At 45.6% G+C, this 115343-nt stretch carries 108 protein-coding genes and 4 tRNA genes (1 of these 112 cut by a window edge); 54 read left to right on the forward strand and 58 right to left on the reverse strand.

Translation table 11 applies throughout. The annotated features are described in order from the left end of the window. Positions 1 to 130: 130 nt before the first annotated feature. The 7 genes from NAF29_RS05100 to bfr (NAF29_RS05130) all read left to right on the forward strand — a co-directional run bounded on the left by NAF29_RS05100 (position 131) and on the right by bfr (NAF29_RS05130) (position 8499). Complete coding sequence (locus tag NAF29_RS05100; protein ID WP_251260423.1) at positions 131 to 409, forward strand: putative quinol monooxygenase; 279 nt, start codon at positions 131 to 133, stop codon at positions 407 to 409. 380 nt (positions 410 to 789) lie between these two features. Further along, entirely contained in the window at positions 790 to 2532 is a 1743-nt protein-coding gene (locus tag NAF29_RS05105; RefSeq protein ID WP_251260424.1) for an SLC5 family protein, read from the forward strand. A 29-nt stretch (positions 2533 to 2561) separates the two neighbouring features. Further along, complete coding sequence (locus NAF29_RS05110) at positions 2562 to 3887, forward strand: glycoside hydrolase family 27 protein (RefSeq protein WP_251260425.1); 1326 nt, start codon at positions 2562 to 2564, stop codon at positions 3885 to 3887. A gap of 49 nt (positions 3888 to 3936) precedes the next feature. Continuing rightward, entirely contained in the window at positions 3937 to 5766 is a 1830-nt protein-coding gene (locus NAF29_RS05115; protein WP_251260426.1) for a hypothetical protein, read from the forward strand. Positions 5767 to 5820: 54 nt separating this feature from the next. After that, the gene (locus tag NAF29_RS05120) at positions 5821 to 7344 is read left to right on the forward strand and encodes an arylsulfatase (RefSeq protein WP_251260427.1); all 1524 of its coding nucleotides are present in this window, start codon (positions 5821 to 5823) and stop codon (positions 7342 to 7344) included. Positions 7345 to 7542: 198 nt separating this feature from the next. After that, positions 7543 to 8007, forward strand: a complete 465-nt coding sequence (bfr, locus tag NAF29_RS05125; RefSeq protein WP_251260428.1) for a bacterioferritin — start codon at positions 7543 to 7545, stop codon at positions 8005 to 8007. Positions 8008 to 8031: 24 nt separating this feature from the next. Continuing rightward, positions 8032 to 8499: a bacterioferritin gene (gene bfr / locus NAF29_RS05130; RefSeq protein ID WP_251260429.1), complete on the forward strand. Its 468-nt coding sequence runs from the start codon at positions 8032 to 8034 to the stop codon at positions 8497 to 8499. Positions 8500 to 8559: 60 nt separating this feature from the next. Here the strand turns inward: bfr (NAF29_RS05130) and NAF29_RS05135 are convergent, their stop codons facing one another. Both NAF29_RS05135 and NAF29_RS05140 read right to left on the reverse strand, forming a co-directional pair. Next, positions 8560 to 11298: a putative bifunctional diguanylate cyclase/phosphodiesterase gene (locus NAF29_RS05135; RefSeq protein ID WP_251260430.1), complete on the reverse strand. Its 2739-nt coding sequence runs from the start codon at positions 11296 to 11298 to the stop codon at positions 8560 to 8562. Positions 11299 to 11707: 409 nt separating this feature from the next. Further along, entirely contained in the window at positions 11708 to 13198 is a 1491-nt protein-coding gene (locus tag NAF29_RS05140; protein ID WP_251260431.1) for a sulfatase, read from the reverse strand. Between the two features lie 256 nt (positions 13199 to 13454). On the opposite strand from NAF29_RS05140, the gene NAF29_RS05145 reads away from it, so the two are divergent. Further along, positions 13455 to 13646 carry a hypothetical protein gene (locus NAF29_RS05145; protein WP_251260432.1) on the forward strand — a complete coding sequence of 64 codons (192 nt, stop codon included), beginning with the start codon at positions 13455 to 13457 and terminating at the stop codon, positions 13644 to 13646. Between the two features lie 20 nt (positions 13647 to 13666). Here the strand turns inward: NAF29_RS05145 and NAF29_RS05150 are convergent, their stop codons facing one another. From NAF29_RS05150 to NAF29_RS05160, 3 genes are read right to left on the reverse strand one after another with little or no spacing between them, the layout of a single operon-like run. Further along, positions 13667 to 14650 carry a Gfo/Idh/MocA family protein gene (locus NAF29_RS05150; RefSeq protein WP_251260433.1) on the reverse strand — a complete coding sequence of 328 codons (984 nt, stop codon included), beginning with the start codon at positions 14648 to 14650 and terminating at the stop codon, positions 13667 to 13669. 34 nt (positions 14651 to 14684) lie between these two features. Then, positions 14685 to 15506 (reverse strand): nitrate- and nitrite sensing domain-containing protein, encoded by an 822-nt coding sequence (locus NAF29_RS05155; RefSeq protein WP_251260434.1) that lies wholly within the window; start codon positions 15504 to 15506, stop codon positions 14685 to 14687. A 12-nt stretch (positions 15507 to 15518) separates the two neighbouring features. Beyond that, the gene (locus NAF29_RS05160) at positions 15519 to 16631 is read right to left on the reverse strand and encodes a methyl-accepting chemotaxis protein (RefSeq protein ID WP_251260435.1); all 1113 of its coding nucleotides are present in this window, start codon (positions 16629 to 16631) and stop codon (positions 15519 to 15521) included. Between the two features lie 389 nt (positions 16632 to 17020). Here NAF29_RS05160 and NAF29_RS05165 point away from each other — a divergent pair, with 389 nt between their 5' ends. From NAF29_RS05165 to NAF29_RS05200, 8 genes are all read left to right on the forward strand, one after another. Beyond that, entirely contained in the window at positions 17021 to 18442 is a 1422-nt protein-coding gene (locus NAF29_RS05165) for an SLC13 family permease (protein ID WP_251260436.1), read from the forward strand. A 7-nt stretch (positions 18443 to 18449) separates the two neighbouring features. Next, positions 18450 to 18932 carry a response regulator gene (locus NAF29_RS05170; protein ID WP_285817603.1) on the forward strand — a complete coding sequence of 161 codons (483 nt, stop codon included), beginning with the start codon at positions 18450 to 18452 and terminating at the stop codon, positions 18930 to 18932. A gap of 282 nt (positions 18933 to 19214) precedes the next feature. Then, complete coding sequence (gene cysD / locus NAF29_RS05175) at positions 19215 to 20123, forward strand: sulfate adenylyltransferase subunit CysD (RefSeq protein WP_251260437.1); 909 nt, start codon at positions 19215 to 19217, stop codon at positions 20121 to 20123. A 132-nt stretch (positions 20124 to 20255) separates the two neighbouring features. Continuing rightward, positions 20256 to 21680 (forward strand): sulfate adenylyltransferase subunit CysN, encoded by a 1425-nt coding sequence (cysN, locus tag NAF29_RS05180; protein ID WP_251260438.1) that lies wholly within the window; start codon positions 20256 to 20258, stop codon positions 21678 to 21680. Further along, entirely contained in the window at positions 21677 to 23404 is a 1728-nt protein-coding gene (locus tag NAF29_RS05185) for an SLC13 family permease (protein WP_251260439.1), read from the forward strand. The genes cysN and NAF29_RS05185 overlap by 4 nt, the downstream gene beginning before the upstream one ends. Before the next feature lie 12 nt (positions 23405 to 23416). Further along, entirely contained in the window at positions 23417 to 24022 is a 606-nt protein-coding gene (gene cysC, locus NAF29_RS05190) for an adenylyl-sulfate kinase (protein ID WP_251260440.1), read from the forward strand. 23 nt (positions 24023 to 24045) lie between these two features. Then, positions 24046 to 24822 (forward strand): 3'(2'),5'-bisphosphate nucleotidase CysQ, encoded by a 777-nt coding sequence (gene cysQ / locus NAF29_RS05195; protein ID WP_251260441.1) that lies wholly within the window; start codon positions 24046 to 24048, stop codon positions 24820 to 24822. Between the two features lie 148 nt (positions 24823 to 24970). Further along, entirely contained in the window at positions 24971 to 25909 is a 939-nt protein-coding gene (locus NAF29_RS05200) for an ROK family protein (protein ID WP_251260442.1), read from the forward strand. 73 nt (positions 25910 to 25982) lie between these two features. Here the strand turns inward: NAF29_RS05200 and lipA are convergent, their stop codons facing one another. The 14 genes from lipA to leuS form a co-directional block, all read right to left on the reverse strand. Continuing rightward, positions 25983 to 26948, reverse strand: coding sequence for a lipoyl synthase (lipA, locus tag NAF29_RS05205; RefSeq protein WP_251260443.1), 966 nt, complete (start codon positions 26946 to 26948; stop codon positions 25983 to 25985). After that, positions 26941 to 27597 (reverse strand): lipoyl(octanoyl) transferase LipB, encoded by a 657-nt coding sequence (gene lipB / locus NAF29_RS05210; RefSeq protein ID WP_251260444.1) that lies wholly within the window; start codon positions 27595 to 27597, stop codon positions 26941 to 26943. The genes lipA and lipB overlap by 8 nt, the downstream gene beginning before the upstream one ends. 21 nt (positions 27598 to 27618) lie before the next feature. Beyond that, the gene (ybeD, locus tag NAF29_RS05215; protein ID WP_251260445.1) at positions 27619 to 27882 is read right to left on the reverse strand and encodes a DUF493 family protein YbeD; all 264 of its coding nucleotides are present in this window, start codon (positions 27880 to 27882) and stop codon (positions 27619 to 27621) included. 186 nt (positions 27883 to 28068) lie between these two features. Next, on the reverse strand, positions 28069 to 29250 hold the full coding sequence (locus NAF29_RS05220; protein ID WP_251260446.1) for a serine hydrolase: 1182 nt from the start codon (positions 29248 to 29250) through the stop codon (positions 28069 to 28071). 160 nt (positions 29251 to 29410) lie between these two features. After that, the gene (locus NAF29_RS05225) at positions 29411 to 30313 is read right to left on the reverse strand and encodes a septal ring lytic transglycosylase RlpA family protein (RefSeq protein ID WP_285817604.1); all 903 of its coding nucleotides are present in this window, start codon (positions 30311 to 30313) and stop codon (positions 29411 to 29413) included. After that, complete coding sequence (gene mltB, locus NAF29_RS05230) at positions 30313 to 31299, reverse strand: lytic murein transglycosylase B (RefSeq protein WP_251260447.1); 987 nt, start codon at positions 31297 to 31299, stop codon at positions 30313 to 30315. Before mltB ends, NAF29_RS05225 begins: the two co-directional genes overlap by 1 nt. Beyond that, on the reverse strand, positions 31296 to 32423 hold the full coding sequence (gene rodA / locus NAF29_RS05235) for a rod shape-determining protein RodA (RefSeq protein WP_251260448.1): 1128 nt from the start codon (positions 32421 to 32423) through the stop codon (positions 31296 to 31298). Before rodA ends, mltB begins: the two co-directional genes overlap by 4 nt. Then, positions 32420 to 34315: a penicillin-binding protein 2 gene (mrdA, locus tag NAF29_RS05240; protein ID WP_251260449.1), complete on the reverse strand. Its 1896-nt coding sequence runs from the start codon at positions 34313 to 34315 to the stop codon at positions 32420 to 32422. The genes rodA and mrdA overlap by 4 nt, the downstream gene beginning before the upstream one ends. A gap of 2 nt (positions 34316 to 34317) precedes the next feature. Beyond that, a complete protein-coding gene (gene rlmH / locus NAF29_RS05245) occupies positions 34318 to 34788 on the reverse strand; it encodes a 23S rRNA (pseudouridine(1915)-N(3))-methyltransferase RlmH (protein WP_251260450.1) in 471 nt (156 codons plus the stop codon). A 6-nt stretch (positions 34789 to 34794) separates the two neighbouring features. Then, positions 34795 to 35115: a ribosome silencing factor gene (rsfS, locus tag NAF29_RS05250; RefSeq protein WP_285817605.1), complete on the reverse strand. Its 321-nt coding sequence runs from the start codon at positions 35113 to 35115 to the stop codon at positions 34795 to 34797. Positions 35116 to 35183: 68 nt separating this feature from the next. Then, positions 35184 to 35819 carry a nicotinate-nucleotide adenylyltransferase gene (gene nadD, locus NAF29_RS05255; protein ID WP_251260451.1) on the reverse strand — a complete coding sequence of 212 codons (636 nt, stop codon included), beginning with the start codon at positions 35817 to 35819 and terminating at the stop codon, positions 35184 to 35186. Continuing rightward, a complete protein-coding gene (gene holA / locus NAF29_RS05260; RefSeq protein WP_251260452.1) occupies positions 35816 to 36868 on the reverse strand; it encodes a DNA polymerase III subunit delta in 1053 nt (350 codons plus the stop codon). The genes nadD and holA overlap by 4 nt, the downstream gene beginning before the upstream one ends. Further along, positions 36868 to 37347, reverse strand: coding sequence for an LPS-assembly lipoprotein LptE (locus NAF29_RS05265; RefSeq protein ID WP_251260453.1), 480 nt, complete (start codon positions 37345 to 37347; stop codon positions 36868 to 36870). The genes holA and NAF29_RS05265 overlap by 1 nt, the downstream gene beginning before the upstream one ends. Before the next feature lie 49 nt (positions 37348 to 37396). Beyond that, positions 37397 to 39976 carry a leucine--tRNA ligase gene (leuS, locus tag NAF29_RS05270; RefSeq protein ID WP_251260454.1) on the reverse strand — a complete coding sequence of 860 codons (2580 nt, stop codon included), beginning with the start codon at positions 39974 to 39976 and terminating at the stop codon, positions 37397 to 37399. Between the two features lie 224 nt (positions 39977 to 40200). Between leuS and NAF29_RS05275 the strand changes: the two genes are divergently transcribed. Next, on the forward strand, positions 40201 to 40698 hold the full coding sequence (locus NAF29_RS05275) for a zinc ribbon-containing protein (protein ID WP_251260455.1): 498 nt from the start codon (positions 40201 to 40203) through the stop codon (positions 40696 to 40698). A gap of 11 nt (positions 40699 to 40709) precedes the next feature. On the opposite strand, the gene lnt is transcribed toward NAF29_RS05275, so the two are convergent. From lnt to miaB, 5 genes are read right to left on the reverse strand one after another with little or no spacing between them, the layout of a single operon-like run. Then, positions 40710 to 42260 (reverse strand): apolipoprotein N-acyltransferase, encoded by a 1551-nt coding sequence (lnt, locus tag NAF29_RS05280; RefSeq protein ID WP_251260456.1) that lies wholly within the window; start codon positions 42258 to 42260, stop codon positions 40710 to 40712. Positions 42261 to 42262: 2 nt separating this feature from the next. Continuing rightward, positions 42263 to 43144 (reverse strand): CNNM family magnesium/cobalt transport protein CorC, encoded by an 882-nt coding sequence (gene corC / locus NAF29_RS05285; protein WP_251260457.1) that lies wholly within the window; start codon positions 43142 to 43144, stop codon positions 42263 to 42265. A 23-nt stretch (positions 43145 to 43167) separates the two neighbouring features. Next, the gene (ybeY, locus tag NAF29_RS05290) at positions 43168 to 43623 is read right to left on the reverse strand and encodes an rRNA maturation RNase YbeY (RefSeq protein WP_251260458.1); all 456 of its coding nucleotides are present in this window, start codon (positions 43621 to 43623) and stop codon (positions 43168 to 43170) included. Next, positions 43620 to 44663 carry a PhoH family protein gene (locus tag NAF29_RS05295; protein ID WP_251260459.1) on the reverse strand — a complete coding sequence of 348 codons (1044 nt, stop codon included), beginning with the start codon at positions 44661 to 44663 and terminating at the stop codon, positions 43620 to 43622. The genes ybeY and NAF29_RS05295 overlap by 4 nt, the downstream gene beginning before the upstream one ends. A 26-nt stretch (positions 44664 to 44689) precedes the next feature. Then, a complete protein-coding gene (miaB, locus tag NAF29_RS05300) occupies positions 44690 to 46117 on the reverse strand; it encodes a tRNA (N6-isopentenyl adenosine(37)-C2)-methylthiotransferase MiaB (protein ID WP_251260460.1) in 1428 nt (475 codons plus the stop codon). Positions 46118 to 46329: 212 nt separating this feature from the next. Between miaB and NAF29_RS05305 the strand changes: the two genes are divergently transcribed. Then, positions 46330 to 47493, forward strand: a complete 1164-nt coding sequence (locus tag NAF29_RS05305; RefSeq protein WP_251260461.1) for an FAD-dependent oxidoreductase — start codon at positions 46330 to 46332, stop codon at positions 47491 to 47493. A gap of 53 nt (positions 47494 to 47546) precedes the next feature. On the opposite strand, the gene NAF29_RS05310 is transcribed toward NAF29_RS05305, so the two are convergent. From NAF29_RS05310 to NAF29_RS05340, 7 genes are all read right to left on the reverse strand, one after another. Next, positions 47547 to 47621, reverse strand: a tRNA-Gln gene (locus NAF29_RS05310). A gap of 74 nt (positions 47622 to 47695) precedes the next feature. Then, positions 47696 to 47770 (reverse strand) — tRNA-Gln (locus NAF29_RS05315). Positions 47771 to 47781: 11 nt separating this feature from the next. Next, a tRNA-Leu gene (locus NAF29_RS05320) sits at positions 47782 to 47866 on the reverse strand. 3 nt (positions 47867 to 47869) lie between these two features. After that, a tRNA-Met gene (locus tag NAF29_RS05325) sits at positions 47870 to 47946 on the reverse strand. A gap of 490 nt (positions 47947 to 48436) precedes the next feature. Then, on the reverse strand, positions 48437 to 49528 hold the full coding sequence (gene ychF, locus NAF29_RS05330; RefSeq protein ID WP_251260462.1) for a redox-regulated ATPase YchF: 1092 nt from the start codon (positions 49526 to 49528) through the stop codon (positions 48437 to 48439). Between the two features lie 15 nt (positions 49529 to 49543). Next, on the reverse strand, positions 49544 to 50137 hold the full coding sequence (pth, locus tag NAF29_RS05335; RefSeq protein WP_251260891.1) for an aminoacyl-tRNA hydrolase: 594 nt from the start codon (positions 50135 to 50137) through the stop codon (positions 49544 to 49546). Positions 50138 to 50156: 19 nt separating this feature from the next. Then, on the reverse strand, positions 50157 to 50792 hold the full coding sequence (locus NAF29_RS05340) for a 50S ribosomal protein L25/general stress protein Ctc (protein ID WP_285817606.1): 636 nt from the start codon (positions 50790 to 50792) through the stop codon (positions 50157 to 50159). 230 nt (positions 50793 to 51022) lie between these two features. Between NAF29_RS05340 and NAF29_RS05345 the strand changes: the two genes are divergently transcribed. Genes NAF29_RS05345 through rlmM form a run of 4 tightly spaced genes read left to right on the forward strand, consistent with a single transcriptional unit; the run spans position 51023 to position 54030 of the window. Beyond that, complete coding sequence (locus tag NAF29_RS05345) at positions 51023 to 51952, forward strand: transcriptional regulator GcvA (protein WP_251260463.1); 930 nt, start codon at positions 51023 to 51025, stop codon at positions 51950 to 51952. Next, a complete protein-coding gene (locus tag NAF29_RS05350; RefSeq protein WP_285817607.1) occupies positions 51939 to 52562 on the forward strand; it encodes an alpha/beta family hydrolase in 624 nt (207 codons plus the stop codon). Before NAF29_RS05345 ends, NAF29_RS05350 begins: the two co-directional genes overlap by 14 nt. After that, positions 52559 to 52918: a DUF423 domain-containing protein gene (locus NAF29_RS05355; protein ID WP_251260465.1), complete on the forward strand. Its 360-nt coding sequence runs from the start codon at positions 52559 to 52561 to the stop codon at positions 52916 to 52918. Before NAF29_RS05350 ends, NAF29_RS05355 begins: the two co-directional genes overlap by 4 nt. A gap of 14 nt (positions 52919 to 52932) precedes the next feature. Next, on the forward strand, positions 52933 to 54030 hold the full coding sequence (rlmM, locus tag NAF29_RS05360; protein WP_285817608.1) for a 23S rRNA (cytidine(2498)-2'-O)-methyltransferase RlmM: 1098 nt from the start codon (positions 52933 to 52935) through the stop codon (positions 54028 to 54030). Positions 54031 to 54046: 16 nt separating this feature from the next. Here rlmM and NAF29_RS05365 read toward each other — a convergent pair whose 3' ends face one another. From NAF29_RS05365 to NAF29_RS05390, 6 genes are all read right to left on the reverse strand, one after another. After that, positions 54047 to 55789 carry an HDOD domain-containing protein gene (locus NAF29_RS05365; RefSeq protein WP_251260467.1) on the reverse strand — a complete coding sequence of 581 codons (1743 nt, stop codon included), beginning with the start codon at positions 55787 to 55789 and terminating at the stop codon, positions 54047 to 54049. An 8-nt stretch (positions 55790 to 55797) separates the two neighbouring features. Continuing rightward, entirely contained in the window at positions 55798 to 56493 is a 696-nt protein-coding gene (locus tag NAF29_RS05370; RefSeq protein ID WP_251260468.1) for an SDR family oxidoreductase, read from the reverse strand. Then, the gene (locus NAF29_RS05375) at positions 56490 to 57236 is read right to left on the reverse strand and encodes a flap endonuclease Xni (RefSeq protein ID WP_251260469.1); all 747 of its coding nucleotides are present in this window, start codon (positions 57234 to 57236) and stop codon (positions 56490 to 56492) included. Before NAF29_RS05375 ends, NAF29_RS05370 begins: the two co-directional genes overlap by 4 nt. Then, positions 57236 to 58591 (reverse strand): nucleotide 5'-monophosphate nucleosidase PpnN, encoded by a 1356-nt coding sequence (ppnN, locus tag NAF29_RS05380; protein ID WP_251260470.1) that lies wholly within the window; start codon positions 58589 to 58591, stop codon positions 57236 to 57238. The genes NAF29_RS05375 and ppnN overlap by 1 nt, the downstream gene beginning before the upstream one ends. A gap of 30 nt (positions 58592 to 58621) precedes the next feature. Next, positions 58622 to 60139, reverse strand: a complete 1518-nt coding sequence (locus NAF29_RS18390) for a GGDEF domain-containing protein (protein ID WP_251260471.1) — start codon at positions 60137 to 60139, stop codon at positions 58622 to 58624. 98 nt (positions 60140 to 60237) lie between these two features. Next, positions 60238 to 62493, reverse strand: a complete 2256-nt coding sequence (locus NAF29_RS05390) for a tetratricopeptide repeat protein (protein ID WP_251260472.1) — start codon at positions 62491 to 62493, stop codon at positions 60238 to 60240. Positions 62494 to 62570: 77 nt separating this feature from the next. Here NAF29_RS05390 and NAF29_RS05395 point away from each other — a divergent pair, with 77 nt between their 5' ends. Beyond that, positions 62571 to 64331 carry a M61 family metallopeptidase gene (locus tag NAF29_RS05395; protein WP_251260473.1) on the forward strand — a complete coding sequence of 587 codons (1761 nt, stop codon included), beginning with the start codon at positions 62571 to 62573 and terminating at the stop codon, positions 64329 to 64331. A 4-nt stretch (positions 64332 to 64335) separates the two neighbouring features. On the opposite strand, the gene queF is transcribed toward NAF29_RS05395, so the two are convergent. After that, positions 64336 to 65187 (reverse strand): NADPH-dependent 7-cyano-7-deazaguanine reductase QueF, encoded by an 852-nt coding sequence (gene queF, locus NAF29_RS05400; RefSeq protein ID WP_251260474.1) that lies wholly within the window; start codon positions 65185 to 65187, stop codon positions 64336 to 64338. 65 nt (positions 65188 to 65252) lie between these two features. Between queF and syd the strand changes: the two genes are divergently transcribed. Next, complete coding sequence (gene syd / locus NAF29_RS05405) at positions 65253 to 65810, forward strand: SecY-interacting protein (protein ID WP_251260475.1); 558 nt, start codon at positions 65253 to 65255, stop codon at positions 65808 to 65810. 35 nt (positions 65811 to 65845) lie between these two features. Here syd and NAF29_RS05410 read toward each other — a convergent pair whose 3' ends face one another. Continuing rightward, entirely contained in the window at positions 65846 to 66175 is a 330-nt protein-coding gene (locus NAF29_RS05410; RefSeq protein ID WP_251260476.1) for a hypothetical protein, read from the reverse strand. 170 nt (positions 66176 to 66345) lie between these two features. On the opposite strand from NAF29_RS05410, the gene NAF29_RS05415 reads away from it, so the two are divergent. Beyond that, complete coding sequence (locus tag NAF29_RS05415; RefSeq protein ID WP_251260477.1) at positions 66346 to 66987, forward strand: GNAT family N-acetyltransferase; 642 nt, start codon at positions 66346 to 66348, stop codon at positions 66985 to 66987. 523 nt (positions 66988 to 67510) lie between these two features. On the opposite strand, the gene NAF29_RS05420 is transcribed toward NAF29_RS05415, so the two are convergent. Continuing rightward, positions 67511 to 69151 (reverse strand): methyl-accepting chemotaxis protein, encoded by a 1641-nt coding sequence (locus NAF29_RS05420; RefSeq protein WP_251260478.1) that lies wholly within the window; start codon positions 69149 to 69151, stop codon positions 67511 to 67513. A 146-nt stretch (positions 69152 to 69297) separates the two neighbouring features. Continuing rightward, positions 69298 to 70299, reverse strand: coding sequence for a DUF3549 family protein (locus NAF29_RS05425; protein ID WP_251260479.1), 1002 nt, complete (start codon positions 70297 to 70299; stop codon positions 69298 to 69300). A 120-nt stretch (positions 70300 to 70419) separates the two neighbouring features. Here NAF29_RS05425 and NAF29_RS05430 point away from each other — a divergent pair, with 120 nt between their 5' ends. The 5 genes from NAF29_RS05430 to NAF29_RS05450 all read left to right on the forward strand — a co-directional run bounded on the left by NAF29_RS05430 (position 70420) and on the right by NAF29_RS05450 (position 75052). Next, positions 70420 to 70731, forward strand: a complete 312-nt coding sequence (locus NAF29_RS05430) for a YqcC family protein (protein ID WP_251260480.1) — start codon at positions 70420 to 70422, stop codon at positions 70729 to 70731. Then, positions 70718 to 71479 carry a tRNA pseudouridine(65) synthase TruC gene (gene truC / locus NAF29_RS05435; RefSeq protein WP_285817609.1) on the forward strand — a complete coding sequence of 254 codons (762 nt, stop codon included), beginning with the start codon at positions 70718 to 70720 and terminating at the stop codon, positions 71477 to 71479. The genes NAF29_RS05430 and truC overlap by 14 nt, the downstream gene beginning before the upstream one ends. 31 nt (positions 71480 to 71510) lie before the next feature. Continuing rightward, positions 71511 to 71954 carry a flavodoxin domain-containing protein gene (locus tag NAF29_RS05440; RefSeq protein ID WP_251260481.1) on the forward strand — a complete coding sequence of 148 codons (444 nt, stop codon included), beginning with the start codon at positions 71511 to 71513 and terminating at the stop codon, positions 71952 to 71954. Between the two features lie 574 nt (positions 71955 to 72528). Further along, entirely contained in the window at positions 72529 to 73845 is a 1317-nt protein-coding gene (lamB, locus tag NAF29_RS05445; RefSeq protein ID WP_251260482.1) for a maltoporin LamB, read from the forward strand. Positions 73846 to 73990: 145 nt separating this feature from the next. Next, positions 73991 to 75052: a MalM family protein gene (locus tag NAF29_RS05450; protein ID WP_251260483.1), complete on the forward strand. Its 1062-nt coding sequence runs from the start codon at positions 73991 to 73993 to the stop codon at positions 75050 to 75052. 198 nt (positions 75053 to 75250) lie between these two features. Here the strand turns inward: NAF29_RS05450 and glnD are convergent, their stop codons facing one another. After that, a complete protein-coding gene (gene glnD, locus NAF29_RS05455; RefSeq protein ID WP_251260484.1) occupies positions 75251 to 77884 on the reverse strand; it encodes a [protein-PII] uridylyltransferase in 2634 nt (877 codons plus the stop codon). A gap of 67 nt (positions 77885 to 77951) precedes the next feature. Further along, a complete protein-coding gene (gene map, locus NAF29_RS05460) occupies positions 77952 to 78758 on the reverse strand; it encodes a type I methionyl aminopeptidase (protein ID WP_251260485.1) in 807 nt (268 codons plus the stop codon). Positions 78759 to 79049: 291 nt separating this feature from the next. Between map and rpsB the strand changes: the two genes are divergently transcribed. The 18 genes from rpsB (at position 79050) to tilS (ending at position 99358) form a co-directional block, all read left to right on the forward strand. After that, positions 79050 to 79784: a 30S ribosomal protein S2 gene (rpsB, locus tag NAF29_RS05465; protein ID WP_251260486.1), complete on the forward strand. Its 735-nt coding sequence runs from the start codon at positions 79050 to 79052 to the stop codon at positions 79782 to 79784. 119 nt (positions 79785 to 79903) lie between these two features. Further along, on the forward strand, positions 79904 to 80779 hold the full coding sequence (tsf, locus tag NAF29_RS05470) for a translation elongation factor Ts (RefSeq protein ID WP_251260487.1): 876 nt from the start codon (positions 79904 to 79906) through the stop codon (positions 80777 to 80779). Between the two features lie 99 nt (positions 80780 to 80878). Next, positions 80879 to 81613 (forward strand): UMP kinase, encoded by a 735-nt coding sequence (pyrH, locus tag NAF29_RS05475; RefSeq protein WP_251260488.1) that lies wholly within the window; start codon positions 80879 to 80881, stop codon positions 81611 to 81613. 32 nt (positions 81614 to 81645) lie between these two features. Then, on the forward strand, positions 81646 to 82203 hold the full coding sequence (gene frr / locus NAF29_RS05480) for a ribosome recycling factor (protein ID WP_251260489.1): 558 nt from the start codon (positions 81646 to 81648) through the stop codon (positions 82201 to 82203). 77 nt (positions 82204 to 82280) lie between these two features. Beyond that, complete coding sequence (gene uppS / locus NAF29_RS05485; RefSeq protein ID WP_251260490.1) at positions 82281 to 83057, forward strand: polyprenyl diphosphate synthase; 777 nt, start codon at positions 82281 to 82283, stop codon at positions 83055 to 83057. After that, positions 83058 to 83915 carry a phosphatidate cytidylyltransferase gene (locus NAF29_RS05490; protein ID WP_251260491.1) on the forward strand — a complete coding sequence of 286 codons (858 nt, stop codon included), beginning with the start codon at positions 83058 to 83060 and terminating at the stop codon, positions 83913 to 83915. A gap of 2 nt (positions 83916 to 83917) precedes the next feature. Next, positions 83918 to 85120, forward strand: a complete 1203-nt coding sequence (gene ispC / locus NAF29_RS05495) for a 1-deoxy-D-xylulose-5-phosphate reductoisomerase (protein WP_251260492.1) — start codon at positions 83918 to 83920, stop codon at positions 85118 to 85120. 8 nt (positions 85121 to 85128) lie between these two features. Further along, a complete protein-coding gene (gene rseP, locus NAF29_RS05500; RefSeq protein WP_251260493.1) occupies positions 85129 to 86481 on the forward strand; it encodes a sigma E protease regulator RseP in 1353 nt (450 codons plus the stop codon). 35 nt (positions 86482 to 86516) lie between these two features. Then, positions 86517 to 88994, forward strand: coding sequence for an outer membrane protein assembly factor BamA (gene bamA / locus NAF29_RS05505; protein ID WP_251260494.1), 2478 nt, complete (start codon positions 86517 to 86519; stop codon positions 88992 to 88994). Between the two features lie 35 nt (positions 88995 to 89029). Further along, on the forward strand, positions 89030 to 89527 hold the full coding sequence (locus NAF29_RS05510; protein WP_251260495.1) for an OmpH/Skp family outer membrane protein: 498 nt from the start codon (positions 89030 to 89032) through the stop codon (positions 89525 to 89527). 9 nt (positions 89528 to 89536) lie between these two features. Further along, the gene (lpxD, locus tag NAF29_RS05515) at positions 89537 to 90565 is read left to right on the forward strand and encodes a UDP-3-O-(3-hydroxymyristoyl)glucosamine N-acyltransferase (RefSeq protein WP_251260496.1); all 1029 of its coding nucleotides are present in this window, start codon (positions 89537 to 89539) and stop codon (positions 90563 to 90565) included. Positions 90566 to 90589: 24 nt separating this feature from the next. After that, positions 90590 to 91045 (forward strand): 3-hydroxyacyl-ACP dehydratase FabZ, encoded by a 456-nt coding sequence (gene fabZ, locus NAF29_RS05520; protein WP_251260497.1) that lies wholly within the window; start codon positions 90590 to 90592, stop codon positions 91043 to 91045. Positions 91046 to 91047: 2 nt separating this feature from the next. Beyond that, positions 91048 to 91812, forward strand: coding sequence for an acyl-ACP--UDP-N-acetylglucosamine O-acyltransferase (gene lpxA, locus NAF29_RS05525; RefSeq protein ID WP_251260498.1), 765 nt, complete (start codon positions 91048 to 91050; stop codon positions 91810 to 91812). Positions 91813 to 91814: 2 nt separating this feature from the next. Then, complete coding sequence (gene lpxB / locus NAF29_RS05530) at positions 91815 to 92978, forward strand: lipid-A-disaccharide synthase (protein ID WP_251260499.1); 1164 nt, start codon at positions 91815 to 91817, stop codon at positions 92976 to 92978. After that, complete coding sequence (gene rnhB, locus NAF29_RS05535; protein WP_251260500.1) at positions 92975 to 93544, forward strand: ribonuclease HII; 570 nt, start codon at positions 92975 to 92977, stop codon at positions 93542 to 93544. Before lpxB ends, rnhB begins: the two co-directional genes overlap by 4 nt. A gap of 5 nt (positions 93545 to 93549) precedes the next feature. Continuing rightward, positions 93550 to 97029 (forward strand): DNA polymerase III subunit alpha, encoded by a 3480-nt coding sequence (dnaE, locus tag NAF29_RS05540; protein ID WP_251260501.1) that lies wholly within the window; start codon positions 93550 to 93552, stop codon positions 97027 to 97029. 31 nt (positions 97030 to 97060) lie between these two features. After that, complete coding sequence (gene accA / locus NAF29_RS05545; RefSeq protein WP_251260897.1) at positions 97061 to 98017, forward strand: acetyl-CoA carboxylase carboxyl transferase subunit alpha; 957 nt, start codon at positions 97061 to 97063, stop codon at positions 98015 to 98017. A gap of 9 nt (positions 98018 to 98026) precedes the next feature. Next, positions 98027 to 99358: a tRNA lysidine(34) synthetase TilS gene (gene tilS / locus NAF29_RS05550; RefSeq protein ID WP_251260502.1), complete on the forward strand. Its 1332-nt coding sequence runs from the start codon at positions 98027 to 98029 to the stop codon at positions 99356 to 99358. Between the two features lie 16 nt (positions 99359 to 99374). Here the strand turns inward: tilS and NAF29_RS05555 are convergent, their stop codons facing one another. Further along, on the reverse strand, positions 99375 to 100256 hold the full coding sequence (locus tag NAF29_RS05555) for a GGDEF domain-containing protein (RefSeq protein WP_251260503.1): 882 nt from the start codon (positions 100254 to 100256) through the stop codon (positions 99375 to 99377). Between the two features lie 86 nt (positions 100257 to 100342). Then, the gene (locus tag NAF29_RS05560) at positions 100343 to 101503 is read right to left on the reverse strand and encodes a patatin-like phospholipase family protein (RefSeq protein WP_285817643.1); all 1161 of its coding nucleotides are present in this window, start codon (positions 101501 to 101503) and stop codon (positions 100343 to 100345) included. Between the two features lie 275 nt (positions 101504 to 101778). Here NAF29_RS05560 and NAF29_RS18205 point away from each other — a divergent pair, with 275 nt between their 5' ends. Genes NAF29_RS18205 through NAF29_RS05575 form a run of 3 tightly spaced genes read left to right on the forward strand, consistent with a single transcriptional unit; the run spans position 101779 to position 103600 of the window. Further along, positions 101779 to 102021, forward strand: coding sequence for a DUF3624 domain-containing protein (locus NAF29_RS18205; protein ID WP_285817610.1), 243 nt, complete (start codon positions 101779 to 101781; stop codon positions 102019 to 102021). Positions 102022 to 102039: 18 nt separating this feature from the next. After that, on the forward strand, positions 102040 to 102546 hold the full coding sequence (locus tag NAF29_RS05570; protein ID WP_285817611.1) for a M48 metallopeptidase family protein: 507 nt from the start codon (positions 102040 to 102042) through the stop codon (positions 102544 to 102546). A gap of 58 nt (positions 102547 to 102604) precedes the next feature. Next, complete coding sequence (locus tag NAF29_RS05575) at positions 102605 to 103600, forward strand: GGDEF domain-containing protein (RefSeq protein ID WP_251260507.1); 996 nt, start codon at positions 102605 to 102607, stop codon at positions 103598 to 103600. Between the two features lie 117 nt (positions 103601 to 103717). Here NAF29_RS05575 and NAF29_RS05580 read toward each other — a convergent pair whose 3' ends face one another. From NAF29_RS05580 to NAF29_RS05615, 8 genes are all read right to left on the reverse strand, one after another. Further along, a complete protein-coding gene (locus NAF29_RS05580; RefSeq protein ID WP_251260508.1) occupies positions 103718 to 105436 on the reverse strand; it encodes a proline--tRNA ligase in 1719 nt (572 codons plus the stop codon). 240 nt (positions 105437 to 105676) lie between these two features. Then, positions 105677 to 106309: a hypothetical protein gene (locus NAF29_RS05585; RefSeq protein ID WP_251260509.1), complete on the reverse strand. Its 633-nt coding sequence runs from the start codon at positions 106307 to 106309 to the stop codon at positions 105677 to 105679. Then, the gene (locus NAF29_RS05590; RefSeq protein WP_251260510.1) at positions 106306 to 106809 is read right to left on the reverse strand and encodes an RNA polymerase sigma factor; all 504 of its coding nucleotides are present in this window, start codon (positions 106807 to 106809) and stop codon (positions 106306 to 106308) included. Before NAF29_RS05590 ends, NAF29_RS05585 begins: the two co-directional genes overlap by 4 nt. Positions 106810 to 106813: 4 nt before the next feature. Continuing rightward, positions 106814 to 107347, reverse strand: a complete 534-nt coding sequence (locus NAF29_RS05595; protein ID WP_251260511.1) for an HvfC/BufC family peptide modification chaperone — start codon at positions 107345 to 107347, stop codon at positions 106814 to 106816. Then, on the reverse strand, positions 107338 to 108183 hold the full coding sequence (bufB, locus tag NAF29_RS05600; protein ID WP_251260512.1) for an MNIO family bufferin maturase: 846 nt from the start codon (positions 108181 to 108183) through the stop codon (positions 107338 to 107340). Before bufB ends, NAF29_RS05595 begins: the two co-directional genes overlap by 10 nt. Positions 108184 to 108196: 13 nt before the next feature. Continuing rightward, on the reverse strand, positions 108197 to 108451 hold the full coding sequence (locus tag NAF29_RS05605) for a BufA1 family periplasmic bufferin-type metallophore (protein ID WP_285817644.1): 255 nt from the start codon (positions 108449 to 108451) through the stop codon (positions 108197 to 108199). 131 nt (positions 108452 to 108582) lie between these two features. Beyond that, positions 108583 to 108972, reverse strand: a complete 390-nt coding sequence (locus tag NAF29_RS05610) for a hypothetical protein (protein ID WP_251260514.1) — start codon at positions 108970 to 108972, stop codon at positions 108583 to 108585. 51 nt (positions 108973 to 109023) lie between these two features. Beyond that, positions 109024 to 109560: a DUF924 family protein gene (locus tag NAF29_RS05615; RefSeq protein ID WP_251260515.1), complete on the reverse strand. Its 537-nt coding sequence runs from the start codon at positions 109558 to 109560 to the stop codon at positions 109024 to 109026. Positions 109561 to 109717: 157 nt separating this feature from the next. Here NAF29_RS05615 and NAF29_RS05620 point away from each other — a divergent pair, with 157 nt between their 5' ends. Next, complete coding sequence (locus tag NAF29_RS05620; protein ID WP_251260516.1) at positions 109718 to 110149, forward strand: FKBP-type peptidyl-prolyl cis-trans isomerase; 432 nt, start codon at positions 109718 to 109720, stop codon at positions 110147 to 110149. Between the two features lie 41 nt (positions 110150 to 110190). Here the strand turns inward: NAF29_RS05620 and NAF29_RS18210 are convergent, their stop codons facing one another. Beyond that, positions 110191 to 110775 (reverse strand): type II secretion system protein, encoded by a 585-nt coding sequence (locus NAF29_RS18210; RefSeq protein WP_285817612.1) that lies wholly within the window; start codon positions 110773 to 110775, stop codon positions 110191 to 110193. Between the two features lie 183 nt (positions 110776 to 110958). Here NAF29_RS18210 and NAF29_RS05630 point away from each other — a divergent pair, with 183 nt between their 5' ends. Then, positions 110959 to 111201 carry a hypothetical protein gene (locus NAF29_RS05630; protein WP_251260517.1) on the forward strand — a complete coding sequence of 81 codons (243 nt, stop codon included), beginning with the start codon at positions 110959 to 110961 and terminating at the stop codon, positions 111199 to 111201. Between the two features lie 405 nt (positions 111202 to 111606). Beyond that, positions 111607 to 113133 carry a family 43 glycosylhydrolase gene (locus tag NAF29_RS05635; protein ID WP_251260899.1) on the forward strand — a complete coding sequence of 509 codons (1527 nt, stop codon included), beginning with the start codon at positions 111607 to 111609 and terminating at the stop codon, positions 113131 to 113133. A 117-nt stretch (positions 113134 to 113250) separates the two neighbouring features. Here NAF29_RS05635 and NAF29_RS05640 read toward each other — a convergent pair whose 3' ends face one another. The 4 genes in view from NAF29_RS05640 to ureE are tightly spaced (at most 15 nt apart) and all read right to left on the reverse strand, a layout consistent with a single transcriptional unit that may run on beyond the window. After that, a complete protein-coding gene (locus NAF29_RS05640; RefSeq protein WP_251260518.1) occupies positions 113251 to 113799 on the reverse strand; it encodes a HupE/UreJ family protein in 549 nt (182 codons plus the stop codon). 15 nt (positions 113800 to 113814) lie between these two features. Beyond that, the gene (gene ureG / locus NAF29_RS05645) at positions 113815 to 114462 is read right to left on the reverse strand and encodes an urease accessory protein UreG (protein WP_251260519.1); all 648 of its coding nucleotides are present in this window, start codon (positions 114460 to 114462) and stop codon (positions 113815 to 113817) included. A gap of 2 nt (positions 114463 to 114464) precedes the next feature. Further along, on the reverse strand, positions 114465 to 115127 hold the full coding sequence (locus NAF29_RS05650) for an urease accessory protein UreF (protein WP_251260520.1): 663 nt from the start codon (positions 115125 to 115127) through the stop codon (positions 114465 to 114467). Next, a protein-coding gene (gene ureE, locus NAF29_RS05655) for an urease accessory protein UreE (RefSeq protein WP_251260521.1) crosses the window boundary here: on the reverse strand, positions 115127 to 115343 show its 3' end. The gene runs 272 nt beyond the window's last position; the window shows 217 of its 489 coding nt (coding positions 273-489); its start codon lies beyond the right edge, outside the window — the gene reads right to left on this strand; its stop codon occupies positions 115127 to 115129. The genes NAF29_RS05650 and ureE overlap by 1 nt, the downstream gene beginning before the upstream one ends.

A 115343-nucleotide genomic window follows, 5' to 3' on the forward strand; every position in this document is an offset into this window, starting at 1 on the left:
TAAATGTTTTTATAAGTCGATATGATGGTTTTTTGAGCTGTTTGTGGGGTGTTTAATCGAGAGTGAATGTACAACGGTGCGCCATTCAAATGAGTTATCTTTTTTATAAACTAAATGGACAGGAGTCAATATGACTGTGACCCGAATCAACGAGTTTCAAGCTGCAGAAGGAAAGGCAGAAGAACTATTTAATTTTCTTACGTCATTGATGTCATCTATTTCGTCGTCTAAAGGGTGTTTATCGTGCGAATTGCTGCGACACACTGAATCAAGTCGTCAGTTTTTAGTGATCGAAAAGTGGCAAAGTGTTGAAGAGCATCAGGCCTCTGTGCAGAGTTTTCCAAAACAGGAAATGCAGTTAGCAATGCAGTTTTTGGGAGCAGCACCTAAAGGAAATTACTACTTCTGAGTCTAAACTTCGGGTCTCAGGTTTGCGTTAAATCCGTCCTGCTGCATCTAGCTTTACAGCAGGTTTTGGCGGGCGGTTACCCTTCTCAATTTCTTTCTAGTCCTTGTGTATTAGACGAACTGTTGTGGTGTTTTGTGTTCGTTTTGGCAATATTTTGCTTTAAAAAAATATTCCAATGCCTCTCTATAGGCTGATGTGGCGCGTTTTCAGCGGTATAAGGTAGCTGAACACATGGATTAATTGGCTTCATATTTTCTGTGTGATTTAGCTCAAGCTTTTACATTTTCAAACACGCGAGAATCGCTCCCGCAGTGAAGGTGGATTTTCATATTCGCTGACAAAAAATATAACCGCGCTTAACTATAGGGACCTCCAAACGGATGGAAAATATCAGTGTAGATTTTGGCGTACTCGATTGGGTCGCATTCTTTGGCTATTTCATACTGCTGTCGTCTATTGGCTACTTTGCAGGCAAAAGTCATTCTCGTGATAACTCTGGCGACTACTTTTTGGCAGGCCGAACCTTGCCTTGGTATGTTGTTGGTAGTTCATACATTGCAGCAAACATTTCAACCGATGCATTTATCGGAATGGTGGGTTCAGCAATGTTGTTTGGCATTGTCGTTGCTACGCCCGAGTGGAGCTCCGTCATTGCATTTACGTTCTTGATTTGGATTTTTATTCCATTCCTATTGAGCGCAAAGGTATTCACGACTCCAGAATTCTTGGAAAAACGCTTTAACCCTCAAATGCGTTTTTTCTTTGCATTAGTCACCATCATAACCAACGTGGTTGCCTTTTTGGCCGCTACCATTTATGGCTCGGCACTGCTCATTAACGGCCTCTTCGGAATAGATATTATTACCGCTATTTTGTTGATTTCTGCCATGACTGGTTTGTGGTCGATTTGGGGCGGACTTAAATCGGTTGCTTGGATGGATTTACTGACGGTTATCATCATGATTGCAGGCGGTATTAGCGTTACTGTCTTTGGTTTAATGTACTTGTCTGAAACAGGTTCGATAGTCGACGGTTTTGGCGTCATGGTTGAGCGTAACTTAGCGACCTATGGCGATTGGAAGACCGCTGTAGACTCGAACATTGGCAATTTACTTTACGGTGGAACTGACACCGACACATACAACCGCTTGTCAGTAATTCAGCCGCTAAACCATGTGACAAACCCTTGGACGCACTGGATCTTCTCGTTCTTCTTTATTGGTTTGTGGTACACGGTAATCAACCAATTCATGATTCAACGTGTATTGGGTGCCAAAAATATTTGGCACGCTCGTATGGGGATTAACCTCGCGTCAATCATCAAACTGATTTTGCCATTCTTCCTTGTACTACCAGGTCTCATTTGGTTTGCCGCTCGGCCAGACGTGATGTTGGGAACGTGGGATGAAGTAAAACCTGCGGCTGACATGACTTATATCCACATGATTAAGGAACTGATTCCGACTTTTGTGAAGGGTATTTTGTTGGCTGCTTTGTTTGGTGCTGCACAATCCACTGTGAGTGCTGTTCTGGCATCGACCTACACCATCTTTACTATCGATTTCTACAAAAACTTGATTGATAAAGAAGCTTCTGAAAAGCGTCAAGTTCATGTAGGCATGATTTCAGGCATCGTATTTTTGTTGATAGCAGTGGCGCTGGCCATCTTCATTACAGACTTGAAAATTAGTTTGTTCATCTATACGCAAGAGCTTTATACCTTCTTCGCTCCTCCGTTTTCAGCTGTGTTTTTGCTCGGAATTTTGTGGAAGCGAGTCAATGGTAAAGGCGCATTCACTGCGTGTGTTCTGGGCTTTGCTTTAGGCATTACGGTGAAGATCCTTGCTTCAAACGGCATGGTACCTGACTGGTTAGAGTCATATGCAAACCAAGGTTTATTGAACTGGGCGTTCTGTATGGTGACTTGTACGGTTGTAAGCTTGATGACTGCGGCACCTCGCCCTGATCAAGTGACAGATAACCTTACATTCAACTGGCGCAACATGAACATTTTTGAAGGTACTGGCGGTGTTTGGTACAAGAATGTGACCTTCTGGTGGGGCTTGAGCGTGTTCGGTATGTGCGCCATTGCTTTTATTTTCTCTGTAGTACTTCGTCCTTAAATTAGTGTTTATCTAGGATTAATATTTTTATGACATTTTTTAATACAAAATTAGCTAAAACACCTCCGATGGGTTGGAACAGCTGGGACTGTTTCAGCGTGACTGTGACTGAGGAAGAAGTAAAAGCGAATGCTGACTTTGTGGCTAAACACCTAAAGCAATATGGTTGGGAATACATCGTGGTCGACCTGGCGTGGTTTGCACCAGGTGCAGAGCATGATAACTACAAGAACTTCAATATTCCGCAGGTCATTGACGATTATGGTCGTTTGATTCCTGATGTGGAAAAATTCCCATCATCAGCGGGTGGCAAAGGCTTCAAGCCTTTAGCGGAATATGTACATAGCTTGGGGCTTAAGTTTGGTATTCACATTATGCGTGGTTTGCCGATGCAAGCCGCTGAAGCTAAAACGCCAGTGAAGGGCACAGACCTTACTGCGGATCAAATTTCTTACGATCGTGAACGTTGCCCTTGGTACAACAGCTTATTAACGTTGAACTTCTCACAGCCTGGCGCGCAAGAGTATTACAACTCGTGTTTAGAAATGTATGCCGAGTGGGGCGTTGATTACATCAAAGCTGATGACCTCAATGCTTGGCATGCGGTTGATAACAGCGATGGCTCGCCAACGGGTGAAGGTTCTCCGTACCGTATTGATGATATTGAAGGTTTAAGCCGCGCTATTCGTAACAGCGGCCGCGATATTGTCTTCAGTTTGTCGCCGGGTGGCCCAGAGACGACTATCGTCAACCATTTGCGCAAGAACGCAAACTTGTGGCGTATCTCAGCTGATTTCTGGGATGAGTGGGGCTCACTCAAAACTCAAATGAATCGCTGCGCGACTTGGGCCCCATTTGCGACTGAGGGTCACTGGCCTGATGCCGATATGCTGCCGATTGGTGATTTGCCACGTGGCGAATCAGGTGGTCAAAATCGTGTGAGTAACTTTAATTCGGAAGAACTTCATACCTTAATTTCTATGTGGTGCTTGTGTCGTTCACCACTCATGATGGGATGTAATCTGCCAAATACCGACGAAGAGACCATTAAAGTTCTTTCTAACGGTGATGTGATGGCGATTAACCAAGCCTCTAAAGACAATCGCCAAATCATCAAAACAGATGACATCACTGTGTGGCGCGCAACCGCGCAAGACGGCTCTGCTGAATATGTTGGCATTTTCAACATTTCTGAATCTGAACAAAGCGGCGAATTTGACGTTGCTGATTTAGAGCTTACAAATGCGGCCAATGCAGTAGAACTTTGGGGGCGTTACGAAGCAAATACATCAGACAGCAAAGTCGCTTACAGCGTGAAGCCTCATGATGTTGTTTTACTGAAAATTGAAGCGTAATTGAACACTATTAAATTCGCTTAAAAGTAGTACAGCAAGCTAGGAGTTGATGATGTACGTGAAAAAAATCTCCACCTTCGTGGGGCTCGTCGGGATGACTGGCTTGCTGCTTTTAGGGTGTAGTCATGAGCCTTCTATGAAGGCATCCAATACCGTGAATACTTACTCTAACCCGTCTGCGTCAGTTGTGGCGCAGTCGGCCATTTATAATGTTTCTGCGGACGATACCGCGTTGATCGTATACGAATCGACGCCACCGAAGGAACGACTTTGTCGCCGTCATGGTTGTGACGGTGCAGATACCGCTCGCGAACAAAAGAGGACCATGGCGTGGAGTCATTTCTCTTTTGCTGGGCATGCCACAGTCAATGTCAGCAAAAGCCAAGTTCAAGGTGAGCTCAAAGACATCATTATTCGCCCGTCTCGCGGTGAAGGTGTTGATTACGACATCATTAGTAAAAATTTAGAGCAGGCTTCAATTGTTATCGAAGTGCTCAAAACCAATGCAAAACTCTCGGTGGAATTTATTGATGACCGTTATTTAGAGTTTCGCCAAATTCCACTTGATCCATTATTGATTTTTGCTGACCAACTTGAATCCGAAGATCATGCTTCAATTCCTGACCCCGCTGCTAAAAGTACGTACCTGGTGAAGAATGGATCGGCATTCTCTCGCGAAATCGCTGCTACAAAAAAGGCCGTTTACTTTGAGCCGGGTGTCCATGAACTTGGTTATTGGGAAGTGCCTGAATCGGTCATGCAGGTTTATTTGGCAGGTGGTTCATATGTTAAGGGAGCTATTAATTCTGCGCTGGAGCACAAACGTTTCCAAAAAGGCTTTACGGTCAATGGTCGAGGCATTTTATCTGGCGAAGCATTCCCATGGCGTCCCAATAAGAAAAAGCAGGGTAAAGAAAGCTGCTTGGATGAACATGGTGATGCATTTGACTGTTGGTTTGATGGCGTGAAAATGCTGCAACTGGGTACTGACAAATTCGTATTTGAAGGCGTTACTATTGTGAATGCGCCACACTATGTAATTTCTGGATTCCGAGACGACAACATTGCTTGGAATGCACATACGCCGCAAGGTGATGATGACCCCAAAAATGACGCTCTTGGAGAAGGCTTATTCTCAGAAGAAGACAGCTACTCCGGTGTAATGAGTAACTTCAAAGTCTTGGGGAATTGGCGCTGGAATGGCGACGGAGCGGCAATTTTAACGAATACCACTATCGAAGATTGCTTTATCTCGCCATTTGATGATGCCTTCAAAACATATTCTGACGGCGGCGTGGTGAAAGATTGTGTGATTTGGCAAACCGACAATGGTGCTGTTTTTCAATTTGGTTGGTATCCCAAAAACATCGACGGTTTACTGGTCGATAATATGGACTTAATCCATGCGGAGTGGACCGGTCGGAATCAGAATTGGGGCATTTTTAACTTCGCTGATCGAGGGGGTGATCGAGGCCCCACAGATCGAGTGTTCTGGTTAGAAAACTCAGTATTTAAGAATATCTATACCGAAGGCCCAATTACGCGAGTCATTGCTTTAGAGAATGCAGTGGTGAAGCAACAAGGCTTCCGCAATTTGGTATTTGAGAATATTCAGATTGAGCATTTAGTCACAGATAAAGAAGCAAAGTCGTTGCAGAAAGAAGGTAACGGCACCCTCGATACTGTGAAAAAAGATTGGTTTGGATATCCTGTTGGAAGACCAACCAATATCCTCCATGACGCTAGCAACAAAGGCCATATCAGCGATATTACAATTCGTGGTTTAGTTGTGGATGGTCAAACAATTAATCAAACGAACGCCCAGACATTAGGTCAGTTTACACTGATTGGTGATGACAACATGGTGGTGTTCGAATAATTCAGTTTGCGGGGCATGTTCTTGATGCTTCGCTTATTTTCTTGGAGCATTTTTATGCGAGTCAACTTAACTCAAGGTATTGCACTGAGTGCAGCCTTAGTCTCTGGTTTATCATTAACAGCCTGTCAGCCATCATCGGAAACTACCGCTAGCGCTGCGCCTAAAGTAAGCGTTGAAACGGAATCAAAAGTCACCTCAACAACCGATAAGCGCCCAAACATTGTGTTCATTTTGGCGGATGATATGGGCTACGGCGATTTATCCGTGAATGGTCAGGCCAATTTTACGACGCCTAACCTTGATGAAATGGCCGCTCAAGGTATCAATTTCACAAACTTCTATGCCGGTTCTGCGGTGTGTGGTCCATCTCGCAGTGTACTTATGACAGGGCAACACGTCGGAAATACACCGATTCGAGCCAATCAAATGGCGGTGAAAAGTAAGTTCGGCTCACATAGTCGTACGTTGTTGAAAGATGAATTGACGGTGGCAAATGTATTGCAAGATGCAGGCTATCAAACGGCACTCATTGGTAAGTGGGGCTTGGGTGAAATTGATGATGAGGGACATCCGAACGATCAAGGCTTTGATTACTTTTACGGATATACCAATCACATTCACGCACACAACCATTACCCAGATTATTTATGGCGTAATAAAGAAAAAGTAGAACTTAAGAACGAAGTGATCGAAGCCGATTGCGATTATTGTGCCGGTTTTGGGCATCGAGGCGAGATCACACCGCTCGACAAACGTTTTGAATATTCAGATGACCTCATCAGAGATGAGTCGATTGCATATTTAAAGCAAGCTGCACAGAAAGACGAGCCATTTTTCTTGTTCGTATCTTTAGTTTCTCCACATGCTAACAATGAAGCGGAAACAGTTGACTGGGCGCATGGATTAGAAGTGCCGAGTACTGCTTCATTTGATCATGAAGATTGGCCAGATACCGCAAAATCCTACGCAGCGATGGTCGAGCATATTGATAACTCAGTAGGTGCGATTAAAGCCCAGATCAAAGCATTAGGTCTTGATGACAATACAATCGTCATGTTTACCGCCGACAACGGCCCACATGAAGAAGGCGGAAACGACCCATCTTTCCACAACTCAAATGGAGACAATAGAGGCTTAAAACGCTACCTATACGAAGGTGGAATTCGCATGCCAACTCTTGCTTGGGGTCCTGGTTTGGTGCCCGAAGGCATTGTATCAGAGCATATTGGCTACTTTGGTGACTTTATGGCAACCGCAGCAGAAGTAGCTGGCGTTGATGTTCCAGCCAATACTGATTCAGTGAGCTTTTTACCCGTGTTAAAAGGTGATGCTGAGAAGCAAAAAGAGCATGAATATCTATATTGGGAATTCTATGAGCACATTACTCAGCAAGCTGTAAGAATGGGGAAATGGAAAGCCATTCGCATTCCTATGGTGACCGGTCCCATTGCTTTGTACGATATGGAAGCGGACCGAGCAGAAAGCACAGATGTTGCAGTGCAGCACCCTGAAGTTGTTGCACGTATTGCTGAAATCATGAATGAGAATCATGTACCATCGCCACTTTGGATTTACTAACGAGCGGCTTTTAAACTTTCGTAAACAATAACAGCGACTTAGTATTTTTAAGCTCGCTGTTATTGTGTTTGATAGTGATAATGAGAAGGTTTATCGTTATTAAGTGTATGAAATAAAACGTTTTTTCTTGTTCTTGGTCAATTCCTCGACTAAACTTTGGCAAGCTTATTGTCCATTGATAGGCCTCGAGGAGGCACCATGCAAGGCAACAAAGAAGTATTACAGGCACTCAACAAGGTGCTGACGACTGAACTTACGTCTATTAACCAGTTTTTCCTACACGCTCGTATGTATAAAAACTGGGGATTTTCAGCACTGAATAGCGCTGCTTATAAAAAATCCATCAAGGATATGAAGCAAGCGGATGAGCTGATTGAACGCATTCTATTTTTGGAAGGCCTTCCGAATTTACAAAAACTTGGGCACCTCCGGATCGGAGAAGATACCGAAGAAATGCTTAGCTGCGACATGACGTTTGAACTGGAACAATTACCAGTGCTGCGTGAAGCGATTGCTTTGTGTGAAGAGCAAGCTGATTTTGTATCGCGTCAATTGCTAGAAGAAATACTCGAACATGAAGAAGAGTATGTGGATTGGATTGAAACGCAGCAGCATCAAATCCAAGCACTCGGACTTGAAAAATATCTACAAGCTCAACTGTGAGCAAGAACCTGACGGAGATTAATCATGAAAGGTAACGCCAACGTTATTGATGCTTTAAATCGTCTGCTTGCGGCTGAGTTAGCTGCGATGGACCAATACTTTATTCACTCTGAAATGTATGCAGATTGGGGTCTTACAAAGCTTTACGATCGCATCTCTCATGAGTTTGATGATGAAAAAGGGCATGCAAAGCTTCTTATCGAACGTATTTTATTCCTTGAAGGTACGCCTTGCATGACGAAGCGAGATCCCCTGCGGATTGGTAGTGCAGTGCCTGAAATGCTCGAAGCTGATTTGCAGCTTGAGTATGATGTGGCGGCAGCGCTGCGTGACACTATTGAAATGTGTGAGAAAGAACGCGACTATCAAACTCGGAACATTCTCGGAACCTTGCTTGAAGACACCGAACAAGACCATGCCTATTGGCTAGAGCAACAGCTGGGTTTGATCAAGCGCATTGGATTAGAAAACTACCAACAGTCCATGCTTTAGTCACGCGCTTAAACGCAGAAAACGCGCCGTTTGGCGCGTTTTTTTTAGATTGCTGAAAACTCAAGATTCAATTTGAACCGTGGGTTTAATTAGTTTGTAAAGTTCTCCCGCTGGCATTGGTTTGTAAAACAAGTAGCCCTGAGCCAAATCACAACCTAATGAGCGGCTGTATTCGGCTTGTTCAATTGTTTCGATTCCTTCAACTACGATCTTCATATCGAGTCGATGCCCGACGTTTACAATGGCCTCCATGATCGCTTGGTCTTTCGGATTGTGCGGAGCTTCCACCACAAAGCTGCGGTCTATTTTCAAATTTTGCACAGGGAATAATTTAAGGTAACTGAGTGAGGAGTAACCTGTTCCAAAATCATCAATTGAAATTTCCATGCCGGCATTTCGAAACAGCATGATTTTTCCGAGCATATCACTATCGGCACTGATCAAAACATTTTCCGTCAGCTCTATACCAATGTCTCTTGGGGTAAGTCCATGATCAGAAAGTGTTTGAGTGAGACCTTCGAAGAAATGACTGTGATGTACTTGTTTGCCCGACACATTGATATCAATACGAAGATCTTTAATTCCTAAACTGCGCCATTTAGCAACTTGTCGGCAAGCAGCCTTAATAACCCACTGGCCTATGCGAATGATTAAATCTGAGCGCTCAGCTACCGGTATAAACTCGCCCGGTGATGTCCACGAGTCAGGTGATGTAGGAGTCCAGCGCAGGAGCGCTTCGCAAGATACAATTTCTTCAGTATTCAGGTTAATCTGAGGTTGGTAGACCAGTGCGAATTCGTCATGTTCAAGCGACTGACGTAAACACGTAGCAATTTCGCGCTGACGCTTTAGCTGTTCATTCATGGACTGTGCAAAAAATCGATAGCGATTTCGGCCCGAATCTTTGGCTTGATACATGGCCGCATCTGCATTTTTTAACAGTTCATTCCCAGTGTCTCCGTCATCAGGGTATACCGAAATTCCGATACTGGCGGTCACATAGACTTCTTGTTCGAATAGCCTAAATGTGCGTTCGAATTCCGACATTAGCTTATCAGAAACCGATTCGATGCTTTCTCTGTCATGAAGGTTGGGTAACACGACAATGAACTCATCACCACCGAAGCGAGACAATGTATCGTATTGTCGCAAATGAATACGCAGCCGCTCTGCGACTTGTTCCAGTAATGAGTCGCCCGCATTGTGACCCATAGTGTCATTGATTTCTTTAAATAAATCGAGATCAATAAAGAGCACGGCCAGTTGATGATCAAAACGTTTGGCCTCGCTGATCCTGCGTTTGAGTTCTTCTTCTAGAAAGCGTCTATTAGGCAAGTTTGTCAACAGATCTAATGTTGCCATACGCTTCAATTCAGTAGCGGCTCTGTGTTGTGCTGTTAGATCGACATCAACACAAAACATTTCGGGGCTGTCAGTGTCTTCTCGAAGCATGACATGGCTGGAAAATACCGGCACAAGATGCCCGTTCTTGTGACGCAACTGTATCTCCGAAGCGGGGATTTCATCGCCCAGATGAATCCATTTTTTATGGGCTTCAATCACTCTCAAGCGCATTTCATCGGGAATAATTAAATCTTCGAGCCGTTGTCCTAACGCTTCATTTTTACCGTAGCCATAAATTTTGGTGCTTGCATCGTTCCAATAAATTACCTCTCGATTACGGTTATAGCCTTGTACCGCTACCGATGGTAATGATTCAATTAATTGTCTAAAGCGACGTTCATTTTCACGGTATTCTTGTTCAGCAAGCTTTCGTCTGGAGACGTCTCTTAGGGTGCCGCAAATTCTCAACACGCTGTGATTGAGCGGATTATGTTCAACGACTTTTCCTGTACCTTCACACCAAATCCAATTGCCGTCTTGGTGACGCATTCGGTATTCCAGCGAGTATGCGTCACGGCTCTCAATGCACCGATTAATGAGCTGCTGCACTAAACCATAATCATCGGGATGAATGCGTCCCATGACATCTTCAATGGTTAAATTTAATTGGCTGGCAGGTAGCCCCAAAAATGCTGCCCACCGCTGATTTATTTGATAGTTGCCATTGGTGTAATCCCAATCGTAGTAACCCAACTCTCCGCCATCAATGACGTGTTGAAGTTGTTTCGCACTGAGTCGCGATGTCGCTTCGGTTTCTTCTAAATGAGAACGGTGAATCATTTGTTGCAGCGTATAGCGTCGTATCACAACTACACAAATGGCGGTAGTGAGCAGTACAATTGCAATAAGGCCTAATTGTCTGTCGTAATACGCATTAATTTGCTCTTTGATCTGTGTACTTAAAGAAACTTCTAATTGTTCAAGTTGCTGCGACAGCTTGTTAGATAGCATTGAAAATTGAGGGTAGTCCCAATTTGCGGATTGATTACTACTGTCGTAATACTGAACGATACTTAACATCGACTCTAAGGTGATGTAACTGGTTCGAATGTCGGTTCTAATTGATTCTTTCTCAATTTGAGGTAAGTGAACCCCCCAAGCCGAACCGCCATTTAGCATGGCCTCTAAATAGTTTTTGGCCTGAAGCAAAGAACTCACCGCCTCCCCACTCGATTGGTTAGTGCGATTTGCAGCCTCCATGAGTAAATTCGCTTTAGTGACTTCTTTGTGAACTTTGGCTGTGGCTTCAACTAAATTGGAAGCGCGAACCATTGTGTCCATGCTTAAGTTTGTACTGAAATAAATTCCGGCACATAAAAGACAGCCGAAAACAATGACTATCCATTCTTTATATGATAACCAGCTGACGTTGGTCATTTCATGATTTACCGGCATTAGATTGATTCCAGACTACATAAGTTTTGCCAAAGCAAAAAATACTCGTTTTAGAGTAACGTCGTACTTTAGCTTTCATTAGGCGTACAGTTTATGTAAAGGATTTAAGCAAAGTAAACTAAATTACTAATGTTATTAGAGTATTCTATAATCTAGTCGATATTTCGTATGAAGCACGCAAAATAATGACTTTATATTGCCACGTGGTGATTTTTTGACGCTGATAAATCTTGTTTTTTACGTGAAATTATAGGGTTACTGATTTAGTGAGTATGTTTTTTACTGGAGCTGAATTAAATTTCTTTAGGGGCTTAAGTTCGTCAAACTCAGCGTAAATACTCTCATTCAGAATGCCAGGCTCAACATGAAGACCTGGCATATTCTCAACGATACAAAATTAGAGTAATACTTACCCGCCCGGAATGTACTCATCTTGAGGTATTTGAACGTCAGGGATCCATTGTTGCATCTTCTGGACGATCGCTTTTGATGAAGGCTGATTTACGATATTGCGTTGTTCATTTGGATCGGAGCGGTGATCGTACAGTTCCTCGGTGCCATCTTGGTATCGGATGTAATTCCAATGATCTCGAAGTATGCCGTGGTTGCCTTGTTGATATGTGATGACGGCTGCGTGAGGCCAAGCATCGCTATTTGTTGAAAGCAGGGGAGTCAAATCATGGCCGCTGAGTTGCTGGCCAACGGGCAGGTCAAGCAGAGATACAATCGTTGGATAAATGTCCACAAGAGATACAGGTTCCTGAACCATTTTTGCGGCTTGGCCGGGCACTTTGATAATCATCGGCGCATTAGCTCCTTGACGCCACATGGTGAATTTTTCCCAACGGTCTTTGTGTCCCAGTTGGAAGCCATGGTCACTCCATAAAACAACAATGGTATTGTCTTTGTAGTCACTATTTTCCAATGCCGTGAGCATTTTTCCTATTGCGGCGTCAGCGAATGATGTTGATGCCAAATATCCTTGCATGGCTCTGCGCCATTCATCGGGACGCGATTTTACCAGTCGAGCAAAGCCTGATGACCAGTTTGTTTGAGCGATTTGTGGAATGTCTTGCATGTCATCATCTGCAAGTTCTGGAAGCTTTATTTGCTCCAGTGGATACAAATCGAAAAATTCTTTAGGCGCAAGTTGTGGGGAGTGAGGTCTGAATATACCGCAGGCTAAAAAGAACGGCTTGTCACGTTCTTGTTGCAGCTGATCTTGGCAAAATTGAGCGGTTTTGAAATCGCCAGTTTGTTCTTTGGCTTGCTCAATGGGGCCCCAAATGCCGTGTTCTCGAATATAGTCTTTAATAGGTAGTCCATCATATTCACTTAAGCCTCCGTGCCATTTGGCCCAACCATCTTCATTCACATATTCGTGAGCCCCAGCTGTGCCTGTCTCTGTAGAGGATTGATAGGTCCATGAGCGATCGTCTGATAGCGGGGCTGCTTGCGATTTGAGGCCTCGAGAATGGTGAAATATTTTACCCGATGCAATCGTGTCGTAGCCGTGACGCTGAAGGTATTGAGGTAAGGTCACTCGGTCTTCTCCACCGGGCCTGTGTCTGAAGTTTCCGTTATTCGTATATTGCCCAGTGATTTCAGGGCGTTGGCCCGTTAAAACAGCCACGCGTGATGGGTTACAGGCAGGAACAGCGGCATAAGCATTTTGGAACATAACACCTTCGGCTGCTAGGCGGTCAATGTTGGGGGTTATTGCATCGCCTCCCCACACTCCTACATAGTTATTCAGATCGTCCACCGCAATCATAAGCACATTCATCGGCTTTTGAGAGGGCATCGATTGTTGCGAGATATCTGGTGACGATTGGCTGCAACCCAACAAGGCGCCAGCTGAGCAATAGACGGCTGAAACTAGCCATGTTTTGTAATGCATGTGGAATTCCAAAGTTAGAAGTGATCGCTTTTATATAACCTTATTTATGATGGTGATGGGTATGCGTTAACCGGCTCAATGCTAAGGGGTAATGAATCATGTGACAGTTTTCGCAGCCTGACTTCAAACTTTTTATGAGGAATGGCACTGCTACATTTATTTTATCTCACGTCATAATTTGTAACATTCTATAGTCGCCCGTACATATGTAAATTTGGCTGTTACCCTGGTAAATAACAGCCATTCGAGAGGTTATATGTTTGGTGGTGGTTTAAAATCTTATTTGGTCGCAGGTGCGAAAAGTACAAATGGTGTTAAAAAAGAATCGAGCGAAGTATTCGTCGCCTACAATGAATTTGAAGTGAAGAAACAAGCTGAACAATGTGGGTTTGTTGATTATGAGATGACTTTACTCGACAACGAAGATCCGCAGCGGAAGTTCAGTTAACCGAGAGCATTCAGCTTCATTTATACGTCGGCTGGGTAATGAACTCCCAACTGCTTTCTACTTTGATCGATGAGCCTCAATGTTGTTTCAGAGCGCTGCCATGTATTGATGGTCGATTCGTTATGACGTTTTAGAATTAGCGCTATGAAGTGGGTCAGTTCGTAACTCATGGTTGGTTTGAGAGTACCAACATCCAGCTGCACCATTTCTTCGTTGCGATGGGCAAATCGAATCGCTCTGGGTTGAGCGATAAAATCAACCTCAATGCGGCCGTTTTCCCCTAAAATCTCAGTTAAATGACTGCCGTCGTTTACCTTCGAGTAAATGATGCTAGCTTGGCAGTGCTGATATTGAAGCAGCAACTGACCACATCCATCTACTCCCGTTTCTAGTAACGTGCCTTTGGCCACAATATCATCGGGCACGCCTAGTAAATGAACGGCGCTTGCCAGCGGGTAAATGCCGATGTCCATTAGTGCGCCATTTGAAAATTCAGGGTTGAAAGCATTGGGGCGTTCGCCTTGCTTAAACTTGTCATAGCGCGAGGAGTACTGACAATACTGCGAGATGAACTGGCGAATTGGGCCTATTTGGGGCAAAAACTCTTTTATTTTCGTAAACGCAGGTGTCATTGTCGGCATCATCGCTTCCATCAGCGTAACGTTGTTTTCAGCCGCAGTAGTGGCCATCGCTTGGAACTCGATGGCGTTTGAGGCTGCGGGTTTCTCCACTAAAACATGCTTGCCAGCATTCATCAATGCGATGGCTTGAGGGGCATGAAAGCTAGTGGGCGAAGCAATATAAACAGCATCAAAATGCGGACTTTGGCACAATGCATTAAAATTTGTGTAGGTGTATTCTGCTTGGTGTTTGGCAGCGAACTCCGTGGCGGTGTGTTGGTGTCGAGAATACACGGTAGTGAGTTTAAACTGAGCGACATGCTTGGAAGCGTCTAACAGGCGCTCAGTAATAAAGTTGGTGCCAATAATAGCAAATCGAATCATGATCGAGGCCTTGTCAGTTGGATAGTGCTCGATTTCATGAGGCGTGTTTTTGAGCCTGTTGACGAACTTGCAGCAATCCTGCGTCAAATTCTTTCATCACAGTTTCTAGAGCGTCGGTGGCAATGCCAAAATATTTGGTCGCCGTAATGCTGGGTTCTTGAATCGTGATTTCATTTTGTATGGATGCTAGCAAAGGTGTCAGCTTTGTTCGACATAAATTATTGTTGCACACCTGATTGTAGGAACTGAGTTTGCTGTGCAAATATTTGAGTCTGATTCTTTCGACACTTCCACAATGGTGTGCTGCTGCGACTCCGGTTCCCAAGGCTCGCGCCTGGCCAATAAATTCAGCATTAAAAAGTAGCGATTGCCATAAATGCTCAGCTGAAAGTTGCCCGTCAATGGTGAGTTCTTGCAGGTGATGTTGCTCTGCACAATCCTCAATTAAATGTAAAATATTCAGGATTAAACGATTGTGTTGCTCAAGAGAATATGACGGGGTGTGATTGATATAGTTTGCCGACAATCGTTGCCAATGATCAAGAATTCCTTCCCATCGCGACGTGCTTGAGATCCAGTCTCCTTGGCTTTTGAGTGCCCGTATTTGGCGTTCAATTTGTTGCTGAACTTGCCCAATTTTAATCGCCATATCTTTATCGCCGTTCAGGAACGCAGTGGTCAACCCCCGGTGCTGCTGCATGGGCGTTAAAAATGCACGTAGGCTTTGTAGCCATTCAATGCCGTGCTGATATCGAGCGAGGTGACGCGCATGCGAGCGCCGAATTTTCAAAATGCTAAACACTGCTAATAAGACGAGCATTGCGCAAACAGTAAGTGGAAGAGTGATGATGTCCATGAACAACTACCTTTATTGGATCATGCTTTGCAAGTGTTCTGCAACGTCGGCTGTTTGTTTTGCCATTGTTGCGTTATCTGTTGCTGTACGTGCAACATTCTCAATATGTTCTGATATTTCTCGTGTTGCCACCGCTTGCTGCTCAGTTGCACATGCAATTTCAGAAATCTGATTGGAAACGAGCTCGGTCGTTTCGACAATATTTTCAAGTGCGGTAAATGCGTTTTCAACACTACCGAGGCACTCGTCCGTGCGGGTCACTACTTGCGTCATTCTTGTACCAACCAGCTGCATGTTTTGTGTCACACTTGAAGCTTGCTCTGTAATTGAATTGGCCGACTCATGACTCCGATGCGCCAATGCTCGGACTTCGTCAGCGACGACAGCAAAGCCTCTGCCATGTTCTCCTGCTCGAGCGGCTTCAATCGCCGCATTGAGTGCTAACAAATTTGTTTGTTCGGCAATTTCTCGAATAATTTCAGACATACTGACCACTGTTTTCAGGTTGTCATCCAGAGAAGACATCAATTTGCCGGTCTCTTGAGCGCGAGCTGAAACGTCGTTGACTTGTTTAGAAGCACTTTTCAGTGCGGAGTAACCTTGCTCGCATATGCCTCGAGCACTTTCTGCGGCCTGTTGTGTTTGCTCTATTCGATTAGACACCTCGCTAATACTTTGAGATATCTCAGTGGTTGCCGCCGCAGTGCTATTGGTGGCTGCGGATTGGTTTAGGGAGTGAGTTGCGACTTGATTCGCATTGTTGGCAAGCTCCGATGTGGAAAAGCTCATTTCGTGAACGACGGCTTCGAGAGACTGATTTTTTCGTCCGTTTATTCTGAGCATGTCCACCATGGGTTCTTGAATATCTCGGAGAGGGCCGATTAACCATCGTTCGACATGGTTGTCATGGGAACTCTCAAGTGCATGCAGGTAGTGACTCAGTGCATTTCGATCACGAGCAATGGAATACATAAAAAAGGCTGAAATGCTTAAACTTATATAGCCCAGAGCGAATGCGACTTCAATTGCGCCAAAGCCAAATGCAATTATAGGAGGCAATAGCATTGCGAATGTCAGTTTGCTGCATCCATTGCATCCAAGCTGCTGCATGAAGTGATTAATCATTTGTGACTACGGATTAGTTTGATCATGCAGGAAGTACTGCAAGCTGCGTTCCACCGCCATGAAAATAAGAAGGATCTAAACTAAGGAATGTTTCCAAACCCTTGGAACATCAGTGAATCTTTTATGTGTGTGTAAAAAAAATTGACAATCGGGGTGGGAAGATTTGGTGCATTTAACGTTGACGAACAGTGCCCTTTTTTGGGGCGGGTGGTTAATTTTTTATGGGGAATGTGCAAAGTTGGTGCGTTTGTTTGAATGTTGTGGGTCGTAATCACAGAACATTCCTACTGTCTTGATCCTAAGCATTTTTTAAAACAGATTTAGGCCTAAAATGGGAGCTTATTCGTTCTCTCTCTAATATTGCAATAGACTTTCAACAGGAACTTAACGTGACTCGTAAGGACATTCTTCGATTTGTGGTGGCATTTGGCGTTCCGCTAATTTTGCTACTGTTGCCCCGTACTGCTTTTGGTATTGAAGGTTTGACGCTGCAAGAGCAACGCGTTATTGCGATATTTGCGATGGCAGCATTGTGTTGGGTTCTAGAGCCTATCCCCATCTACTCAACGTCGGTACTGGTGATTGTATTAGAGCTGCTTGTTTTATCAGATAAAGGTTTGATATTCCTGAGAGCCGGTGCTGAGCAGGAAGGTTTTGGAACCCTACTGAGCTACAAAGATATCATGGCGACCTTTGCATCGCCGATTATCATGCTTTTCTTAGGCGGTTTTTTCTTAGCAATGGCTGCAACCAAGTATCGGCTCGATGTTAATTTAGCGCGTGTGTTATTGAAGCCGTTTGGCGAAAAGCCCTCCTTTGTCATGCTCGGTTTGATGGTGATTACTGCCATTTTCTCAATGTTTATGTCGAACACCGCAACCACCGCAATGATGTTGGCGATATTAGTGCCCGTGCTCTCTGTCTTCAAGCAGAGTGATCGGGGCAAGATAGCATTTGCCTTATCCATCCCTGTCGCTGCCAATATCGGCGGCATTGGTACACCCATCGGAACGCCTCCTAATGCCATTGCTTTGAAGTATCTAGTGGGTGATAACACCATTGGTTTTGGCGAATGGATGATGTTTGGTGTGCCGTTTGTCATTGTGATGCTAGCCATTGCATGGGCATTGTTGGTTTATTTATTTCCAAGTGATCAAGACAAAATGAAGCTGGAAATTAAAGGTCGCTTTTTAAAAACGCCTAAAGCTATCGTGGTCTATATCACTTTCGCGAGCACAATTATTTTATGGTTAATGGGCGGGGCGCACGGCATGAATTCATATACTGTGGCGCTCATTCCTGTTGCTGTGTTTTCAGTGACACGAATTATCGGCAAAGAAGATCTTAGAAACATCTCTTGGGATGTGTTGTGGTTAGTTTCCGGCGGCTTTGCTCTCGGACTCGCATTGGATAAGACGGGTTTAGCCGCCAATGCTGTAAATGCGATCCCGTTTGCGCAATTTTCGCCTCTACTCGTGATTGCTGGGGCCGCATTTTTAAGCCTACTCATGGCCAACTTCATGTCTCATACAGCAACGGCTAACTTGCTCATGCCAATTGTGGCTGCTTTGGCAGTTACAATGGAAAGCCTTGCTGGATTTGGAGGCATGAAAGCGTTGCTATTGTGCGTGACCTTTGCAGCATCGCTTGGCATGTCTTTACCTATTAGTACGCCGCCGAACGCATTGGCACACGCTTCGGGTCATACATCCACTTCAGATATGGCCAAAGTAGGCGCCACACTAGGAATAGTTGGTTTGCTGCTCACATTTGCAATGGTGTATGTCATGAAGTTGATTGGATACGTTTAAGGATTAGATGATGCAGAAATTAATTGTTATTTGTGTTGATGATCAGCCCGAAGTCTTGAGTGCGGTGAGTCGTGATTTGGCGGCCTTGTCGAGTCATTGTGTGATTGAGGAATGCCAATCTGCTGCTGAATGTTTGGAGTTGCTCGATGAACTTGATGCTGAAGGAGCGCCAATTGCATTGGTCATATCAGATCATGTAATGCCTGCGATGACAGGAGTCGATTTGTTGACAGAGGTTAATTCTGATGAGCGTTTTAAACAGACGCACAAATTCTTACTCACAGGATTAGCCACACATCAAGATACCATTCGAGCCATCAACCAAGCGGGTATTGAGCAGTACTTTGAAAAAGCATGGAATCCGGATGAGCTTGTGCTTGAGTGTAAGCGTGCACTGACTCACTTTGTATTTGAGACAGGGCTTGATTATACCGAGTATCAACCAATCCTTGATGCTGAAAGCGTTTATATTCATTTAAGAAAAGTGTGACCCTGAATCACTATCAACGAGTACTTGTCATTAAGTACTCGTTTTTCTATATGTTTTCTTATGCGAATTAGTAATAGAAATTGAAATTTATATAACTATTCCAAAGCATTCTTTGCGAAATAGTTTGAGCTCTATATAGTGTGTGGCAATACCCCAAAAGTACTTTTGAGTGAGCATGCTCAGCCAAAAGGGAGGGGAAACCGGGAATGATCAATTTATTGTAAATAAATGGTTATTCGGTACAATTCTGCCCAGTTATTGTTGGGATACTAGACCAAATATATGGACGCACATACGCTTACTCACCTCAAGGCTCTCGAAGCCGAAAGCATTCACATTATCCGTGAAGTAGCTGCTGAATTCGATAATCCTGTCATGCTTTATTCGGTTGGAAAAGATTCTGCCGTGATGCTGCATTTAGCGCGTAAGGCATTTGCGCCGGGCAGACTTCCATTCCCGTTGCTGCATGTTGATACCAACTGGAAATTTCGCGAAATGATTGAATTTCGTGATTACATGGCGAAAAAATACGATTTCGACCTGTTGGTGCATAAAAATCCTGAAGGCATGGAAATGGGAATTAGCCCATTTGAACATGGCAGCGCGAAGCACACAGATATCATGAAAACCCAAGGTTTAAAGCAAGCTTTAAATCAGTATGGTTTTGATGCAGCCTTTGGTGGTGCGCGTCGTGATGAAGAAAAATCTCGCGCGAAAGAGCGTGTGTATTCTTTCCGTGATAAGCACCATCGTTGGGACCCTAAAAACCAACGTCCAGAGCTTTGGAATGTCTACAACGGTAAAGTGAATAAAGGCGAGAGTATTCGCGTATTCCCTCTGTCAAACTGGACGGAGCTAGATATCTGGCAGTACATCTACCTTGAAAACATCGAAATCGTTCCTCTATATAAAGCTGAGAAACGTCCAGTGGTTGAGCGCGATGGCACTTTGATCATGGTCGATGACGATCGCATGCCAATTGAAGAGGGAGAAGAGATTCAACAACGTATGGTTCGATTCCGTACTTTAGGTTGTTACCCTCTGACAGGCGCAGTGGAATCAGAAGCCACAACTTTGCCTGAAATCATTCAAGAAATGCTGCTGACTAAAACATCGGAGCGCCAAGGACGTGTGATTGATCACGACCAAGCGGGCTCGATGGAGCAGAAGAAAAAAGAAGGCTACTTCTAGCCCCAGTTTGGTTGGTTAGAGATGCGATTGAACCGACGATTCGTCGAAGGTTTATAAGTACAACGATAATTCAGTGATTTGCGCTCGATATCGCGAATTGCTAGAAAACTTGCATACATGCAGGAGTTTGGAATGAGTCACGCCTCGGATTTGATTGCTGAAGATATTGAAGCGTATCTAAAACAGCACGAACAAAAGGATTTGCTCCGCTTTTTAACATGCGGAAGCGTTGATGATGGTAAAAGCACCTTAATCGGTCGTTTGCTACATGATTCAAAGATGATCTATGAAGATCAACTTTCAGCGATTAAAAAAGATTCGCAAAAATTTAATACCACTGATGAAGAGTTTGATCTTGCGTTACTCGTAGACGGCCTTCAATCAGAGCGAGAGCAAGGCATTACGATTGACGTGGCGTACCGTTATTTCTCAACGGATAAGCGCAAGTACATCATTGCCGACACGCCAGGCCATGAGCAATATACGCGCAACATGGCAACCGGTGCATCAACCTGTGATTTAGCAATTTTGATGATCGATGCTCGTCACGGTGTTCAGGTTCAAACTAAACGTCACAGCTTTATTGTGTCGTTGCAAGGCATTCGTCAGGTTGTTGTTGCTATTAATAAAATGGACTTGATGGGCTTTTCGGAAGACGTCTTCAATAGTATTAAAGAAGACTACTTAAAGTTTGCCGAAAGCTTAAATATTCCAAGCATTAAGTTTGTTCCAATCTCAGCATTGAAAGGCGACAACGTTGTTGACCGCAGCTCTCAGAGCGATTGGTATCATGGCGAAACGCTGATGGAAATGCTTGACTCTGCAAATGTTGGCGCAGCTCGCAACCTGGAAGATTTTCGTTTACCAGTCCAATACGTGAATCGTCCAAATCTTGATTTTCGTGGCTTCTGCGGAACAATTGCTGCTGGTATCGTTCGCAAGGGTGACGTCATCACTGCATTGCCATCGGGTAAATCATCAAAAGTGAAATCAATCGTCACTTTTGAAGGTGAGCACGAAGAAGCATTTTCTCCGATGGCCGTTACGCTGACGCTTGAAGATGAAATTGATATTAGTCGCGGCGATATGATTGTTCATTCGAATAATCAGCCTGAAGTTGCAGACTCTTTAGATGTTCATATTGTGTGGATGTCAGAAGATGCATTGGTTGCCAATAAGCAATACGACGTTAAATTGGCAACAAAAACTGTGAGCGGTTCGATTAGCGATATTGAATACCTAATTGACGTGAACACGTTGGAACAACAAGATGCAGTGCGTTTGAGCTTGAATGAAATTGGCCGATGCCAGTTGCATTTGAACCAACCTGTTGCATTTGATGCGTATGACAAAATACCAGGTACCGGTGCATTCATTATTATCGACCGTTTGACTAACGTTACGGTTGGTGCAGGCATGGTAATAGGCAAAGGCCGTGGCGAACATACAACGACAGAAGGTAACTTCAGTGAGTTTGAATGGGAGTTAAACGCTCTGATTCGCAAGCATTTCCCACATTGGGATGCAAAAAACTTAAGTGAGCTTCTGAAAAAATGACGCTGCAAAGCTGGCTTGTAGTCGCGGTTTTTATCGCGACTCTTGCAGGGCTTATTCAGTTTCAAAAGCGTCCAGCCATCGTTTTTGGCTGTACGCTTTTGGCAGTATTTGGTCTGGATCTAGTATCTACAGAGCAAATGCTGTCTAGCTTGGTCAACCCCGGCCTTGTTACTCTTATCTTACTCATCATTTGCTCCTTTGCTCTTGAAAAAACACGCTTCTTACGATTCGTTGCGTCCAAAGTTATTCGACCCGGCTTCAAAAGCACATGGTTGCGTTTGTTTACCACTACGGTGTGCTCCTCTGCGCTATTGAATAACACTGCGGTTGTTGCCACTCTCATTGCCCCTATACGGAGTAATCCTCATCATCCCGCTGGCAAACTACTTCTACCGCTGTCTTACGCTGCTATATTAGGGGGGACGCTTACTTTAATCGGAACGTCCACCAACCTAATTGTGGATAGCATGCTGTTTGAAGCGGGTGGCGGCAGGTTAGACTTTTTCGCATTTTCAGCCGTAGGCGCGCTGGCTGTGCTGTTCGGTGGTGTAACGTGCTTTTTCGTTTCTCGATGGCTTCCAGCAACGCGAGTGACCGAAGCCAATGCTGCCGATTACTTTTTGGATGCCAAGGTTCAGCCCAGCTCTCCATTGATTGGTAAATCGGTGGAAGAAAATGGACTACGGCACCTCGAATCATTGTTCTTGGTCGAAATCGCACGTGGCGAACGTTTGATTTCACCTGTGACTCCAGCAGAAATTATTCAAGATGGTGACCGTTTAGCATTCAGTGGTGATGTCTCCAAAGTGATGCAGTTGAGCCACTTTGACGGTCTTAAAATGTTTGCTGATACCAGCGGATTGATGGAGTCGAACCTAACAGAAGTAGTTGTGCGTCCTGATAGTTCCTTGATTGGTTTAACACTGAAAAATGCAGGTTTCCGAGCTCGTTTTGATGCTGCCGTGGTTGCGATGCGCCGCGATGGGCAGCGCTTGTCAGGCAAGTTAGGTGAAGTCAAAATCCAAGCCGGAGACTTTTTGGTATTGGCTGTGGGACCCGACTTCTCGTCTCGCAATAATCTAACTAAGAACTTTATTGTGATTAGTGGTATGGAGCCGGAAAGTAAGCTGAAAGGACGAAAGGAACTGATTGCCGGATTAGGCTTTCTTGCCGTTGTGGGCTTAGCCGCTACCGGAACTTTGAGCTTACTCAAAGGTTTAATGTTGTTTTTAGGTGTCCTCTACTTCACTAATTGCCTAAGCTTAAATGAAGTGCAGCGACGTTTGCCGTTGGACATTTGGCTGGTGGTGGCGTCGGCTCTTACGTTAGCGCACGCTTTGACCAATACAGGTATGGTCCAAAGTTTTTCTGGACAATTTGCTGCAGGCATAGGGCAAGACAACCTGTATTTAGCATTTGTAGCAATGTACTTGTTAACCTTGATATTGACTGAGTTGGTGACCAACAATGCAGCAGCCGCTTTAGTGTTTCCAATATCGTATGGTTTGGCGCTGGGGTTGGGTGTTGATCCGATGCCATTTATCATGGCGGTAGCCTTTGGCGCTAGCGCTAGTTTTATAAGCCCGTATGGATACCAAACTAATTTAATGGTGTACAACGCGGGTCAGTATCAAATAAAAGATTTCTTGAAGGCTGGGCTTCCGGTTTCGGTTGTATACAGCATCGTGGTATTGCTCGCAGTACCGTATTTCTTTCCTTTTTAGGGTGGGACGACCATGACAGAGAATATTGTTTGGCATGATCACAAAGTGAGTCGAGAAGCGCGTAATCAACTGTGTGGCCATAAGTCATGTGTGCTTTGGTATACCGGTTTAAGTGGTTCGGGCAAATCGACAATTGCAAACGCTGTAGATGAGTTATTGCATAAACGTAGCGTCCATACCTACGTTTTGGATGGGGATAATATCCGCCATGGCTTGAACGGTGATTTAGCGTTTTCTGACAAAGATCGCGTTGAAAACATTCGCCGCGTAGGTGAAGTTGCTAAACTGTTTGTTGATTCCGGACTTATCGTCACAACGGCGTTTATTTCTCCATTTAGGGCTGACCGTAAGTTGGCTCGTAAACTGTTTGAGCAGGGCGAATTTGTAGAAGTGTTCATCGATACGCCGTTAGAAGTGTGTGAGCAACGCGATCCAAAAGGTCTGTATAAAAAAGCTCGTGCCGGGAAAATCCCTCATTTCACTGGAATCGATTCTGAATACGAAGCACCAGATGGTGCCGAGTTGATTGTTGAAACAGATGGCCGTAGCGTGATTGATTGCGCTCATCAGGTTGTAGCGTATTTAGCCGAAAACGGTTATCTCGACACCAATAAGTAATTTGATATAACAAGGACGATTGAATGTCTGAAATAATCAATCAACAGCTGATTGATGATGTAATTGCGATTGCGAAAGACGCAGGCAAAGGCATCATGACAGTATATGCGCGAGACTTCTCTATTTACGAGAAGGATGATAAAAGCCCGCTAACAGAGGCCGATTTACTCGCTCACAACATTATTGTTGATGGCCTTGCAACGTTGCCGACTCAATTCCCGATTCTCTCTGAAGAGAATGCAGATATTAGTTGGGAAGAGCGCAAGTCTTGGACGACCTATTGGTTGGTTGACCCGCTCGATGGCACTAAAGAATTCATCAAACAAAATGGTGAATTTACCGTGAATATTGCACTTGTGCATCAAGGCGTGCCGATTATGGGTGTTGTTTATGCGCCTGCAATTGAAACCCTGTACTGGGGAGCGCAAGGTTTCGGAGCATTTAAAAAACTTGATGCCAGTGAAGCTGTCTCTATTCAAGCGAAATCGGCCGAAGCGGGGGAAACGGTTAAAGTCGTGGGGAGTCGTTCTCACCCAAGCCCTGATATGGCTTCCTATCTCGAGCAGTTTGAGTCGCACGAAATGATTGCTATGGGTAGCTCACTTAAGTTGTGTCTGGTTGCTGAAGGCGTCGCTCATGTGTATCCACGTTTAGGTCCTACCAGTGAGTGGGATACTGGGGCCGCTCACGGTGTAGTGCTTCAATCAGGAGCCCGTGTGGTTACCATTGACGGTGCAGCGTTGCAGTACAATCAGAAAGACTCAGTACTCAACCCTTACTTTATTGTTGAGCCTGTCTAAGCTTTTTCGTGTTTAACGTTATGAATCACAAAAGGGGAACTGAGTTCCTCTTTTTTTATGTCTTGGGTTTAGGAAACGCAAGGCAAAACTTGTGCTTTGGTGTCAACCCATACAGATTGAAAGGGATGACTACTGAATATATATGCGTATGCCAAATAAACAGATTACAACATCAGAACCTATTCGTATCGGTATTGATCTTGGGGGTACAAAAACTGAATGCGTTGCGCTGGATTCGAACACTGGAGAGCAACTATTCAGAGAGCGCTTGCCCACCGAAAAAGGGGATTACTATGGAACCTTGGATACCATTAGGCACTTAGTGTCCCTTGCTGAAACGGAGTTGGCAGAAACAGCTTCAGTTGGTGTAGGAATTCCTGGAACGCTTTCAGGTCAAACTGGTTTTGTAAAAAATGCCAATTCTATTTGGCTCAATGGGCGAGACTTTAAGAATGATTTAGAATCCATCTTAGGCCGCTCAATACGTCTGGCCAATGACGCCAATTGCTTTGCTGTTTCTGAGGCGGTTGACGGCGCTGGAATGGGCGCTGATGTGGTGTTTGGTATCATATTAGGTACAGGCGTGGGAGCGGGGCTTGTGGTTCATCAAAGCGTGATTAACGGCGCCAACGGCCTTGCTGGAGAATGGGGGCATAACGGGCTTCATCGACCTACGGTGGAAGAGATAGAGCTCGCTACATCATGTTATTGCGGCCAGCATGGTTGTATTGAAACCTGGCTTTCTGGGCCTAGTTTCGAGCGAGAGTACTTTAAGCTCTCAGGCTTATCACTCAATGCTTCGAGTATTGTCCATAAAATGCTGACCGGTGACGATGCGGCTCAACAGTGTATGAAGAGCTACTGTTCTCGCTTAGTTCGCTCACTTGCTCACATGGTTAATATGATTGACCCTGATGTCATTGTGTTGGGCGGTGGAATGTCGAATGTTGATGCATTGTACCCATATCTCAACACCCATTTGGAATCGCATGTATTTGGTCAAGAGTGTAAAACTAAAGTCGTGAAGAATGAGCATGGCGACTCGAGTGGTGTGCGCGGCGCAGCGTGGTTGTGGGGCAGAACCTAACGCTCTAAGCATTCCAAAAAAATAGCCCCTGAGTTGGGGCTATTGCGACGTTTGATATTGTACAATTAGATGATTACTTCACTTCTTCGCCAGCCGCTTGTTTATCGGCATGATAGCTAGAGCGCACTAACGGACCACATGCAGCGTGATCGTAGCCGAGCTCTTCGGCTGATTCGCGGAACATGTCGAATTCGTCTGGATGCACGTAGCGCTTTACAGGCAAGTGATGCAAGCTGGGCTGTAAATACTGTCCGATGGTTAGCATGTTTGCGTTGTGGTCACGTAGATCTTTCATGACTTCCAGTATTTCGTCGTTGGTTTCACCTAGACCAACCATAAGCCCTGATTTTGTGGGGATGTCGGGGAACATCTCGCCAAAACGGCGGATCAACTCAAGTGACCATTTATAGTTTGCGCCCGGACGGGCCATTTTATAAAGGCGTGGAGCCGTTTCTAAGTTATGGTTAAAGACGTCTGGTGGATTCTTTGCAAGCTCTTCAAGGGCAACATCCATTCGGCCACGAAAGTCCGGTACTAGTATCTCAATTTGGATATCAGGTGAATAACGGCGAATAGCTTCAACACAGTCAGCAAAGTGTTTGGCGCCCCCGTCTCGCAGATCATCGCGGTCAACCGAAGTGATCACTACATAACGCAAGCCCATATCGGCAATGGTTCGACCGAGTTTTTCTGGCTCATTCTCGTCGGGCGCTAAAGGTTTGCCATTGGCAACATCGCAGAACGGACATTTACGAGTGCAAATATCACCCAAAATCATGAAGGTCGCTGTGCCTTTGTTAAAACATTCTGCGAGGTTTGGACATGATGCTTCCTCACAAACAGAATGTAGTCCGTGCTTGCGCATTCCTTCTTTCACTCGCTGAATATTGGCATTTGAAGCAGGTAGTTTGACCTTCATCCAAGGTGGCTTTCTCAGCATTTCTTCTTTTTCACTTGGAATCACAGTGATTGGGATATGCTGTACTTTGTCGGCATCGCGTTTTTTAACACCGGCTTCTGAACGGGTACTTTTAGTCATGCACTTCACCTGGAAGTTTGTTGTTATTCTGTGTTGTAGGGTAGCCAAGCCGCTTGGCTAAGCGTTGTGCTAGTTTTGGGCCTGCCTCTTCGACGCTTTTCAAGCCGTCTATTAACGATGTTTGTGTCATCGCCATACCTGCATACCCGCATGGGTTAATATACTGGAAAGGTGACAAGTCCATATTAATATTCAGTGCTAAACCGTGAAAGGTGCAGCCTCGTCTTACACGTAAACCAAGCGACGCTATTTTTGCGTCGTTAACGTACACCCCCGGAGCATCGCATTTTGCATAGGCTTCTATATGGTCTTCGGCCAACAATTCTACGATTGCTTGCTCCATATGAGTCACTAAATCGCGAACAGTAATTTTTAACCGGCGCAAATCTAACAGCAAATAGATGATTAGTTGTCCTGGCCCATGGTAGGTCACTTGCCCACCTCGATCGGCTTTAACAATCGGTATATCCGTTGCCATTAAAATGTGTTCAGGTTTTCCTGCTTGCCCTTGGGTGAAGACTGGAGTGTGCTCCAGCAGCCACAGCTCATCTGGCGTGTCTTTATCTCGATGATTGGTAAAGTCTTGCATGGCTTGCCAGCATTCTTCATAGGGTTGCTGGCCAAGGGAGCGGATGACAAGTGTGTTCACGACGAAGACTCGATCAAGTTTTTATAGAACGTAACGGACAAGGTCAATATGTCCTAGCGCTTTATAAAGTGTTTCAACGTGCTCTTTGCTGGTCACAGTGACACTGACAGTCACGCTATGATAAGTGCCTTTAGAGCTTGGTTTTACTGTAGGTGAGTAGTCACCCGGAGCGTGAATTTGAATCACGTCTACGATTTTAGATGTTAAATCATCGTGCGCTACGCCTAAAACTTTAAACGGAAAACTGCATGGAAAGTCCAACAGTTCATCAAATTTAGTGTCCATAAATGCTCCCATAAAACTTGAGTAAGCCCCATTAGATGGCGATTCTAGCACGAACTTTCAAGGGGGGTGAGCGAAGCTGTAATAAAATTACAGTACGGTTTGATACAGGAGGGGGACAGAGGCGAAATAAAAAAGGTCGCTGAACAGCGACCTTTTAAAACGGGCAGTAAATTTAAAACGAATTAGTTAAAATAAGTTATTAAATAACAAGAGAATTTGATCAATCAAGCGGCTGAACCATCCGGCTTCTTCCACATCATGTAATGCAACCAGTGGGTACTCCGCAATATCTTCACCATTGAGCGTCACGTGTACAGTGCCGTAGCGGTCACCTTTTTTAACCGGAGCTTCTGGGCGCTCGGTTAACTCAAAGTCGGCTTTGAGGTTTTTCACTTGCCCTTTTGGAAGAGTCGTGGCGACCGTTTCAAGAACGCCTAGCTGCACCTGTTCTTTGGTGCCGAACCAAACGCGCTCTTCGGCAAATACGGTTTCGGGTTCATAGGGTACAACGGTCTCGAAGAATCGAAAGCCGTATTGCAGTAACTTACGGTTTTCAGCGTTGCGAGATCGAGTGCTCTCGGTGCCCATTACAACAGCAACAAGGCGCATGCCGTCTTTTTCTGCTGAAGAGACAAGACTATATCCGGCATCATTGGTATGGCCGGTTTTGATTCCGTCCGCTCCAAGGTCTTTGTCCCACAGCAGGGCGTTTCGGTTAAATTGTTCTCGGCCATCCCAAGTGTAACTTTTCTCGCCGTAAATCTTGTACTCTTCTGGCAAATCACGAATGAGAGCCGTGCCGAGTGTGGCCATGTCGCGTGGTGTGGTGTAGTGCTCTCCTGCGTCTAGACCATGACTGTTCATGAAGTGAGATTGCTCCATGCCTAGATGCTTGGCATAGGCGTTCATCATGTCTACAAAGGCACTTTCTGTGCCTGCAAGGTGCTCCGCTACAGCGATACATGCATCATTGCCCGAAACGATGACGATACCCTTATTTAATTCGCCCAACGGTACCTCGGTGTTGACCTGAACAAACATGAGTGATGAACCGCGCAAATCTTTGTTGGTGTACAAAGATGCATTGGGTCCAATTTTAACCATGTCTTCTGGGCTGACATTTCCGTTTTTTATTTCGGTTCCGAGCACATAGCTAGTCATCATTTTAGTGAGACTGGCAGGGGCTAAACGTTCGTCCGCATTGTGCGACACTAAAGTGCGACCCGTTAAATAGTCCACCAGAATGTAGCCTTTGGCGGCAACCTTAGGAGGATCCGGTGTGATAACAGGCGCTGCAACTGACAAGCCTGATACTGCGAGAGCAACAAGACCAATTGAAATCGAACGTAGAGGATTGTTTTTGAACATAATTAAGCTATTAAGTGTTAATCCTGAAAAATAATGCTGGCGCAAGCATACCATGCCTGAAGGCGCCTTCACACGACACTAGGACATCAATTTAGTCGTTCTTATTCTCAATAGGTGTTGCTGTTAATGAGTCGATAAATTGATGTGAAAAATATTTCCTTTATTGAGCATAGACCTTGAATGCCGAAGAAAATTCCCCTTGTTTCAATATTTCTATTAGTTTGTTGGCGTCGTCCTCGGTTTTGAAAGGGCCGAGCTGAACTTTGTGGATCTGTTGTTCATTAATCGTGCGTGCATCGGTTTCAAATAACAGGGCAAGTTGATCGACCAGCCGTGCGGCTTTTGTCGAATCTTGCGTTGCCGTCACTTGAACATAAAGATCCGGCTCAGTATTAGTCGGTGACATGGCTGGCGATGCTGCTATAGGGAGAGTCTCTGCTGTTTGGGCTTCGACCTTGAGAGACGTTGATACCGGTGTGATTGCTTCAAATAGGGGCTCTTGTTCCCATGGAGGAGGAACGACAATGGCTTCTAATTTAACTTTTGATGTGCCACTTTTGAGCATGTCCAATTTGTGTGCAGCCGCGTAGGACAAATCAATAACACGACCTTGATGAAACGGGCCTCTATCATTCACACGCACAATAACTTGCTTACCGTTGTCGATGCGGGTGACTTTTACGTAGGTTGGTATGGGTAAGTTTTTGTGTGCTGCCGACATAGCGTACATATCGTAAATTTCACCATTGCTAGTCTTGTGGCCGTGGAATTTTTTGCCATACCAGCTGGCATGCCCAACTTCCGTAAAGCCTTTGGCATGATCCATCACGCGATAGGTTTTGCCTCGAACCGTGTACTGGCTTCGATTTCCTCCGCGAGATTTAGGCTCATATTTGGGCACGGCATCGCTGAGTTCTTTTAGCTCAGGGATACTTTCCGGAGCACTGTCATGTTTTTGATGGTATCGCCGCTCTTGGTATTTATCCGATTCGCTTTTAGGTGGCGAATTTGAACACGCCGCTAAACTGCTGATACAAGCAACAGCAAAAAACCACTTCATCATTACTGTGCGGCCTTGTCGCGTGCGAGCCATTCACTAAGTTGATACACCGCCATAGCGTACAAACGGCTGTGGTTGTAGCGGGTGATGACATAAAAGTTATTGCAGCCTAGCCAATATTGAGTGAGCCCTTCGTCCATCGACAAGGGGAATAGCATGGCTTTGTCTTGAGCCGACAACGGTAAGGTCGTTTTTAAACCTGCTTGTTCAAAGTCTTGCCACTTATGTTTGATCTTTGTACTCGTTTGACTGAGTGCTTTGGCTTGCTCTGTGAGTTCCACCGATTCAGTCACGCAGCCATCTTTGGTCCAGCCGTGTTGTGCAAAATAATTGGCGACACTGCCAATGGCATCGACGGGGTTATTGAGCAAGTCGCGCTTGCCGTCATCATCAAAATCAATGGCATATGCGCGGTAGCTAGAGCTAATAAATTGAGGAAAGCCCATGGCGCCCGCATATGAGCCATGGATCGCAGCTGGATCCCAGCCTTGCTCATGACTTAAAGCTAGAAAGTGTCCAAGTTCAGAGCTAAAAAATTTTGCACGTTTAGGATAATGAAATCCAAGTGTGTACAAAGAATCGAGCACTTTTTCATTGCCTTTGAAGCGACCAAAAAAAGTTTCAACCCCAATGATTGCGACAATCACTTGTGCCGGAACGCCAAATTCAGCTTCGGCTTTGGCCAATGTTTCTTCGTGCTCAGACCAGAATTCAAGGCCCTGATCAACACGCTCTTGTTTTAAAAAAATGGTTTGATATTTGTGCCATGGCTTTGCTTCCCACGGGGTATTCATCTTGGTAATAATTTCGGGATTTAACGTAGCCTTGCTGGCTTGATTGGCAACCCAGCTGGGATCGAGATTATAGCTGTCACTAATTTTCTTAATATATGCGTCCGAAATTGTATTTGATGCGTGCGTCACCGTTGAGGTGGTGAGCAACGCAGCTGCGCAAAAAATCGAGAAAATGCGACGAGAAATAGAATTCATATGATCATCCGACGATGGGTGTGAATGCCCATTAAAATGCCAAAACCAGCCAACAATGTCACCATCGATGTGCCGCCATAACTAATCAAAGGTAAAGGTACACCAACAACCGGCAAAATGCCTGAAACCATGCCAATGTTGACGAAAACGTAGACGAAAAAGGTCAAAGTGATACTGCCTGCGAGCAAGCTTCCAAATGTAGTTTGCGCATTTGCAGCGATGTATAAACCCCGGAGCACAATCAATAGATATAGCATCAGTAGCAGGAGCACACCGGTTAAACCAAATTCTTCACTGAATACGGCAAAGATAAAATCTGTGTGGCGCTCAGGTAGAAATTCAAGTTGAGATTGGGTGCCTTGCAACCAGCCCTTACCGTTCATACCGCCGGAACCAATGGCAATAGTGGATTGGATAATGTGATAGCCACTTCCCAATGGGTCACGTTCTGGGTTGAACAATGTTAATACGCGTTCACGTTGATAATCGCGCATGAGATAAAACCATAAAACAGGCACAAATCCGGCAGCAGCAACGGCCCCTGCAAAAATGAGCTTCCAACTGACACCTGCCAGAAAAATCACAAAAATTCCCGAGGCGGCGATGAGCAATGAAGTGCCTAAATCGGGTTGTCGGGCAATTAATAGCGTTGGGATTAATATCAGGATAAAGGCAATTACGATTCGTCCAAAGCGGGCAGGCAAAGCCATACTGGCAAGGAAATGCGCTGCTGCTATAGGCACAATCAATTTCATGATTTCAGATGGCTGAAACCTCATAAAGCCCAGATCTAACCATCGTTGTGCACCTTTACCAACCACACCAAAAATCAACACGCCAACCAGCATTAAAGAGCCTAGAACGTAGATAGGATAGGCCCACCTTCGGTAATTCTCAGGGTTAATTTGGGCAACGCCTATCATCACGAAAATGGCTAACCCTAAACGTACAAGCTGACGATATTCGAGGTCCATACTGCGCCCGCCAGCGCTATAAATCACCATCAAGCCAACGCCCATGAGAACGATAAGTAGGATAAGAAGGTAAGCGTCAATGTGCAGCTTGAACCAAATGCTAGGTTTGTGCGATTGAGACTCTAAATGCTCTGCAGAACCGAGAATCATGGTACTGGAATCCCTGTTGGAAGTGGGGTGTCAAAGCCAATGCTGTTGGCATAGAAGTCAATCATTGCGCGGGCCATTGGAGCTGCATTACTTGATCCTCCGCCCTGATTCTCAATGGCAACAGCAACGACAATTTGCGGGTTATTTACCGGAGCGAATGACACAAACATGGCATTGTCATGTTGGCTTTTATTGAGCTTTTTAGCGTCATACTCTTCATCTTGTTTGAGGCTAAATACTTGAGCTGTTCCTGATTTACCGCCAGACATATAGGTGGTGTCTGCAAACGCTTTGCGAGCGGTGCCATGAACACCATGATTTACCCGTCGCATGCCTTCAATGACTTCATCCCAGTAACGCTCTTGTTTTAACTCCACGGGAGGGCGCTCGTCAGGCGGAAGCTTAATAGTCCCTGTTTGGGATTGAATCGCTTGTACCATGCGGGGGGTATAATTTTCGCCATGACGAGATAGTATGCCAATGGCATGAGCAAGCTGAATGGGAGTGGCGGTCCAATAACCTTGGCCAATACCAATATTAACGGTATCTCCCAGGTACCATGGTTGCCCGTGTTTGGCTCGTTTCCATGCTCGACTTGGCTGCACTGCTGCACTTTCTTCGCGGATATCAATGCCAGAATATTCGCCAAAGCCGAACTGACTGGCAAACTCATCAATTTTATCGATTCCTAGCTTAGTTGCGGCATCAAAAAAGTAAATATTGCACGATTGCTCGATGGCGCTGTATAGATCGACCCATCCATGTCCCCACTTTTTCCAATCGCGATATTTTCGGGCCACACCGTCAATTTGAAAAAAACCGGGATCCCAAACTCGAGTTGCTGGTGTGACAATGGATTCGTTGAGTGCCAACAAGCCAATGATAGGTTTCACCGTTGAGGCGGGCGGGTACTGCCCTTGTGTTGTGCGATTAATAAGTGGGCGATCTTGAGAGTTCAGTAGCTTTCGATACGCTTTGCCACTAATGCCTTTTACAAAAGGGTTGGGGTCGTAGCTCGGACCAGAAACCAACGCAAGAACACTGCCGTCTCTGGGGTCGAGAGCAACGATGGCACCGCGTTTTCCTGCCAACAGTTCTGAGGCTTTTAACTGAAGTTGAATATCTAAGCTTAAATGCAGATCGTTGCCCGGTACTGGTGCTTCAAAGTTCACCGTGCGGGTAATTCGGCCACGGTTATTGACTTCAACTTCTTGAAACCCTACTTCACCATGTAAGACATCTTCGTAATAACGTTCAAGGCCTTGCTTACCAATATCGTGGGTGCCGCGATAGTTGGCGAGTTGATTGGTTTTGTCCAACCGTTCTAAGTCGCGTTTATTAATACGCGCAACGTACCCCACTGCGTGGGTGAGGGCATCGCCAAAAGGGTAGTGCCGCTTGAGGCGCGCCTCGATATAAGCACCCGGATAGAGATGTTGGTTGACACTGAAACGTGATACTTCTTCTTCAGTTAAATCATTCTTTAAAATGATTTTTTTAAAACGGCGGCTGACTCTGCTTTGTTCTAAAAATTTATCTTGTTGTTCTTGGGATATATCTAATAAATCGCCCAATCCCATGACGGAGCCTTTGAGGTTGGACACTTCTTCTGGGACTAATTCGAGGGAATAAACGGGGCGATTGTCTGCGAGCAGTATGCCATTGCGATCAAAGATTAAGCCACGATTGGGTGCGACAGGGAGTACTCGAATACGATTATCATTTGAGCGTGTTTCAAAATCATCATGACGGCTCACTTGAAGGCGGTACAGGTTGGAGATGAGAATGGCGAGCATTAACACCACAACGAAAAGCGCGACAATGGCTCTTCGATAAAAAAGGGCGCTTTCAGCTTGTCTATCTCGAATTTGGTTGGAACGCTGCCGGATCATACTTATTCTCGATGATACGGGTGGTTGTTGAGTAAGCTCCAAGCACGATAAAGACTTTCGGCTAAGATCACTCTTACCATAGGATGAGGTAAGGTTAAATTAGAGAGGCTCCAGCGTTGTTCAGAGGCCGCAATACATGCAGGGGCTAAGCCTTCTGGTCCGCCAACTAAAAGACTGATATTGCGCCCATCCATTTGCCAGCTCGCAAGCTGCTTGGACAACTGAGGCGTGTCCCAAGGTTTGCCGGTGACTTCTAAAGTCACAATTCGGTTGCCTTTGCCTACGGCCGCTAACATTCGCTCGCCTTCTGCATCGAGAATACGAGCAATATCAGCGTTCTTCCCACGTTTACCCGCGGGAATTTCGGTCAGCTCAAACGAACAGTCACGTGGAAATCGTCCCTGATAATCGTTAAATGCTGTGGTGACCCACTGAGGCATTTTTTGCCCCACTGCGATGAGCTGCAGACGCATAAAATGTTAGCTCCAGAGCTTTTCCAAGTCGTAGAACTCGCGCGCGCTCTCTTGCATCACATGCAGCACAACATCGCCCAAATCTACTAATACCCATTCGCCCTCAGCTTTGCCTTCAATCCCTAGAGGGGCTAGATCTGCACGTTTGGCTTCTGTTGCAACGTTTTCAGCAATTGACTGTACATGGCGTTTGGAGTTACCCGAACAAATCACCAAGGTATCAGTAATGGTGCTGCGACCTTTCACATCAATTTGCATGATGTCACGGCCTTTCATGTCTTCGACTTTATCGATAACGAAATCTACTAGGGATGAGCCTTGCAACATGTTCTCCTGCTCTTAATTTAAAAAATTGATAGTTACTGTGTAAGAGTACCATTTTTCCATGAATGGCGTCAGCGAACAGGACAATAAAGTTGGTGCGCGCGAATATAGTCTTCAACCGCGGGATCGAGCTGAGGAATATTTTCGTTTTGACAGGCAAGCGATGTTCTAATCTCGGTGGATGATATTTGCCAGTGAGGATTCTCTAAACAAATAATATGCCCAAAGTTTTCAGCTGCAACGGCAGAAGACTGATATTGCTTGAGCAACTGCTCCTCTAAGCTATTCGCTTTGACAGAGTCGCCGGGGCGTCGGCAAACAACGAGGTGACATAGATGGAGTAACTGGTCCCAACGGTACCAACTTGAAAGATTGGCAAAAGAATCCATCCCCATAATGAAGAAAAGCGCAGCATCGGGGTGGCGTTTGCGTAACTTCCTAAGCGTATTGACGCTGTATGAGGGTGAATTCTGGTTCAGTTCGATGTCATTGACCGATAGCTCAGTAAAAGGAGCTGCTGCTATTCGAGCCATTTCGAGACGATGCTCTGCTGTCACAGCTGTGGAATTTTTATGTGGAGGTTGATGATTGGGGATCAGCTGAAGTTGATTTAGATTGAGTTGATTGTGCACAAAATGTGCAATTTCAATGTGCCCTCGATGAATGGGATCGAACGTCCCGCCCAAAAAACCAATACGCTCAGTCATGACAGTTCCGCTGTGAGTAGCCAATCGACATTGGCGGCGGGGTTCATCAATAAACTGCACGCCTGTGTAATGAGAGTCCAACTTAACGACTGTTCCGTTTCAGCCCCTTTTACTTTTCGTTCTAACAAGGCCACTAGCATCACCGCTTGTTGAATACGCTGCACACTTAGCTGTTGAAGTGCGCGTTTAATGGTGGGTTGACGCGAAGGCCATATCCGGAATTTTTTAAATAGCTGAGGCTGTTGATCCGGCGACATCATTAAGGCTTGAAGTTGGGCAACTTCTCGGCTCAACGCCCAGCAGATAATCACAGGTTCAATGCCTTCGTCTTTCAGTTGACGAAGCATATGTTCAACTTGATGCACTTGACCTGCCATGATGGCGTCGGTTAATTGAAAGATATCAAACCGAGATTGATCGATGAGCGCTTGATGCAGTTGCTCAACACTGATTGGGCTTTGGTCATGTAACAACGATAACTTCTCGAGCTCTTGGCTTAAAGAGAGAAGATTGCCCTCATGATGCTCTTGAAGATACATTAATGCGTCGGGGGCAAGCTGTACGCCTGCTGCGCGGGCTCTGTGTCTTAACCAGTTGGTCAGTCTATCGCCGCTCGGAGCTGCGATGGTAATAGCTTGGCTAATTGCACTGAGAGCCTTAAACCATTTGGTGTTTTGCTGAGCTTTTTCGAGCTTGCTGCCGTGGCATATGACGATGAGGTCAGGACTCGGATACTGGCCGTAATCATTTAGAATCGCACCGATGTCTTTGCCACATTTGCCATTGCCCATATCAAGCACAATGACACGTTTGCTGGCGAATAAACTCATGCCTTGCAGGGCCGCCGAGAGCTCAGCAATGGCATCTGTGCTATCTAAGTATAAGCGTTCTACTTCGTCAAAACCTTGCTGGCGTGCAGCATTCACGATGCTCGCAATGGACTCGAATCGCTGTAGCGGTTCGTCGCCAAAAATTAAGTAGCCGCTTGAAAGTCCACGTTGAAGAGCTTGCTCGAGCTGGTTGGGGAATATACGTGCATTGGGAGCCATTATTGCGACGCCAGTTGTACCATCAGTTGATCTGAAATTTGCTGACGCATTTCACTGAGCAACACTTCCATTTCGCGTTTTTTAGCCAAAGCCTGACGCGGATCATCAAGGTAATCGCGTTGTACTTGCAGCGACAATTGACGCGCTGGTTTATTGGCTTCGAGCACCGATGCCTCAAGCGAATAAGTGAGCCTGTACTCAGCAACTTGTCCGTCTGGATAAAGCGACAAGTTAGACCGTTCTAGAGTGTCTTTGCCTAAAACTAAGGTGGGATGAGATTCGCCTTGTGAGCTTACAATCTCGACGCCACCATCTTTGAGCCGTTTAGTCACATCTCGTGTGATCGCTGAATAAGGATCGCTCACTTGCAGCTGAATTTGCTGATATTGCTCGGGTAACGTGTAGCTTCCTTTAAGTTGGAAACCACAAGCACTTATAGCGAGTATGCTTATTGTAATGAGCAGCGAGCGAATGGCCATGCCATATCTCCTTATTGGCAGCGAATCTTATAGCTTTAATGGGCGTCTACTAAGACGCCACGATATTGAGCAGTTTACCCGGAACATAAATGACTTTACGAATGGTTTTGCCTTCGGTGAACTTGGTCACGTTTGCGTCAGCCAATCCGAGAGATTCAACGCTTTCACGGGTTGCATCAGCAGCGACAGTGATTTTACTTCTGAGTTTACCGTTGACCTGAACAATGATGAGCTTTTCATCTTCAACCATTGCATCCTTATCTGCAACAGGCCATGGCGCATCCTCAACATTTTTGTTGCCTAAAGCTTCCCACAATGCATCACATGCGTGCGGAATGATTGGGTTGAGCATCAGTACAATGGCATTGACTGCTTCAGCCACTACTGCGCGGTCTTGTTCAGTTTCTTGTGACGCTTTGGACAAGGCGTTCATCAATTCCATGATGGCTGCAATTGCTGTATTGAATGTTTGGCGGCGGCCTAAATCGTCCGATACCTTAGCAATCGTTTTGTGAACGTCGCGGCGCAGATCTTTTTGAGCTTTATTGAGTGATGCAATATCCAGCGCAACAGTCTCACCTTTCGCAACATGATCTTGTACCAGCTTCCACACACGTTTAATGAAACGATGAGCGCCCTCAACGCCTGACTCTTGCCATTCCAAAGTGAGCTCTGGTGGAGCTGCGAACATCATGAACAAACGAACAGTATCGGCGCCAAATTTTTCCACCATCATTTGCGGGTCGATGCCATTGTTCTTGGACTTGGACATCTTGCTCATGCCGGCATAGTTCAGATCGACACCGTCATTAGACGTCGCTTTGGTGACACGGCCTTTATCATCTTTCTCCAGCGCCACATCAGTTGGAGAAACCCATACTTGCCCGCCTTTTTCATCGGTATGGTAGAAAGCATCAGCCAAAACCATACCTTGGCACAATAAGCGCTTGAATGGCTCGTCTGATTCAACCAAGCCAGCATCGCGCAGCAATTTATGGAAGAAACGAGAGTACAACAAGTGCATTACTGCATGTTCAATGCCACCTACATATTGATCAACCGGTAACCAATAGTTCGCCGCTTCAGGGTCTAGCATGCCGTCTTCAAGTTTTGGGCAACAGTAACGCGCGTAATACCAGCTCGATTCCATGAAGGTATCAAAGGTGTCTGTTTCACGCGTCATTGGCTGACCGTTAACTACGGTCTGTGACCATTCTGGGTTGGCTTTGATTGGGCTTGTGACCCCGTCCATCACCACATCTTCAGGCAATATGACAGGTAAGCTGTCTTCTGGAGCAGGGACTGTGTTGCCGTCTTTGTCAGTTAGCATTGGGATTGGAGAGCCCCAGTAACGCTGACGACTCACGCCCCAGTCACGCAAGCGGTAATTGACTTTACGTGAACCGCAGTTAAGAGACTCTAGTTTGGCGGCAATGGCGTCAAATGCGTCTTGGAATTCTAACCCGTCAAATTCTCCCGAGTTGAAGAGCACCCCGCGTTCGGTGTATGCCTCTTCACTGATGTCGACTGATTCTTGATCGGCAGGGCGGATCACAGCTTCAATCTCTAGGCCATACGCGGTGGCGAACTCGTAGTCACGTTGATCATGACCTGGCACCGACATAACCGCACCTGTGCCGTAATTCATTAACACAAAGTTAGCCGCCCAAACAGGTACTTTTTTACCGGTAAAGGGATGGATTGCAAACAAGCCCGTGGCTACGCCTTTCTTTTCCATGGTTGCCATATCGGCTTCGGCAACTTTATTGTTTTTGCATTCTTCAATGAATGCTGCCAACTCTGGGTTATTCTCAGATGCCTTTTGTGCGAGCGGATGCGCAGCAGCAATTGCTACGTAGGTAACGCCCATAACGGTATCTGGTCGAGTGGTATAAATACCTAATGCTTCAGATTCGCCTTCTACATCGAAATTCATTTCGATGCCTTCAGAGCGGCCAATCCAGTTACGTTGCATCGTTTTAACGGTATCGGGCCACTCTTCAAGTTGGTCGATGTCGTTCAGCAACTCTTCGGCATAGTCGGTGATTTTAATGAACCACTGAGGAATTTCTTTTTGTTCCACTAATGCGCCTGAACGCCAGCCGCGGCCATCAACAACTTGCTCGTTGGCCAAAACCGTCTGATCCACTGGATCCCAGTTTACCGTGGCCATTTTTTTGTAGACCAAGCCTTTTTCATAAAGCTTGGTAAAGAACCACTGTTCCCAACGATAATATTCAGGCGTACAAGTCGCCAGCTCGCGGTCCCAGTCATAGCCAAACCCCAACATCTTCAGTTGGCCTTTCATGTATTCGATATTTTCGTATGTCCACGGTGCTGGGGCAGTTTTGTTTTTAATCGCCGCGTTTTCGGCAGGCAAACCAAAAGCATCCCAACCGATAGGCTGCATGACATTTTTGCCTTGCATACGCTGGAAGCGTGAAATGACGTCACCCAGTGTGTAGTTACGTACATGGCCCATGTGTAGGCGGCCACTTGGGTACGGGAACATAGACAGGCAGTAGAATTTTTCTTTACTGGCGTCCTCAGTCACACTGAAGGTTTTGTTTTCATCCCAATTTTTTTGAACTTGGGTTTCGATTTCACGGTGGTTGTATGGCACTTCCATCAATTGGGTTCCGTCTGTTAAAGCGAGATGCGCGACTAAAAATTCGTATCAATATACATAATTAATAGACCAACTTGTGCTTCATCAATATGAAGATTGGCTGGCTGACTTATCTATGTACATTGTAAAGGGCGCATAGGATACCGCATCCGTGATCCGGCCAACAAGCCTGAGCGCACTTTCAACTAAACTTAAATTCTAATCCTTGTGCAAGGAACTTGATTATGAGTGATAAACAAGCAAGTAACTATCAAGCACTTTTAGAAAAAATTGTTGTGAAAGTGCAAGAGGAAAGTCATCTCACAGAAGAAGCGTTGGAAACATGGCTTGCGCGCACCAACGAATATTTAGGAGCCGCAGGTGATTTAACCCGAGATGAGCTTGAGCTCATCCGTGCGTACCTCAAACGTGATTTACAGGCCTTTGCCGACAGTATGGATCCAAATTCAGACACTCACCCGCCCTCTGTTTGGCTTAGTGGTATTGCGGGGACCGTGTGGCATGCATTGGCTGAAATTACCGATAAAACACAAGTAGAATGGCGCGAGTTGTCGGATAACTTAGCGCACGACGGCATTTATCAAACCAATGAATGGGTCGCTTTGGGTGTGATTAAGTGTGCCGACTGTGGCCACGTTGAAGAAATTTATCACGCCACACGTTTAGGTGCCTGTATTCGATGTGGTGGTCGTAAATTCAGTCGAGAGCAGTTTGTTCCTTAATCCTGCGGGGGTTAGCGAATGGTTGAATGGCGTCTCCGTGTGATAGCCGCAATTAGAATTGATAGCACGCTCAAAATGGCAATGGGGTAGTGGCCATACCGTGAGAATAAGGTCTGCCCTCGGTATTGATTCACCTCTGCACTGAGAACTTTGGCTTCGAATTGCGGTATCTGATCGGTGATTGAACCGTCGGCGTCAATAATTGCGGTAATACCGTTGTTGGTGGTTCGGATCACAGGGCGAGCCAGTTCTTTGGCGCGCATTTGAGCAATCTGTAAGTGTTGATGAGGGCCAATGGAGTCGCCAAACCATGCATCATTGCTGACAGTGATAATAAAGTCAGTATCGATACGCACATTCAAGCGAACTTGCTCGGTGAACAAAATCTCATAACAAAGCGCAGGAGCGAGCTTCCATCCGTTGGCAAGGAGGTTGGTTTGAATATAGTCGCCTCGGCTAAACGAACTCATTGGTAAGTTAAATAGCGGAGCAAGTGGACGCAATAAGTCGCCCAACGGAACAAACTCGCCAATCGGCAGTAAGTGATGCTTTGAGTAACGATTGCTATTGCCGTAGTAATAGCTTGGGTTCTCGCCTTCCGATTCTGTTCGCCCTAACACTACTAAGTTATTAAAATAACTTCGAGTTCTGGGTTGGTAGTCAATGATACCTGTGATCATTGCGCTTTCGCGCCATGCTAATGTACTGTCGATATTGTGCAGGTAGTCTTGAGCGCTGAGTTCAACGGCTGGGATTGCGGCCTCGGGCCAAACAACAATATCGTGGTCATAATAGGGTCTACTCATGTCTTGGTATAGGCGCATGGTAGGCCACTGAGATTCGGGATCCCACTTAATGATTTGAGGCACATTGCCTTGCACAAGCGCGACTTTAGCAAACTTACCGGTATGTTCGGCTTGTATGAAGTTGGACGCTTTGAAGGTGCCAAAGCCCACCAGTGCAATAATCGGCAAAGCCCAAACAAGGCGTTTGGGGTGAACGGTTTGAGTTAGCAATACCCCAATAAACACTACGAGCCAACCAATACCTTGTACACCAATAATGGGGGCCCATTCAAACAACCAGCTATGGGTTTGGCTATACCCCATGGCCAGCCAAGGAAAGCCTGTGAGCAATTCGCCCCTAAGGTATTCGGTTACAAGCCAAATTGAAGGAAATGCGAAGGCGCTCAGTATCGCAGGTTTGTCATGACATATTCGATACCACAGCCAACCTGACATTGCCGGAAATAAGGCTAAGTAGCCGCACAGCAATATCATCAATGCAATGGAAACTATCAGCGGCACACCACCGAACTGGTCGATGGAAACGTGAATCCAACTGATCCCTACAGCAAATGTGCCGAAGCCATAAATAAACCCAATCCACGTCGCCATGCGAAGTGTGCGGCTCATTTGAAGTACAGCATAAAAACCGAGCACAGAAAGTGGTGCAACAACACTCATGTTGTAAGGCGCATAGGCCAACGGCATCACTGCGCCAAACAGTACCGCAGCGAGCGCCATCATCCATGAACGTAAATCGGTTTTTACCCACTTCATGTTTAGTCAGTCACCGCTTCTTCGACTGTCTTTTTTGAGACTTTGACTTGTAATTGCGATACACGGCGAGTGTCTGTTGCCATCACTTTGAAAGTGAAACCGTCAATTTTGATAGACTCACCGCGTTCTGGCATGTGCCCGAATGCGTTGACGACCATGCCGCCGATGGTATCAAATTCTTCGTCGCTAAAGTGGGTCTCAAATGCTTCATTAAATTGATCGATTTGAGTCAGTGCTTGCACAGCGTATAAGCGCTTGCCAACTTGACGGATATCGCAGGCATCGTCTTCCACATCATCAGTTTCGTCTTCAATTTCACCGACGATAACTTCGAGAATATCTTCAATCGTCACCAAGCCTGAAACGCCACCGTATTCATCGACCACAATTGCCATGTGGTATCGGTCGGCACGAAATTCTTTGAGCATCACATCAACACGTTTGCTTTCTGGAACAACAACGGCGGGCCGAAGAATATCTTCGAGGCTGAATTCCGTACCGGTGCGGTCGAAGGCAAAAGGCAACAAGTCTTTTGCTAACAAAATTCCTTCGATGTGATCTTTGTCTTCTGTGATTACAGGAAAGCGTGAGTGGGCAGACTCAAGCATGGTCGGCATGAATTCTTCGACTGTTTGACTTACGTCAATTGTAACCATTTGCGAGCGCGGGATCATGATGTCTCTGACCCTCAGGTCATCCACCTCAAGAACGCCTTCGATCATCTGTGCAATGTCTGTATCGAATAGGCCGTTGGTTTGCGCTTCTTTGATGACCTCAATGAGTTCATCTTGATTTTTGGGTTCTGCGTGAAAGAGTTGGCCTATCTTTTCAAACCAACTTTTGGGGGCAGAACCGTTACTAGAGTGAGGGTTGTCTTCGCTCATGAGTCCTTTGTCTAAACCTCGCATCAGCGTTCGCTGTATGGGTCTGGGATACCGAGATTGGCCAAAATAATACGCTCTTTGGATTCCATAATCTCTGCTTCTTCATCTTGTATATGATCATATCCGAGCAAATGCAAGATGCCGTGAGTCACCATGTGTGCCCAATGTTGTTCGTTGGACTTGTTTTGTTCTGTTGCTTCTTGCGCCACAATGGGGGCACAAATAACGAGGTCGCCCAATAACGGCAGATCAATTCCAGGTGGAGCCTCGAACGGAAATGACAACACGTTGGTGGGTTTATCTTTGCCTCGGTATGTGTTGTTGAGTGTTTGACTTTCTTCTTCGTCAACCACTCGAATCGTCAGTTCAGCTTCATCTCGGAGATCTTCTAGGGCCGCTAATGTCCATTGCTCAAATAAATTGAACGAGGGCAAGTTGTTGGCGTCAGAAGCTAATTGTAAGTCGAGCTCGATGCTCATGACGTGGACTCTTGATTGCGCTTTTGGGCTATTTTTTCGCGCGCCTCGTCACTTTCATGTTGTTCATACGCTTTGACGATACGTTGCACAACAGGATGACGCACAACATCTGCGGCTTGGAATAGGTTGAAACTAATACCGTCGACGTTATCCAGCACTTCAATCGCATGACGTAAACCTGAGCGCTGGTTGCGTGGTAAATCTACTTGTGTGATGTCACCGGTGATCACCGCTTTGGAGTTAAAGCCAATGCGAGTGAGGAACATCTTCATTTGTTCCACCGTGGTGTTCTGGCTTTCATCCAGAATGATAAAGGCATCATTTAACGTTCGGCCGCGCATATACGCCAGTGGAGCAACTTCAATGACGTTGCGCTCGATTAAGCGCTCGACCTTTTCGAACCCCATCATTTCGAACAATGCATCGTATAAAGGGCGTAGATACGGGTCGACCTTTTGGCTTAGGTCGCCAGGAAGAAAGCCGAGTTTTTCACCTGCTTCAACCGCTGGTCTGGTGAGTAAAATACGACGCACTTCTTGGCGCTCTAGCGAGTCGACTGCGGCTGCAACCGCCAAGTAAGTTTTACCCGTACCCGCAGGTCCAATACCGAATGTAATATCATTCTTGAGAATGTTTGCTACATACACGGCCTGGTTCGGGCCGCGCGGACGAATGACGCCACGCTTGGTTTTAATGAAGGTTTCTTTGCCTTGCCATGCGGTTTCTGCAACTTTTTCTTGTTGTTGTTCCAGCACACGACTCTCTTGAATTTCAAGGTGTATTTGGTCTGGCTCAATGTCTTTAATCTGCCCGCGCACTGGAGCCGTTTCTACATAAAGATCGAGCAGTATGTTGGCCGCGGCTTCAGCGGTGAGTTCGCTGCCGATGACGCGAAATAGGTTTCCGCGGTAGCTAATTTCAACGCCTAAGCGACGCTCAAGTTGCTTAATATTATCATCGAATGGGCCGCATAAGGCAGAGAGCCTGCGACCTTCTTCAGGCTCTAGTGTGACTTCAAGAGTGGTTAAATTTTGACTCAAAATTGATTCGCTTATCTCTTTAGAAATTAGTTAGGATCGAACATTACAACGCCATTTGCGTCTTCTTCGATCTGGCGTCGGGCCAAAATATCTGATGGGGCTGTATGAATACGCAAGCCCATCTCATCTTCACTGCGAATAAACTCGCCACGCAATGAGTTGGAAAATACATCGACGATTTTTACATCAACAAATTGACCGATGACACGATGGTCTCCTTCAAAGTTTACAACGCGATTGTTTTCAGTACGTCCGCGAAGTTCCATTGGATTCTTTTTAGAAGGGCCTTCTACTAGGATACGTTGTTCTGTTCCGAGCATGTTACGGGCAATCAGTTGGGATTGCTGATTAATGCGGTCTTGCAAAATTTGTAAGCGCAATTTCTTTTCATCTTCACTTACATCGTCAGGTAAGTCAGACGCCGGGGTTCCCGGGCGCGCGCTATAAATAAAGCTGAAACTCATGTCAAAATCTATGTCTTTAATGAGGTTCATTGTGGCTTCAAAATCTGCGTTGGTTTCACCTGGAAAACCGATGATGAAATCACTGCTCATTGCAAGATTCGGACGAACCTTCTTCAACCGGCGGATTTTGGATTTATATTCCAATGCAGTATGGCCGCGCTTCATTAAATTTAAAATACGGTCGGCACCTGACTGAACTGGCAAATGTAAATGATCCACAAGTTCTGGAACATCGGCATAGGCATCGATGATGTCGTCTGTAAATTCAACGGGGTGAGATGTGGTGTAGCGAATGCGGTCAATGCCGTCGATACTTGCCACTAAGCGCAATAAATCGGAGAAGTGACAAACGTCGTCATCATGTGTTTGCCCGCGGTAGGCATTAACGTTTTGACCCAGCAAGTTCACTTCACGTACACCTTGCTCTGCAAGTTGAGCGATTTCGTATAGCACATCGTCCAGAGGCCGGCTTACTTCTTCGCCGCGAGTGTAAGGTACAACGCAGAATGTACAATATTTAGAACAGCCTTCCATGATTGATACAAATGCGCTTGGGCCTTCTGCTCTTGGCTCGGGTAAACGATCAAACTTCTCAACTTCCGGAAATGATACGTCAACCACAGGGTCGCCAGATTTAGCGGCAGAAATCATTTCAGGTAAACGATGTAATGTTTGCGGGCCAAATATTACATCAACATACGGCGCGCGTTGGCGTAATGCTGAACCTTCTTGAGAGGCAACACAGCCGCCAACACCAATTACCAGCTCAGGGTTTCTCTTTTTAAGATCTTTCCAGCGTCCCAATTGATGAAACACCTTCTCTTGCGCTTTTTCGCGGATAGAGCAGGTATTGAGCAGTAGCACATCGGCTTCTTCAGGCTCCTCGGTGTATTCATAACCAGACGTTGAATTCAGCAGGTCTGCCATTTTAGATGAATCGTATTCGTTCATCTGGCAGCCCCAAGTTTTAATATGCAGTTTCTTGCTCATGAGTTCATTAACCTGGTACGTCTAGGTGCTCTAAAAATTCGGACGCGTATTTTAGCGCTATCGGGCTCCGGTGACCATAGCGAACTGCACAAAAAATAGCCGCTTTTGGATATTGTTTTCAGAACGTCATTTGAAGTGCTTTGATATTCATAATTAATTCGCTTAAAAATAGGTATGATAATCGTCATTGAGGCCTTTGAGGTTAATTTGAAATGCACATTGATATTGCGGTAGTGGGCGGTGGCATGGTCGGCTGTAGTGCCGCTTTGAAACTGGCGGATTTGGGACTGAAGGTGGTTGTTTTAGAACGGTCTGAACCTCAACTCGTATCTGTTGATGATGAGATGGGGTTGCGGGTTTCTGCACTCAATCTGGCATCGCAGAACTTACTCGTATCAGTGGGGGCATGGGCTGGTATTAACGCCGTTCGCCATTGCGTCTATCGGCGCTTGGCCGTGTGGGAAAAAGAGACCACCCAAGTGGTCTTTGATGCCGCAGAAATTGAACAGTCCCATTTGGGCCATATTGTAGAGAACGATGTGGTTCAATACTCACTTTGGCAACGTTGTCTTGAACATCCAAATGTTGAGTGCCGAATCATTCAAACTCTTGAATCGTTGGAGCAAACACAAAATTCAGCCACGTTGCTGGTCGATGGTGTGCCAGTTGAAGCTGGTTTGATCTTGGCGTGTGATGGGGGGCAATCTCGGTTGAGACAATTGGCCGGTATTGGCGTTGAGGGGTGGCAATATCAGCAACAAGCGCTGGTGGTTGCAATTGAAACTCACCAACCCAGTCAAGATATCACTTGGCAACAAATGACCCCCACTGGCCCTCGGGCATTTCTGCCATTGGCGCAAGGTAAGGCTTCACTGGTTTGGTATCACCACGCAGATGAAGTTAAACGCCTCAAGCAGCTGCCGGTGGCACATCTAAAATCTGCTATCAAAGGTGCTTTTCCAAATGAATTAGGCGAATTTGACATTGATTGTGTCGCCTCCTTTCCATTGACTCGTCAGCATGCTCAACGCTATGGCAAAGGCCGAGTTGTGCTGGTGGGGGACTCGGCGCATTTGATTAACCCGCTAGCAGGGCAGGGCGTGAACTTAGGGTTTAAAGATGTGGTGGCATTGCACCGGTGTATTTCCAAGGCTCTGGAGCAGCAAGATGATTGGAGCTCATCCAGTGTGTTACAACGTTATCAATCGGCTAGGCGTTTGGATAATGGTGTGATGATGACGGCTATGGATGCTCTATACGTTGGTTTTAGTAACCGCAACCCTCTGCTTGCATGGGCGCGTCAAAAGGGCTTAGAAGCGGTGCACCAAGTGCCGCTTGCTCGAAAGCTTGCCACACAATATGCTTGTGGAATTTAATGCTTTGAATGACAGGCATTAAAAAGCCCGACCAATGGCCGGGCTTCCTAATTTGGCTGGGATACCAGGATTTGAACCTGGGAATGGCGAGATCAAAACCCGCTGCCTTACCGCTTGGCGATATCCCAATTGTTTTTTCAATGAGTTAGTTTTACGTTGAAGTTATGCAACTTCGAGGGCAACACTAACTCAATGGAAAAGATGGCTGGGATACCAGGATTTGAACCTGGGAATGGCGAGATCAAAACCCGCTGCCTTACCGCTTGGCGATATCCCAACAATATAAAATGGTGCGGAAGGAGAGACTTGAACTCTCACACCTTACGGCGCCAGAACCTAAATCTGGTGCGTCTACCAATTCCGCCACTTCCGCAAGTGGTGGCTACGGCGGGACTTGAACCTGCGACCCCAGCATTATGAGTGCTGTGCTCTAACCAGCTGAGCTACGTAGCCATCTTTTTCAGCGTTGCCGTAACAACGTGGCGCGTATTATGCGAATCCGACCCCCACTCGTCAAGCCCCTTTTTCATCATTTTTTCTGTTTGCACGTGTAATGTACAACTTGGCTGAAAAATAGACCAACTCTGGGGCGATCTAACGTCTAAATGATTAAAACGTGAACACCCAATAAATAAAAAAAGTGTCGAGAGGAAGAATGAAATTGGCCTTTGTGTCTGAGCATTGTGAAAATTCAGGTCAAAAGTGTCGTTTTATTTTGATCGCTGACGCATCAAAATAGAGTGCAAGTCCAAAAAATTTTGAAACTGACTGAGTTTAGGCTTCACCTGACGCCATCACGGAGTTGATTCAAGCGCCACGTGATCACTAAGTGAAAGAGAAGTTAGGCACTGTGTAGAAGAGAAACTCAGAATATTTGTCACAGACAATAAAAAACCGCTAGAGGCGAATGCCTGAAGCGGTTTTATTTGAAGACTGGGGGGAGTTAGACGTTGAAGCGAAAATGCACAACATCTCCGTCTTTACAAACGTAGTCTTTGCCTTCTAAGCGCCATTTGCCCGCTTCTTTAGCACCGCTCTCGCCTTGGTACTCGATAAATTCATCAAAACCAACAACTTCAGCACGGATAAAGCCTTTTTCAAAATCTGTATGGATTTTTCCCGCGGCTTGTGGCGCAGTTGCTCCTACTGGGATGGTCCACGCACGAACCTCTTTTACACCCGCAGTAAAGTAGGTGTGCAAGTGCAATAACTCGTAGCCTCCACGGATCACGCGGTTTAAGCCAGGCTCATCTAAACCCATGTCGGCCATAAATTCGTCGCGTTCTTCATCGTCTAGTTCTGCAATTTCTGCTTCGATTTCGGCACAGACGGCGACAACTACGGCATTTTCAGTGGCTGCAATTTCATTCACTTTATCCAAGTACGGATTGTTGTCAAAACCATCGTCATTGACGTTGGCAATGTACATAGTAGGTTTGATCGTGAGGAAGTTAATGTAATCAATCGCGTTTTTTTCTTCTTTTGCTAAATCTAAGCTGCGGATCATGCCGCCTTCATTCAGCACTGTTTGGATTTTTTCCAATACTGGTAATTCGATCTTAGCGTCTTTATCGCCGCCTTTTGCTTTTTTAGTCGCGCGGTGAATTGCACGCTCGCAGGCTTCCAAGTCAGACAAAGCAAGTTCGGTATTGATGACTTCAATATCGCTGACTGGATCTACTTTGCCGTCAACGTGAACAATGTTCTCATTGTCAAAACAACGAACCACATGGCCAATTGCATCTGTTTCGCGAATATTTCCAAGAAACTTGTTACCTAGACCTTCACCTGTGGATGCTCCTTTGACTAAGCCCGCAATATCCACAAACTCCATGGTTGTTGGTAATACCCGTTGAGGATTTACGATGGCGGCAAGCTGATCTAATCGAGTATCAGGAACTGGAACCACACCTGTATTGGGTTCAATGGTGCAAAAAGGAAAGTTTGCAGCCTCGATTCCAGCTTTCGTTAAGGCGTTAAAGAGGGTAGATTTACCGACGTTTGGTAAACCGACAATGCCGCATTTGAATCCCATAATTGGTTCCTTAAATCACTGACCTGAACGGAAGCTGTGCAGGCGGTTCATGGCTTTGGCTAAGCCATCTTTGGCGATAATTTCAAAACAACGAGCTGCTTCATCAATTGCATCCTCGATTGCTTCTTGTTCTTGCTTTGGCGCTTTACCTAACACAAACCCACTCACTCGGTTTTTATCACCGGGGTGACCTATGCCGATGCGCAGGCGCAGAAAGTCTTTATTGTTGCCCATACGGCTAATGATGTCGCGCAGACCATTGTGTCCACCATGACCACCACCGCGTTTGAGTTTAGCGACACCCGGAGGAAGATCTAACTCGTCATGTGCGACCAATATTGATTCGGCATCAATATTGTAAAAATTCGCAAGACTCGATACAGCTTGACCGCTTCGATTCATGAATGTGGTAGGTACAAGTAATCTGAAATCGCTGCCGTTATGTTGTACGCGAGCGGTGTAACCGTGAAATTTGGCTTCAGGCTTAAGAGAAACCTGATGAATTCTGGCAAGTTCTTCAATAAACCAAACACCCGCATTGTGGCGGGTGTTGGTATATTCGGGGCCTGGATTTCCCAAGCCCACGATGAGTTTAATCGGATAGTCCATCACAAAGGACGCCGACTAATTACTCAGCTTCCGCTTCGGGAGCATCAGCAGCAGCGTCATCGTCTTCTTCTTTCACAGCTTTCGCCGCAACAATACCAACAACGGCTTGGTCGTGATCTTCGCCTTTCAGCAATTCAACTGACTCAACGCCTTTTGGTAATTTGATTTCAGACAAGTGAACTGTTTGTCCAATTTCAACGTCTGTCAAGTCAACTTCGATGAATTCTGGCAAGTCAGCTGGCAAACAAGATACTGCGATTTCGTTTGCAAGGTGGTTTACAACACCGCCGTTCTTCACAGCTTCCGCTGTATCTTCGTTTAAGAAGTGGACTGGAACAGTTGTTGTTAACACGTGCGTTGCATCAATGCGCAAGAAGTCAATGTGAGTAACTTTAGGCTTGTATGCATGGCGTTGCATATCTTTTACGATGGCTTGAACAACTTTACCGTCAAGGTTGATGTCAAGAACTTGGCTATAGAATACTTCTGACTCTTGTGCCTTAAGAACTTTGCTGTGGCTTAATGTAATTGCTACAGGCTCTTGATCAGCACCGTAAATGATTGCTGGAACTGCATCAGTGTGACGTAGGCGGCGGCTCGCACCTTTCCCTAAATCAGTACGGACAACAGCGTCCAAAGAAATAGTGTTAGACATGATAGTCTCCAATAAAAAAATATAGGGTTGGTTTTTGCGACCAAAACCAACAAGAAGTCCCCAGTTTCGGGGCGCGACATTCTAGCGCGTGAATTGCTCAGGGGCAACATTAGACTTCAACTAATCGGTAATTTTTAGACTCCTTCAAGGAGCAAGGAGGCTTGTTTGCCTCATGTCGCTACAGCATCGTATACTTCAGCATTAGAAAATTTTATCTGAGAGTGTTCGCCGTGTCTCGTCGTTTACCCCCTCTTAATGCATTGAAAGCATTTGAAGCCGCTGCACGTCAAATGAGCTTTACTAAGGCTGCAGAAGAGTTGTTTGTGACTCAAGCTGCTGTGAGTCATCAGATTAAATCGCTCGAAGAATTTCTCGGACTAAAGCTGTTTCGCCGTAAAAACCGTAGCCTGCTCCTTACCGAGCAGGGGCAAAGTTATTTTCAGGATATTAAAGAAGTTTTTACGCAATTGCATGAGGCCACCGACCGTGTGTTAGCAAGCACTGCCAAGGGGGCCCTTACGGTGAGTGTTCAACCTACTTTTGCCATTCAATGGTTAGTGCCACGGCTGAGTGAATTCAATGTGCTTCATCCCGATATCGATGTTCGGATCAAAGCGGTGGATCAAGACGAAGGCTCAATGACGGATGATGTGGATATCGCTATTTACTTCGGCAAGGGAAAATGGCCGGGATTAGTGGCCGATAAACTGCATGAAGAGTTACTGGTGGTTGTGTGTGCGCCACAATTGCTTGAAGGCGACATTCCTCTAAATACTGTGGATGATTTGAACCGTCACATCTTACTCCATGATATTGATCGAAAAGATTGGAAAGCATGGCTTAAAATGATGTCTGTGGATACATCAAAAGCTTCTTACGGTCCTATTTTTAGCCATACCGCTCTGGTGATTCAAGCTGCGGTTCATAGTCAGGGCGTTGGCTTGGTAAATAGTGTACTGGCACAGCCTGAATTGTTGAGTGGGCGTTTGGTGTGTCCGCTTAGTGAAGCGCTTACCAGTGAAGACTCTCACTATTTAGTGTGTGAAGAATCGCAGGCTGATTTAGGTAAAATTAAAGCGTTTCGAGAATGGATGTTGGCGCGTGTGAGTAAAGAACAGAAATCGATTAAACGTATGACAGGAACACATGCTTTTGACTGACACTAAAATTGCCCGAGTTTTACTGAGTCATGGCGCTGGAGCAGGCCGAGATTCAAGTTTTATGATGGATTTGGCAGAACAATTGAAACGCCACCATCTTGACGTTGAGTTGTGGGACTTTCCATATATGGAAAAAGCCAAGGCTGAGGGCAAAAGACGACCGCCGGATCGTATGCCTAAATTACTCGACGCCATGCGATCAAAAATAGACAGCTTAGCAAACGACTTGCCCTTGTTCTTGGCGGGAAAATCCATGGGGGGACGAGTCTCGACCTTATTAATGAGCGAGTTGAAACTCCCCACTGTGGTGTATGGTTATCCGTTTCACCCTGTGGGAAAACCCGAGAAACAACGTGTTGATCATTTAGCCCCTTGTCAGTTGCAAGTTCCTTTGTTGATTCTGCAAGGGGAGCGCGACACCTTTGGTAATGTGGATGAAGTTCAACAGTATGATTTGGCAGAGTCGGTTTCAGTACATTGGCTTGCCGACGGCGATCATAGCTTAAAACCGCGAAAAGCCAGTGGCTTGACTCAAGCTCAACATCTTAAAGAAGCCGCGCGAATCACAGCTGCATTTGTTCACAACATATTGAATCAAGAGCATTTATGATTAAATTATTGGGAGTTTTAGGCAGTGCATTGTGTTTACTCGCTGTGGCAATGGGCGCTTACGCTAGCCATGGCAGTGGATTGGATGCAAAAGCAACACAAAGCTTAGAAGTAGCGGTGCGATATCAATTCTGGCATGGCTTGATGTTGGTGGCTCTGAGTGTTTTACCGCTATGTCGAATACGAAGAATTTGGGCTGGAACGGTCATGGCAATTGCTACAATTGCATTCAGCGGTAGCATTTACTTATTGGTTCTGGCAGGCTTGCACGCCGTTTGGTGGGTCACTCCGCTGGGCGGAACAGGATTAATGTTGGCCTGGGCACTTGTTATCTGGGCATATATACGAGAACGGTAATCATGAAACAAATCATGTTGTACTGTCGCGCGGGCTTTGAAGCCGAAGCGGGTGCAGAATTTAGTGCGTTGGCGGAAAAGTATGAGCAGTGGGGCTTTGTTAGAGCTCAGCGTAACCAAGGCTATGCTATTTATGAAACGTATCAAGAAGAAGATGCAGAAGCACTCGGCTTAGTGCCTATTCGGAGTTTGATCTTCGCTCGCCAACTGATTCATGGTGACACCATTAACTTTGAGCCTGATGATAGGGTTGGTCCTGTCCTTGCGGCTATTTCAGAGTTAGGGCCTTTTTCAGATGTTCGTATTGAAACCTTAGATACCAACGAAGGTAAAGAGCTGAACCGTTTAGCGCGTAAGTTAGCTGTTCCATTCAAAAAAGGACTGGAGAAGCAGGGCAAACTGACCCATAAGACAGATGCACCTGTGCTTCATGTTTGCTTAATTACGGGATTGCAGGCGTTTGTTGGTCTGAGTGACCCCAAGCGTCATAGCCCACATATTAATGGTATTTTACGTTTACGTCAGCCTTCTAAAGCACCGAGCCGTTCAACGTTAAAATTAGACGAAGCTCTGTTGTCATTTTTTACTCCTGAAGAGCTCGAGCAGCGAATGACGCCGGGTATGAAAGCGGTCGACTTAGGAGCTTGTCCAGGCGGGTGGACGTATCAATTAGTGCGCCGTGGTCTTTTTGTGTCTGCGGTGGACAATGGCTTGATGGACGAGTCATTAATGGAAACCGGTCAAGTCAAACACTATCAAGAAGATGGTTTTCAGTTTGATCCTAAACGTAAACCTGTGGCTTGGATTGGTCGAAACATAGGAAAAGGTCGCCGTATTCAATGGCCTGAAAATCCGCCATGTGAGTGGATGGTTTGTGATATGGCCGATAAGCCGCGTCGTGTGGTTCATATGTTGGTTGACTGGTTTCAGCAGGGCAATACTCGCAATGCCATTGTCAACCTCAAGTTACCAATGAAATCGCGTTGGGAAGAGGTTGAGACTTGTATGGATATTCTTCGTAAAGAAATGCAAAAAGGCATGGTGATCAAGGCGAAGCACTTGTATCACGACCGCGAAGAGATCACGGTATTCGTCGGATACCCAAAAATCTAAGATGAACCTCTGCCATTTATGGCAGAGGGCTAATCACACAGCCGCACGCCATTACTTCTTGCTTGGCTTCTGCATATTTTTCGGTACTAATATCCAACCGCGTTAATAATGCGGTGCGTTCATGCCAGTTATTTTCTTTACCCAAAATTTCAATGGTTAAGTGGCCTGCCAACTGAAGCAAGTAAAACGGATGACGCCCTTTCAATGATATTGCTTCAGGTGCTTTAACGAAAGCAAAAGCTTCCAATGCATCTAATAAATTACTTGGCATTTTCCAAAGCTCTGCCAGTCGGAGTCCGTGTTGCGCAAGCTCTCGCGCATTGGTGGTGGTCAGAAGTTCAAATATGCTATTCAGTTCAAGTTCGTTTTGCTGACGATCTTTGAGCTGAATTCGGTGCTGAAGTTCCTTATCAAACAGCCACCCACACACCGCAAATACTGCCAGTGTTCGAGCTTGCTCTGGCATTAAGAAATAACTTTGCACTGCAATTTGCGCTGCAGCTTCAGAAAATATCTCAATGTATTGATACGCCCAAAAATCAAGAGGGAATCGACGCAACTGAACTTGTTGTAGTAGATCACTTCGGATCAACATCGGCCCTAGGCGCTCAAGGCCAATCATCATGATGGCATGTTTGGCTTCTCGTGTGGGTTTAGCCCCTTTGACTTGCCGATTCGCCATGTCACTCAAGGTGTTACATAGTGACGGCTCACTGGCAATGTATTCTGCAATGCGTGTGATATTTGGGTGTTCAACTGATAGTTGTTGGCTGAGTTTTACTTTCAGCGGACTTGGCTTGGGCATGGGCTCAGGCCAGCTCGTATCAAAAACATTGCTCATTTGAGCGTGGCCATCAATCCAAGTTTGCATCAGGTCGACTTTGTCAAAGCGCAACATTGGGAATACGCGCTCAACGTCAGGTCGTTCGAGTTTGATGACCTCTGGTGTTGTTTGAGTGGCGCGAGATATTGGTTGAACCGCCCAAACATACTCTTTGACTGGCTTGCGCAAAATCAATGCTAAACCACCGCTAACAAGCTTTAACTGAGCCCCCGCTGGCACAGGACTAAAGACTGACACCAAGGCATTTAAATGTGAACGTTTGTGGTGTAATCGTTGTTTATACAGCCGCGCAACAACTGTGTCGATTGGAATGCCTTGGCGAGCAACGGTAGGCATTAACAAATCAAGGGTATCAGTCACCAATGACAACAAAGACGCCGTAGGTAAAATGCGAGCTCCATGAAGACGGCTTGGATACCCTGAGCCATTGCGACGCTCTTGATGTTGCAAAACATGACTTAGCCAGAAGCTATCTTTAACGCCTGCATCCCTCAGCAAAGTAAAGCTGAGTGCAGGATGCTTGCGCCAACGTTGTTTCATTTCTGCAGATATGGGTTGCGCTTGAAAACGAGCTCCAATGACATCCAAAATGGTAATGTCCATGGTGATCGCTGCTTTGACCAAACGAAGAGCGATTGTTTCTAAGTAACCTAATTCAGCGGCTAATAAAGCAGTTAGAGTTCCAACTTTAATGATCCATTGAGAGGGAGCAGAGTAACTACGACTATAAATTGCAAGGAGTGCTTGGGCCTGAACCCGATCGCTGGCGACTAAAAAGCATATCCTGCTTGCGAGTTTCTCTGCAATAGGAATCATTTTTCCCTTTTCAGGGAAAGCTGAGGATGCTCCAAGCGACACTGCAAGCTGATGTAAATCAGCTATTTTTTGTTGGAGTTCATCTCTACTGTCGCTCAATGTTTAACCTATTGCCAGGGGATGGGTTGGCTATCATAATTGATGAATTGGCCGCTGTCATCGCTATCCAATCCCTCAATCACAGAACACATACCAGTGACAGATTGAACCGCAGTAATGAGAGCGTTTGGCCCGCCCATATCTGTCTTCACCCAGCCCGGATGAAGGATCGCGACGTTGAATGATAATTCGGCCCAATCAACAGCAAGGGAGTGAGCTGCTGCATTTAAAGCCGCTTTTGAGCTGCGGTACATATAACTGCCGCCAGAAGAATTATCTCCGATACTCCCCATTTTACTGGTGACAAATACAATTTTAGCGTTTTTGTTTAAGTTATTTTTAAGATTTCGCGTGAATAACATAGGAGAAATGGCGTTGACCTGAAGCACATGTGACCATTCGTCGGCTCCGATTTGCTCAATTGCAAGCCCTTTGCTGCCATAGATTCCAGCGTTGTTAATCAATATATCGATTTTGGTTCGCCCAAGTGCTGCAATAAATCCGCGATGTTGCGCTTCTTTAGTAATATCGAGCGCATGAATTGAAATGTGTTTCGTGAAGTCGAGTTTGAGCTCATCTAGCTCAGAGGCGCTGCTGGGATGACGACAACATGCAATAACATTGTCTCCACGGTTGAGATAATAGCGGCAAAATTCAAGTCCAAGGCCTCGGTTGGCCCCCGTAATCACAACAGTTTGACTCATTCCTTTCTCCTTAGTGCTGATAGCTTAAAATCAAGCAATCGATGACATTCCAATGTCATGAGTTGTTCAAATAGCTGAAAGTTCTCTTTTTCTTCTTGCCAGGATTTAAGCTTTGCTGGCGCGAGTGTTGATTCATCGAATTGGCTATTTACAAAATCTTTTGCTGTTTTTGGACCGAATCCTGAAATGCCAGGAATATCGCTGCCGCTTTCACCAGTGAGCGCCTTATACTGGGTCCAACATTGAGTGTTGATTCCAAATTTTTGAAGGTAGTTATCTCGGCTCAAGAATTTTTTGTTGAAGCCGTCATATTGGTGCACGTTGTCACTTAGAATTTGGCAAAAACCTTGATCCGTCGAGACAATGGTGACGGCCACCCCGTGCGCTTCGGATTTTACCGCCAAGGTTGCAATGACATCGTCGGCCTCATCATTATCGGGTAAAACGGAGTCTATTCCTGCTGCCCACCAAGTGTCTTGTATCAATGCTAAGTTAGATGATAGTTGCTCTGGTAACGGCGAGCGAGAAACTTTGTATTGGGGCCATAGTTGGTGACGCCAGCCGGGAGTATCTCCATCAAAAACGGCCACGGTATGCGTGGCCGATAACTGATTTAGTATGGTAAACATCATGCGTTCGGTTTGGCTTTGAACGCGTTCTATCGCATCACCTTGGTTCTCGTGAACTGCATAAATTCGACGAATCAGATTCATTGCGTCAAATACAACAAGGTGAGCGGCCATTAGGTCAGTACTTCATAGCAAGGGTGATACACAGAACCGGGCAATTTCATGCGACCTTGATCGACAAATGCTTGAAGTAACACATCGAGGCGCTTCATGAGTGCTTTGTCACCATCGAGTTTAAACGGTCCATGTTTTTCAATCGCCTTAATTCCACCTTCTTTTACGTTACCTGCAACGATGCCAGAAAAAGCTTTGCGCAGATCGGAAGCGAGTGACGCTGCAGGCTGATCGAAATGCAGATCAAGGCTCGACATCAAGCTATGATCCGGTTCGAACGGTAGTTGAAACTCCGGCTCAATGTGCAGTGACCAGTTGAAGTGATAGGCATCGCCAAGTGACTTACGGTACTTACGCACTTCAACCATTTTGTCTGAAATATAACGCGCCACAGCCAGTGGATCGTCAACAATGATTTTGTAACGCTTTTGTGCTTCTGCGCCCAATGTTGCACCGATAAATTCATCAATCTGGTTGAAGTATGCTTCACTGGATTTGGGACCCGTTAGTACAACCGGAAGTGGTTCATTGGCATTGTTGGGGTGCAGTAAAATACCTAATAAATAGAGCAATTCCTCTGCGGTCCCTGCTCCTCCTGGAAAGATAATCACGCCATGACCCAAACGCACGAATGCTTCTAGGCGTTTTTCAATGTCGGGCATGATCACGAGTTCATTCACGATTGGGTTTGGAGGCTCTGCTGCAATGATGCTGGGTTCGGTTAGACCAAGGTAGCGTGTGTTGGTGGCACGTTGTTGTGCGTGACCAATCGCTGCGCCCTTCATTGGCCCTTCCATAGCGCCAGGGCCGCAACCTGTCACAATATTAAGTTTGCGCAGGCCAAGCTGAAATCCCACCGCACGAGTGTATGAAAATTCTTCAGTTTTGATGGAGTGACCACCCCAACAGACGATCATATCCGGATTCGCTTGTGAATGAATCGCGCGAGCGTTGCGTAAAATATCGAATACGACGTGAGTAATATGATTAGAGCTGGTTAAGTTAATAACGCTGTTATTTTGATATTTGTTAGCAACGTACAAGATATCTCTTAATACGGAAAACAGATGTTCTTGAATACCTCGAATTAATTCTCCGTCAACAAATGCTGCGTCGGGTGGGTTTAGTAATTCGAGTTTAATTCCGCGCTCTCGGCGGAGCACGTTTATATCAAAGCTTTTATATAAATCGAGAATCTCTGCACTGTTATCTGTTTGTGCGCCCACATTCAATACTGCTAAACAACAGTTGCGAAACAAGCGGTACAGATCAGACGTGGATGTTTGCTTTAGCCGGTCGACTTCCAACTGTGAAAGTAGATCCATTGCTCCAACAGGATTAATTTGAGTGATCATAGGCGACCCTCCAGCCTTTTCGGCTTTTAGTTATTTGTCGGCCGCGATAATTTGATTGCGACCATTATTTTTTGCTTGATAGAGCGCTTTATCCGCGCGTTCAAACAAATCTAAACGGCTTTTAGAGAAATCGGCAGATGCAGCGCCAATCGAAATAGTGATTTGGAGCTTCTCTCCGCGATACACGAAAGGAATAGCTGCGACTTTATCGCACAGTTGTTGAAGGGCTATGGCGCAGTCTTTGGGACTTATTTCTGGCAGAATTGCAACAAACTCTTCACCTCCATAGCGTGCAACAAAGTCACTTGAACGTAACCACTTTTTCAATAAACGGCCCAAAGCCGCCAAGGTTTTGTCACCGGCAGTGTGCCCAAAAGTGTCATTAATTTTTTTGAAATGATCGATATCGATGACGGCTAAGTTGAGGTTTGAATCATATCGTTTGGCGCGCTCGAATTCGAGTTCATAGCGTTCATCAAATGCTGCTCGGTTGGGGATGTTGGTGAGTGAGTCGATGAATAGCTTTTGATGTTGTTCATTGAGCTGGACTTGATACTGCTGAGCTTCTTTCTCAAGTTGCACCAAGCGTTCATTCATGGTGCGCAAACTTGATTGCAACTTAGTTTCCAAATCCGTTTGATCGGATCGTTTTTCCAGCAAGTTGGAGATAGTATCAAGCCGGCTATTAATTTGAGTTTTGAGTTCTTCGAGTTTTTCACCTTCTTCCACATCAACAGACATATTTTGCAATTGTTGTCTAATTTGTTGCTCGGTGTGCTCTTTTAGCTCACGAAGCTTATCGGATGAGTCAAGAGATTCTCCAAGAGCCACATTGATCTTTTCTAGGCTCGCATTGAGTCGACTGAGAAATTGCTCTGAACCGCTTCGTTCGTTTTGTACCGCATCTAAAATAATACGCATTAAATCGGTGCAAACTGTGGCCACCGTATTGGCCGATTCGGCTTCTCTCAGGCGCTTACGTTGAGTGTTGATTTGAACGCTAATTTGTTCATCAAATTCAAAACTGTTGAGCACCTCAATGAGGTTGTCAACCAGTACAGCATTATTTTTTTCTAGTTGAGCATTGTCCGAATCGGAGCCTTGGTTTTGATGCAAATAAGCGAGTGTGTCTGCGTATAGCGATGACAAAGCCTGCATCAATGGTAAAAGTTGCGGTAAAATTAATTCGGGTTGCTGTGCTTGATCGATGATGAGTCGTAGCTGTCTACGAGTATCGGGTTCAAGACCTTTTGACTTTTGCAGCAACGAACTACTGTCGAGAAAACTTTTCTTAGCGCTTTGTAATTCAGCATCATTTTGCGAGGACTGTTGCTGCAATAGTTCTTCGACCTGCACAATCAGCGGCGAAATATTGTCTAAATCGGTATTTTTTTCAAGGGCAACGCGGAGTTTAGCCAACTTATTGTCGAGCTCGGTGAGTTGGCCTTTACAGGCTTGAGAAAGCCGGCCGATGAGTCGTCCTAGCACTTCTTGGTCTTGAGCAAACTTTGTTTCAAGCTCTCTATAAGCTTTATTGAGATCCTGCACTAATGTACTCCCAAAACTAACGAATATTCGAACGATCGAGCAAAGGCTGTTTCGTCTTTTTATTGTAGAAGCCGAAGCTAGTACGATTCAACTTAATGTCATGAGTTTTCTGACTCTTTTGAGACACCGGACGCCCCAAAAGACTGTTCTGGCCAGTGAATCTTGTTTTTCTCGAAGTTGCTGAACACCTTGATTAAACCTTGTTCAATGGCAAGCAACGTATTGTCGCGCGGATTACTCTGAAATAAACTGATGGGTATTGCATCGATGGCTTCGAGTCCAATCCAAGCATCGGCTTGTTCTCGGCTGGCAATATTTGACGCAACAGACAGCCCTAACAGCAAGATCTCACCGACTAGATTAACATCCACTGCTTTACTATTTTTCGGTAAAAAAGGATAGTTGATAAGCGCCATACTTAAGTGGCTTTGGGTGCTCAAACCCTGCGGCGAAAAGCCCGCAAGGGTATCTATAACTTGCTCAGCAGAGCGGAGCAGTGCCGAGCTCTCGGCTACGATGGCGATCACATCGTCACGCGGCTGAAAAATTCGTTCTTCTGGAAAGCGACTTTTTAAGAAGTTTCCAAATTTCATTTCCATTTTTGAGCCGCTGTCCATGCCCAGTTGTTCGTGAATGGTATGAAGTGTCGGGATGCGAACTACAATAATCTGTATGCCTTTGGGCTGATTGATATCGGCTCCAGATGCATACCAATTTTCTTGTAAGCGCTGAATTTGTTTGATTTCTCGGTCCAAGGTTTTATACATCACTGAAGCGTTTTGCAAGTCGGACATGGGGTGGTGAGTCGAACTGTGTATCGCTTGATTCAAGTCGTTGCGCTGAAGCTGTAATTTTCTTCTCAGGCCTAAAATAGAGCCGATCGATAGCACAATGATGACGAATAACCATGTGGCGTAGTTGATGTATTGTTTGACGTTATTTTCTGATTCTTCAATATCTAATTGAAGTTTGCTGATTTCAGATTGCAGTGTTTCTTGTGTATGAATTGATTGAATTTGAGAGAGCCTTTGATCGAGTGAAAACGATAATCGCTGCGTCATTGCTTTGAGTTTGTTGTTGAGCAGAGTATTTGCTTTTTCAAACTGCCCAGAACGTTGATAAAGGTCGATTAGGACAGTTTGAGTTTCAGCAAAGAACTCAGAGTTTGGTTGATCTTCTATAATCGCTGCGACGTCTTCAACCGTGATGAGTGCTTCGTCGATTTGGCCCTTGAGAGAGAGCATCTGCGCTTTCATTAAGCGGATGCGTAATAACCCCATTTCATTTTTAAGGATTCTAAATAGTTTTTCGGCATCTACAAGGTATTCGTTCGCCAATGTTTGATTACCAAGAACACGGTAAACATCTGAAATCGAGGCGCTTGTAATGGCGACGCCCATAGCTCGGTTGAGCTCGCGTTCATATTCCAGTGCATTGAGGTAAATTACCATGGCTTGATGGTAATTACCGTTAATCTTATATATATCTGCCAGAGTTCTTAACGTGATGGCCAGCGGAGCTGTATATCCTAGAGCTTGAAAGTCGGCAGCGGCAAGCTGCAGATGCTCAATCGCGTTTTCCGTTTTCCCTTGTTGTTTGTATACCATACCAATGAGTTGCATTGCTTTTGCTCTGAGTGACGGGTAGTCATCATTGGACGCAAAGTTAAGAGCATCGTAGAAAGCTTTGATCGCAAGATCATATTGCCTGAGGCCAAACTGACCTTCGCCCAGTATGAACATGGCATTGATTTTCAACTGCGGAATAGCACTACTTTCACTAAAAATAAGGGCGGTTTCTGCCGATTCGATGGCGTTGATATAGTGGTGTTGTTCGAGATTCAATTGCCCCGTCAAAATGTAAAGTCGAGTCAGCAATATATGAGAAAGGGTATCGTCTTCAGTGTATTTGGCACTGGACAATAAATTCAATGCTCTTTTAAGATATTGATCTCCCTTGTTAAATGATTGCTGTCGAGCAACTCGGTCAAGGGTGATGAAATAGTAACCCTCGGCTTCTGCTATGGGTTTTTGCAACGTAATGGCAAGATCTATGACCAGTCGAGCGTATGATGAATGATCGGCATTGGGTTGCAACATTGCGGCAGAACGGAGATAAATAAGCGTTGCGTAAACAACCTTATTGCGGGCGTCTAATGATAACGTCAGTAATGAGTGAACGCTATGGTCTGGTAGCATGTTGTCAATGAACTGCCTGCTTTGATGCAGTAGTTCGGGGTCGGTTGGATACCAATTGTTGTAATAGTGCTGTTTCCAGTCAATGTCATCTGCAGCATTGGCCCATGGGCTTACAACAAATACCAGTACCAGTAGCATCCTTGCGATTTTGAACATGTATATTGGTTTTGTACGAAATAGATAGTCGCCAGTGTAACGAACTAATTACGAGAGAAACAGGTTTCTTAATTTTTATGCTAAAACAACTATTTTTATTGCTACTGCTCTTGGGGGCTGGTCCGGCTTGGGCTGATGTAGAGATTCATCTCAAAGCAGCATCAACAGAACAGCATTTGCTTCAGGTCTCTCTTACGACCGATACAGTTGCTCCGGGAAACGTGATCTTCTCGATGCCTGTTTGGCGAACTGGTCGCTATCAACAATTGGATTTTGTGCATGCAATGACGGATCTAAAAGTGCTTGATAGTCGAGGGAATCTACTTGAGATTAACAAACTTTCAGATCACCAGTGGTCTGTTTCGTCGAACCGAAAACAGCGTCTTTCAATTAATTATTTACTGACAGCCAATGAACTTAGTTCTCGAACTCGCCACCTTGATGAAACTCATTTATTTGTTGATTTTGCTGCTGTAGCAATGGTGGTGGAAGGGCAACAAGAGCAGGCTGTGCGAGTCGAGTTAGATATTCCTGAGTCGTGGCACGTTCGCTCCGGATTAAAAGCCGGTAAAAACAGCCATGTGTTATGGGCCGAAAACTATCAAATATTGATTGATAGCCCAGTAGAAGCAGGCATTCATCAATATCGCTCGTTCAAGTCGCACGGTAAACTTATTGAGCTGGTGGTGTGGGGTGATACGCCTGCAGATCTTGAACAGTTGGAACAGGACATTGCAGCAATAGTTGTTGCCTCATATGAGCTTTGGGGCAGTTTCCCGTTTGAGCGCTACGTGTTTATGCTTCACGCCACTGATAATGTGCGCGGCGGTACCGAACATCTTAATTCCACCATTATGCAGTGGGATCGATTTAAGTTTAACGACGATAAGAATTACCTCGATTTTATGGGCTTAGTTGCCCATGAGTTTGTGCATACTTGGAATGTTAAAGCCTATCGACCCGCAGCTTTTGTCCCCTATGAGTTGACCAAGCGACATCATTCCCCATTGCTTTGGTTTGCCGAAGGTTCCACCAGTTATTTACAAGAGAAATTATTACTTAAATCTGGAGTGATGACCGAAGACGATTTTCTAGAACGTTTGAGCAAACGTCTAGAGCGCCATGCGCAAAAACCAGGTGGACGTCATCAATCGGTTGCTGATGCGAGCTGGTATTCGTGGATCCAGCATTCAGGCCAGCATCGTCATAACTTTTTTGCCAACATTTATGATGAAGGCTTTCTGGTCACTTGGTTGATGGATCAATGGTTATTGCAACAATCAGATAATAAGTATGGCGTTGGCGCGTTACATCGCAACCTGTACAAAGCATATAGCTTGCCGAACGGCCTGACTGAACAGCAGATCATTGATGAAATGGGGCGCTTAACGCAAAATGTGGAAGGTGCCGAACAATGGTGGCAAACCACGGTTCATTCTCCTTTTAAACTTCGCGCATCTTCTTCCTTAGATGATCTGGGTTTTATGTTGGACTTCACTGATAAAAAGGCATCAATGCAAGCTGTATTGGTGGCTAATAACGATGGTTTGATGGTGCAGACCGTGATTAAAGGTGGTGCGGCTTGGCATGCAAAACTGAGTGCCAACGACCGCATTATCGCGATCAATGGCTTTGCCGTGAACTCTGAAAACTATGAGCGTATTCAGCAGAGCTGGAGCGTAGGGCAAACCCTTCAATTACATGTGTTTCGGCAAGGCCGTTTAACTGAACTCAACATAGAGCTTGCCGAGGTTGAAACCATTCAAGGTATTAAAGAACTGCCCGGTAGCTCCGACGCACAGTTGCAGTTGCGTCAGAGCTGGCTAGACAACCATTAGTCCTCTATTGACGAACCATACGGAATGCGGCTGGCATTGATTCAAAATTAGAACGAAATGGATTAATGTCCAGCCCGCCACGTCGAGTGTAACGCGCTTGCACAGTGAGCAGTTTGGGGGCGCAAAAACGCATAATATCGGTGTAGATTCGCTCAACGCATTGCTCATGAAATTCATTGTGCTGACGAAATGAAATCAAGTAGCGCAATAACTTCTCTTGGTTGATTGGAAGCCCTGTGTATCGGATTTGAACCGACCCCCAATCGGGCTGTCCTGTAATCAGACAGTTTGACTTGAGCAAATGACTCACAACAAAATGTTCCTCAATCGTGCCATCTGGTTCTACTGAGTTCTCTAAATATTCAGCGCAGAATTGAAAGTCAGTGACCTCAATATCGAGATCATCAATGCATTCGCCCTGCAAGTTTTTCATCGGCAACATACCGAATTGTTCAGACTGCAATAGCTCTACAGATACAGGTGCTTTTGCGCATTGCGACAGATCCCGGGCCATTAGATCGCTGACGTGTTCCACAGACTCGAATCGGCTTTGATTAAAGCTATTCAGGTAGAGTTTGAAAGACTTTGATTCAATCAAATTATCGCTTTCGCATGGAATTCTAAATAAGCCAATGGCGACACATGGCTTGCCTTTGCTATTGAGCCATGAAATTTCATAGCCGGTCCAATCATCGTGGCCGTCAAAAGGTAGCGCATCAGCGCTGATGCCGATATCATCTCGATTCAGCGTGCGGGGCACAGCTTGAAGTTGAGTTGCATCGTAGTGGTCTGGATAGCTTGTTTGTTGACCAAGCGTTAGCCCTTCGAGCTCTGGAGCAGTGTCGTATTTTGGCATGAGATACAATTCTGAAAGCAATTCTTATAAAATCATTCAGTACAGTGTAAAAGGCATCGAACAAAGTGGAAACCGAAAATAGCATTCAATCTCACCTTCTTCAGTTTATTGAGCGTTGCAGAGTTGAATATCAGCAGGTCCATCAGGCGTGGCCAACGGTTGAAATTGATTCAGATTGGGTATCACCATGCACACCGCAAGGGAGTGATGGTGAGGCCGTCATTTGGACTCCGGTGAAACGTCCACTGAATGATAGCTTTGATAAAGTTGAATCTGCTATGTCGGTCACATTGCATGATGCAGCTAAACAGTATTGGACATCGGTATTTAGCGAAAACATAGCCCTGCAATATGATGACTTGGAAATCGAGCTGCTATTGCCTTGGAATCAAGATGATTTTGAGCGATTTCAAGAAAACTTAGTAGGACACCTGCTCACGCAGCGTCGGTTCAAATTGGAACCGACGGTTTTTATCGGTTTGGTTATTGATTCTGAAGTGATGGTGGCGATTGATGATGACGGCCAGGTTGTTTTGGAAATTCCGGGCCGCAAGGCACATCGCACGCTAGCAACCGACTTTCTGTCATTTATTGAGCAATCTTCACCGTACAGTCAGGCTTAATATGGAGTGCGTCATCCCGACGCACTTATTGAATACTACTTTGCTTCAAGCGCTGTCACTCGTTGCTGAAGTTCTACTACAAGACTTACCAATTCCTCATGAGTTATTTGGCGAGTTTCTTTTTTTGATTCTGAACTACTCAAAGGCTGTTCAACTTTCAGGGCTGCAATGCCCTCATTTTTGATCAACAACTGAGCGGCGTGAACCGCGGGCATGAGAATTCCAAGCGGTATAGGTTGAGGTAAAAAACGTTTGACGCGTGCAACAGTAATGTCTTGATTGTTTTCAGCAACCTTACGGACTGCTGCATGAATGATGGTTTGATAGTCGGCCATTTCAACGATTCCTCGGTATTGATGCCGCATTGTAACCTAAAGTTGATCGTGATCTTGCTCTTATAGTCATCAATTTATCCCTTTAAAACGTGTTCCGTCCCCCAATTATTCAGACACTTTATATCTTCGTGTTGCTCATAATTTATCCGCAAATTAGTTTCTTTAGCAGGTTGGTGTGCTTATTTGGATGAAGGGACATTATGACAACAGCGGCTATCACGGTTCGTTTGGCGTATTTGGGAGCAGAGGAAAGTAACATGGCAGCAAGTTTGCTGTATCAGGCTTACCATGACGACCCTATGTTTATGAAAGTATTTGATGCATCTAAGTTGGCTTATGAGCAGAAACTCAGAGCATTATTTCGAGAAGAGCTGGACGTTTTTTGGCAATACGAACAGCCGGTTATTGGAGCATTTGAAGGCGAGACTCTATTGGGGGTGAGCTGCATTAATTTACCTGAATCTCCGCTTGGTGGAGAACGTTTTTGGAATTGGCGTATGAAAATGCTGATGTCCGCAGGGGTTGTGAGTACTGGGCGATTGATTGAAAAAGAACAGCGCATTGCGCAAGCAATGCCAAATCACCAATGTCATCAACTGAGCTTGATTGCTGTTGCGCCCAATTATCAGAAGCAAGGTGTTGGCGAAACTTTACTCTGCGGTGTGGATTGCCTTGTGGAAGAACATTTAAATTCGTCGGGGTGCGCCATATTTGTGAGCAACCAGAATGCTGCTCATTGGTTAAACCAACATGGTTACAACGCCATCCAGGAGCTTAGTTTTTCTAATTTTGAAGGGTCTTTGTTGTTTAAAGAAGCTCAAAAAATAGATAAATGCCCGTAGCCTTGTGAGATATCTCTTACATGTGTGTGCGAGTAATTTTCTTTTGGTATTATGGATAATTCGGCTATTTGTATTTAACTGTTTGATTATTAATAGCTTTTTATTTGTTAAAGAAATGTTTCTTTTTTGTTCTTTTTTATAACTTACTTGTGGCTTTATTGCTGGATTTTGAATTTGGAGTACAGTAGTTTTCAAGGTCAGCCGAGCAACAATGGATGTTGCAGCTCATAGGAAGTGAGCGCGATGCCGGTTGCATAGAGAAGGATACTCGGTTAAAAGCAGGTACGCTATTAAACCTCAGTTCGTCAGGATGATGAATAGGAGACTCTAGTCAGGATGACGCAAGGGGAAAGAAGGTAGGAACGCTTAATTTTAGCGGCAGTATGGATACTGGGACATCTACGATGGATGTTGCGGGGAGTGAGCTGGATGCTTGCGAGAGCCCGAGGTTGTGAAAACAGCCTCGGGCTTTTTTGATGGTTCTTTAAATAGCCAAATTTTACGCGTTTGAATGGACTCAAGATTATCCACTCACTTTAAAACGACTCACCAATTCTGATACCTCAGTAGACTTATGCATCACCTGAGTGTTGGCCTCGGTCACTTGCATTGTAATGGCAAATGTTTCTTCAGCGATGGTTTTAATTCTCATACCATTTTCAGAAATTTGCTCGGCGGTTGTGCTTTGCTGCTCTGCTGCTGTTGCTATTTGCGCATTCATTTCGGCTATTGTTTGCACTGCTCCAGTCATTTGCTCTAACACTTCGCCGGTCAAACCTGCTCGTTCTACCACTTGGTGAGCGCGATTCTGGCTGCTCGTCATGGCTTTCACAGCGGCCGCGCTTTCTGATTGCAATCGTTCAACCACATCTCTAATAGAGCTGGTGGATTCTTGCGTTCGTTGAGCTAAGGTTCGAACTTCATCGGCCACAACGGCAAAACCACGCCCCTGTTCACCCGCTCGAGCAGCTTCAATGGCTGCGTTCAGCGCTAACAAATTAGTTTGTTCTGCAATGCTACTAATAACATCCATTACTGTACCAATTTCATGGCTACCCGATTCGACGCGTCCAATAGCGAGCGAGTTTTGTTCAATGTCGGATGCAAGATCTTGAATGCCTGATACCGTTTGTTGAACAACGCTTCGGCCATTTTGAACGTCTTTGTCGGCGTTTCGAGTTGCTTCTGCTGCATCGGTCGCATTGCGAGATACTTCTTGCACGGTGGCCGCCATTTGAGTCACAGCGGTGGCGATTTGATCATTCTCAGATTGCTGATTAGAAGTGGCTTGCTGAGCAGAGTGAATCAGGGCGGTGATGCTTGATAGCTCTTTGGTCAGTTCAGTCATGGTGTTTTGGATCAATGCGATAGTGGTTGATTGGCCATCAAGAAAGTGATTAAACGCCACTTCCAATTGTCCGAGTTCATCTGAGCGCTGAACATTAAATCGTTGCGTCAAATCACCTTCACCATCCGCGATGTCTAAAATTCGCTCTTTCACTTCAAGAATCGTATTGGCAATGGCGCGTGCTGCAAAGTATGACAATACAAAGACGATGATCATGCCCAAAGCAGCCACCAAAACGATACTGAGTTGAGCGCTCTGAACAGTTTGTTTGGCTCGTTGGTTCGCAATTTCAGATTCTCTTTCAGTAAGCTCAGTCAACTGATCAACAACTTTCCGCATGCTATCAAATTTCATTTGTGATTCATTTAAACCGAGTTCAAATGCTTTATTGGGATCGGAAGACGACATGATTTCGACTTCGTCCGATACGATCCGCCATTGTTCTAATAGCTCGTCGAAACTTTTATATAGGGCGAGTTGCTCCGGAGATGTTGCGAGTTTTTCTGCTTTCTTTACGCGCTCAAGAGCCTGCTCGATGTTGTCATCATGATCTTGTTTAAAGGTGTTGAATCGAGCGTGAGATGAAGGCATAAATACTAAGGTACGTTCGGCAACGAGCGACTGGTATAGATCTCGATCTGCTTGAAGCAGATAGTTAAGGCGAGGCAAAATATTTGAAGATACTTCTTCTGTATCTTGACTTAAATGATTCATGGCGGCGGTACCGAACCCCATGACAATAACAATGACCACTAAGTAAAGCCCAGCAGTCAGAACTTGCTTCCATACGAAACTGATATTGTTAAACCATTTCACCCGCACCCAGCCTTTTGTACACAACAAGTAATGGATACTCTAAAGTTAGCCTTTCAATTTCAATATTGCATAAAAAATCACAATTTGGTGAGCGCGCAAGAAACCTAAACCAAATTCTATTTAGGTTTCCTGATCCGGTGGTTTCACTAAGAGCGGTTAGTATGAAATAGCTGTCCAATAGCTATCGACAATTGTTCTGAGCGATGGGGCAGCCTCAGTGCTGACAAACATGCAGGGCGGCATTGGGGCAAACCATTTAAATCAGCAACGAGCGCGGCAAAGACCTGAAAATTGTTGGTGAGTCTCACGACTGACTCTAAATACTCCAACACTCGTTCAGGTGTGTTTAAAACGCTCCACCAACGTGCGCCTACTGTAATCACATGATCAATTGAGGGGGCTGAATTAAGTGTTTGAGTTAGCTCACCAATAAGGACGTTTTGAGGCGCTCCGGAGATGGCTCGAATCCAAAATGGGTCGCGTTTATCAGCGCCAAACCTTAACAGTGATTCAACGACGACAGCAGGCAATAGCGCATGCTCTAAAACCTGAGATAGCGCATTAAATGCAGGCACAGGGAGCTCGGCTAAACGTGCAGCAAGCTCGGTCTTTATTGTTGATTCACAAAGGCGCTCTCCAACATCAGCTATGCCTTGTATCCCAAGTGTTTGCCAGCCTTCAGCGGTCGGTTGTTGGCAGAAATATTGATAAGCCGATTCGAAATAGATGGACGCGGGTTGGTGCAGATCATTTCTAATCTTAGCATTGAGAACTGCGAGCTTTTCGTCACTGGGTTTGAGTGAATATGGATGATTATTGAGGGCTTCAGTATTGCTATCAGAATTTGCCAAATCCTCTCCCAGCGCTTCGATCACCATTCGAAGAAAGTCATCTCGAGCGCCAAAGAGTAATTTGTTTTGTTCATCCAATGGAAATTTCAACAACCACAAATAGGGTGTTTGCGCCATTTCAGGCTTTGAAAATACGATTGCAAAACACGCATGGCCTTGAATTGGGCTTGGATAAGCTTTCGCGCCTTGTTCGAATGCAACAAAGTCATCGCGCGAGATTTTAAAAACGCGTCTTCCTAATTCAAATACTTTGAACTGGCAGCCGCCTAAGGTTAAAACTTCTGCGATAGTGCTCATAAATTTACTCGTCTACGATGGATGAAAGGCGGCATTGTAGGAGATGTTTGGGCAAGAATACAAAACTGTTACACTTGCGCGCACTTTTTAAGGGGTGATTTAACTTAGGAAATGCTTCTGATGTGCTCGCAAAAGTTCGCTGTATTACTGGAACAACTTCAAATCGAGCTAGAACAGCTTGGTATGTGGCAGGATACGCCACCGTCGCCTGTGGCGTTAGCGAGTCAGGCTCCTTTTTGTGTCGATACACTCAGACTGGAGCAATGGTTACAGTTCATTTTTATTCCTCGAATACGTATTTTATTGGACTCTAAAGCGGATCTTCCCAATACAATGACTATTCTCCCATTAGCAGAGGAAGTGTATAAAAATAAGCGGCTTGAATGCTCTGGCTTGCTCAACGTGTTGGGACAAATTGATGGACATGCATGATTACCCAGGGCCACTGACAATATTGTACCGAGATGAATCGATCGTTGTGATTGATAAACCGGCCGGTTTATTGGTTCACCGAACAGCACTAGCGCGTCGAGAAAAGTGGTTTGCGATGCAAATGCTACGTGATCAAATTGGACTGCATGTGTTTCCCGTTCATCGTTTAGATAGACCGACATCTGGTGCCATGATATTTGCGTTAAACGCGGAAGTCGCTCGTTTGCTATCGGTTCAATTTGAACAACATAGCATTGAAAAATCTTATATAGCTTTAGTTCGAGGTTGGCTTAATCATGCCGCTGTGTTGAATTACGCGCTCAAAGAAGAGCTCGATAAAATAGCTGATAAAAAAGCCAATCAAGACAAACAAGCACAAGAGGCGGTTACGCAATACAGCCCCATTGCTTTATTTGAGCTTCCTATTGCCGCGGGGCGTTACCAAACCGCACGATATAGCCTGTTAAAATTACAACCTAAAACCGGTCGAAAGCATCAATTAAGACGCCATATGGCTCATTTGCGTCACCCTATTATTGGCGACACGACTCATGGCGATGGCAAACAAAATCGAGCATTTGCAGGAGCGACTGAAGTATCTCGGTTAATGCTACATGCACACTCGCTGGACTTCACACACCCTGTTACACAACAACACATGGCACTTTGTGCGCCTTTGCCGTCAGACTGGCAAGGATTGTGTGGTCAAGACATATGGCCGTGCTCAACTATTTCCCCCTTTATTTAACGTATCAATTCATACTCGGAGACCTTTAGTCATGAATAAACTTGCAATCATTGTTGGCTCTGTATTTGGCGGTGCATCGGCGCTGGCTGAAGAGATTGGAGAAATGGCCTCTCATCATGGGGTCGAATACGAAGTGTTGGAGGACCCAACTCTTGCTCAGTTAGAGGGCGCAGATTTCTGGCTATTTGTGACCTCTACCACCGGTCAAGGTGATGTTCCTCCTAATTTGGAGCCGTTTGTCGAGGAGCTACGTGAACAGTTTCCAATGTTAGGGCACACCCAAACATCGATTCTTGCGCTTGGGGATAGTAGTTATTCAGATAGTTTTTGCGGTGCTGGAAAACAAGTACAAGAGCTTTTAGAAGAGCTGGGGTCAAACCAAGTTCTTGAGATGTTGAAAATTGACGCATGTGAGTATTTTGAGCCTTTAGAAGGGGCCAAAAAATGGTTAGATGAGCTTTTTGAACATGCCTAAAATTCCGATGTGTTAAAAAAGTGCATTTGTTTCGATTGGTAAAAAATAACAGGGATTTTACTTGTCACAAAATGGTGCAAAAAAGAGACCGTTCCCAATAAAATAAAGCGCAATCTAGATCACATAAGCGCTAATTCCACCCTTGAAATGTGATCGTTGTCATTGTCCTGTTACGGTCTCATGACTAACATCAGCGCCAAGTTAAGGAGTTTGCTGAACGGCAAAAAACCTTAACATTCAAATAACAGAGGCGGTGTAGACTTTCACACAAGAAATGCAGCCGTCTTTGGTTAAGGGGAATTGGACATGGCGTCTTTAAAAAAGTTCCGAGAAAAAAGTGATTTTTTTTAAATGGAATATGACAGTTCAATTTTTTCGACTATCTTTACTTGGTGTACGGAGTTCCGTGCACGAGAAAAGTGCAACGAATCTTGGCTAGATTCGTCTAACAATAAGAATACATATCGCACATAGCGATTGCCCATTCTGGGTTTTGAGCAGGGCATTCCTGCCGAGGTATTTAGGTAACGAGCGCTTAGAGCACTCAACATAATAACTGATAAGGGAAGTCATCATGACTAACATCAAAGCACTTGCTGCAGCTGTGTCTGCAGTCCTATTAACTGCGAGCGCAACAGCAGTTGAATTTCACGGCTATGCCCGTGCTGGCCTTTCTTCTACAGGCGACGGTGGTGAGCAGTCTTGTTACGGTAGTGGTGGTGCAGGTCACCTCGCTGGTCGCTTGGCTGACGAATGTGATACTTACGTTGAACTGGACTTCCAGCAGGAACTATACAATCAAGGTGGTAAAAAATTCCGCGTTGAATTCATGCCTGTATTCACTTCTGAAAATGATTTCCAAGGCAACTCGGCTCAGTGGAACAGTACTTATCAAAACCCAGCAGATGAGGATCGAGTAGAAGCATGGCGTGGCGGTGATTGGTCTATGCGCCAAGCGTATGTTGCTGCTGATGGTATTCTAAACTTCGCGCCAGAAGCTAGTTTGTGGGCAGGTAAGCGCTTCTACCAACGTAAAGATATCCACATTATGGATTGGTACTACCTGAACAACTCAGGTTACGGTGTTGGTATTGAAAATGTTGAAATGGGCGCGGGCAAACTGTCTGTCGCATGGATCAACATGGACCAACACGTGGGTGACGGAAGCGAAGACAAAGATGAGCAAGGCCGTTACCAAAATATTGTTCAAAGCAACAAATTAGATATTCGCTATGCCGGTATTGAGTTGTGGGAAGGTGCTTCATTAGAATTGGCCGCTATTTACGGTTGGGCTGATTTAACTGATTACCAAGACGACGCTGGCTACGATGACGAAGACGGTTACTTCCTGACTGCTGAAATCAGCCATGGCTTGATGGGCGGCTTCAACAAAATCGTTGTTCAATATGCTGCGGACTCAATGGGTGATTCTGCATATGACAACCACGGTGGTGAGTCTTCACTGTCTACTCCTTGGTGGGGTGGTTCAAAAGAATCTTCATTCCGCGTCATCGATTGGGGTGTTGTAAACCTGAGTGAGACAATTGAACTCGGTTACTCGTTCATGTATGCAGCAGCTGAAACTTTCGACAGTGAATTGGCTGAAGACGAACCAACTCGTATCAGTGCTGTATTGCGCCCAATGTACAAGTGGGATGACGTGATGAAGACTACATTAGAACTTGGTTACACTAAAGAAGACGATGTAGGTAGTGGTGAATCAGTAGATTTGTCTAAGATCGTTGTTGCTCAAGAGTGGTCTGCTGGCCCAAGCTTCTGGTCTCGTCCAACAATTCGCGTCTACGCGGGTTCATTCTTCGGTGACGCTGCTGAAAACCGTGATGATGACGGCAACCTTCGCTTCGGTGCTCAGATGGAAGCATGGTGGTAAGCCACATAATGCATCCATAGTTGACGCATAACACAATAAAACCCTCGATGGCCTTGCTATTCGGGGGTTTTTTATTTAGTTTCTTGAACAATTTAAAATGTTTTGTGTCTTAATATCAAAGCTATATTTATCTAAGGGGAGTTGAGTGAAACGCACGTTGTTATCGGTGCTCACCACCGCAGTGTTAGTGGGTGGATTATCTGGGTGTTCTTCTATTTCTGGAGATACAGCTTCATCGACATATCAAGAAAAGTCGGCAGCTGCACTGTCTTCCGCTCTGAGTTCTGCGTCGGATTGCTGTGAAGATTTGTCTCAATTGCCATTTCAGTCATTGCAAATTGGTGATGATATTAATGTGGTTTTAGACGAGACTTCACCGGCTCATGATTTCCATGATGGTAAAAGCTATTTCTCAGCCTACAAATTGCCTGACAATGTGCCAACGTTTAGCGTCTTTGTTCAAAGTCGAGCGGAGAAAACGGTATTCGCTCCATCTGTCTTATTGTTAGATGCGAATCGCCAGCCAGTGCGAGTTATTCCTGCATCGTCTGCAGTGTATAAACCTGCTGAAATGTTCACGCCAGACTCGCTGAATTTGGCCTTTAATATTGAACGTTCATATCTAGATAACCCGAAAACTGAATATTACATGGTGTTGTTCACAACACCTCAAGATGCACTGGGTGAAACCCAAATGATTCACCCTGCAAAAACAGCTGCAGAGCGCAGTAATACGACACCACCAGATATTGCAGATCCCATCGCAAAACATTCATCGGGTGGTTTAGTCAATTTGTACATTGCTGCTGGCAATGTGACGTCAAACCAAGGCGTATTGACTCAAATGGGTAATTCGGTTAACTCTTGGTTTGGACAAGGCTCTGTAGATAATGGAGCTTCAGGCGTAGCTGTTGGAACTACCGCTGCCACGGTTGCCGCAACGAGTTCAACGGCTTTGCCGCCACAACCCATTGTCAATTCGGTACCCGAACGCTCTCCTGTCGCTGGTATGCAGGTTCAGAGTGCTGCACCAACGTCTGCAGCTGCAATGCTCAAAGAAACCGAGACATTTTATAATCAGTTGATTAGCGCTAAAGTCACAGAGGGTGATATTGACAGTGCAATGAAGTTGGTTGAGGAAGCCGAACGAGCGGGCTCTAAAAGCGCTCGTAAATCGTTTATCGATGCCGTAAAACAACTTAAATAGTTTTAAGATTGTATGGTGAAAAAAGCCTTTCTTTTAAGAAAGGCTTTTTTGTGCCTGAGCGTTTACAAATAAAAAGCCAATCTTCAGAGGATTGGCTTTAGAGTGGCTTAGTGTGAAGGCTCTGATTGGTTAGCGCAAAGTCATGTTTGCAAGCTCAGCGTCTAACCCCCTTTCGCAGTAATCTTGTTTCCAACTAATCTAAGGATGCGCATAGGAATCGGTTGTGTTGGCTACACTTTGTAGCTTTTCTTTCAACTCGTTCTTAATGTCATCGGGGAGTGCTTCGCCTAGTTCGGTGGAAAGGCTAAAGAAATCTTCGGCGCGTTCACCAACGGTCGAGATTTTTGCAGCATGTAAGCTGAGTTTCATTTCGTGAAATAGTGTCGCAACGTCAACCAGTAGTCCGGGCCTATCTAGAGCGATCAGCTCCAACATGGTTCGATTGTCTTTTTCGCTAGTGATGTATTTGACCTGAGCTTCAACGTTAAAGTGCTTTAACTTTCGCTCCATTTTAGGTTGGCGGTAGGGTTCGTCACAATCATTGGTGATGCAATAACGAATACTCTCGGTGACTTCGTCAATTCGACTTTGCCCCGTGAGAGGAGTGCCATCGCGCTCTAAAATCACGAAAGTATCGACTGTCACTCCGTCTTTTGTATTCATAATTTGAGCGTCGTGAACGTCGAGATTTTTTCGATCCAGTACTTTAACTGTATTCATGAATAAATTCGGAGTGTCGTAAGTGTACAAAAATAGTTCAGTGCTATCGCGTTGAGGTATCTCAGACAATGCAATGAGCGGCTCGCTTGAGTCACCATGAGCAATAATGTTGTGTGTATGCCAAGCAACTTGCTCAGGGCTGTGTCGCACAAAGTACTCGGCTTTGAAGCGTTGCCAGACCAAATCGATTTGCTCACGCTCAACGGTCTCGTGGATGAGCTCTAACGCGCTATTCTGGGTTTCTTCAATATGACTCGCAATATCCACATTGTGGCTTAAGCCTTGTGATAAAACAGCGTGTGTAGCGCTATAGAGCTCACGTAATAAAGCACCTTTCCAGCCATTCCAAAGGTTGTCGTTGGTCGCTCGAATGTCAGCGGTGGTTAAGCAGTACAAGTACTTCAAGCGAGTGACATCGCCAATTTTTTGAGCGAAGGTCGAAACCACTTCTGGATCTTGGATATCACGTTTTTGAGCCGTAACAGACATGATCAAGTGTTGCTCTACTAACCAAGCGACCAGTGATGCTTGTTCTTGGTCGTAGCCGTGGAATAAACAGAATTCAAGTGCATCAACTGCGCCAAGTTCGGAGTGATCACCGCCCCGACCTTTTGCAATATCATGAAATAGAGCGGCTAAAAACAACAAATCAGGTTCATTTATTTGCGCCATAACGCCGCGCGTGTGCGGGAATTGTTGAGCAAATTCGGCCCGTGTGAGTCGATATAAATTTTTGGTCACGCGGTAGGTGTGTTCATCGACCGTAAAGGCATGAAACAGATCGAATTGCATTTGCCCAACGATACGTTCCCATTGCGGCATGTAGCTCGATAAAATGCCATATCGATGCATAAAGGCAATCGGACGTCCTGGCCCGCGAGGGTGACGCATTAACTTGACGAAAAGTTCACGGCATTCCGGCAGGTGTTGCAGGTAACCCTTGATTTGACGTCGAGATACACGCAATTTACGAATACAGTGGGCTGAAATGCCCGTGATATTTCTGTTGTCGGCCACATGCAGTAGCAACTGAATGTAGTTTTCTGATTTGTCGAACACACTTGGATGGCGTAGACCGATGTTGTTACCGCGCATCAAAAAGTCGTTATCGAGCAGCGTGACTGGAGCCGTCGAGTAACTTTCCAAAAATGCATCATCAAACAGCTGCAATAACATTTGATTGAGTTCAATGACTTGCCGAATCGTTTGATAAAGGCGTTTCATCATTTTTTCTACTGATGAATTGCCTTCGTCGCAGTACCCTAACTCACGTGCAACTTCGGCTTGGTAATCGAACAGTAATCGATCTTCTGAACGATTGGTTACCATGTGCAAAACAAACCGTACTTGCCATAAAAACTTTTGACATTGTTCAAGCTCTTCATGCTCGTCTACGGTAAGAAAACCATGTTCGACTAATTGCCCAAGTTCATCGGCACCAAAGTGGTTTTTGACCACCCAACCAATATTTTGGATGTCACGCAAGCCGCCTGGGTTTGCTTTGACATTGGGTTCTAAGTTGTACGCAGTGTCGTGGTATTGATCGTGCCGCTTGATCTGCTCTTCCATTTTGGCTTGGAAGAACTTATGCGAAGGCCAGAATGACTTTGATTTAACTTGGGTTTCTAATTGGCTATAGGGCTGACTGTCGCCAGAAATTAAGCGCGATTCCATTAGATTTGTGGCAATCGTAATGTCTTCTTTACCTAAACTAATGCATTCTTTTCCTGAGCGAACACTGTGGCCAACTTCTAGGCGAATATCCCATAGTAAGGTAATGAACTGGCTGATCTTTGCTTCAGTTTCGGGATCGATAGCGTTATTACTGAGAAGCAGCAAATCAATATCTGATTGAGGATGCAATTCACCTCGCCCATATCCGCCCACAGCGACAAGAGACAAACCACTCACTTGTTCTAATTCTACATGCCACCACAAGTGTTTCAGCAGCTTATCCATGAAACGGCTACGTGCCCGAACTAAATGAATAATCGAAGTGCCATTGTGGTACTGAGAACTGAGCCAATCTAAGCATTGGTCATGTAACTTTCGAAACGTCATCATCCGTTCTGAACGATCGTACTTACTAAAATCTACGTCAAACTGCGGCATTAAATTTCTCGTTTAGCATTGCGGCTTTATATGTTTTTAACAGCTCAGGCATTCAGGCTTGAGCCTATTAATTATTGTGGAGCACTCGGTCAATTGTTTCGTCGCTGCGAAGGGTTAAAATTTCGCAACCGGTCTTCGTCACTAGTAAGGTGTGTTCCCATTGGGCTGAGTTCTTTCTGTCTTTGGTGTAAACCGTCCAGCCGTCGTCGTCATCCAGCTCGGTGTAACGTTTCCCACTATTGATCATTGGCTCTATGGTAAAGCACATGCCAGCTTCCATCTTGCGGCCATCTTTATGTTTGTAATGAACAATTTGCGGGTCTTCGTGAAACACTTCTCCAATGCCGTGGCCGCAATACTCTTGCACGATGGTGTAGCGAACCGCGCCTTGTTTTTTGCTCTTGATGTACTTATCGATGGTGTTACCAATGTCATCAAATCGAGCGCCGGCTCGAACTTTACGAATAGCCTCATACAGACTTTCTTGAGTCACTGACGCCAAACGGCGATCGGCTGCTGAAACCTCACCGACGAAAAACATTTTGCTGGTGTCGCCATGAAACCCATCTTTGATGACGGTGATGTCAATATTAACGCAATCACCGTCTTTCAAAATGCGGTTGTCATCTGGAATCCCATGACATACGACCTCATTTATAGAGGTGCAAATTGACTTCGGAAAACCATGATAATTGAGCGGAGCAGGCACTGCTCCTTGAACATCTACGATGTAGTTGTGACAAATACGATCGAGTTCGCCTGTACTCACGCCAGACTTGACGTGTGGGGCGATCATCTCTAACACGTCCGCCGCTAAGCGACCCGCAATTCGCATTTTTTCAATTTGTTCAGGTGTTTTTATCGTAATGCTCATTCATTATTCCAAGGTGTCAGTAAAAATTTCACATTCATAGGCTAGTTTTTACTGTCTTTAAGGCGAAAAGTGCCACAGTTAAATTGTTCCAGACCGGCATGTATGGTATAAAGCGCGCCGACAATACGCAAATGTCATTGGCATTGCGACATTGTCAGAATCCGTGGCTTGTTTTGCAACTTGTAATTCAAGCTAATAATCACACACACACGTCGACACATGCGCCGGGGTGCCCGAAAGGGTCGGATGTATGGGATGTGTGGAGGCCTAACCCCAATAACGAGGTAAATTATGGCAAACGTATCAATGCGCGACATGCTTAAAGCTGGCGTACACTTTGGTCACCAAACACGCTACTGGAACCCACAGATGAAGCCTTTCATCTTTGGCGCTCGCAACAAGGTTCATATCATCAACCTTGAACAAACAGTTCCAATGTTCAACGACGCGTTGAACTTCCTTTCTAGCGTTGCTTCAAAGCGCGGTAAAATCTTGTTCGTAGGTACTAAACGTGCTGCGAGTGAGTCTGTGAAAGAAGCAGCTGTACGCAGTGGTCAATACTATGTAAACCACCGCTGGTTAGGCGGCATGTTGACTAACTGGAAAACAGTTCGTCAATCAATCAAGCGTCTTAAAGACCTTGAGTCTCAAAGCCAAGACGGCACATTTGAGAAGCTGACTAAGAAAGAAGGTTTGATGCGCACCCGTGAAATGGAAAAGCTTGAGAAAAGCTTGGGCGGTATCAAAGACATGGGCGGCCTGCCTGACGTGATTTTCATCATTGATGCTGACCACGAACACATCGCGGTTAAAGAAGCGAACAACTTGGGCATTCCAGTTGTTTCTGTTGTTGATACTAACTCTTCTCCAGCAGGTGTTGACTACGTCGTTCCTGGTAACGACGATGCGATTCGCGCCATTCAACTGTACACCAATGCAGTTGCTGACGCAGTTATCGAAGGCCGTGACAGCAATACTGTTGCAGCTAAAGATGGTGACTTCGTCGAAGAAGCAGCAGCGGAGTAAATAAGGAACTCTTGATTGAGCCCTTATAAGCCCAACAAGATTCTGTTGGGTGTAAAGGGGCCGAAAGGCCCCTTTTTGTTACAACTACTTTCTATATCAGAAACCTGAGGATACTAGACATGGCGATTACAGCTGCCCTGGTAAAAGAGCTTCGCGAGCGCACTGGCGCTGGCATGATGGATTGTAAAAAAGCATTGGTAGAAACAGATGGCGATATCGATCTAGCGATTGAGAACATGCGCAAATCTGGCCAAGCTAAAGCGGCTAAGAAAGCCGGTCGTATTGCTGCTGAAGGTGTTGTGATTGCACGCACTGGTGGTGGACAAGCGGTGTTGGTTGAGCTGAACTGCGAAACTGACTTCGTAGCACGTGACGAAAGCTTCTTGGCATTTGCCAACAAAGTTGCTGACTTAGCGTTTGAAAAGAAAATTGGCGACATTGAAACATTAAAAGCAGCTGACTTGGATGGCCTTTCTGTTGAAGAAACACGTGCCAACTTAGTTGCTAAAATCGGCGAAAACATGAACGTTCGTCGTGTTGTTGTGTTTGAAGAAGGCGAGACTGTAGGTAGCTACATTCACGGCGGTCGTATCGGCGTATTGGTAGGTATCAATGGCGGCGACGAAGAATTAGCGAAAGACTTGGCAATGCACGTTGCTGCAAGCAAGCCAGATTTCGTAACTCCAGCAGATGTTCCTGCTGAAGTTGTTGAGAAAGAAAAAGCAATCCAAGTTGACATCGCAATCAACTCTGGTAAGCCTGCTGAAATCGCAGAGAAAATGGTTGTCGGCCGCATGAAGAAGTTCACTCATGAAGTGAGCATGACAGGCCAACCGTTTGTCAAAGATCCTTCGATCTCAGTTGAGCAATTGCTGAAATCTAAGGGCGCTACTGCCGTTAACTTCGTACGTCTCGAAGTTGGTGAAGGTATCGAGAAGAAAGAAGAAGATTTCGCAGCAGAAGTTGCTGCTCAAATCGCTGCTGCTAAGCAGTAATCTTTTTTCGAAAAAACAGTATACTTATGCTGTTCAGATGTACCGCCTTTCTGGCGGTACATCTCCATATTCTCTAGAGAAGCCGCACAGGACATATTTATGACCACCAACCCTAAGTTCAATTATCGTCGCATTCTTTTAAAACTTTCTGGTGAAGCCCTGATGGGAGACGAAGGTTTTGGTATCGACCCTGTTGTTCTTGATCGTATGGCACTGGAAATCAAAGAATTGATTGATATGGGTGTTCAAGTCGGTCTGGTGATTGGCGGCGGAAACCTATTCCGTGGTCAAAAACTTGCAGATGCAGGTATGCATCGTGTTGTTGGCGATCACATGGGTATGTTAGCAACATTAATGAATGGCTTGGCCATGCGTGATGCTCTGGCACGAGCTCACGTGAATACGCGATTAATGTCTGCCATTCCATTGAATGGTGTGTGTGATACTTATAACTGGGCAGAAGCCATTAGTTTGCTGCGTTCGGGCCGAGTTGTAATCTTTTCTGCCGGTACAGGTAATCCATTCTTCACGACAGATTCTGCAGCATGTTTGCGCGGCATTGAAATTGAAGCCGACGTTGTTCTCAAAGGAACCAAGGTTGATGGCGTCTATTCAGAAGACCCAATGAAGAACCCTGATGCAGAGCTATATAGCACGTTAGATTATAATGACGTGTTAGAAAAAGAATTAAAGGTCATGGATTTAGCGGCATTTACGTTGGCTCGTGATCATAGTTTGCCAATTCGTGTATTTAACATGAATAAACCCGGCATTCTTAAGAGTATTGTGATGGGTGATGAACAAGGTACCTTGATTTGTCATACGGACAAGTAAGCTCCAATTTATAGTTGATAGGGTGATAGCAAGTGATTAATGAAATCAAAACAGATGCTAAAACACGCATGGAAAAGAGCGTAGAGTCGCTCAAAAACCAAATGGCAAAAATCCGTACAGGACGCGCACATCCGAGTTTATTGGATACTATCCGCGTTTCTTATTACGGTGCTGAAACGCCACTGAATCAAGTTGGCAATGTGATTGCAGAAGACTCTCGCACATTGGCTGTGACTGTGTTTGACCGCAGCATGATCCAAGCAGTAGAAAAAGCAATTATGAGCTCAGACTTAGGCCTGAACCCTAATTCTGCGGGTACAGTTATTCGTATTCCGTTACCAGCACTGACCGAAGAGCGTCGTCGCGACCTCATTAAAGTTGTGCGCGGAGAAGCTGAAAATGGTCGTGTTGCAATTCGTAATATTCGTCGCGATGCGAATAGCGATCTGAAAGAGCTTCTGAAAGAAAAAGAAATTTCTGAAGATGAAGAGCGTAAAGCAGAAGAAGATGTTCAAAAGCTTACCGATACGTTTGTGAAGAACGTTGAAGAATTATTGAAAGCTAAAGAAGCAGAGTTACTTGAAATCTAATTATAGACTCAGGTAGTTTGACGATAACGCCGCGGTTAGCGGCGTTTTTGTATGAATGTGTTAGCAATGGATTAGTAATGACGGATACGACGGAACAAGCTTTATCTTTATCGCCTCCTAAGCATGTTGCGATTATTATGGATGGGAATGGACGATGGGCACAGCAACGCAATAAACCGCGAGTGTTTGGTCATAAGTCCGGGGTTCAGTCGGTTCGAAATGCTGTGAAATTTGCCGGTTCAATCGGTATTCAAGCGCTCACGCTTTACGCATTCAGCAGTGAAAATTGGCGGCGGCCAAAGCAAGAAGTTGGTGTACTCATGGAGTTATTCATGGCTGTGCTGACCAATGAAGTAAAACGCCTCTCTAAAAATCAGGTGCGCCTCAAAATCATTGGTGACGTGTCTCGTTTCAGTGACAAATTACAACTCAAGATCCGCCAAGCAGAAGAACTTACCGCTAATAATACCGGTCTCCTTTTAAACATTGCCGCAAATTACGGCGGGCGCTGGGATATTCTAGATACGACTCAGCGATTGGCCGAGCAAGTCAAAGCAGGCCGACTAGAACCGTCTGAGATTACTGAAGAGTTATTTTCTAACGCCACTTGCTTAGCGGGAGTGCCTGATCCAGATTTAATGATTCGAACCGGTGGAGACCATCGAATTAGTAATTTTCTCATATGGCATGCAGCCTATACTGAATTTTATTTTACTGACACGCTTTGGCCTGATTTTGACGATGCGGTTTTTGGAGATGCGATTGCATCATTCCAAGGACGCGAAAGACGTTTTGGTCATACCGGTGAGCAAGTACAAGAACTTGTGTCTAATGACAGCAAGGAAAGCAATTAAATGTTGAAGCTACGAATCATTACTGCGTTGGTACTTTTGCCGTTAGCGCTTTCAGGCTTATTCCTATTGCCGGATCTTGGCTTTGAAATAGCCATTGCTGGAATCGTGCTTATTTGCGCATGGGAGTGGGGCACTTTAATGGGGGGCATTAAACGTCGCCTTCGCACACTTTATGGCGTTATTTCAGTGGCCATTGTTGGAGTCGTCATGGCGTCAAGCCTTGCAGGCCAACACTGGATTGAGCAAGACCTACACCCTTGGTTTGATTTTTCTTTATGGCTTGCATTGTGCTGGTGGGTTGTTGCGGGAGTGTTAGTCGCTTGTTATCCAAAGGCTGCGGGTATTTGGCAAAGCTGGCCTATGAAAGCGTTGATTGGTTGGCTGACCTTAATTCCATGGGGGTTGTCGATGGTTGCGTTGCGAAGCATTCCATCAGAGCAATCCAACGCCGGTCCGTTAATGTTGTTGATGGCGCTAATGCTCGTTTGGGCGGCAGACACAGGTGGTTACATTTTTGGACGTAAATTTGGTAAAACTAAATTGATGCCGAAAGTCAGTCCGGGTAAAACTGTAGAGGGCATGTTAGGTGGAGTATTCCTCGCGACCCTTATCGTGGTCGGTGGCTTATGGTACTTCCCAGCAGCGCGAGAAAACTTAGTCGTTTATTTACTATTTTGTTATTTAACCGTAATTGCAGGTGTATTGGGTGACTTGGTTGAGAGCATGTTAAAACGAGATGCAGGGGTTAAGGACAGCGGCAAAATCCTACCCGGCCATGGCGGTATACTCGACCGTGTAGATAGCTTAACTGCAGCTGTACCGATCTTTGCGCTCGGCGCCTTGTATTGGGCTGTTTAAACATGACTCAAGAATGGATTACTGTACTTGGAGCAACCGGTTCGATTGGTGTAAGTACATTGGATGTAGTGGCTCGACATGCGGAACGTTTTTCAATTTATGCATTAACTGCCCACTCTCGCGTTGACGAGCTGTTTGAACAAGTTGTTGCTTTCTCGCCTTTGTTTGCGGTGGTTTCAAATCAAGATCAAGCCAATCGACTTCAGGCCAAGCTCGATGGTGTGCTGAGCACCACACAGGTCTTGGTCGGAGAAACTGGGTTAGTTCAGGTTGCAAGTGCACCTCAAGTCACCCAAGTGATGGCGGCAATTGTTGGCTCCGCTGGTTTGCTTCCTACGTTAGCGGCGGCTAAGTCTGGCAAACGTGTATTGTTGGCGAATAAAGAATCGTTAGTCAGTGCAGGTCGTTTGTTTTTAGAGGCTATTCGAGAGAATAGCGCTCAATTACTTCCGATCGATAGCGAACACAATGCAATTTTTCAATGCCTACCAGCGCAATGGCAGGCACAGCAGTCGGGCGATTTAAAGCAAGCCGGCGTAAGCAAAATTATTTTAACGGGCTCTGGTGGGCCGTTCAGAGAGACTCCGATTAATGAGCTGTCCGACAAAACACCAGCGCAAGCCGTTGCCCACCCCAACTGGTCGATGGGGCAAAAGATTTCAGTGGACTCCGCCACCATGATGAATAAGGGTTTGGAATTTATTGAGGCGTGTTGGCTGTTTGATGTGGAACCCGATAAAGTAGAAGTGGTCATTCACCCGCAGAGCTATATCCACTCCATGGTGCAGTATTCGGATGGTTCTGTGCTTGCAGAGCTAGGACAGCCAGATATGCGAACGCCTATTGCTCATGCAATGATGTTTCCTGAACGAGGCGACTCTGGCGTTGCAGCATTAGATTTTGGCACGATTGGCTCACTTGATTTCAATCAGCCTGATTATAATCGGTATCCGTGCCTTCAACTTGCTATAGAGGCTTGCAAAGCAGGCCAAGAAAGTTGCACGCTACTCAATGCTGCGAATGAAGTCACTGTTGCAGCGTTTTTAGAACAAAAAATAGTATTTACCGATATTGCCGCAATAAATGGTGAGGTGATACGACACGGGACCGCTATTCAAATTTCTTCTATCGATGATGTTCTTGCTGTTGACGCCTTAGGCCGACAGCTCGCCAACGAAGCCATTCAAAAGCGCTCAAGCGTTTAGGACACACTATGTTCGATATCTTGTGGAATCTAATGTTCTTTGTGGTGGCCCTTGGGGTTCTCATCACATTTCATGAATTTGGCCACTTTTGGGTTGCGCGGCGCTGTGGTGTTAAAGTGCTGCGTTTTTCCATTGGCTTTGGTAAGCCGTTAGCGAGTTGGACTGACCGCTTAGGCACAGAGTATGTTATTGCCGCTATTCCCTTGGGTGGCTACGTCAAAATGCTCGATGAGCGTGTGGATGATGTTGCGGAAGATGAGCTTGACCAAGCATTTAATCAAAAGTCCGTGCTGCAACGCATCGCAATTGTCGCTGCAGGACCATTGGCCAATATTATATTAGCGATTGTGGCATTTTGGTTGATGTTTGTGAGCGGTGTGCAAACCGTGCATCCTATTATCACTGGCGCTTCGGTGAATTCGATTGCAGCGGAAGCAGGCATTGACCGGCAAATGCAAATTGTTGCCGTGGATGGGCAAGAAACACCTGACTGGGAAACAGTGAATTTAGCGTTTGTTGCAAAAATTGGCGGGCAAAGCTTAACCATTCAAACTCAAGATCTTGAATCATCCGCGCGTCAGGAGTATCGGTTAGATTTAGCTTCATGGAAGTTTGATCCTGAAAAAGAAACGGCGGTCTCAAGCTTAGGCTTGGAACCATTTCGACCTCACATTGAGCTACTTATTAGTAATGTGGAAGCAGGGTCTCCAGCCGATACCGCAGGTTTTATGGTCGGAGACCTTATTTTAGGGGTTGATGGTGATAGTATTAGCCGCTGGGAAGACATCGCAACGAGAATTCAAGGTTCGCCGCTTCGAGTTTTAACCTTTCAAATCGAACGCGACTCTCAGGTTTTGGATATACAAGCAACCCCTGGAGAACGCAGAGTGCGAGGTGAGTACCAAGGTTTTCTTGGAATTGCTCCAACGGTTCAATCTTGGCCTGACAATTTTGTATTTGAATTAAGCTACGGCGTATTTGAATCGGTTGAAAAGGCCGTTGACAGAACTTGGCAGTTGATTTCGCTCAGTATTAGTATGATTGGTAAGCTAATCACGGGCGATGTCTCAGTTAAGAACTTAAGTGGACCAATTTCGATTGCGCAGGGGGCCGGTGCCAGTGCATCATTCGGTTTCGTTTATTTTTTGGGTTTTGTGGCATTAATATCCGTGAATATCGGAATTATTAACCTTTTGCCACTACCTGTACTTGATGGCGGCCATCTTCTTTATTACTTTATTGAGCTTCTGACTGGTAAACCCGTGCCGCAGAAGGTTCAAGAAGTTGGATTCCGTATAGGTTCCTTTGCATTGTTAATGCTTATGGGGCTGGCGCTGTTTAACGATTTTTCTCGATTGTAAGTCTCGTGGGCTGGGAAAGGACGAATTTTTTAAAGATGGCAATTAGATCTGCATTCATCGCCTCTGCTGCGCTGCTTTTTAGCGGCTCAATTCAGGCAAGCGAATCTTTCGTAGTAGAAGATATCCGAATAGAGGGATTGCAACGTGTAGCACTAGGTGCTGCATTGTTGAGCGTTCCAGTTCAAGTAGGCGATACAGTTGATGCTGAAACAGCAGCACGTATCTTGCGTAGTTTGAATGACTCCAATCACTTTGAGAATATTAGCGTATTCAAAGATGACGGATTACTGCTGATTCGAGTTCGTGAAAAACCAACAATTAGCAGCATTGAATTTAGTGGTAACAAAGACATCAAGGATGAACAACTGCAAGAGTCATTAGATTCGAGCAAGATCGTCATTGGTGAATCGCTTGAGCGAAGTGTTATTTCTGATGTGGAGAAAGGCCTCGCCGATTTCTACTACAGCATTGGTAAATATACCGCGACTGTTCAAGCTATTGTGACGCCACTTCCGCGCAACCGAGTGAATATTAAATTTGTATTTACAGAAGGTGATGCCGCTGAAATTGAACAAATTAATATTGTTGGTAACACTGTCTATAGCGACCAAGAGCTTCGTGAAACCCTAGAACTTGTCGACACCTTACCTTGGTGGGACATTATGGGGAGTCGTCGTTATCAGAAGCAAACGCTTGAAGGTGACTTAGAAACACTTACCAGTTATTACCGAGATCGCGGCTACATTCGTTTTGACATTGACTCCACGCAAGTGGCGATGACTCCCGATAAAAAAGCCATTTATTTGTCGGTTAACATCACTGAAGGCGAACCTTATCACGTTGAAGAAGTGAAGCTGACAGGGAACCTTTTGGGGCGTAAAGAACTGCTCAAAGCGCTGTTTACACAACGTCCAGAGGACCTTTATAGCGCAGCTGAAGTTTCGTATTCAGAGGAGCGTATTAGCAAATACTTAGGTCGATTCGGTTACGCATATCCAGAAGTAACAACTTACCCAGAAATTGATGATGAGACTAAAAAAGTCACACTGAATGTGAATGTCAATCCGGGTAAACGTATCTATGTTCGCCGCATTAATTTTGGTGGAAACAACCTCACGAAAGATGAAGTATTGCGACGCGAATTGCGCCAAATGGAAGGTGCATGGTTGTCGAACTCTGCGGTAGAGCTGTCAAAGAACCGCTTGAACCGTTTGGGTTACTTCGAAACTGCCGAGGCAGAAACAATTAGACTACCAGACGAAGAAGATTTGGTGGACTTGGAGTTTACCGTTAAAGAGCAGCCCTCAGGCTCGTTTACCGCAGGTGTTGGTTACGGAACTGATTCAGGTGTTAGCTTACAAGCGGGGGTTCAGCAAAGTAACTTCTTAGGAACGGGTAATAAAGTTGGTGCACAAATCAACACTAACAAATACAACCGCAGAGCCGACTTTAGTTATACAGACCCATATTTCACCCAGGATGGTGTAAGTTTTGGTGGGCGCGTTTTCTATTCAGAATTCGATGCCGGTAACGCCAACTTAATTAACTATGACAACACTACTTACGGTATCAGTGGAAATCTTGGTTTCCCGCTGGATGAATACAACCGCCTGAACTTTGGTATGGGTTATACCTACAACGAATTGTCTAACTTGGATGATTATGATCAGGTTCGTCAATTTTACCTGACCTATGGTGATGTCTATGATCCCGATGGGCAGGTCACATTCGACACTGTTGACTTCACTGCCGGCTGGTCTCGTGTGACACTGAACCGCGGTACTTTCCCTTCGGCGGGTTCTCAGAACTCATTGAATTTGATGGTGACTGCACCGTTTAGTGATTTGAATTACTTCACGTTGAACTATAATTATCGCCAATATTTCCCAATTGATCGTCGCCATAACTGGGTCGTGTCTACACGAGCTCAATTAGGATACGGTAACGGTTATGGCTCAACGGACAGTGGCAGCGATCACGTGATGCCATTCTTTAAAAACTTCCGAGCGGGCGGTAGCCAGAGCCTACGTGGTTTCGAGAGCCGTGGTGTGGGGCCTCGTGGTGTTCGTCGTTTACCTGGAGGCAGCATCCCAGGCACTCCTGGTCCGGGCAGTGGAGGGGATATTCCTTTACCGCCAGAATATGATTATCTCGACGTTAGTAGCGGTTCTATTGGCGGTAACGCCTTGGCTGTTGCAAGTGTCGAATTTATTGTTCCGACTCCGTTTTTGGATGAAGCGTACAAAAATTCAGTGAGAACCAGCTTCTTCTTCGATGCTGGTAACTTATGGGATACCGAATTCGATCTGGATGATTATCAAGACCTTAACGAAACGCAGTTGGAGAAAATTTATGATTACTCTGACCCCGCTAAAATTCGTACATCAGGTGGTCTGACCGTTCAGTGGCTTTCACCGATGGGCCCAATGGTATTTACGTTTGCGAAAGCGTTCGATAAATATCCTGGTGACAAAACTGAAACGTTTTCCTTTAACGTTGGTCAAACCTTCTAACACAGTGAAAAGAACATAATTCAAGGAGTTTTAAAGTGAAGAAATTTATTGCTGCAGCAGCGATGACATTGGCAATGGTAAGTGGCGTTGCTCAAGCAGCAGATATTGCAATTGTTGATCTCGGACGCATTGTTAAAAACATTCCGCAAAGCGAAGCAACGGCTAAGGTTCTGCAAAAAGAATTTGCTGACCGTGTGGAAGAGTTAAAGCGTTTAGAAAAGCAAATTGGCGAAAAGCAAGAAGAGGCGCGTCGTAACGAAGCGTTGATGACGGATACTCAGAAAACTGAAATTATTCGCGATTTAGAAGAGATGGACGCCACACTTAAACTGAAAGCCAAAGCGCTTCAACAAGATGGTCAACGTCGCCAAGCCGAAGAGAACAAGAAAATTTTTGTTCAAGTTCAAAAAGCAATCAGTGATATTGCAGAAAAAGAAGGATATGACACTGTTGTAGACCGTCAAACTATTCTTTACGCAAAGCCAGAAGCAGATATTTCAGCTAAGGTTATTGAATACCTAAGCAAGAAATAACGAATGACGATGAAGAAGATAACGCTAGCATTTCTAGCGGAACACATTGGAGCTGAGCTCCACGGAGACGGCGATCAAGAGGTCGCCGGTCTTAACACTTTAGCGCTAGCAAACGAATCTCAGGTTGGTTTTTTAGCGAACAAAAAATACAAATCTCAACTCGACGATACACAGGCTTTGGCCGTGATTGTGGCACCTGCGGAACATAAAAATGTTCAGTGTGGAGCGCTGGTCATGGACAACCCCTATCTCGGCTATGCACTCGCCGCACAGTTATTCGACGACACGCCCTCTCGAAAACCAGAAATTCATCCTTCCGCCGTCATCGCTGACTCTGCCATTATGGGCGAAAATGTCACTATTGGCCCAAATGTTGTGATCGAGGCGAATGTGACGATTGGTCGTGATTCAGTGATTGATGCGGGTTGTTTTATTGGCGCCGATGCTGAAATCGGAAAGTCGGTTACCATGAAACCCAACGCCACGATTTACCACAAAGTGGTGTTAGGCGATAAAGTCATGGTGCATTCCAACGCTGTGATCGGCAGTGACGGTTTCGGTTTTGCCAACGATAAAGGCCAATGGGTGAAAATCCCGCAACTTGGCAGAGTCGTCGTCGGTGAAGGTGCCGATATTGGAGCCAGTTGTTCGATAGACCGGGGGGCGCTAGGCGATACGACCATCGGCAAGGGGGTGATTATCGATAATCAGTGTCAAGTCGGGCACAATTGCCAGATTGGCGATTTCACCGCAATCGCCGGTGCGTCAGGCATCGCGGGCAGCACCAATATCGGAAAGTACTGTATTATTGGCGGTGCAGTCACTATTAACGGCCATATTGATATCTGCGATGGTGTTCATATTACCGGTAATTCAATGATCGTTAAGAGTATTACTGAACCGGGACTATACTCATCCGGAATTCCTGCCGTTGCCAACCGAGAATGGCGACGTGGCGTCAACCGTTATCAAAAGCTGGGTCAATTATTCGAACGCGTTAAGGCGTTGGAATCCAACTTATCTGAAGACAACTCATAAGAATTCAAATTAAAGGGGCGAGTTTTGACAAAAGAACTCAAGCAACTGGAAATTGAGGAAATCCTCAAGTGCCTTCCACACCGTTATCCGTTTTTGTTGGTCGACCGAGTGTTGGACTACGAGCCGAATAAAACACTTCATGCGATTAAAAACGTGTCATTTAATGAGCCGTTCTTTACTGGGCATTTCCCACAGAAACCTGTGTTCCCAGGTGTGCTTATGCTCGAAGCGATGGCGCAAGCCACGGGCATTTTGAGCTATAAGTCAGAAGAATCTGAGCCAAGCGAAAACACACTTTACTATTTTGCCAGTGTCGACAATGCGCGTTTTAAACGCCCAGTAGGCCCCGGTGACACGCTTCACCTTGAAGTTGAATTACTGAAGATACGTCGTGGAATGGGCAAGTTTGCATGCGTTGCTAAAGTTGACGGTGCAGTCGTTTGTTCTGCTGATATTATGTGTGCAAGACGGGAAGTATAATTGTGATTAGTCCTTTAGCATTTGTACATGAAGACGCCAAAATCGGAAATAACGTGAGTATCGGTCCATGGACTTATATCGATGCTGACGTGGAAATTGGTGATAACACAGAGATAGCTTCGCACGTGGTGATTAAAGGACGCACCCGTATTGGCAAGGGAAATCGCATTTTCCAATTTGTGTCTCTGGGTGAAGAAAATCAAGACAAAAAATATGAAGGGGAACCTACAGAAACGATCGTAGGTGACCATAATATTTTTCGTGAGTGCGTCACGGTTCACCGTGGTACCACACAAGACGAAGGCAAAACAGTGATTGGCAGCAATAACTTGTTCATGGCCTATGTTCATGTCGCGCACGATTGCGTGCTTGGAGACAATATTATTCTGGCAAACTATGTTGGCTTAGCAGGGCATGTTCACATCGGTGATTGGGCAATTGCCGGCGCAATGAGTGGCTATCATCAGTTTTGCCGTATTGGTGCACACAGCTTTACCGCTGCGGGTTCAATTGTATTGAAAGATATTCCCCCTTATGTCATGGCGCGTCACAATGAAGCCTTTGGCATGAATTTGGAAGGCTTAAAGCGTCGCGGTTTTGATAAGCCAACATTGCAAGCTTTGCGTAAGGCTTATCGAACGTTGTATCGAGAAGGCCATACCACAGCGGAAGCAATGCCTACACTCGAAGAGCATGCGAAGGATGTTCCTGCGGTACAGGCATTTGTAGATTTTCTTAAAACGGCAACACGCGGTATCGTTCGATAACAATGACTAACAAGCGACCTTTGCGAATCGCTCTCCTGGCCGGAGAGCCTTCTGGTGATGTGCTCGGTGGATCACTCCTAGAGTCGTTAAAATTAAGGTACCCTGATGCCGAGTTTTGCGGCATCGGTGGACCTCACATGCTGAAGCAGGGGTTGACTAGCTGGTTCGACATGGAAACTCTCTCCGTGATGGGCCTTGTTGAAGTCCTCGGTCGTCTGCCACAACTACTGAAGCTTAGAAAACAAATCGTTGCTCGGCTGATCGAATGGCAGCCTGATATCTTTATTGGTATCGATGCACCAGACTTTAATTTAGGCGTCGAGCGCCGCTTAAAGGATGCAGGGATTAAAACCGTGCATTACGTGAGTCCCTCCGTTTGGGCTTGGCGTCAGAAGCGTATTGTGAAGATTGATCAAGCCACCGACTTGGTCTTAGCGCTGTTGCCATTTGAGAAAAGCTTTTACGATCAACACCAAGTCGCCTGTGAGTTTGTTGGGCATCCATTGGCGGATGAAATTCCAATGACATTGGATCAGCAAGCCGCTCGCGAACGTATCGGTTTATCGGCTGAAGATGAAGTGGTTGCTATATTGCCCGGCAGCCGAGGCTCTGAAGTGAAAGAGTTAGCCCGCACATTTTTCGACGCGGCAATGTTGATGCTAAAGCAACGTCCGCATTTGCGATTTACAGTCCCTGCTGCAAATGAAAAGCGCTATTCGCAAATCCAATCTATCTTGGCTGATTACCCCAAGCTCAAGGTTACTTTGTTGCATGGTAATGCCAGAGACGCAATGGCCGCTGCAAATGCGGTATTGTTAGCGTCCGGTACGGTGGCGCTAGAAGCCATGTTGGTCAAACGCCCCATGGTTGTTGCCTATCGCGTTCATTGGCTGACCTATCATATTGCGAAACGTTTGGTGAAAGTGAATTACGTGTCTTTACCCAACTTGCTGGCCGATGAGCCGCTTGTTCCAGAAATACTGCAATATGAAATGACACCCGCGCGGTTGTGCGATGAAATCAATCAGCAGCTTGAGCATGCCGATGAGGTGGCACATCGTTTTACTCAGTTGCATGAAATGATTCGACTCAATGCAAGTTTACGGGCCACCGATGCAATTGATATTTTGATCAAACAGAATTTAAAACAGGAAGTAACGGTATGACACTCGTCGCAGGCGTAGACGAAGTCGGGCGCGGGCCTCTCGTGGGGGCAGTTGTGACCGCAGCGGTGATCCTTGATCCCGCCAAGCCTATTGCCGGTCTCAATGATTCGAAAAAACTTTCTGAAAAAAAGCGCGAAGCCCTCGCGGCTGAAATTCAACAAAAAGCCTTGTGTTGGTCGCTAGGCCGAGCAGAAGCTACTGAAATCGACGACATCAATATTCTTCAGGCAACAATGGTAGCCATGCAGCGTGCCGTTGCTGGGTTGTCAATGCAACCCACTCAAGTACTGATTGACGGCAATCGTTGCCCTGATTTACCCATGCCAAGCCAAGCGATTGTCGGTGGCGATGGTATTGAGCAATGCATTAGTGCGGCGTCGATATTGGCCAAGGTCTCACGAGATCATGAAATGGCCGAGTTAGATCAAGCGTATCCGCAGTATCAGTTTGCCAAGCACAAAGGCTACCCAACCAAAGTTCATTTAGAAATGTTGGCGAAACATGGTGCTTGTCCTCAGCATCGTCGCAGTTTTAAGCCCGTGCAACGTGTGTTGCAGGGAGTTTAGTTCGCATGACCGACCCTAAATTCGTACACCTACGCATTCATTCTGACTTTTCAATGGTCGACGGGCTCAACAAGATCCCTAAATTAGTGAATGCCGTTGCCGAACAAAAAATGCCAGCTATGGCGATCACCGATCAAGGTAATATGTGCGGGTTGGTGCGCTTCTATGGCTCAGCTCCGGGCGCAGGCGTAAAGCCTATTATTGGTGGCGACATGTGGATGCAGTCACCTGAATTTGGTGATGAACTGACGCGTCTTACTGTGCTTTGTTTGAACAATGAGGGATATAAAAATATCACCTTATTGATTTCACGAGCCTACGAGCGTGGACATATTCAAGCGCGCCCTGTGATCGACCGTGAATGGTTGGCAGAACTGAATGAAGGTTTGTTGATTCTATCTGGCGCGCGTGAAGGTGATATGGGGATTGCCTTATTACGCAACAATATGGGGTTGGTTGAAGAACTGACTCAGTTTTATGGTACTTATTTTTCAGACCGATATTACTTAGAATTGATCCGCACCGGGCGAGAAAAAGAAGAAGATTATCTTCACCTAGCTGTAGCTTATGCCCAAACATCAGGCTTACCTGTTGTTGCCACCAACGAAGTTGTGTTTTTAAAAGAGGACGACTTTTACAGCCACGAAGTGCGTGTTGCGATTCATGACGGCTATGCTATCGCCGACAAACGCCGACCTAAGCGTTACACAGAGCAGCAATACTTAAGAACTGAAGCTGAAATGTGTGAGTTATTCTCCGATGTTCCAGCTGCACTGCAAAACACGGTTGAAATTGCTAAACGATGCAATGTCACTGTTCGTTTGGGCGAGTATTTCCTGCCGAACTTCCCCACGGGTGACTTGTCTATCGAAGATTTCTTGGTGAAAGTTTCGGAAGACGGCTTAGAAGAACGGTTGGAATTCTTATTTCCCGACCCAGAAGAGCGCAAATTAAAGCGCCCTGAGTACGATGAGCGCCTGAAGATTGAGCTCGGCGTGATCAATCAAATGGGCTTCCCTGGCTACTTCTTGATCGTGATGGAGTTCATTCAATGGTCCAAGGATAACGGCATTCCAGTTGGCCCGGGCCGAGGGTCTGGAGCAGGGTCTCTGGTGGCCTACGCGCAGAAAATCACGGATCTCGATCCGCTTGAATTTGACTTACTATTCGAGCGCTTCTTAAACCCTGAACGAGTATCCATGCCTGACTTTGATGTCGACTTCTGCATGGACAGACGTGATGAAGTGATCGATCACGTCGCCGAGTTGTACGGCCGTGATGCGGTAAGCCAAATCATTACCTTTGGAACCATGGCGGCGAAAGCAGCGATTCGCGATGTAGGACGAGTTTTAGGACAGTCCTATGGCTTTGTTGATCGTATCTCCAAATTAGTCCCGCCGGATCCTGGAATGACGTTGGCAAAAGCTTTTGAAGTTGAACCAAAGCTACAAGAATCTTACGATGCCGACGAAGAAGTGCGCGAAATTATCGACATGGCGCGCTCTCTTGAGGGAGTCACGCGTAATGCTGGTAAACATGCCGGTGGCGTTGTTATTTCACCCACTAAGATCACCGACTTCTCGCCACTTTATTGCGATGACGAAGGCAATAACCCCGTAACCCAATTCGATAAAAATGATGTGGAATATGCGGGTCTCGTAAAATTCGACTTTTTAGGACTGCGAACGCTCACTATTATTCAATGGGCGTTGGATATGTTGAATCCGCGCTTAGCTGCAAAAGGCGAAGAAGAAATCGCCATTGAGTCAATTCCGCTTGAAGACAAAAAGAGTTTCGACATGCTCATGCGTGCTGAAACTACAGCTGTATTCCAGCTTGAATCTCGCGGTATGAAAGAGCTGATCAAGCGTCTTCAGCCAGACTGTTTTGAAGAAATCATTGCGCTGGTTGCTTTATTCCGTCCGGGGCCGCTTGGCTCAGGAATGGTTGATAACTTTATTGACCGAAAGCATGGTCGAGAAGAAGTGTCTTACCCCGATGCTCAATATCAGCATGAATCGCTCAAGCCGATTCTAGAGCCCACTTACGGCGTCATCTTGTACCAAGAACAAGTGATGCAGATTGCACAGGTATTGGCGGGCTACTCGTTAGGCGGCGCCGACTTGCTCCGCCGAGCCATGGGTAAGAAAAAGCCCGAAGAGATGGCCAAGCAGCGTGCAGGCTTTGAGGAAGGGGCTCAGTCTCGCGGTATTGATGGCGATCTGGCCATCAAGATTTTTGACTTGGTTGAAAAGTTCGCCGGTTACGGATTTAACAAATCCCACTCAGCTGCATACGCGCTCGTTTCATATCAAACACTTTGGCTCAAAGCCCATTACCCAGCATATTTCATGGCTGCGGTGATGTCGGCCGATATGGACAATACCGATAAGATTGTGACCTTAGTTGACGAATGTCAGCGCATGAAGATCGACTTGATCCCGCCCGACTTGAATTGTGGCTACTACAAGTTCTCTGTGAATGAACAGGAGCAGATTGTTTATGGTATCGGTGCCATTAAAGGCGTGGGTGAGGGGCCGGTTGAAGCCATTATTGAAGAACGCGAGCGCAGCGGCCCGTATAAAGACTTATTCGACTTCTGTGCACGTGTCGATCTTAAGAAAGCAAACAAGCGAATTTTAGAAAAACTTATTCAGGCAGGCGCAATGGATAAGCTGGGCCCTCATCGGGCGTCACTGATCGCAACCTTGCCTGTAGCAATGCGCGCGGCAGACCAGCATCACAAGGCTGAGGCATTAGGCCAAGGTGACATGTTTGGTTTGCTTACTACTGAGCCTGAAGATGTTGAAAATGCATTCAGGCAAGTGCCTAAATGGGCTGAGTCTATTTGGCTTGAATATGAACGTGAAACCCTTGGGTTATACTTAACAGGGCACCCGATTAATCAATATTTGTCGGAGCTTAAGAATTACACGTCAAACCGCTTAAAAGATATGACTCCAACCAACCGAGGGCATAAAATCAAAGCGGCTGGCTTGGTGATATCTGCGCGTAAAATGATGACCAAAAAAGGTCGTCCAATCTGCATTTTGACGCTTGATGATCGCTCAGGCCGATTGGATATTGGTTTGTTTGGCGATTCAGTTGAAAAGTTTGAAGAAGTTGCACAAAAAGACAAGATCTTGATTGTCGAAGGAGAGGTCAGCTTTGATGACTTCAGTGGTGGCCTTAAGATGTCGGCCGACCATATGATGGAAATAGAACAAGCTCGAGAGCGGTATTGCCAAAGTGTAAACATCACCTTGAAAAAAGTGGATTATACTCCGGCGGTGCTAGAACAATTGAAAACAGCCCTTAGTGAATGGCAACATGGTACGACACCGGTACGTATCTGCTATCATGCTGACACTGCGATAGCCGAGCTGGAGTTAGGCACGCAGTGGCGTGTCACGCCAAGTGAAAGCTTAATGATTGCACTTGCCAATACACTGGGACAGGAAAATGTCACGCTGGCATTTCCATAACGAATAAAAGACAGGACAGCATTGAATGGCCATGCACCTTAATTTTCTGGATTTCGAACAGCCGATTGCCGAGTTGGAAGCTCAGATTGAAGAACTTCAACATGTCTCTTCAGAGAGTACAATGGACGTTGACTTAGGAGACGAGATTGAACGTCTTCGCAATAAAAGCTATGAATTGACGAAAAAAATATTTTCTGACTTGTCTCCTTGGCAAGTGGCGCAAGTTGCTCGTCACCCAATGCGTCCTTATTCTTTGGATTATTTCGACAGCATTTTCACAGAATTTGATGAGCAGTGTGGCGACCGCGCATACGCGGATGACGCAGCATTGGTGGGTGGAACAGCCCGTTTAGATGGTATTCCAGTGATGGTCATTGGGCACCAAAAAGGCCGTGAAACGCGCGAAAAAATTAAACGTAACTTCGGTATGCCTCGCCCTGAGGGATACCGCAAAGCGTTGCGTCTGATGAAAATGGCAGAACGCTTTAACATGCCTATCGTGACCTTCATCGACACCCCAGGTGCTTACCCTGGTGTGGGTGCTGAAGAACGTGGCCAAAGTGAAGCCATTGCCCGTAACCTTAAAGAAATGGCCGAACTGACTGTGCCAGTGATTTGCACGGTTATTGGTGAAGGCGGCTCTGGTGGAGCGCTAGCGATTGGTGTGGGTGACAAAGTTAATATGTTGCAACACAGCACATACTCGGTGATTTCACCTGAAGGTTGTGCGTCTATCTTGTGGAAGAGTGCAGAGAAAGCATCCACTGCAGCCGAAGCTATGGGGATCACAGCACCGCGTTTGAAAGAACTTGAATTGATCGATACTGTGATTGATGAGCCACTGGGTGGAGCTCACCGCAATGCTGCTTTGGTATCGGATAATATCAAACAACAAATTATCGCGGATTTAAATGAATTGCAAAAACTCGATACGGAAGCTCTTTTAGAGCGTCGTTACGAGCGATTAATGGGTTACGGCTACGTCTAAAATCCAGCGATGAAAACCACACTGTTTGCTCAACTTGACGCAGCTGCGACGTGTGGTTTTCAGCATGTTCTTGTCGCCCTCAGTGGCGGCAAAGACTCCTCAGCAATACTCCATTGCGCCTCACAGTATGTTAAAGCTAATCCAAACCTCACTATTTCTGCGATTCATGTACATCACGGGCTTTCTCCGAATGCGAACGAATGGCAAGCGCTTTGCCAGCATTACTGCGATGACTTAGGTGTAGAGCTAACCTGTGAGTCGGTAAGCGTGACAAAAGGTGCTCGGCAAAGCTTAGAAGCGCTTGCACGTGAAGCGCGTTACCAAGTGCTTGCTCGACATGTGACTTCTCATACCTTGATGCTGACAGGGCATCATCAAGATGATCAAATTGAAACCTTCATATTAGCATTGAAGCGCGGCAGTGGTTTGGATGGCCTATCGTCGATGCCTGCACTGAATGAGTTTTCACAAGGCTTTCATTGTCGGCCTTGGTTGATGCAAAGTCGGTCAAATATTGAAACTTATGTGGCGGAGCATCAGCTGCCATTTGTAGAAGATGAGAGTAATCAGGATCAACAGTTTGACCGGAACTTTATTCGTCATAGTGTGTTGCCCTTGTTGAATAAACGTTGGCCAAGCTTCAACCAGACCGCATCTCGCAGTATTCAATTATTAGGCTCACAGCGGGAACTTATTGACCAATACAGCTTACTCGATATGCAGCGATGCCAGCAGCATCAGGCTCTCGGTATAGAAGATTTGAGCGCACTGCCTGAATTGCGCAGAAACAATGCGATGCGCATGTGGTTACGACAGCTCCACGCGCCGCTGTGGAGTTCAAGTCAGTTGCAACAGGCTTGGGATGCAGTAGCCTTAGCCCGAGAAGATGCAATGCCCAAGCTGCAATGGCATGGTTGGCAGCTCCAGCGATACCAAGGCTTACTGTATGCCACGCCATGCAAGCAAGCCATATTGATAGATCGCGTATGGAATTGGCCAAATAAACTTGAACTTGCAGGCTCTGATGATTTGCTAATGGCTGATTCAAGCGTCAGTGCAGGAATACGTCCGCCCATGACTGGTGAGCTGGTGAGCGTGAAATTTGGCTGCCCGGGTAGCTTACGGGTGCAACCCTCAACTCGTTCCGGATCGAGGCCCCTAAAAAAAGTATGGCAAGAATACGGCGTAGCGCCGTGGATTAGGGCAAGCATCCCTATGATCTTCTATGGTGACGTGTGTGTAGCTGCGGTGGGGTACTGGGTGGAAAAATCTTATGCTAGTCAGCAAAGTGATTGCTGGTTGCCTAAACGTTGCGCTGAAGTGTCATTTCAGCGCGATTAAAGCCGTCTAATCATCACTAAGCTGACAACGTCTTATGTTGATGTTTCTTATCATCGTACATCGCTTGGTCAGCTCTGCATAGCCAGCTTTCAACGTTGTCTGCTGGCGTCCACATGGCAGCCCCGATACTGGCCGATACGCCAAGCTTTTTCAACGTGCGGCTTTGTGCAAGCTTCGATTGAATTCTACGAATCACTAAGTCGCATGAGCGAGTTGAGCAATGGCTCAACAAAACAGCATATTCGTCACCACCAATGCGAAAGGCTTGGTCAGAGTCACGAGTCACGTCCAGTAAACATTCGGCTGTTGCCTGCAATATTCGGTCGCCGGTGAGGTGGCCGAATTTATCATTTACTTGTTTAAAGTGATTTAAGTCGATGAGCAATACGGCAACGTCATGCCGACTTCTTCGAGATTGAGCGACAACTCTTACCGCTTGGTCATCAAATGCAGCTCGATTACCAAGGCCGGTTAAATGGTCTGTTCGCGCTCTTAAACTCATGGCTTCGAAGCGCAGCGAGTTGCGTAACGGAAAATGTAACTGGCGCTGTAACCAATCTAATTGCTGATGTTTTTGAGCGTTAAATGGATGGCTCGATACATAAGCAAGCTTCACTTGGTGGTCGTCATCAATGGTCCATTCAACAGTGAGGCGATAGCTCGAATTTGTGTTTCCAACTTCAATCTGTTGATTTTTCGAATGTAAAATCAATCCGTCTAAACTGACACGTTGACGCACTTGTTCAAGATAGACTCGAAGCAAGGGCTCCAGTTCTAATTCAGTTTGTAAAATACTGAGCAAAGAACTTGGACGTTCATTGTAATAAACACTAAAGACAGATCCTTCTTGAGTGCGTTGTGCTTCCTGCGGATTGTGAGAAGTATGTGTAGATTCCAAACTGCAATCCCCTGGCAAAAAATTGACGGCAACGTATCCAAAGCAATTTTCGAGCCAGTGTTCCGGTTAAATGTAGGTATATTTTATCAATCGCACAAGAATTGCATGATCGACTGCTTTTGCTCCATGCCGTCTGCGTAGCCTAACTCAATCAATTCTTTGCAGTATTCTTGTTCAAAGAGTAAATAACTCAGCAAATCAGTTTTAGAGTGTCTGTTCACACCAATAAACCGTAAAAGTGTGCGAACGCTTCTAGGCAGCGAAGTATAATAAGGCGCCGCAATTTGCTTGAGATCTTGTTGAGGATTAATCACATGAGTTTGGATGGGATGAAGATTTACCTTACGCTGCTCGCCGCGCGATAGCAGAGATAAGGTCTGATTAATACGCTGCAAGCGTTCTAAGTCTGAGCGAAGACTGTCACTAAATACGGTTTCTAACAAATGGCCGGCGATATCTGCGGCTGACGGCGGCGCAACAGGCTCATCAACAATTTGATTTCTCATATCGCTAGTCCCTATCACTAAGATACGACGAGCGCCTAAATGAATGGCAGGGCTGAGTGGTGCTTGCTGGTGAATTGAACCGTCACCGTAATAGCGCTGGCCAATTCGGCTTGCCGGAAACACCATGGGCAGAGCCGACGAAGCCATCAAATGGTCAAAATTAAGAGGTTGGCGAATCCCCCTGCGCCTGACTCTGTGCCAATCACTGATTTCGGGGATAGCTTGAAAAAAACACACCGAGTTCCCGGTAGCATAACTTGATGCACTGACCGAAACCGATGAAAGAAATCCGCGCTCGATGTTGCGTTCAATCCGAGAAAGATCCAACAAGTGTCCAAGTAAGTGACGCAAGGGCGCATTATCTAACACGGCAATTGCATGTTGTTCTGAACGTATCAGGCTGCTTGGCAATAGGTTGCGAATCAGTTGACCCGTTATGCTTCGGGCATCTGTTTTATAGACTTGATGAGTTCGGAAGTTGCGCCACACCCATTCTATTTTTTTTACGCCTAACCTAAAGTTGGCCGCGTAACAGGCTAAAGCTGTTCCATTAATTGCACCTGCAGAGGTGCCACAAATAATGTCGAATGGAATGCCGTCATTTCTGGGAAACCATTCAGAAATGGCCTTTAACACACCCAGTTGATAGGCCGCTCTGGCCCCTCCACCGGTCAATACCAAAGCTGTATTAGATTGTGGCGTGGGTGTTTTTTTTGAGGCTTTCAGTGAACTCAGCACCATAACAAACAGCGTCCAAATCAAGAGAAACGTATCACTACCGTTGCGCAAAAAACGACTTAATACATGGTCAATCGATGGGCTCACCGCTGGCCGTATAAAAGGCATTGCGTTGGTATTGGCTTTAACAATTATCATAGTCTTTCGAATAGGTGCTTGCGACTTCAATGTGTTTGAAATGTCGAGTTAAAACACTTTATCAAGCAAAATATGCGTTACTTTTTTGTACGTTGAATTGAGCGTATGATGCAGATCTTTCTTTGTTGAGGTAATTACCAATGGCCTGCCAGCGTTGTCATAATTCTCCGGTGCTTCAAAAACTCGGTCGATGTCGGCGATGTTTTTTACAACTCGTTGTTTTAGCGTTGATTGGTTGGGTTGGTTGGTGGTTACTTTATTTCGATTCACCATCAGCTGTAGAGTCTGTAGCACTGCTCTTCTTCTGCATCGCATTTTCTGCACTACTCAGTTTGCATGTACTGATGTGGCTTTGGTATCGCATTCAGTCTTCAACCTCATAAAGCTAAGAAGGAATGGCAATGTCGATTGATACATACTTGGCTAACTACCCGTTGCATTTGCGAGAGCAGGTTGAAGATTTAGTCAATGCTAATAAGTTGGGTACATTTTTGGCTTCACGTTACCCAAGCACTCACCAAATTTCGGGCGATCAAGAATTACGTGCATATGTGATGGCGTTGAAAAACAAATTCATGCAAAAATCGGCGCCGGTTAGCAAGATCATTTATGACAAAAAGATACATGTAGTTAATCATGCGCTTGGATTACACAGCTATGTATCGCGGGTGCAAGGCAGTAAGCTTAAAAGTAAAAATGAAATTCGCATAAGTACCTTGTTTCAACATACGCCAGAACCATTTCTTAATATGATTGTGGTGCATGAACTCGCTCACCTGAAAGAAAAGGAACACAACAAAGCATTTTATCGGTTATGCCAGTATATGTTGCCTAATTATCATCAGCTCGAATTTGATATGCGTTTATACCTTGTTCAATTGGAATTGGGCAGTAATCCATTTACCTGACTAGACTAGGTGTATCCGCTTAGCGGGCATTTGGAGCGTTTTAACGCAATTATAATGTATGAAGAGAAAACTGTCAGCAGAGTCCCATGAGGTGATGAAGCAGCTTATTGCTCGCCACTCTACTGTATGTATCTTTCTATTAGCCCCATTCGCTATTGCTAGCCTGCTCCAAGAAAAATGGTGGTTGGGGGCATGGACGAGTTTTATTGTGTCTATTTTTGCCGTCAATTTATGGGCGATCATTTATCAAGATCGTTATTTCCCCAAAATGGTCCGGTTTGTCCTTGCTCCTGCCATCATTATCTTTTCGGGAGTGTGTTTAATGACGCTTGAAATGATGGGGGTATTTTGGCTTTATCCCATCATAGTGTCGTTTTATTTTTTGCTAAAAAGACAAGATGCATGGATCGCAAATATTTTGGTGATGTGCTTTGCCATCCCTTTCGTATCGATACACTTTGATGCTGCTTATGCCATAAGGATTGTGACGTCGTTGGTGATGATTAGTATTTTTTCAGCCATTTTTACGCAACTAATTAGTGCACAAGAGGCACGGCTCAAAGCGCTGATAGTGACTGACCATCTTACCGGTCTTTATAACCGCTCTCTGCTGAATGAACGTCTGTCCGAGGCTATTCAACAATACAATCGTTCTAGAGCTCCCATGACGCTGATCACAATGGATTTAGATCATTTTAAGACGATTAACGATCAGTACGGCCACATTGCCGGAGACCGAGTTTTGAAAAAAGTCAGTGAGGTTTTGATTCGACGAAGCCGAGAAGTGGATACTATTTTTAGAACCGGAGGAGAGGAGTTTTTGGTGGTTTTATACAACACGGATTTAGAGCAAGGTATTCGTGCTGCAGAATCTTACTTGCGGTTAATTGCCGCAACGCAATGCATTCCTCAAAAAACAGTAACCATGAGTGCTGGAGTCGCCACCCTAAAAGAAGATGAAAGTGCAGAGCAATGGATGCTCAGAAGTGACAATAGTTTGTATAAAGCCAAGGATGCTGGGCGTAATTGTGTGATTGCAGATTGTGACGCTTGAGAGATGCCGAGTACATATTCCTAGTATCCGGCGGCGTATAAAGTCATGCACTGATTGGCAAGGCATAAAAAAGGAGCCTTTCGGCTCCTTTCATCTTTAACTTCAATGGTAAGCTTATTAAACAGTCAAAGCGGCTTGGATGTGCGACACCATTGCATCAATTGCGACTTCTACTTTTTCACCATCTTTGCGGTTTTTGTATTCAACCACTTGATTGTCTAAACCGCGTTCGCCAATAACAATGGTGTGAGGTACGCCAATGAGTTCCATGTCTTTAAACATAACCCCTGGGCGTTCCTTGCGGTCATCAAATAATACTTCAATGCCTACAGCCGTTAAGTCTTCATAGAGCTTTTCTGCGGTTTCAGCAACGCGATGAGACTTGTGCATATTCATTGGGATCAGAACCACTTGGAATGGAGCTAATGCCTCTGGCCATACAATGCCACGCTCGTCATTGTTTTGTTCGATTGCAGCTGCCACTACGCGAGAAACACCAATACCATAGCAACCCATGGTCATGATTTGATGTTTGCCCGTCTCGCCTAATACACCTGCGCTCATTGCTTGTGAGTATTTGTCTCCCAGTTGGAAGATATGTCCCACTTCAATACCGCGCTTAATGTCGAGCTTACCTTGGCCACAAGGACTTGGATCGCCGGCTTGAACGTTACGGATATCTGCAACGTGTGGCAGGGGTAAGTCGCGCTCCCAGTTAATGCCTTTTAAGTGTTTACCATCAACGTTAGCACCCGCACAAAAATCTGACATCACCGCCACAGAGCGGTCTGAAACAATTGGCATATTGAGGTTAACTGGGCCCAATGAGCCGGGTGTTGCGCCAATTTCGGCCTTAATTTCTTCATCTGAAGCAAATTGAAGTGGTGCGGCTACGCCGTCAAGCTTCTCTGCTTTGATTTCGTTTAACTCATGATCGCCACGAACTAACAAAGCAACGAAATTGTGCTCAGAGTCTTCGTCGGCCTTTACAATCAAAGTTTTAATGCTTGAGGAAGCTGCAATGCTGAATTGCTCGGCCAAGTCTGCAATAGTTTGTGCATTAGGCGTATCAAATTCAGTCATGGCTTCGGTGGGTGTATTGGCCGATTCTTGCGTACAAATTGCTTCGGCCATTTCGATGTTGGCTGCGTAATCAGAGCGATCGGAGAACGCAATGTCATCTTCACCGCTTTCTGCCAGTACGTGGAACTCATGACTAGCGCTGCCGCCAATTGAGCCTGTATCAGCAATCACGGGGCGGAAATCTAAACCTAAGCGCTTGAAGATGCGGCAGTAGGCCTCAAACATATTCTGGTATGTCTTTTCCAAACATTCTTGATTGAGGTGGAATGAGTATGCATCTTTCATGGTGAATTCACGACCACGCATAATGCCGAAGCGCGGGCGAATTTCATCACGGAATTTGGTTTGAATTTGATAAAGATTGAGCGGTAACTGTTTGTAGCTCGACACTTCTTTGCGAACCAGCTCGGTCACAACTTCTTCGTGTGTTGGACCTAATACGAACGGACGGCTGTGGCGATCTTGAATACGACAAAGCTCTGGACCGTAATCTTCCCAACGGCCTGACTCCTCCCACAAGTCTGCAGGCTGAACGACTGGCATGAGTACTTCTACGCCGCCAGCGCGGTTCATTTCTTCTCGCACCACGGCTTCGACTTTACGCAATACGCGCAAGCCGCTTGGCAGCCACGTATACAACCCCGAAGCTAGTTTACGAACCATGCCAGCACGCAGCATGAGCTGGTGGCTGATGACTTCTGCATCAGCAGGTGTTTCTTTGAGTGTGGACAGCAGATATTGACTGGTACGCATGACAAAATTCTCAAGCAAAATTCATATTTATAAATAGGGCGCTAGTCTAACCCTCATAAGTGCGTTCTCCAAAGAAGTTCGTGCACTTTTTATCTTTTTCAGAGGCGATAAAGATGGATTAATTCACAGATTTAAGGAGTGCAGCCTATTTTTGACTCTTTTAAAACCCTCAGGTAACAAATGCCGCGGCCTAGCTCCGATAAAATAAGGGGCTAAGGCATATGTCTGAGAAGTTCTAAGTTATAGCGGTTGGACCAATGCCATCATCAATTCCTGTTCTACCCAAATGGTGATACTAAGACCATCAATAATGTACTGCATTGGAATTTCGCCATTTTCCACCATAGGTATTGTGCCGAATATTTTTTCGTCGTATTCCACTTCATATAATGTGCGAACGGTTTGGTTGTCTTGCTGGTAACGCAATTGTGCGGCAGTTTCGCCTCGTATGGAGCAATACCGGCCGCCAATGAGATCAGAATCGGGGATCACATTATCTTGTTTAAGCAATGATGACTCGGTAGGAGAAAAGTCCAATAGCGTAAAAAATTTTCGTAAATCATTCATGTTGCCAGTCGCCACATCTAGTGGCTTTAAGCGAACATGATTTTTGGCAACCTCTTTTGCGATGCTTAATGAATAATTTGCACTCGATAACTGATGAGTGAGGCCGGCAAATAGAGACATCATGATAAATGCCGCAATGATAGGACCTACCCATTTAAATGACGCGCGCGGTGCGGGTTTGTCTTGAAGTATGTCATTTTGTTTGGCTAAAAGGTCGTTCAGTACGCCACTATCAATTTGGTAGGACTCAACGATTTCTTGAATGATTTTAGCATTGCCACTTGGCGACTGTTTAATGGTATTCATGGCTTTGCCTCGCGCAGCGTAAAGTCATCATTGAGTGCTTCGAGCTTGATTCTGAGCCGGTGTACTTTCGACAGTAATGTTCCTTTTGGCATGTTTAAATGTTGGCTTACTTCTTCGGTGCTCATGCCAAGTACGGCCCAGTGATACAATATGTCGCGCAGCTCTGGGGGTACTTGCTCCCAAACATGGGCTAAAGTGTCGCGGTCAATGATCAGTTGTTCAAGGTTGTCGAATGACATGTCGTAGGTTGAATCTTCCTCGTACTGCTGTTCGTGCCAGCGTTGCGCATACCGATATTGGTCGATAAAACGGTTGCGTATGAGCGTACGAATGTAGCGTTGGGCGTCGCGTATTTCTGTATGGGGTGACGATGTTTCTAGCCAATAGCGCTCTAATGAAGCTTGAAGAACATCATGTGCATCACTGCTGTCTTGACACAGTGCCATGGCATATTGATAGAGTTCACTAATTTGTTGTTTGTCGAAACGAAGTCGCTCCATTTATCTACCAATCCGTTAACGCTATTTTGTAATCGCGCTGGACGAGAACGCCTGCGCCAAATTGTTCAATCGAGAAGGGCATCTCCAAGTAGTTGTGGTCATGTTTCAGCTGAACCAGCCAATCATGGCGACGACGCAGCATCTGAATAATTTCAGCATTGATCAACACTTTTGAGGCATCGCTTGATGCTGGGTAGTAACACAAGCCAATGCAGTACTCAAAAGTCGCAAGTAGCCCCAGATCAAGCCAAGGAAACTGTACTGACTTAGAGCTTTGCTGTTGCGATGTGAGTAAATGTGCAAAGTGCTTTCCGTAACGATTAATGTCCCAGTCTGATGTGGGGAAGTGCTCTGAATAGACTTTGCACAAAGCTAAAAAAATAGGTGGGCTGAGAATGTATTGGGTAGTGGCAAAAATCGACTTTAATGCTGCGATATGCGCTCCGGCATAATTGGCTTGATATTGCTCAATGCTGCTATCGTTGGAATTCAGCAAATGCTCAAAATCATGGATCGATTGTTCATATCTTAAATCCATATCGCTGCCTCATGCGTGTTAAGGAAAGTCTGCGCTTTAAGGCGTTCGCCCTGAAGCACATCAAAACCTGGTAGTTGATTGTCCCATTCAATTAACACCGGAACATTTGGAAATTGAATCAAGGTTTCTTCAAATAGGCGCCAAACATGCGGACTGATAGGACCTGCATGGGAATCAATCAACTTACCGTTACTTGATGTATAGCCAGCCAGGTGAATTTCGCCAACAATATCAGGCGAAATTGCAGCCAATAGCTCAGCAATGGATTCATGATGATTATGTTGGTTGACGTAAGCGTTATTTAAATCTAGCAAAATACCGCAACCACAAAGCTCGACCAAGGCCATTAAAAACTCGCCCTCAGACAGCTGGCTTTCGGTGTACCTGTAATAGCGCGATACATTCTCGATGAGAAGTTGTTGGCCTAGAGCCTGTTGAGCTTGATCGATCCGATGCGCCATATGAATCACTGCTTCCTCGGTAAAAGGAATCGGCATTAGGTCATGCTGTTGTTTGTTCGAAAAGGCAGTGAAGCAAGCATGTTCAGAAATAAGGCATGGTTTGACCTTCTGACACAAGCGTTTCAGCGCGCAGAGATAGCCCTGATCAAGTGGGGCAAGGCCGCCCAAGTTTAAACTCACACCATGTAAACTCAGAGGGTATTGTTCTGCAATGATAAGTAATAAACGTTGTGCGGGCCCAGCGGTCATAAAATTACAACTATGCGCCTCAAACCAAGGAACATCGGGTTGTTGAGTGAGCACATGATGCAGGTGCGGAGTGCGTAACCCCAGACCTACTCCATGTGGCCCAAAACGTTGAGTATGCAAGTTCATTGATTGCTCAATGTTACTTTGCGGGCTTAATCGCGACGACAGAGCCGCCGGTAATCTTGTTGCAGGTACCTTTCGGAACATACACCCATTCCGTATCAAGGTTGTCTGCTTTCGCTTGCCCTGCACAACTATGTGAACCGTCTAGTGCGCCGCAATCGTTCATGCCTTGCTTGGCGATTCCTGCACATTTTTCCCATTTTTTGGGTGTGTCTGGTACAGCCATGGTTGGCGCTACCAAAACGGTTGAGGTGGCGAATACAGCGGACATCAGATAGGTGCTTTTCATGAATATCTCCAGGTTAAACGTCGCTATGAAAGGATTATTTCCTTCATAGTCAGAGACGTTTGATTCATGGATCTGATTGCATGTTTTTTCAGATAAAAGGTAAGGGTTTGTTATTAAGGACGATTTATATTTTTTAGCTGCGCTAACTGTAAAATACCAAATGAACCTACCATTACTGCCACAAGTACGGTTGCTAGTATTCCCATAGAGCTAGTAATACCAATTCCAAGTATTACCATAACCAAGCTCGCTAACACCCACAAAAAATCTCCCAGTGAAAAGTACCAAACCAACCATTCTTTGGGTTTAGATTGGCGAGCGCCCCAAATCAAGTGGAAGCCGTTTATCACCAAAATTCCGCCAACAGTCATCACCACAAGTGTTGGTAGTGTGCTGTGCTGGCTTAAAAATAGTCCTACTTTCAATGGTGCAATAAGAAACAATACACCGAACACAATGCAACTGGTGGCGTTTAAATACATGACCTGTGGTAATGACAACATTCACTTGATTCCTTGTTCAGTCATAGGTGGGTGCAACAATTCCAGTGAGCATTAAAAGCTGGAGTTAGGCTGCTTTAAAAATTCAATTTCTTCGGGAGTTGATTCTCGCCTGAGTATTTTATTGCGATGAGGGTAGCGGCCAAAGCGTTCGATAATTTGACGATGCTGAAGCTCAAATTCGAGAGTTGATTCGATGCCGTTGCGCTCAAATAGTTCGACCGCGATATCATGAATTTCAAGTGATTCACTATGCATGAAAGGCATGTAGAGAAACGATCGCTGAACAGGGCATAGTGATTGTTCTATCCCTTGTGTAATGGCTTCTTGGCTCAAAGCCAACGCAAGTGAGTCTTGAGTAAATGCCTGTGGTTGGTCTCTAAACATGTTACGAGAGAATTGATCTAAAACGATAATTTCTGCGAGTCGCCCTTCTGGTTGCTTGCGCCACCGGAATAGAGCGCAGTGAATGGCTGCATTGTGCAAGTGCCCAAATCTTAGGCGTATGCTTTGATCGAAAGCGGGATCTTTTCCCCACCATTGATTTGGCCCCGTTTCATCAAACCAAAATTCGATAATATCTGAGTGCATGAGGGGCTCCATTACGGCTGTGGCTCACAGCCTTGAAGACTAGCACTAGATCGGAAATTATCGAGTGACTGGTTATCGTCGAGTGTGATGAGTTTCAATAGAGGTTGGCCATCGGCTTGGGTACAATGCGGGGAATTTATGTCACGAGAACAAGAGCATGGCTAGAAATAAACCGAGAAAAACCGCAAAAGGCTCCACCGGCAAAAACAAAAATTTAAGCCAAGATTACATGGCCAAATATGGCAATAAAGCCGGTGTGTTAGAAACTAACTCAGGGCTGATGTACCGCATTATCGATGACGCAGAAGGCGCAAGCCCGACGGAGTTTGACAAGGTTAAATTGCATCAACGCATTTGGTTAGCCGACGGCAGCGTCATTGACGATACCTACAAATCGGGCTTTGCTGAAGAGTTTTCTGTATCTGAAGCCATTGAAGGTTTGCAAGAAGGCTTGCAAATGATGCCCTTAGGTGCGCGTTATGAATTCGTCATTCCAGCTGAATTAGCATGGGGACGCAAAGGAAATGGTAGCAAAATCGGCCCTAATGCGGTGATGATTATGGACGTTAGGTTACTCGAAATACGCTAGTGTGATTGGTTCCAAACAAGGTGTTGCGCAAGGCGGATGGTTTAACACTCCGAAAAGTCACTGCCGGTATATGGTTGGCGCGGATCTGATTCAACAATGCCGTTTGGCGTGAAAAAATACACAAAGCATTTTTGTGTGTCCGCATTGTAGCCGTTCGGATGAATTACAAAGCCACGGCCATCCACTTTAGTGGCGTAGCCATTGCCCGTGAACCACGGGCCACCCAATTCACGAACACACCAAGTGTCTGCTTCACACAGGTTTTGATTGGACAGTTGAGTGTCTGAGAAGTTGACAATATGGATAAACGTATCGTTCCAGCGTGCATCAGGGTAGCCACCGCGAGTCCAAATTTGTTGGCCATTATTCAAGGTAAAGCGATTAGTGATTGCGTTATATTGTTGGGGACGCAGAATAATTTGCGAACTGACCATGTCGGATGCAGCATCTAGCGAGCCGCGCATGCCCTGCATGACACTCTCATTGGCGCTATTGGACAAGTTGATAAAACGAGGAAATGCAGTGACCGCAAGAATACCTAAAATCACGATGACCACAACCAGTTCAATTAAGGTAAAGCCGTGTTGTGAGGTTTGCGAACTGATAGGGGCAGCGCAGTAGTTCATTGACATTAGCCATTGTTTTTAGTGGACGACCTTCAATATAAATGTGGCCGGTGAGAATTGACCAGATTTCATCGCGACAAATTAGCGGACTACGCCATGATTTGTGATCAAAAGTTGCTATGATTCACACTCAATTGTTGCTTGAAAGTTCATCACTGAAGTTTGAAAACTCGGAGAAATAAGATGATTCAATGTTGCAGCTGTGCCGATGAAGCCAAGTACATTGTAGTGAACGGTAGCCACGACATCGTCGGTGACGTGTATTGTGCCGAGCATGCGTTCGAAGACGCGCGTGAGAAATGTCCAGGCTGTGATGATTATGCGCTTGAAGTGTATGACGACAAAACTGGAGACATCTTAAAATTCTTACCTGTCTATCAGTTGGGTTGTTTGGATGGCAATGGGTATTGCTCAGATCACCCCTAAAACTTAAGTCGTCTTTTGTTGAAGTGAAGTGATTTAAAGATAGTGGTAGAGGCCCAGTATGCATGGAGGCATTGGAGGACATTTAGCCTGCGCATCACGTATGGTGAACCTCAGTTTCTATGAGCATCACATTGCTTTAAATGGGGCTTTGTTCCTCAACGTTTGAATAAGTGTGAGGTTGAAAATGTCGCGAGGCATGTTCGCCACAGAAAATAACTTAAAATAAGTTTTAAATTTATCAGTAATATACTGATAATGTTGTTTTTTATTGCATTGATATAGCCAAAAAAACCTTACGGTTTTTGGATTGAGCTACGCCTCATTTTTAAAATTTCATAAATTAAAGCCCTCCCTAAATTACATATAATCGTTGACGATTTATTTAATTGAAGGCTCCTTGTTGTGATGATTAAAAAAACGGCACTAGCGGCAGCAGTACTGAGTGTGGCTTTAGTCGCGCCAGCAATCGCTAAGAAAAATTCGAATACCGAACCATACCCATATGGCAACCCTGTTGTGACAAATATGTATACCGCAGATGCTGCGCCGAAGGTGATGCCCGACGGTCGAGTTTGGATGGTGACATCAGTCGACCACGAAGACAAAAGGGGCTATCACAACATGGAAGCCCTACACATGTTCTCAACGGCAGACATGAAGAACTGGGTTGATCATGGCACCGTGTTGCATACCCGAGACATGCCTCAAGGAGAAGATGAAGATTGGGCCATTTGGGCTCCGGACATGATTTATCGTAACGGTACTTACTATATCTATTACCCCATGCGGAATGTGTTGGAAGTCAGCAAAGGCCATAAAGGTAAAGATCGCAAGATCGACCGCTATGTTGCTGTGGCGGAAAGTGACCGTCCAGATGGCGGCTTTGAAGTGACAGTTGACCGTATGGCTGGCGTTCCAATTGCGGGACTTGATCCGTCGGTATTTATTGATGATGACGGGAAAGCTTACCTTTACTACAACCGAGCATTAATGGGCGTTCTGAATGAAGATATGCGCGATTTAGACGGCAAACCATTCACGCTTAATTACGGTGCCAAGAACTTCATGGAAGCTGCTTGGATGCACAAGCGCGGTGGCAAGTATTACTACAATTACCACACCAAATATGACCGTCATGTGGATAAAAACAACCCTGATGATCCAAAACGTAAACTCTCGTTACTGGATTATTCCATGGGAGACTCTGCAACAGGGCCGTTGGAATACATGGGTGTGATTAACCATGAGTTGGGCTACGGCGTAGACACTTCGAATGGTCCTACATATCCGGGTAAAGACTATGTGCCATGGCGTTTAAATCAGTCGAACCACGGCGCAGTAATTGAGTTTCATGGCCAAGAGTATTTCTTCTATCACACGTCAGCATTGTCTTCATGGCGTCAAGATAGCTTTAAAGCTGAAGGTACTTGGACGCAGCGCAGCGTGTGTGTGGACTACTTAAACTACAACGATGACGGTACCGCAATTCCGGTTCAACAAACGCTTGAAGGTGTGGCTGCGGTTACCATTGATCAGCCGTTCAGCATCAAACCTGAACTGCCTGCGAAGGGGAAAGGCTTTCGTGTGAACAACGGCTCTGTAACAGCAAAAGATGGTGCAGTTATTGAGCTGACAGACATGGATTTTGGCACGGGTTATTACTATTTCGGTATGACGGTTGAGCAAACGACACCCAATGGTCATATTGAAGTACGCCGCGATAGCCCAGACGGCATGTTGATGGGCACATTGTTATTACGTGATCACAGCATGAAGATTAACAATGCACGCACAGAAACCTTCCTGCGCGAAGCGCATGGTAATGATCGCAAAGTTTACTTGGTGTTCCGTACCGAAGGGCAACAAGTGAAGGTGTCTGCGCCAGATTTCTTTGCAGGTTCGCCAAAGCGCTTGCCGGGCGATCCGAAGTAACCTGCTGAAGTTAATTAGTATATTTAAAATTAAAAGCCAGTCCTCGGACTGGCTTTTTGAATTTCAGCAAAGGCCCGCAGACTAACCGTAGCTGGCCTCACCGGTACGAAGAGTTACTCAATGGGCTGCAGGGAGAGCTTGCTCGCTGCGGCGCTGAATCGTGCGGGCCAATACAAATGCCATAAGACATAGGCAGACACTGGACAGTGAGGTTCCTAGTCCGAACATCATGGCATTTCCGGTGACTTCAGAGCCGATGACAAAACCGTGAGTGGCACCAAATGTCAGCAGGCTCATGGCTGCAAGTGATGTCACAATCGCCTTTTTCTTCATGGCAAAAAACGTCAATGGCAGGGCTACTAGTGAGAACGAGACCACTAACTCTGCTGTCGAGTTGGCCGACAAAACATGGCCAAGCATAAAGCCCATAATGAGCGCTACGGCGGTCATCGCAATGATTCGAATACCCACTTTTGCGGCCAAAGAGCCCCCAATAACCCCTATCATTAGCATTGCAGCTAGGTGATCGATACCCGTGATTGGGTGCATGAATCCGCTGAAGAAACTGCCTCCGCCAGCAAGATGATGCCCTGAATGGGCGAAAGCCGATGCTGCGAATACCGAAGAGAGCAGCGCGATGATCCGATTCCAAGTTATTAATTTCATGTTGTTTTCCTTTGCTTACGCGGTCACTTCAAGTTTGTCTAGGTTCACTGGTTTTTGCGAGAGCATGCCTTGCTCTATGATGAATTGAATGATTTCTGCCACACCGTCACCACGCATTAAATTGGTAAATACAAATGGGCGCTCTTTGCGCATTTTTTTGGCGTCTCTGTCCATCACTTCAAGTGATGCGTTTACCATGGGCGCTAAGTCGGTTTTGTTGATGATGAGCAAATCAGATTTGGTAATGCCGGGGCCGCCTTTGCGAGGGATCTTGTCGCCTGCGCACACATCAATCACATACAAGGTTAAGTCCGACAGTTCAGGGCTGAATGTTGCACTGAGATTGTCGCCACCACTTTCCACCAATACCATTTCTAACTCAGAATGGCGTTGTTGAAGTTCGTCAATGGCGGCAAGGTTCATCGAGGCATCTTCTCGAATAGCCGTGTGCGGACAACCACCTGTTTCGACGCCAAGTATACGGTCGGATTCAAGTGCTTCATGGCGGAGCAAAAATTCGGCATCTTCGCGGGTATAGATGTCGTTTGTTACCACGGCAATGTTGTAGTGCTCGCGCATTGCCGAGCAAAGTTGACGAAGCAATGCCGTTTTCCCCGAACCGACGGGGCCACCGACGCCGACGCGTAAACATTGAGTGCTCATAATTAGCTCCTAAATAATCTTGAATATTGAGTTTCATGCCATGCGCTAACCATGGCAAAACTGGGTAAAGTGAGGCCAATGTCGTCATCCGACACTAAAAGCCCATGTTGAATACTTGCCTCTATGTCTGGCATCAATGCCACTAAGGACAGCTGAGCTGGAGTTTGGCCGAGTGGAATTGTTTTACAGGCTACCGTGATTTGGTTTTCCAGCCAGCTCCAAAGCCAGCCCGAAAGGGCAGCCTCTAAATCGATGTTAAAACGTTCAATGGCGCAGGCAAACAGCACCAAATAACTGTAGTTTTTGGCGCATTCAGGCATTTCTACATTAAGGTTGTCGAGCAAGCGATAAAACGTTTGTCCAAGCTTTTGTTCTTCTTTAACGAGTTCGGCCGTTTCGCGGTTGGCGAGCAGAATATCCTGCCAATGGTTAAGTTGCGCCAAGTCATCTGTTTTCCAAGCATCATAGCAGCGCTGAATGATTGGAATTTCTAAGTTTGCTTGCCCGAAACGCATAAGCGGACGCAGCCAGCGTTGCAAGCTTTCTTCATCGCTGATCCACTCTAATTCCACCGCAGTTTCTAACCCTTGACTGTACGCAAATGCGCCAATGGGCAAACTGGGGCTGGTTAGGTGCATCAGCGACAACAACGCTTGAATGTGCATTAGTGAGAATGCTCCATATCAGAGGCGTGTTCATGAGAGTGGTTATGGCCGTGACTGTGTCCGCCATTTGCATATGCGCCAGATTCGGGGGAAAAGCTGGCGTGCTCAAGCTGACAACTTAAACCATGCAGTTGCACCATTTCTTCAAGCACATGATCGGGTTGAAACCGCAACCAGCGATCGCCCACTTGCAGTGGTACATGACGATTGCCTAGG

Origin of the sequence: Echinimonas agarilytica (genome assembly GCF_023703465.1) — a bacterium.
Taxonomy (GTDB): Bacteria; Pseudomonadota; Gammaproteobacteria; order Enterobacterales; family Neiellaceae; genus Echinimonas; species Echinimonas agarilytica.

Excerpts from the sequence above, each read along its gene's own strand:
- NAF29_RS05100 (WP_251260423.1), top strand. The coding sequence starts at position 131 with ATGACTGTGACCCGAATCAACGAGTTTCAAGCTGCAGAAGGAAAGGCA.
- NAF29_RS05105 (WP_251260424.1), top strand. The coding sequence starts at position 790 with ATGGAAAATATCAGTGTAGATTTTGGCGTACTCGATTGGGTCGCATTC.
- NAF29_RS05110 (WP_251260425.1), top strand. The coding sequence starts at position 2,562 with ATGACATTTTTTAATACAAAATTAGCTAAAACACCTCCGATGGGTTGG.
- NAF29_RS05115 (WP_251260426.1), top strand. The coding sequence starts at position 3,937 with ATGATGTACGTGAAAAAAATCTCCACCTTCGTGGGGCTCGTCGGGATG.
- NAF29_RS05120 (WP_251260427.1), top strand. The coding sequence starts at position 5,821 with ATGCGAGTCAACTTAACTCAAGGTATTGCACTGAGTGCAGCCTTAGTC.
- bfr (WP_251260428.1), top strand. The coding sequence starts at position 7,543 with ATGCAAGGCAACAAAGAAGTATTACAGGCACTCAACAAGGTGCTGACG.
- bfr (WP_251260429.1), top strand. The coding sequence starts at position 8,032 with ATGAAAGGTAACGCCAACGTTATTGATGCTTTAAATCGTCTGCTTGCG.
- NAF29_RS05135 (WP_251260430.1), bottom strand. The coding sequence starts at position 11,298 with ATGCCGGTAAATCATGAAATGACCAACGTCAGCTGGTTATCATATAAA.
- NAF29_RS05140 (WP_251260431.1), bottom strand. The coding sequence starts at position 13,198 with ATGCATTACAAAACATGGCTAGTTTCAGCCGTCTATTGCTCAGCTGGC.
- NAF29_RS05145 (WP_251260432.1), top strand. The coding sequence starts at position 13,455 with ATGTTTGGTGGTGGTTTAAAATCTTATTTGGTCGCAGGTGCGAAAAGT.
- NAF29_RS05150 (WP_251260433.1), bottom strand. The coding sequence starts at position 14,650 with ATGATTCGATTTGCTATTATTGGCACCAACTTTATTACTGAGCGCCTG.
- NAF29_RS05155 (WP_251260434.1), bottom strand. The coding sequence starts at position 15,506 with ATGGACATCATCACTCTTCCACTTACTGTTTGCGCAATGCTCGTCTTA.
- NAF29_RS05160 (WP_251260435.1), bottom strand. The coding sequence starts at position 16,631 with ATGATTAATCACTTCATGCAGCAGCTTGGATGCAATGGATGCAGCAAA.
- NAF29_RS05170 (WP_285817603.1), top strand. The coding sequence starts at position 18,450 with ATGATGCAGAAATTAATTGTTATTTGTGTTGATGATCAGCCCGAAGTC.
- cysD (WP_251260437.1), top strand. The coding sequence starts at position 19,215 with ATGGACGCACATACGCTTACTCACCTCAAGGCTCTCGAAGCCGAAAGC.
- cysN (WP_251260438.1), top strand. The coding sequence starts at position 20,256 with ATGAGTCACGCCTCGGATTTGATTGCTGAAGATATTGAAGCGTATCTA.
- NAF29_RS05185 (WP_251260439.1), top strand. The coding sequence starts at position 21,677 with ATGACGCTGCAAAGCTGGCTTGTAGTCGCGGTTTTTATCGCGACTCTT.
- cysC (WP_251260440.1), top strand. The coding sequence starts at position 23,417 with ATGACAGAGAATATTGTTTGGCATGATCACAAAGTGAGTCGAGAAGCG.
- cysQ (WP_251260441.1), top strand. The coding sequence starts at position 24,046 with ATGTCTGAAATAATCAATCAACAGCTGATTGATGATGTAATTGCGATT.
- NAF29_RS05200 (WP_251260442.1), top strand. The coding sequence starts at position 24,971 with ATGCCAAATAAACAGATTACAACATCAGAACCTATTCGTATCGGTATT.
- lipA (WP_251260443.1), bottom strand. The coding sequence starts at position 26,948 with ATGACTAAAAGTACCCGTTCAGAAGCCGGTGTTAAAAAACGCGATGCC.
- ybeD (WP_251260445.1), bottom strand. The coding sequence starts at position 27,882 with ATGGACACTAAATTTGATGAACTGTTGGACTTTCCATGCAGTTTTCCG.
- NAF29_RS05220 (WP_251260446.1), bottom strand. The coding sequence starts at position 29,250 with ATGTTCAAAAACAATCCTCTACGTTCGATTTCAATTGGTCTTGTTGCT.
- NAF29_RS05225 (WP_285817604.1), bottom strand. The coding sequence starts at position 30,313 with ATGATGAAGTGGTTTTTTGCTGTTGCTTGTATCAGCAGTTTAGCGGCG.
- mltB (WP_251260447.1), bottom strand. The coding sequence starts at position 31,299 with ATGAATTCTATTTCTCGTCGCATTTTCTCGATTTTTTGCGCAGCTGCG.
- rodA (WP_251260448.1), bottom strand. The coding sequence starts at position 32,423 with ATGATTCTCGGTTCTGCAGAGCATTTAGAGTCTCAATCGCACAAACCT.
- mrdA (WP_251260449.1), bottom strand. The coding sequence starts at position 34,315 with ATGATCCGGCAGCGTTCCAACCAAATTCGAGATAGACAAGCTGAAAGC.
- rlmH (WP_251260450.1), bottom strand. The coding sequence starts at position 34,788 with ATGCGTCTGCAGCTCATCGCAGTGGGGCAAAAAATGCCTCAGTGGGTC.
- rsfS (WP_285817605.1), bottom strand. The coding sequence starts at position 35,115 with ATGTTGCAAGGCTCATCCCTAGTAGATTTCGTTATCGATAAAGTCGAA.
- nadD (WP_251260451.1), bottom strand. The coding sequence starts at position 35,819 with ATGACTGAGCGTATTGGTTTTTTGGGCGGGACGTTCGATCCCATTCAT.
- holA (WP_251260452.1), bottom strand. The coding sequence starts at position 36,868 with ATGGCTCCCAATGCACGTATATTCCCCAACCAGCTCGAGCAAGCTCTT.
- NAF29_RS05265 (WP_251260453.1), bottom strand. The coding sequence starts at position 37,347 with ATGGCCATTCGCTCGCTGCTCATTACAATAAGCATACTCGCTATAAGT.
- leuS (WP_251260454.1), bottom strand. The coding sequence starts at position 39,976 with ATGGAAGTGCCATACAACCACCGTGAAATCGAAACCCAAGTTCAAAAA.
- NAF29_RS05275 (WP_251260455.1), top strand. The coding sequence starts at position 40,201 with ATGAGTGATAAACAAGCAAGTAACTATCAAGCACTTTTAGAAAAAATT.
- lnt (WP_251260456.1), bottom strand. The coding sequence starts at position 42,260 with ATGAAGTGGGTAAAAACCGATTTACGTTCATGGATGATGGCGCTCGCT.
- corC (WP_251260457.1), bottom strand. The coding sequence starts at position 43,144 with ATGAGCGAAGACAACCCTCACTCTAGTAACGGTTCTGCCCCCAAAAGT.
- ybeY (WP_251260458.1), bottom strand. The coding sequence starts at position 43,623 with ATGAGCATCGAGCTCGACTTACAATTAGCTTCTGACGCCAACAACTTG.
- miaB (WP_251260460.1), bottom strand. The coding sequence starts at position 46,117 with ATGAGCAAGAAACTGCATATTAAAACTTGGGGCTGCCAGATGAACGAA.
- NAF29_RS05305 (WP_251260461.1), top strand. The coding sequence starts at position 46,330 with ATGCACATTGATATTGCGGTAGTGGGCGGTGGCATGGTCGGCTGTAGT.
- ychF (WP_251260462.1), bottom strand. The coding sequence starts at position 49,528 with ATGGGATTCAAATGCGGCATTGTCGGTTTACCAAACGTCGGTAAATCT.
- pth (WP_251260891.1), bottom strand. The coding sequence starts at position 50,137 with ATGGACTATCCGATTAAACTCATCGTGGGCTTGGGAAATCCAGGCCCC.
- NAF29_RS05340 (WP_285817606.1), bottom strand. The coding sequence starts at position 50,792 with ATGTCTAACACTATTTCTTTGGACGCTGTTGTCCGTACTGATTTAGGG.
- NAF29_RS05350 (WP_285817607.1), top strand. The coding sequence starts at position 51,939 with ATGCTTTTGACTGACACTAAAATTGCCCGAGTTTTACTGAGTCATGGC.
- NAF29_RS05355 (WP_251260465.1), top strand. The coding sequence starts at position 52,559 with ATGATTAAATTATTGGGAGTTTTAGGCAGTGCATTGTGTTTACTCGCT.
- rlmM (WP_285817608.1), top strand. The coding sequence starts at position 52,933 with ATGTTGTACTGTCGCGCGGGCTTTGAAGCCGAAGCGGGTGCAGAATTT.
- NAF29_RS05370 (WP_251260468.1), bottom strand. The coding sequence starts at position 56,493 with ATGAGTCAAACTGTTGTGATTACGGGGGCCAACCGAGGCCTTGGACTT.
- NAF29_RS05375 (WP_251260469.1), bottom strand. The coding sequence starts at position 57,236 with ATGGCCGCTCACCTTGTTGTATTTGACGCAATGAATCTGATTCGTCGA.
- ppnN (WP_251260470.1), bottom strand. The coding sequence starts at position 58,591 with ATGATCACTCAAATTAATCCTGTTGGAGCAATGGATCTACTTTCACAG.
- NAF29_RS05390 (WP_251260472.1), bottom strand. The coding sequence starts at position 62,493 with ATGTTCAAAATCGCAAGGATGCTACTGGTACTGGTATTTGTTGTAAGC.
- NAF29_RS05395 (WP_251260473.1), top strand. The coding sequence starts at position 62,571 with ATGCTAAAACAACTATTTTTATTGCTACTGCTCTTGGGGGCTGGTCCG.
- queF (WP_251260474.1), bottom strand. The coding sequence starts at position 65,187 with ATGCCAAAATACGACACTGCTCCAGAGCTCGAAGGGCTAACGCTTGGT.
- NAF29_RS05410 (WP_251260476.1), bottom strand. The coding sequence starts at position 66,175 with ATGCGGCATCAATACCGAGGAATCGTTGAAATGGCCGACTATCAAACC.
- NAF29_RS05415 (WP_251260477.1), top strand. The coding sequence starts at position 66,346 with ATGACAACAGCGGCTATCACGGTTCGTTTGGCGTATTTGGGAGCAGAG.
- NAF29_RS05425 (WP_251260479.1), bottom strand. The coding sequence starts at position 70,299 with ATGAGCACTATCGCAGAAGTTTTAACCTTAGGCGGCTGCCAGTTCAAA.
- NAF29_RS05430 (WP_251260480.1), top strand. The coding sequence starts at position 70,420 with ATGTGCTCGCAAAAGTTCGCTGTATTACTGGAACAACTTCAAATCGAG.
- truC (WP_285817609.1), top strand. The coding sequence starts at position 70,718 with ATGGACATGCATGATTACCCAGGGCCACTGACAATATTGTACCGAGAT.
- NAF29_RS05440 (WP_251260481.1), top strand. The coding sequence starts at position 71,511 with ATGAATAAACTTGCAATCATTGTTGGCTCTGTATTTGGCGGTGCATCG.
- lamB (WP_251260482.1), top strand. The coding sequence starts at position 72,529 with ATGACTAACATCAAAGCACTTGCTGCAGCTGTGTCTGCAGTCCTATTA.
- glnD (WP_251260484.1), bottom strand. The coding sequence starts at position 77,884 with ATGCCGCAGTTTGACGTAGATTTTAGTAAGTACGATCGTTCAGAACGG.
- map (WP_251260485.1), bottom strand. The coding sequence starts at position 78,758 with ATGAGCATTACGATAAAAACACCTGAACAAATTGAAAAAATGCGAATT.
- rpsB (WP_251260486.1), top strand. The coding sequence starts at position 79,050 with ATGGCAAACGTATCAATGCGCGACATGCTTAAAGCTGGCGTACACTTT.
- tsf (WP_251260487.1), top strand. The coding sequence starts at position 79,904 with ATGGCGATTACAGCTGCCCTGGTAAAAGAGCTTCGCGAGCGCACTGGC.
- pyrH (WP_251260488.1), top strand. The coding sequence starts at position 80,879 with ATGACCACCAACCCTAAGTTCAATTATCGTCGCATTCTTTTAAAACTT.
- uppS (WP_251260490.1), top strand. The coding sequence starts at position 82,281 with ATGACGGATACGACGGAACAAGCTTTATCTTTATCGCCTCCTAAGCAT.
- NAF29_RS05490 (WP_251260491.1), top strand. The coding sequence starts at position 83,058 with ATGTTGAAGCTACGAATCATTACTGCGTTGGTACTTTTGCCGTTAGCG.
- ispC (WP_251260492.1), top strand. The coding sequence starts at position 83,918 with ATGACTCAAGAATGGATTACTGTACTTGGAGCAACCGGTTCGATTGGT.
- rseP (WP_251260493.1), top strand. The coding sequence starts at position 85,129 with ATGTTCGATATCTTGTGGAATCTAATGTTCTTTGTGGTGGCCCTTGGG.
- bamA (WP_251260494.1), top strand. The coding sequence starts at position 86,517 with ATGGCAATTAGATCTGCATTCATCGCCTCTGCTGCGCTGCTTTTTAGC.
- lpxD (WP_251260496.1), top strand. The coding sequence starts at position 89,537 with ATGAAGAAGATAACGCTAGCATTTCTAGCGGAACACATTGGAGCTGAG.
- lpxB (WP_251260499.1), top strand. The coding sequence starts at position 91,815 with ATGACTAACAAGCGACCTTTGCGAATCGCTCTCCTGGCCGGAGAGCCT.
- rnhB (WP_251260500.1), top strand. The coding sequence starts at position 92,975 with ATGACACTCGTCGCAGGCGTAGACGAAGTCGGGCGCGGGCCTCTCGTG.
- dnaE (WP_251260501.1), top strand. The coding sequence starts at position 93,550 with ATGACCGACCCTAAATTCGTACACCTACGCATTCATTCTGACTTTTCA.
- accA (WP_251260897.1), top strand. The coding sequence starts at position 97,061 with ATGCACCTTAATTTTCTGGATTTCGAACAGCCGATTGCCGAGTTGGAA.
- tilS (WP_251260502.1), top strand. The coding sequence starts at position 98,027 with ATGAAAACCACACTGTTTGCTCAACTTGACGCAGCTGCGACGTGTGGT.
- NAF29_RS05560 (WP_285817643.1), bottom strand. The coding sequence starts at position 101,503 with ATGGTGCTGAGTTCACTGAAAGCCTCAAAAAAAACACCCACGCCACAA.
- NAF29_RS18205 (WP_285817610.1), top strand. The coding sequence starts at position 101,779 with ATGGCCTGCCAGCGTTGTCATAATTCTCCGGTGCTTCAAAAACTCGGT.
- NAF29_RS05570 (WP_285817611.1), top strand. The coding sequence starts at position 102,040 with ATGTCGATTGATACATACTTGGCTAACTACCCGTTGCATTTGCGAGAG.
- NAF29_RS05575 (WP_251260507.1), top strand. The coding sequence starts at position 102,605 with ATGAAGAGAAAACTGTCAGCAGAGTCCCATGAGGTGATGAAGCAGCTT.
- NAF29_RS05580 (WP_251260508.1), bottom strand. The coding sequence starts at position 105,436 with ATGCGTACCAGTCAATATCTGCTGTCCACACTCAAAGAAACACCTGCT.
- NAF29_RS05585 (WP_251260509.1), bottom strand. The coding sequence starts at position 106,309 with ATGAATACCATTAAACAGTCGCCAAGTGGCAATGCTAAAATCATTCAA.
- NAF29_RS05590 (WP_251260510.1), bottom strand. The coding sequence starts at position 106,809 with ATGGAGCGACTTCGTTTCGACAAACAACAAATTAGTGAACTCTATCAA.
- NAF29_RS05595 (WP_251260511.1), bottom strand. The coding sequence starts at position 107,347 with ATGGATTTAAGATATGAACAATCGATCCATGATTTTGAGCATTTGCTG.
- bufB (WP_251260512.1), bottom strand. The coding sequence starts at position 108,183 with ATGAACTTGCATACTCAACGTTTTGGGCCACATGGAGTAGGTCTGGGG.
- NAF29_RS05605 (WP_285817644.1), bottom strand. The coding sequence starts at position 108,451 with ATGTCCGCTGTATTCGCCACCTCAACCGTTTTGGTAGCGCCAACCATG.
- NAF29_RS05610 (WP_251260514.1), bottom strand. The coding sequence starts at position 108,972 with ATGTTGTCATTACCACAGGTCATGTATTTAAACGCCACCAGTTGCATT.
- NAF29_RS05615 (WP_251260515.1), bottom strand. The coding sequence starts at position 109,560 with ATGCACTCAGATATTATCGAATTTTGGTTTGATGAAACGGGGCCAAAT.
- NAF29_RS05620 (WP_251260516.1), top strand. The coding sequence starts at position 109,718 with ATGGCTAGAAATAAACCGAGAAAAACCGCAAAAGGCTCCACCGGCAAA.
- NAF29_RS18210 (WP_285817612.1), bottom strand. The coding sequence starts at position 110,775 with ATGAACTACTGCGCTGCCCCTATCAGTTCGCAAACCTCACAACACGGC.
- NAF29_RS05630 (WP_251260517.1), top strand. The coding sequence starts at position 110,959 with ATGATTCAATGTTGCAGCTGTGCCGATGAAGCCAAGTACATTGTAGTG.
- NAF29_RS05635 (WP_251260899.1), top strand. The coding sequence starts at position 111,607 with ATGATTAAAAAAACGGCACTAGCGGCAGCAGTACTGAGTGTGGCTTTA.
- NAF29_RS05640 (WP_251260518.1), bottom strand. The coding sequence starts at position 113,799 with ATGAAATTAATAACTTGGAATCGGATCATCGCGCTGCTCTCTTCGGTA.
- ureG (WP_251260519.1), bottom strand. The coding sequence starts at position 114,462 with ATGAGCACTCAATGTTTACGCGTCGGCGTCGGTGGCCCCGTCGGTTCG.
- NAF29_RS05650 (WP_251260520.1), bottom strand. The coding sequence starts at position 115,127 with ATGCACATTCAAGCGTTGTTGTCGCTGATGCACCTAACCAGCCCCAGT.